A 115,343-nucleotide genomic window follows, 5' to 3' on the forward strand; every position below is an offset into this window, starting at 1 on the left:
TGTACTTATAGTAAAGGAGGTGATCCAACCACAGGTTCCCCTACGGTTACCTTGTTACGACTTCACCCCAGTTATGAATCACAAAGTGGTAAGCGCCCTCCATAAAGGTTAAGCAACTTACTTCTTTTACAACTCACTTCCATGGTGTGACGGGCGGTGTGTACAAGGCCCGGGAACGTATTCACCGTAGCGTTCTGATCTACGATTACTAGCGATTCCGACTTCATGGAGTCGAGTTGCAGACTCCAATCCGAACTACGATATATTTTGTGAGATCCGCTTACTCTCGCGAGGATGCTTCCCTTTGTATATACCATTGTAGCACGTGTGTAGCCCTGGTCGTAAGGGCCATGATGACTTGACGTCGTCCCCACCTTCCTCCGGTTTATCACCGGCAGTTTCCTTTGAGTTCCCGGCCGAACCGTTGGCAACAAAGGACAAGGGTTGCGCTCGTTGCGGGACTTAACCCAACATTTCACAACACGAGCTGACGACAGCCATGCAGCACCTGTCTCATGGTTCCCGAAGGCACTAAAGTATCTCTACTAAATTCCATGGATGTCAAGACCAGGTAAGGTTTTTCGCGTTGCATCGAATTAAACCACATGCTCCACCGCTTGTGCGGGCCCCCGTCAATTCATTTGAGTTTTAACCTTGCGGTCGTACTCCCCAGGCGGTCGACTTAACGCGTTAGCTACGAAAGTTACAAGTCAAGCTTACAACCTCCAAGTCGACATCGTTTACAGCATGGACTACCAGGGTATCTAATCCTGTTTGCTACCCATGCTTTCGCACCTCAGCGTCAGTATTCATCCAGGGGGCCGCCTTCGCCACTGGTATTCCTCCAGATATCTACGCATTTCACCGCTACACCTGGAATTCTACCCCCCTCTATGAAACTCAAGTATATCAGTTTCAAATGCAATTCCTAAGTTAAGCTCAGGGATTTCACATCTGACTTAATATACCGCCTACGTGCTCTTTACGCCCAGTAATTCCGATTAACGCTCGCACCCTCCGTATTACCGCGGCTGCTGGCACGGAGTTAGCCGGTGCTTCTTTTACAAGTAACGTCAGTAATAAAATTTATTAAATTTTATTATTTCTTTCTTGTTGAAAGTACTTTACAACCCTAAGGCCTTCTTCATACACGCGGCATAGCTGCATCAGGCTTTCGCCCATTGTGCAATATTCCCCACTGCTGCCTCCCGTAGGAGTCTGGACCGTGTCTCAGTTCCAGTGTGGCTGATCATCCTCTCAGACCAGCTAGAGATCGTAGCCTAGGTAAGCTTTTACCTTACCTACTAGCTAATCTCGTCTGGGTTCATCTAATGGTATGAGGTTTTATAAAAATCATAAAATCCCCCACTTTAATCTTACGATATTATGCGGTATTAGCTATCGTTTCCAATAGTTATCCCCCTCCAAAAGGCAGATCCCCAGATATTACTCACCCGTCCGCCGCTTGCCAACAATAAATAGTAAACTATTTATCTTGATGCCGCTCGACTTGCATGTGTTAAGCTTGCCGCCAGCGTTCAATCTGAGCCATGATCAAACTCTTCAATTGAAATATAAAAATTAAATCAAATAAAAAACTTCAATTTAATTTTTATTAAAACTAAATTTATAAATTAACAAAACTCTTATAAAAGAGTGCCCTTAAAAAATTTTTATATATTGTTAAAGAACTATATTAAAATAAAGCATTAAAATTTATCTTACATGCAAATATAAAAGAGTCAAGAATTTTTTATAAAATTAATAATAATTTTATTTAATTTTAAATTTTTTAAAAACATTAAATCCTAGATGAAATAAATATTTTTTTATTTTTTCTATTTTTAAATTATGTTTTGTATATAAAATAATATTTTTTTGAATATTAAATGAAAACCTATTATTAGTTATAATTTTATTTATTTCCGAAATTATATAATCATTGGAATATAAAAATGTAATATTTTCAGGTAAAATTTTTTTTAATTCATTAATAATTAAAGGAAAATGAGTACAACCTAATACTATTGTATCTGGAAAATTTTTTAATTTATACCAAGGATTAAAAATTTTTTTTATTTGTTTTAGAGATATATTTAATCCTTGTATTTTTTCTTCAGATAATAATACTAATTTTTTAGATGATAAAGTTTTTATAATATAATTTTTACTATAATATTTAATTTTTTTTTTTATAGAATAATTTTCTAAAGTTGTTTTAGTTGCTACTATACCAATTACACCATTATTTGTTTTGTTAATAGCATCGTTTATAACTGGAGTAACTCCTATTATTGGAAAAGAAAAATAATTTTGTATTATAGGAAGACTAGAAACACTAGCTGTATTACATGCTATTATTGCTAATGAAAAATGATAATAATATGAAATTTGTTTTAAAATTTTTATACAACGTTTAAAAATATAATTTTTTGATTTTATACCATAAGGAAAAAATTGATTATCTAATAAATATATGAAATATATTTCAGGAAATATTTTTTTAATTTGATTATATATTGATATTCCTCCTACTCCTGAATCAAAAATAAAAATTGTAATTTGAGATTTTAATAATATTTTATTCATAATAAAGTTTTCTTTTTTTTGTAAATTTTTATTTTTATTTAAAAATATTGTTATATAAATTTAATTAGTAAAAATTTTATTTAAAAAATTTAATATTTATTTTATTCTTAATCAAAACTAAAATATAAAAAATTTTTTAATAATTAAATATTATAAAATAATACATAATTTTTATTATAAATATATAATTTTATGGATGAAAATAATGAAAAATTCAATTTATTTAGATTATGCAGCTACTACACCAGTAGATAAAAGAGTTTCAAAAAAAATGATGAAATATTTAACTATAGATGGAAATTTTGGTAATCCTTCTTCTAATTTACATATATTTGGATGGAATGCTGAAAAAGCTATTGATACAGCTAGAAATAATATAGCTAAATGTATAGGATGTAATGATAATGAAATTATATTTACATCTACAGCAAGTGAATCTATAAATATAGCAATAAAATGTGTAGTTAATTGTTTTAAAAAAAATAAAAAACATATTATTACTAGTACAATAGAACATAAATCAGTAATAGAAACATGTAATTATTTAGAAAAAATTGGATTTAATGTTACATATTTAAAACCATCTAAAGATGGTTTAATAAATTTAAATAAACTAAAAGAGGCAATTAATAAAAAAACTATTCTAGTTTCTATTATGCATGTAAATAATGAAATAGGAGTAATTCAAAATATATCAAAAATAGGGAAAATATGCCATAATGAAAATATAATTTATCATGTTGATGCAACTCAAAGTATTGGAAAGTATCCATTTAATTTAAAAAATATGAATATTGATTTAATGTCATTTTCTGCACATAAATTTTATGGACCAAAAGGTATAGGTGCTTTATATATTAATAAAAAAAAATCAAGCATTATGTTAGAAACTTTTATTCATGGAGGAGGACAAGAACAAAATATTAGATCAGGAACTTTAGCTGTTCATCAAATAATTGGTATGTCAGAAGCATTACTGATTTCTATTAATGAAATGGAAAAAGATAGATTAAGAATTCAAGATTTAAAACATTATTTATGGAATAATATAAAAAATATAAAAGGTATATATTATAATGGAAATTATTTAAATAGTTCTCCTTATATAATTAATATAGGTATTAAAAATATATTTAATAAATTACTTATTATAGAAATGAAAAATATTGCTGTTTCTTTTTCATCAGCATGTACATCTTATTATTCTCAATCTTCATATGTATTAAAATCAATAGGATTAAAAAATGAATTAATTCAGAATTCTATACGTATTTCTTTAGGTAGATTTACTACTAAAAAAGAAATTGATTATACTATTTATAAATTACATAAATCAATAAATAAAATAATACATAAATAAATTATATTTATAAAATATAAAAATATTAATAAATAAATTTATAGTAATTTATATTTAATTAAATAAAAATTTAATAAAATATAATAATAATTATTATTATATTTTTATAAAAATTCATAATTTATTTATAATTAATATAATTTCTATATTATAGAAAATATTAATTTTAAATATATTATATATAATTATATTATATGTACAGAAGTAGTATTTGTTGTTCCACTTGGTACTAAAGCTCCAGAAACCATAACAATAACATCTCCTTTTACAGCATATTTACTAGATAAAGCAACTTTTTTACCTATATGATAAAAATCATCTGTAGATAATATTTTTTTTACTAATTTAGGTATTATTCCTTTACTTAATATTAATTGTTTAGAAGTTTTAATATTAGTAGTTAAAGCTAAAATAATAGCTTTAGGAAAATATTTTCTTACTGATTTTGCAGATTTACCTAATTCTGTTGCTACAATAATTAAAGGTGCTTTTAATTTTTCTGATATTTCTACTGCACTCCGACATATTGCATCAGTAATACTCATTTCTGTATTTTTATAAAAATTTATTCTATTATTCATAGTTATATCTGTTCTTTCACAAATATTAGACATAATAGCAACAGATTCTAAAGGATATTTTCCTTTAGCACTTTCTCCGGATAACATAACAGCATCAGTACCATCTAAAATTGCATTAGCTACATCTCCAGCTTCTGCTCTTGTAGGACGAGGATTTTTAATCATCGAATCTAACATTTGAGTTGCTGTTATTACTACTTTACCAAAAAAATTACATTTTTTAATCATCATTTTTTGAGCAAAAATTACATCTTCTACTGGTATTTCTACTCCTAAATCTCCTCTAGCAACCATAATTCCATCAGCAACACTTAAAATATCATCAAAATTATTTAACCCTTCTTGATTTTCAATTTTTGCTATAATTTGAATATTTTCTCCTTTATTTTTTTTTAAAAAATTTTTAATTTCTAATATATCTTCTTTTTTTCTTATAAATGAAGCAGCAATATAATCTATTTTATTTTTACATGCAAAGATTAAATCATCTTTATCTTTTGTTGATAAAGAAGGTAATTTAGTAGATATTCCAGGTAAATTAATTCCTTTATTTTCTGATAATTTACCATTATTTAATACTTGACAAATAATATTATTATTACTTATTTCTAATACTTTCATTTCTATAAGACCATCATCTACAAGTATTTTATTTCCTACATTAAGATCAAAAATTAAATTAGGATATGTTATTGCAACACAATGTTTATCACCAATAACAGATTTATCTGTAGTTAAAATAAATTTTTGTCCAGATTTTAAATATACATCTATACCATTTTTAAGTTTTATAGTACGTATTTCAGGACCTTTAGTATCTAATAATATTGCTGCATTTTGTCCTGTTATATTCATAATTTCTCTTAAAAGTATAATACGTTTTTCATGATCTTTATGATTTCCATGAGAAAAATTTAATCTCATAACATTCATTCCTAAATTTAATAATTTAGATAATATATCTTTAGATTCAGAACTAGGTCCAATAGTACATATTATTTTTGTTTTTTTCATATATTTTATAATTCCTATATTTTAAAATATTATAAATATTTTTTATTATAAATAAATTAATGTAATTTTTTAAAAATATTATTTATTAGTTAATTTTATTAATTTTTTTTTTATAGTATTTATAATAATTTCTATTCCTTGTAATCTAGATAAAGATAAATATTTATCTAAAGATAATTGTTTAAAACATGATTGAATATCAAAGTTAATAATTTTATTATAAGTTTTATTATTATAAAATATAAAAATAATAGCTAATAAACCTTGTACTATAGAAGAATCACTATATCCTTTAAATAATACATAATTATTACTAAAATCAATTTTTAATGTAATCCAAACTTGACTTTGACAACCATGAATTAAATTTTTCAAAGAATGATGTTTTGGTGATAAAATAGAAATTTTGTGTCCTAATTCAATTATATATAAATAACGTTCTTCCCAATTATTACAACGTTTAAAGTTAGCTTTTAATATATTTTGATTAGGTAATATATTTATAACCATAATTATTTATTTAATAAATTATTTATATAGATTAATTTACTAATAAATATATCTATTTCTTCAAAATTATTATATATAGAAAAAGATATTCTACACATAGATTTAACATTATAATATTTCATTATAGGAATAGCACAATGATGTCCAGTACGTATTGCAATACCATATTCATCAAGAAAACATCCTATATCATAAGGATGACAATTGTTTAAATTAAAAGAAATAATACCTACTCTATTTTCTAAAAAATAATTACCAAATAACTTGATATTTGGTATATTAGAAATTTTTTTTAAAGCATATAACATTAAATTTTTATTATGATTTATAATATCTTTGATATTAAAAGATGTAAACCATGATAATGCTGCACCTAAGCCTATAATTCCTGCAATATTAGGAGAACCTGCTTCAAATTTCCATGGTATTTTTTCCCAAATAGGAAAATTATTACAATCAATATTACTTATCATACCTCCTCCACCTTCCCAAGGTGGTATTAATTCTAATATATTTTTTTTCCCATAAAGAATACCAATTCCTGTAGGTCCAAAAATTTTATGTCCAGAAAAAACAAAAAAATCACATCCAATATCTTGTACATTAACTATTCTATTTGTAACTGCTTGAGCACCATCTATTAATGTTAAGATATTTTTACTTTTAGCTAATTTTACTATTTTATTTATTGGATTAATTGTACCTAATACATTAGAAATATAAGTAATAGATATTAATTTAGTTTTTTGATTTATTAAATTATCAATTTGTTTAAAATTTAATTCTCCATTTTTAGTTAATGGTATAATATAAATGTTAAAACCTATTTTTTTTGATATAATCTTCCATGGAATAATATTCGAATGATGTTCCATTTCGGAGATAATAATATTATCTCCTGGAAAAAGATTATTTACTCCCCAAGTATTTGCAATTAAATTTATTCCTTCTGTAGTACCTTTAGTAAAAATTATTTCTTCTGATTTTTTTGCATTAATAAAATTAGCTACTTGTTGACGTATTTTTTCCATAATATTAGTTGCTTCTATACTTAATGTATGCGTTCCTCTATGCACTGATGAATAATTTTTTTTATAAAAATTACTCAATTTAGAAATAACTGATATTGGTTTTTGTACAGTAGCAGCATTATCAAAGTAAATAAAGTTATGTTTATTAACTTTACGTGATAAAATAGGAAATTGTTTTCTAATTTTTATTAAATTTAAATTCATTAAAAATATTCTCTTTAGAGAAATAATTTGATAAATAATTACATATTTTTTTTTTAAAATCATCATCACAAAGATTTTGAATAAAGTCAACTACGAATGCAAAAAGAAGTATATTTTGTGATTTTTTAAAATCTATACCTCTTGTTCTTAAAAAAAATAATTGATTATTATCTATTTTACCAGAAAAAACACCATGTTTACATTTTACATCATTATTATAAATATCTAATTCTGGTTTAACATTCATTTCTGAAGATTTATTAAGTAATAATCCACTATAATTCATTTTACCATCTGTTTGTATAGCTAATGGATTAATCTTTAATAATCCTTTAAAATTTATAATAGAGTTATCAGAAACTATTGCTTTAAAAAGTTGATTACTATAACAATATTTTTTATTATGTTCTAAATAACTTTTAATATAAGAAATATTATTTCCTTTTAATAAAGATAAACTTTTATATTCTAGTTTAGAATTATTTCCATTAAATTGAAAATTATTATTTTGATATATAATTTTATTTGACATTAAAAAATCATATTTTTTAATATAACTGTTATTTTTAATAAAATACTCATTATTATTAAAATAATAATTTTTTTCATCTCCAGTAATTAATTTATAATGAGTTAAACTAACATTATTATCTACAATTAAAGTTGTATAAATATTACTAAAATAAGATTGATTTATATTAATATAATGTTCAAATATTGTAATAGATTGCCTTTTTTTAATATGTATATAATTTCTATAATTTGACATATAAAAAAAATTATTACTATTATTTCCTATATTAATATATATTAAATAAAGTGGTTTTATATTATTGATATTATTTAAGTTTATATCAATAAAAACAATTTCTTTAGATAAAGATTCTGATAAATGAGTAAAAATATTATGTTTAATAAAATTATTTTTATTTTTTAAATTATTAAATTTATTAATAGTTATTTTATACCAAATATTATTTATATCACTTATATTTTGATTTAATTTTCCATTAATAAAATATAAAAAAATACCATCTAATTTAAAAATAATATTTGTTAAATCTTTTTTAAATAATGGTTTAGTTAAAGGAATTTTAAATAATTGATTATTTATAATATTATAATATGTATTTTTTTTTATATATTGTTGATTATTTAATAATTTTTTTAATTTTAACCAATGATTTTCTGATTGTTCTGAAAAATATTTTTTTTTATGTAATTGATATATATTATTTAATTGTTTTAATAAATTATTATTTATTAAGCCAGCCATAACCTTGATCCTCTAATTGTTTTACTAGCATAAAGTCACTAGATTTAACAATTTTGTTATTATAAAGTATATGTACATAATCTGGTTTAACATAATCTAGAATACGACGATAATGTGTAATAATAATAAATGACCTATTCTTAGATCTCATAATATTTATTATATTTGAAACTTTTTTTAATGCATCAATATCTAATCCTGAATCAATTTCATCTAAAATACATAATTTTGGTTTTAAAATTAACATTTGTAATATATCATTAATTTTTTTTTCTCCTCCAGAAAAACCAACATTTACAAATCGTTGAAGAAAATCTTCTTTTATACCTAATATTTTTATGTTTTTTTGAATTAAATCTTGAAAATCAAATCTATCTAATACAGATAACCCATTATATTTTCTTATTTCATTTAATGATGTATATAAAAATAAATTATTAGTAACACCAGGTATTTCAGGAGGATATTGAAACGAAGCAAAAATACCTTCTCTTGCTCTTATTTCAGGAGCCATATTTAATAAATTTTTTTTTTTAAAATATATATTTCCTTTAGAAATAATATACTCTTTTTTTCCTACTAAAATAAATGATAAAGTACTTTTACCTGAACCATTAGGACCCATTATAGCATGAATTTCTCCAGAATTAATTGTTAAATTAAATTTATCTAATATTACTTTATTATTTATATGAACATGTAAATCTTTTATTTTTAACATAATTTTATATAAATTATATTGATTAAAATTTTAACCAATACTTTTTTCCAAGTTAACTGATAATAATTTTTGTGCTTCTATAGCAAATTCTAAAGGAAATTTAATAAAAATATCTTTACAAAATCCATTAATAATAATAGAAACAGCATTTTCTATGCTAATACCCCTTTGTAGACAAAAAAATATTTGATCTTCTCCTATTTTAGAAGTTGTAGCTTCATGTTCAACTTGTGAAGTATGATTAGCAATATTTAAATTAGGATATGTATGAGTACTACATTTTGAACCAATTAAAATTGAATCACATTGAGTAAAATTACGAGAATAATCTGATTTTTTATTAATTTTTACTAAACTTCTATAAGTATTTTTACTATTTTCAGTAGAAATACTTTTAGATATAATTGTTGATTTTGTATGTTTACCTATATGAATCATTTTTGTTCCAGTATCAGCTTGTTGATAACCATTTGTTAATGAAATTGAAAAAAATTCACCAATAGAATAATCTCCTTGTAAAATCACACTAGGATATTTCCATGTAATAGCAGATCCTGTTTCTGATTGAGTCCATGACATTTTACTATATTTTCCTTTACATATTGCTCTTTTAGTAACAAAATTTAAGATACCTCCTGAATGCTTATTTCCTGAAAACCAATTTTGTACTGTAGAATATTTTACTTTAGCATTTTTTAATAATATTACTTCTACAACAGCAGCATGTAATTGATAATTATGTCTTATAGGAGCAGAACATCCTTCTATATAATTTACACTGCTATTTTCATCTGCAATTAAAATTGTACGTTCAAATTGTCCAATATTCTTTTCATTTATACGAAAATAAGTTGATAATTCTATAGGACAATGTACATTTTTTGGTATATATATAAATGTTCCATCGGAAGCTACAGCTGCGTTTAAAGATGCAAAAAAATTATCATTTGCAGGAACAACAGAACCTAAATATTTTTTAACTAAATCGGGATAATTTTGTATAGCATCATTTAAAGAACAAAAAATTATTCCTTTTTTTAATAATTTATCTTTATGAGTTGTAATAACAGATACAGAATCGAAAATAGCATCAATTGCTATATTTTTATTATTAATAGGAATATTTAATTTATTAAAAGTATCTGATACAGCATTTGTAAAATATTTATTTTTATTAAAATTAAAAGTAGTATTTAATTTATCATGATTAATATCAGATAAAGGTGCGGAATAATAAATATAATTTTGATAATTTAATTTATCAAAATGTCCATTTAACCAATGTGGTTCTTTATTATTTATCCAAAAATAATATCCTTTTAATCTAAAATCTAACATCCATTTAGGTTCATTACGTATTTGAGATATCTTTTTTATTATGTTTTCATTTATTCCTGGAGTAAATTGTTCATTTTTTAAATTTGTAGAAAATCCTTCTTTATAAATAGTTTTTTTTTTATTAAAATATCTAATTTTATTTTTTATATTATTTTTCATAGTAAATTTTTTTATTTAATATTAAAACTTTCTCCACAACCACAAGATTTAATTATATTATTATTATAATACTTAAAATATTCTTTAAAATTTTCTTTAATAAAATCTATAATTGTTCCATCTATAAAAACAATATCTGTTCTTTTTATATATATAATAATGTTATTATTTTGAAAAATTAAATCATCGTTAAAAAAATTTTGTACTAATTCAATTTTATATTTAAAACCAAAGCAACCTGTTTGTTTTAAAATTAATCTAATACTATTTACTGTAAAATTAATTTTTATTATTTTATTAATTTGTAATAATGCATTATTAGTTAAAAAAATTCCTTTCCAAACATATTTTTTACAAGAAAAATGGATTAATTTTTTTTTAAATATCATAATTATGATCCAATAAATAATAAATTTTATCTTATTATATCAATTAATATATATAAAATATAATATAAATAAGAATACTTAGTTATTATCTAAATAATATTTTTTATTATGAATAGTTTATTAATGTTTTCATTTTTTAAAAAATTAACTTATTATATTTTAATTATTTATTTGAATATTTACTATATTAATAGTAACTCTTTATTAAAATAATTAGATTATATAAATAATAATTTATATAAAAATTTTATTTTTATTTTTTTATTATAAAAAATAAAATATTTTTTAAAATAAATAAGTTATTTCATTGAATTTTTATTTTTTAATTATTATTTAATAATAATAATATTTTATTAATTAAATTTAATAATTTATTATTAATATTTTAGTAAAAAATTATTTATCTGAAAAAATATTTTAAAAAAATTATGTTATATTGTAATAAATTTAATTATATGTAATATAATTATGTTAAAAAATATTTTATTAAACTAATAAATATAATATTTCTAATATTATAGATTAATAAAATTAATAAAAAATTATTTTTGTATTTTATGTAATGAAAATTCTTGTGAACGAAAACCTAATAAAAATAATACTAATAGATATAATATTAAAACTAATATACAAACAATAAATAAAAATGCCATACGAAATCTTAAATCAGATATAATTAACCATTCTAGAGAAACTAAGTTAGATAAATATGATAACATCATTCCTAAAATTATAGTAACGATTGTTAATCTTATAATAAAACTGCACCACCCAGGCTCCGGAATATAAATTTCACTTCGTACTAATTTATAAAGTAATATAACAAAATTTAAGAATGCAGCTAAACATATTGCTATAGCAAAACCAATATGATTTAAGAAAAAAATAAATAAAGGACTCATAAATTGAGTAAAAATTAAAACTAATATTGCAACAACTACAGGAGTTCTAACATTTTGTCTTGCATAATATCCTAAAGCTAAAACTTTAGATGTTATTATAAATAATAAACCCACAGAATAAATAATAAGATTTTTTTGACACATTAAAACATCAAAGTAATTAAAAGCTCCATATTTAAATAAACAAATTAATAATATTTTAGAAAACATACCTAACATTAAAGAACTTGGTATTATTAAAATAAAACATAAACGTAAACCTAAATCTATTAATTTATTAAAATCTTTTTCATTATTCATAGTAAATGCATCAGTTAATGCTGGTAATAATACTATACTTAATGCAACAGCAAACATACCAATAGGTAATTCCATTAAACGATCAGCATAATAAATCCAAGTAACAGAACCTGTAATTAAAAAAGAAGCAAAAACAGAATTAATTAATAAAGATATTTGAGTTGCAGATACACCAATAATAGCTATACCCATTTTTTTAAAGACTTTTATTATACCATTTATGTTATTATAAATAACAAATTTACAACGTGGTAATACAAACATATCTATTCTTTTTAAATAAATTAATTGATAAATAAGTTGTATACAACCTCCGATTATGACAGACCATGCTAATATTAATACTGGAGGATTAAAATAAGATGGAAAAAACATAATAATAATTATCATACATATATTTAATAATATAGGCGTTAATGCAGGAACTAAAAAATTTTTCCATATGTTTAAAACAGAACTTGCCAATGAAGATAAAGAAACTAATAAAATATAAGGAAAAGTTATTTTTAACATTTTAGATGTTAATACTAATTTATAATTAGTAGTAACAAAACCAGGTGCTATTATAGAAATAATTAAAGAAGAAAATATTATACCGGATAAAACAACAATTGTTAATAATATTGTTAATATACCTAATACAGCAGAAACAAATTCTTTAGTTTCAATTATACTTTTTTTATTTTTATATTCAGCTAATACAGGAGTAAAAGCTTGAGAAAAAGCTCCTTCTGCAAAAATACGACGTAATAAATTTGGTAATTTAAATGCTATAAAAAAAGAATCACTATAAACACCTGCTCCAAAAATTTTTGCTATAAAACTATCTCTAATAAATCCTAACAATCTAGATAATAATGTTATAATACTAACCATTGTTAATGATTTTAACAAATTCATATTTTTCCTTAAACAAAAATAATTTGTTATATAAATAAATTATTTTAATAAAAATTTCAATATATTATATAAACAAAAATTTTATATATTTATTATAACATTTTTATAAAAAAATTAGTTATATAAACATTTTAGTTTATTTATTTATAATATATAAATTTAATTTTGACTTTTACAAAAGTTATATCTTTATGTTAGGTTATATAACCTAATAAATGATAAAAATCATTTATCCTTAATAAGGAATTATTATATGAATTTAAAAGAAATATCAAGAGCAAAATTACCAACTATATGGGGAGAGTTTATTATAATAGGATTTGAAGAAATCTCTACTGGAAATAGTCATATTGCTTTAATTTATGGAATGAAAAAGATTTATAAAACACCAATTATTTTAACAAGAATTCATTCTGAATGTTTAACTGGAGATTCTTTATTTAGTTTACGTTGTGATTGTGGTTTTCAATTAAAATCTTCTTTAATACAAATTTCTAAAGCAAATTGTGGAATATTAATTTATCATAGACAAGAAGGTAGAAATATAGGTTTATTAAATAAAATTAAAGCTTATAATTATCAAGATAAAGGATTAGATACTGTAGAAGCAAATCATAAATTAGGTTTTGCTGCAGATGAAAGAGATTATACTTCATGTGCAAATATATTAAAAACATTAGGTATTTTAAAAATAAAATTATTAACTAATAATCCTAATAAAATTAATATTTTAAGAAAAATTGGCATTAATGTGGTTAGTCGTATTCCATTAATTGTAGGATATAATTCAAAAAATAATAAATATTTAAATACTAAAGCTATAAAAATGGGTCATATATTTAAATAAATTTTTAAATTTTATTTTTTTTTATAATAATTTTGAAATATTTTAATAAATCATTTAGAATAGTTTTTTGTTCTTCACAATTTTTATATTTATTTAATAAAATTTCTATTTGATTAATATAGTTTAAAATATAATTTTTATTAAAAATATTTTTAATATATAAATTCCATTTATTTTTTTCTAAATCATTTAAAATTTCTGGAAAATTTCTAGCTCTATATCTGAATAATAATTCATTAGCTCTATAGTCATTAAAAATAAATTGTTTTAATTTATTAATAGGTGTTTTATGAAGTTTTTTAAAATTTTGTAAATCTGAATATCCAAAAAAATTTTTATATAATTGAGTATCTACATTGTTAATATCATAATTCATATTATTATTATAAAATTTAATTAAACAAGAAAAAATAATATTTTTAATTTTTAAAAAATATTTTTTAAAATTTAAAAAATTTTTTTGATAATAAATTAAATTAAAATTTAAACGTTTAATATCATTAGATTTTAATATATTTATTGGTAATAATAGAGGAGAATTATTTATATTTATAAATTTTATATAAATTAAAAAATTATTATTTAAAATATTTTTTTGCCAATTTAAATTAATAAATCTATTTATATCATTGATTAAATCAAAAGTAATTAATATATTTTTATTTTTAAAAGACCAAAATAAGGGAACAATACATCCTATATTATTATTTGAATTTTTATATACACTACTAATATAAATTAAAGGTTTTATATTAGATAAATGAATTATTTTTAATATTTCTTTTTTTTGTCTATTTTTAAAAAAATAATTAAAAAGAGATAATTGTTTTTTTTTAATTAATTTAGCAATAGCTATGGTAGCATACACATCAGATAATGCATCATGTGATTTATAATATAACTTTATATTATTAATATTAGCAATTTTTTCAAGATTAAAAACAGGAATATTATTTATTTTAGGCCAATTAAGACCATCTGGTCTTAAAACACAACATGCTCTTACTAAATTTAATATATCCCATCTACTATTATTATTTTTCCAATACCAATTATATGGGTCATAAAAATTTCTATAAAATAAATTACGACTAAATTCATCATCAAATGCAATATTATTATATCCTACAATACAAGTATTATATTTAGAAAATATTTTATTAATTTTTTTTGCTAAATTACATTCAAGAATTCCTTTAGTATTAACAATTTGAGGACTTATATTATGAATAATAATAGATTCTGGATTAGGAAAATAATCTATTGGTATTTTACAATATAATATAATAGGTTTTTCTATAATATCAAAATTTATGTTAGTGCGTACACAAGCAAATTGTGCTATCCTATCTATAGAAGGATTTAAACCAAAAGTTTCATAATCATAAAATAAAAAATTTGATTTATTTTTTATAATTTTATTATTTATTAACATAATAAATAATATTATTATAATTTTAATATTTTAACAATATATTTTATAATATATTAAAATTTCAAATTAAATGTTTAATACGGTGAGATGGCCGAGTGGTTGAAGGCGTACGCCTGGAAAGCGTATATATGGAAACGTATCAGGGGTTCGAATCCCCTTCTCACCTTGAATATATAATAAAATTATTAAAATATTTATAAATAACTTTATAATTGTTTATTTATAATGATTATTATATAATTTTAAAATGTTTGATATAGATATCACTAAAATCATTAACCAATACGGTTATTTAATAATACTTATAGGATCTCTTTTAGAAGGAGAGACATGTATTGTTATTGGAGGTATTGCAGCACATAAAAAATTATTAATTTATCATTGGGTTATAATAATTTCTACGTTAGGTGCAATTATAGGAGATCAATTTTTATTTTATATTGGTAAAAAATATAGTAATAAATTATTATTTTTTTTTAAAAAAAATAATTTTAAATTATATAAATATCAAAATTTAATTACAAATTATCCATATATATTTATTATTATGGTTAGATTTATGTATGGTTTCAGATTAATTGGACCAATCATTATTGGTATAACAAAAATAAAAACATTTAAATTTTTGATATTTAATATTATAGGAGCCATAATATGGTCTATAATTTTTGTTAGTTTAGGATTTATATTTGGTGATATTATCACTTCTTGGATCAAAGATATTAATAAAATAACAAAATATATACTATATATTTTAAGTATCATATTATTAATAAAAATAATATATACGTTTTTAAAAAAATAAATATTATTGATCAATAATATTTATTTTATTAAAATAGACATTTTTATAATTTTTATTATTGGTTCAGGATATACTCCTAATAAGAAAGTAATTATTGTTAATAATAATATTAAATATTTACTAATAAATATTTTTTTTGTATTTAAGTTATTTGAAAAAATTAATAAAGATAATTTATTATTATATGGAGGTAAGTATAAATTAATTATAACACGTAAATAATAATATAAACCAGCTGCACTACCTAATATTACTATAAATACTAAATACCATAATTTCATCTTAATAATTAATAGTATTAAATAAAATTTAGAAATAAAACCTAAAGTAATTGGAATTCCAGCTAGAGATAAAAACATAACTGTCATAATAAATGATAAAACAGGTTCATACCAAAATAATCCTCTATAATATTCAAGATTATCAATATTTTTTTTATATTGTTGTTGTATGTTTAAATGAGACATTATACTAATAACAGTAAATATACCTATATTATTTAATATATAACTAATAATATATATTCCCATTGTTTCTAATGAAAATAATATATTATTTGGTATAATTATATTATATATTAATATTATTAATATATAACCTAAATGAGCTATAGAAGAATATCCTAATAAACGTTTAATGTTATTTTGTGATATAGCTAAAAAATTTCCAAATATAATAGAAGTTATTGATATAAAAATTAATAAATTAGATAAAATCAGTCTATTTGAAGATATATTAGTAAAATGAACTAATAATCTTACTAGTGATGTAAAAATAGAAATTTTACTAAATGTGGATAAAAACATTGTTACTGCAGTAGGTGATCCTTGATAAATATCTGGGGTCCATAAATGAAAAGGTACTAATGATAATTTAAATCCTATACTAACTAAAATTAACACTAAACCAATAATACTTATATTATTTACAATTGAATTAAATAAATATTGTTTACTTATATATGTAAAATTTAAACTTCCATAATCAATATAAATTAATGAAATACCTAATATAAAAAAAGAAGTTGCTATACTAGAAAGTATAGTATATTTAATACTAGCTTCTAATGAATTTTTTAATTTTAAATTATATCCAATTAAACCAAATATAGGTATAGATATTAATTCCATGCTTACTAACATTGAAATAAAATTATTAGAACAAGTTAAAACGATACCTCCAATAGAGGAAATAAGAATTAAAAGATAAAATTCATCTTTATTATAATAATAATTTATTAACCAAGGATATGCTATTATACAAGTTATAATACTAGTTATTAATAATATTATAGTATAAAAATAAGAATAATTATCTATTATAAACAATGTATTATTAATATAATTAATATTATTATACATATTGTATAATATAGATAGTAAAGTAAAAAATAAACCACAGATTGTTATTATTAAATGAACAAAATTATTACGTTTAATAGAAATACTTATAAGTATAATTATTATTGTTAAAATAATAATAATTAAAGGTAATAATAGTATTAAATTTTTCATAAAATATATTATATTCTTCCTTTTGTAAAACCATTTATTTTATAAAATATTTTAATGTAATATATTTTTATAATAAATATTATTTATTACATTATAAGAAATATTTAATATAGGTTGAGGATAAAATCCTAATATCAATAATAAAATTAATAAAGAAACAATAATAAATATTTCTCTATAAACTAATTTTTTAAAAAGAAAAACAGTTTTTGTTGGTCCATAAAAAATTTTTTGCATCATATTTAAAGAATAAATACTTGCAAATAATAAACCAAAAATAGCAATACTAGCATATATTGGATAATTTTGGAAATTTCCCATAAGAATTAAAAATTCTCCTATAAAATTTCCAGTACCTGGAATTCCTAAACTTGCTAAAGAAAAAAATAAGAAAAAACCTGGTAATAAATTTATATTACTCCAAAACCCACCCATTAAATTTATATTTCTTGTTTTTAATCGTTCATATATTTGTCCACACATTATAAATTGAGCTGCAGCAGATATACCATGTGATATCATTTGTATAATAACTCCTTGATAAGCAATTTTATTATTACTATAAATTCCAATAAGTACAAATCCCATATGAGATATTGAAGTATAAGCTATTATTCTTTTTATATCATTTTGAATATAAGCTAACCAGGATCCATAAAATATACCTACTATTCCTAATATCATTGCAATAGGAGCAAATTTTAAAGAAGCTAAAGGAAACAATGGTAAAGAAAATCTTAATAATCCATATGCAGCTGTTTTTAACAAAATACCTGCTAAATCTACAGATCCTGCTGTAGGTGCTTGAGTATGAGCATCAGGTAACCAACCATGTAATGGAATTACTGGAATTTTAACAGCAAAAGCAATAAAAAAACATAACATTAATAAAAATTCTAAATTAAATGATTTTGGAGTATTTAATAAATTATTATATTCAAAAGTCCATATTCCTGTTATCTCATGATTTAAAAAAACTAATGTTAAAATACCAAATAACATTATTAAACCACTAACCTGTGTATAAATAAAAAATTTAGTAGCTGCTGTTATACAACTTTTACCTTTTATATTATTATGTCCCCATAACGATATTAAAAAATACATAGGAATTAACATAATTTCCCAACATAAAAAAAATAAAAACATATCAATAGCAAGAAATACACCTATTACCCCACTTAAAATCCATAATAAATTTAAATGGAAAAAACCATGTAATTTTTTTGTTTCATTCCAAGAACATAAAACTGCCATTATTCCTAATAATCCAGTTAAATTAATCATGATTATAGAAAGACCATCCGTAGCTAAATGAAAATTTATACCAAATCTTGGGATCCAAGGGAATATAAATTCTGATATCCATCCAATATATGGAAAAGATAATTTACTATTTAAAAAATATGAATGAGTAAATAATTCAAAAATAGAAAGAAAAAAAACAATACTAATAGAAATTAATGATATCCAACGAGGTAATTTATAATTTAAACGTTCAGTTTGCCAACAAATTAATCCACCTATAAAAGGAACTAATATAAACCAAGGTAATAACATAATATTTCCTAATTATTTTTAAAACTTAATAAAAAATATTAATTTTAAAATATTATTTTATAATAAATAATATTTATTACTGAATATTATAACTAATAACAATATTATTATACCTAAACACATAGATGATATATACCAACGTATATATCCATTTTCACTAATTAATAAAATTTGTTCTGTTTTTTGAGCAAATTTAATTAATATATCTATACCCTGAGAAATAGGATCATTTTTAATGATAAATAATATTTTTAAAAAATTATTTATAAATAATTTTTTATATATTAAATCTAAATAACAACCATTATAAAAAAAATTTTTGATAATATAAAAATTAATATTATTTATTTTAATAAATTTTAATAAATAATTACGATTTTTCCAAAATAATATAAAAAGTATACTACCAGTAGTTGATAATAATGCTGAGATTATTTCTAATATAAAATATTGATTTGTATGTGTAATCATTACATCATTAAATAATGAATATATATTTAATGGTAATAATTTTATACCTATAAAACTAGATAATATACTTAATATTATTAATGGAATATTATGATTCCAACTATTATTTTTAATAGGTATTATATTTGTTTTTCCATAAAAAACAATATAAATTAGACGTGTAATATATAAAGATGTAATAAAAGTACCAACAAAACCCAATATAACAAAAATAAAATAATGATTTATTAAAGCTTCATATAAAATAGTTCCTTTACTAAAACTACTAATACTAATAATTGGAAAAGAACATAATGATAAACTTCCTAATAAAAAACAATAATATATAAAAGGTATATATTTTCTCATATTTCCCATTTTAAATATATTTTGTTCATGATTAGTAGAAATAATAATAGAAGCAACAGATAAAAATAATAATGCTTTAAAAAAAGCATGTGTTATTAAATGAAATAAAGAAGCTTCCCATGAATGTATACCTAATGCTAAAAACATATAACCAATTTGACTCATAGTGGAATATGCTAGAATACGTTTTATATCTTTTTGTACTAAAGCAGATAATCCTGATAATAATAACGTTATTATTCCAATAATACCTATAAATAATAAAATATTATTTGTTAATGAAAATAAAACATAATTTCGTAAAATTAAATAAACTCCTGCTGTTACCATAGTAGCTGCATGAATTAATGCAGAAACTGGAGTAGGACCTGCCATTGCATCTATTAACCAAGTATTAAATGGAAATTGAGCAGATTTACTTATTGCACCTATTGCTAACATTAAAGTAATTATATCTAATAAAAATGGTTTATAATAAAAATGAGATGAATTAATTAAAAAAGATATTTCTTTAAAATTTATTGTTTTAAATAATTTGAATATTAAAAAAATACCTATTGCTAAAAAAATATCACCTAAACGAGTAATTAAAAATGCTCTTATAGCAGATAATCCATTTGAAGTATTTTTATAGAAAAAACCTATTAATAAATAAGAACAAACACCTACACATTCCCAACCAAAAAACATTAGTATAAAATTATCTGCTAATATTAACATAATCATACTAGCAATAAATAAATTAGTATATGCAAAAAATCTTGAATAACCTTCATCATTTTTCATATACCATGATGCAAATATATGTATAAGAAAACCAATACCAGTAGTAACTGATAACATTGTTAATGAAAGCATATCTAAATATAAATTAAAATTAATATGAAAATTATCTATATTTATAATTTGCCATAAAGATTCTTTATATATTAAAATATTATTTTTAAAAAAAATAAAATTAATTATAAATGTAATTATTGTAATAATACCTATAGACCCAACACCAATGATTGTAGATATTTTTTTATTTAAATATTTAGAAAATAAAGAAAGTATGAAAAAACTTATTAAAGGTATTAAAATAGTAAAATAAAGAAATTTCATTCATTCATCTCACTAATTGAATCAATATTAATTGTATTTTGATAATGATATAATTTTAATAATAAAATTAAACCTATACAACTTTCAATAGCAGCAATAGTAATTGATATTATATACATAATTTCTCCTTCTGTTTGTTTCCAATAATTTCCTGAAATTATACAAGATAGTGCTGCAGCATTTAACATTATTTCTACACATATTAAAATATACAACATATTTTGTCTAATAATTACACCAGTTAAACCTATTATAAATATAATAATTGTTATCAACAATCCATAATATAAAGGAATCATATTTTTACTTTTTAATTTTAAATTATTAATGTATTAAAAAACTTAATGTTTAATTTTTTTTATTTCCTATATGAAATACTATAATTAGTCCTGCTAATAATAATATTGATATTAATTCAACAATTATTTTATATTGTTTAAACATATTTATTCCTATACTATTTATATCAATAATATTATTAAATATATATTTATTATTACATGATGCTTTAATCATAAAAATTAAAAAAAATAATAAAACTATTGTTAATAAAATAGAACTAATTAAAACTATTGGTTTTTTTATTAATATTTTTTTTTCTTCTAAAGCTATTTGTTTATGATTTAATAACATTAATACAAAAACAAATAATACAACTATTGCACCAGCATAAATAATAATTTCTAAAGCACCTGCAAAATAATCACCTAAAGTAAAAAATATACCTGATATAGAAATTAATGATACTAAAAAATATACTAATGTATACATAGGATTAATACTTATTACTACACATAATGTAGAGATTATTGATAATAATCCTAATATATAAAAAATTATTTCCATAGATAAACCTTTTATTTATTTATTTTATGGTAGTAAACTTTTAACATCTACTTCAATATTTTTTTTATATTGTGAACAATTGTTTTTAATTTTTACACCAGTAATTTTATAAAAATTATAATGAGGATATTTTCCTGTATTATTAATTAATAAATTTTCTTTTTCATATACCATATCTTTTCTTTTAAATTCACATAATTCAAAATCTGGTATTAATTGTATAGCATTAGTAGGACAAGCTTCTTCACAAAAACCACAAAATATACAACGAGATAAATTTATACGAAAAAATTTAGGATATGATCTACCATTTTTTTTTGTTGCTTTTTTTAAAGAAATACAACCTACAGGACATACTACAGAACATAAATTACATGCAACACAACGTTCATTATTATCATTATCTAATGATAATATTATTCTGCCACGATATCTTGGAGATAAATATACTTTTTCTTCTGGATACATTATAGTTTCTCTTTTTTTAAACATGTTTGTCCAGACTAAAAATATACTACGTATTTGACTAAATAATCCTATAAAAAATTTTTTTAATTTCATATTTATATTATTTCTAAATGAAAATAATTCATATTATCATAAATAATGCAGTAAAAATAAGATTTATTAATGTTAATGGTAAACATATTAACCATCCAAAATTCATAATTTGATCATAACGAGGACGAGGTAATGAAGCTCTTATTAAAAAAAATAATAATATAAAAAATATTGTTTTTAATAAAAACCATATAATAGGTGGTAAAATTGGACCATACCAACCACCAAAAAATATAATTGATATTAAAGAAGACATAATTATAATATTAATATATTCTCCGACAAAAAATAAACCAAATTTAATTCCTGAATATTCAATATGATATCCATCTGAAAGTTCTTGTTCTGTTTCTGGCTGATCAAAAGGATGTCTATGACATAATGCTATAGAAGCAATAAAAAATGAAATAAATCCAAAAAATTGAGGTATAATATTCCAGTAATGATATTGTTTCAATACAATATTATTTAAATTAAATGATCCTGTTTGACATATTACACCCATTAATGATAATCCTAAAAAAACTTCATAACTTAAAATTTGGGCAATACCTCTAATAGAACCTAATAAAGCATATTTATTATTACTTGACCATCCTGCAAATAAAATTGAATAAACAGAAATACTAGCCATCATTAAAAAAAAGAGAATACCAATAGTTAAATTAGATATTATTAATGTAGAAGTAATAGGTAATATTGCAAATACTGATAATAATGAATTAAAAGCAATAATTGGTGCAATATTAAATAATATTTTACTTGTAAAAGTTGGTATTACATCTTCTTTAAAAAGAATTTTGATCATATCTGCTAATATTTGTAAAGATCCAAACCATCCAACTCTATTTGGGCCATAACGATTTTGAAATAATGCTAATATACGGCGTTCTATAAAACTTAAATAAGCACCACTAATTATTATAATTATTAAAATTAATAAAATTTTTAAAATTATTAATACATTATTAATATTAAAAAATAAAAATATATTCATTTTAATACCTTTAATTTTTCAATAGTTTTTCCTAAAAATATTAATGGTATTCCTGGAATTCCTAAAGGTAATCCAATTAATCCTTGATGTAAATTTTTTGAAATACGAAATGGCAAATGAATTTTATTATTTAAGCAAAATATTTCTATTATATTTTTACAAAAATTTTCTTTAATACCTAAATTTATTGCATCTAAATTATTTATAATTATACATTGATGATAAAAAAATTTTTTTATTAATTGTGATTTTTGTATTAAACTATCACTATAAAATAAACTATAATAAGGTACAATGGTAAATTTTTTCACATTAAATGATTTTGGAACAATATATTTAAATGTATTTAATGATTTATTTTTTTTCTTCAAAATTTTTATTCCTGTAGGACCATATTTAGAAGAAATACCTATTTCTTTTTGAAATTTATTTAGAGATTGTAAAGAATTCCAACCTGGATACCATAAAAATGGTAGATGAGAACATTTAATGTTAGTATCATAATTACCTTCCATAGAAAAATTAAAAATAGTATCTTTATCTTCTAATTGTTTTTGTTCATGTATATTAATATTAGATAACATTGATGTTCTACCACTATAACGAATAGGAGATCTTGCAAATTTTCTATCAAAAATTTTATAATCAGCTTTTGGAGCTGCTTTACTAATGCCATTAAGTATAGGTATGTTTTTTTCACAATTTTTTATTATTTCATCTAAAATAATACTATTTAATTTTTTATTATTTATTTTATATTTTAATTCAGATATCCATTTCCAACTAGATTTAACTTGAATTTTTTTATTATAAAAAACAGGATTATATGCTTGAAAAAATCTTTGTGCTCTAGATTCATTATTAATAACAGTACCACTACTTTCAAAAAAACTAGCTGAAGGTAAAATTATAGTTGCTTTTTTCATTGTATCAGTATATTGATGATCCATAACAATAATATTAGATATTTTTTTAAATATATTATTTAATTTATTTTTTTCTTCTTGAAAATATAAATCATTTTCCATAATAATTAATGTATCTACATTAGATAAATTTGTATTAAAAATATCTTCTAAAGATTTACCATTAATAATACTAACCCCCATACTATTAACTGTATTTAATACAAAAAATAATCCTGTATTTTTACCATGTGAATTTAAAGCTTTAACTATATTATATGTTACAGAAATTAAGTCTAATGAACCAGAATTAGTTCCGGAAATAATTAAAGGTTTTTTTGCTTTTAATAATATTTTTGCTATATTTTTTATTTTCTGTAATAAATGATTATCAGTAATAGAAATTTTAGATGATATATTATTAATATAATCAGATAATATAAATCCAAAATTTACTTGATTTTTAATAGGAGCATAATAATTCCAACTAGCAATATCATCTAAAGATGTATTATCTAAACTTGTTATAAATAATGGATTTTTAAACATATTATTTACATTTGTAATAGCATTACTATTCCAATATGGAATATTATTTTTCTCATATATAGATAAATTTTTTTTAATAGCTTGTCTTATTGATAAAGATAATCTAGGACTAGTTATACTAATATCTTCTCCTAAAATTAAAATTGCATCATAATTTTCTATTTCAGTAAGAGAAGGACAATATATATTTTTACTTTGTAATATTTTTATAATTAAATCAATTTGTAATTTTTCTTTATTTAAAATACCAGTAGAAAAATTTTCTTCACCAACTAAATCTTTTAAAGCAAAATTACTTTCTATACTTGCTCTAGGAGAACCAATACCAATAATTCTTTTTGATTTTTTTATTAAATCAGATATTTTTTCTATTATAGATAGATTATCTAAAATAATATTTTGATTATTAATTATTTTAGTTGCTTGTAATGGTCTATTATTATTTACATAACCAAAACCAAAACGACCACGATCACAAATAAAATAATTATTTATTTTTTCGTGATATCTATTTTCTACACTAGATAAATATCCATAACGTTCTCCTATTGAAATATTACAACCTAATGAACAATTATGACAAATACTAGGAGCATATTGCATATCCCATTTTCTAGCAAATTGTTCAGAATAAGTTTTATTTGTAAATACTCCTGTAGGACATATTTCTATTAAATTACCTGAACATTCATTTTCTAATATACCATCAGTTATTCTTCCAAAATAAAGATTATTATTAGATCCAAAAACATCAAAATCTTTTCCACCTGCATAATCTTTATAAAATCTTACACAACGATAACATTTAATACAACGATTCATCGTATGTGATATAAAAGGACCTAAATTTTGATTTTTATATTGTTTTTTAATAAAATTATATCTTCGAGAAACATGACCAGTCATTACTGTCATATCTTGTAAATGACAACTACCACCTTCATCACAAATAGGACAATCATGAGGATGATTAATCATTAATAATTCAATAATATTTTTACGAAAATTTTTTGATTCTATATCATTTACAGAAATATATAAATTTTCAGAAGGTAAAGACATACAAGACATTATTATATGTCCTTTTGAACTTTTACAATCATTATATTTTTTAATACCACATAAACGACATGATCCTACACTTCCTAAAACAGGATGCCAACAAAAATAAGGTAAATCAAAACCTAAAGATAAACATATTTTTAATATATTATCTTTTTTATTAACCTTATAAAATTTTCCATCTATATTAATAATTGTAGTCATAATAAATATATTCCAGTAAGTTATTATAACAAATAATAATTTTATTATTTAATATTTATTAAATATAAATTTTATAAAAAAATTTATATGTAATTTTATATTTACTGTAATATTCCTAATTCAAATTCATTAAAAAAATATTTCAGCGCACTACTTAAAGGTTCTATAGCTCCGACAGGAAGAGCACAAAAAGATTTGCCATCTATTAATTGATTACTAATTTCTTGTAATAACTTAATATCATTAATATGACCTTTTCTATTTTCTAAATTATACAATATTTTTACAATCCATGGTAAACCTTCACGACATGGTGTACAAAATCCACAAGATTCTCTTGCAAAAAATATTTCTATATTTTTTACTAAAGAAACCATATTAATATTATTATCTATTGCCATAGATAATCCAGTACCTAATCTACTACCTACTTTTTGAAGACTAATAAAATCCATAGGTAAATCTAAATGATTTTCAGTTAAAAAACCAGTTCCAGCACCACCAGTTTGCCATGCTTTTAATTTTAGTCCTTTTTTCATACCTCTAGCATATTTTTCTAATACTTCACGTGCACTAGTACCAAATGGTAATTCCCATACCCCAGGATTTTTAACATTTCCAGAAAATCCTAACATTTTTGTACCACTATCATATTTACTTTTAGAAATATTTTTATACCAATAAGATCCATGCATTAATATGCTAGATATATTAAAAAAAGTTTCTACATTATTAATACATGTAGGTTTACCCCATAACCCAATAGAAGAGGGAAAAGGAGGTTTGAATCTAGGATTTGCTCTTTTACCTTCTAATGAATTAATTAATGCTGTTTCTTCACCACAAATATATCTTCCAGCTCCTATATGCATATATAATTCAAAATTAAAATTTTTATTAAAAATATTATTTCCTAAGACACCTAATGTATAAGCTTCTTTTATTGCTAAATTTAAAATTTTAGCACATGTTACATATTCTCCTCTCAAAAAAATATATCCTTTATTAGCTTGTATAGCAAAAGCACTAATGATAATACCTTCTATTAATTGATGAGGAATATGTTCTATTAAAAAACGATCTTTATAAGTTCCAGGTTCCATTTCATCTGCATTACATAGTAAATATCTAATTTCAGAACTTTTTATTTTTTGAGGCATTAAACTCCATTTAATACCAGTAGAAAATCCTGCACCACCTCTACCTTTCAATCCTGAATCTTTAATTAAACTAATAACTTCTTCAGGATTCATATTATTTAATGTTTTTTTTAAACTATTATAACCATTTTTTTTAATATATTCTTTTAAAAATACTGGTTTATTATCATATCTTATACGCCATGTTAATGGATAATTTTCTTCATTAAGATTTAATTTTTTCATTAATATATTTATCCAAAATTTCATTTATATTATCTTGTGATACTGAAGTATAAATTTGATTATTAATCATAATACTAGGACTTTTATCACAAAAACCTAAACAACATATAGGTAATAAAGTAAATAAACCATTAACTGTTGTTTCTCCTGGAATAATTTGTAATTTATTTTTTATTATTTTTAAAACTTTTTCATATCCTGTTATATAACATACAACACTATCACAATATTTAATAATATATTTACCTACTGGATATCTAAAAATTTGGCTATAAAATGTTGCAATACTCTCAACTTGAGAAGGTGAAATATTTAATAATTTCGCAACAATATAAATTATTTCATCAGATATCCAACCATATTTTTTTTGTAAATATATTAATACTTCAATAGAAGCTGCATGATTATATTCATAATGAGATTTTATTTTATTAATTATTTCTAAATCTCTTTGATTTAATATAATTTTTTTTTTATTAAGTATTTTATTCATAATATATATTAACGATCAACATCAGACATAACAAAATCAATACTACCTAAATAGGTAATTAAGTCAGAAACTAAACTACCTCTAATAACTGAAGGTATTTGTTGTAAATGAGCAAAACTTGGTGTTCTTATTCTTGTACGATAACTAATACTATTACCATCACTAATTAAATAATAACTATTAATACCTTTTGTAGCCTCTATCATTTGAAATGATTCATTAGCAGGTATTATAGGTCCCCAAGAAACTTGTAAAAAATGAGTAATTAATGTTTCAATATTTTTTAATGTTTTTTCTTTTGGTGGTGGTGTAGTTAAAGGATGATCTACTTTAAATGGCCCTGTAGGCATATTATTCAAGCATTGATTTAAAATACGTAAACTTTGCCATATTTCTTCTAATTTTAACATAACTCTAGAATAACAATCACTTATATTATTACCTATTGGAATATCAAAATCAAAATTTTCATAACCAGAATAAGGTCTCCATTTACGTACATCAAAATTTAAACCAGTAGCTCTTAATCCAGCACCTGTAATACCCCATTGTATAGCTTCTTTTTGTGAGTATACTGCTACATTTTTTGATCGAGATATTAAAATACTATTTTGTAATGCTGTTTTTTTATACATTATTAATCTTTTAGGAAGCCATTCTAATATTTTTTTTAAAAGTATATTCCAACCTTTTGGTAAATCATTTGCTAATCCACCTATTCGGAACCATGCAGGATGCATTCTTGCACCTGTAATTGCTTCAATTATATCATATATTTTTTGTCTATCAGTAAATGCAAGAAATACAGGTGTCATAGCACCAACATCTTGAATAAAAGTAGATAAATATAATAAATGACTATTAATACGGAATAATTCTGATAGCATAATTCTAATAACTTTAATCCTATCTGATACAATAATATTTGCTAATTTTTCTATTGCAAGAATATAAGGCATTTCATTTATACAACCACCTAAATATTCAATACGATCTGTATATGGAATATAAGTATGCCAAGTTTGTCTTTCAGCTATTTTTTCTGCACCTCTATGATGATATCCTATATCTGGAATACAATCTATAATCTCTTCTCCATTTAATTGTAAAATTATTCTAAATGCTCCATGTACAGAAGGATGATTAGGACCTAAATTTAAAAACATATAATCATAATTTTTATTATTAATCTTTATTCCCCATTCTTCTGGATTAAATTTTGTACTTTCAATATCTATTTTATATTTATTTTTAGATAAAGTATAAAATTCATTTTCAGTTGCTTTTGCAGGAAAATCTTTACGTAATGGATAACCATTATTCCAGTTATATGGTAAAAGAATATGAGATAAATGAGGATGATTAATAAAATTAATTCCAAACATTTCCCATATTTCTCTTTCATACCAATTAGCATTGGTAAAATATTTTGTTATACTATCAATAGATAAACTATCCATTTTTAATGGAACCTTAATTATTATATCAATATTTCTATTAATTGAAATTAAATGATAAAATAAAGAAAAATCCATTTTTAATGTTAAATTAAATTTATTATGATGAAGTCTTTCATCTACACCATGAATATCATATAACATATTATATGGATCATTAATTTTATATAAAAATTTTATAAAATGTATTAATTCTTTTTTTTTTACCCAAATTACTAATGGCATATTTATATTTTTATTATTTTGTATTAAAAAATTTTTTGATCCAAAATAACTGTATAATTTATTAATTATTAAATCATTAGAGTAATTAGAATTATTAGTTAATAATTGAGAATTAATATTATTTATTGCCATTGTTTTTTCAACATTATTATTAAAATTATTCATAAATCTTCTATTCCTATTTAAATAATAGTAAAATTACTATTTTAATGAGTAATGAATAATTTAATTAAATTGTATCAGGAGAACGTAATTTTATATTTTTTTTTGTATATTTTTTTTTTTGTGATGACATTTTAGGTTTATATATTCCTTGATCACCCATTATCCAAGAAAATGGACGTCTTTCATTACTAATAGATTTTTGTAATAATAATAAAGCTTGAATATAAGCTTCTGGTCTAGGAGGGCAACCTGGGATATAAATATCTACAGGTAAAAATTTATCAACTCCTTGAACTACAGAATATATGTCATACATACCCCCAGAATTAGCACATGCACCCATAGAAATTACCCATTTAGGTTCTAACATTTGATCATATAATCTTTGTATAATAGGTGCCATTTTAAGAAAACATGTTCCAGCTATAACCATAAAATCAGCTTGTCTAGGAGATGCTCTTAAAACTTCTGATCCAAAACGAGATATGTCATTTATAGATGTAAATGATGTTGTCATTTCTACATAGCAACAAGAAAGACCAAAATTATATGGCCATAAAGAATTTTTTCTTCCCCAATTAATAATTTGATGAGTTATTTTTTTTAAATTTCCTAAAAATATATTTTCATGTACTTGATCTTTAATAGGATCATTATCAATATTTTTTATTTCTTCTAATGGATATATTTTTTTGTTATTAATATTTACTTTAGTAAGAGTATATTTCATAATATAGTATTTATTTTATATTTTAATAATGAATTAAGAATATTTTTTAGATCTCCAGTTTAAAGCACGTACTCTAAATAAATAAAATAAACTAATTAAAATTGTTATTATAAATAATAACCCTTCTATAAATCCTTCTAATTTAATTTCTTTAATAGAAACAGACCATATATATAAATACAATGCTTCAACATCAAAAATCACAAAAAACATAGCTATTAAATAAAATTTAATAAAAATTTTTATTTGGGCATTACCAAAAGAACAAGTACCTGATTCAAATGGTATATTTTTATCTGTTCCATAAGATCGACCTCCTAAAAAATGAGATACTAACATAACAGTACAACTAATTATAATAGCAAATATTTGAAATATAAAAAAAGATAAGTTATTAATATAATAATTTGTATTAATCATAATTAATTTTTTAAAATAAAAATTTATTTGTTAATAATATAATAAGTAAATATAATATGTAAATATGTTGATTGTTTATATTTTAAACTAATCATTAAAAATTAATATTATTTATATTAAAAATATAAAAAATAATAACATTATTGAATATAATTATTTATTAAAAATGATTTAAGATAAGAAAAATTATTTGGAAAATTATAAGATAAATTTTCTTTTTTTATGTAATGAGTTAATTTATTTGGTAATTTAATTGTAATTTTTAAAATCTTATTTACATATTCTTGAAATTTTGCTGGATGTGCAGTACCTAAAAAAATTCCAAATGCTTCTTTATTTTTAATCTTTACTTGTAAAGCATGATATGCTATTGCAGAATGTGGTTCTGTAATATAGTTATATTTATTATATAATTTTAATATAGATTGTTCAGTAACATAATCTGATATAGATTGAGATGATAATTGATTTAAATTCCAATTATTTATTTGAAATAATTCTATTATACGTGGCCAATTATTCGGACAACTTACGTCCATAGCATTAGACGCTGTTGCAATAGTTTTTTGAGGATTCCAAATACCACTTTTAAGATATCTAGGAACTGTATCATTAGAATTAGTAGCTGCTATAAATTTTTTTATAGGTAATCCCATTGATTTAGCTATTAATCCAGCAGTTAAATTACCAAAATTACCACTAGGTACAGAAATAATAACATTACTTCTATTATCTGGTAATATTTGAGAAAAAACTTCAAAATAATAACATATTTGAGCTATTAATCTACTAATATTAATTGAATTTGCAGAATTAAGAATTAATTTTTTTCTTAAAGTTATATCTTCAAAAGATTTTTTAATTAAATTTTGACAATCATCAAAATTACCATCAATAGAAATTGTTTTAATATTTTTACCTAAAGTACAAAATAATTTTTCTTGTAAAATAGATATTTTATTTTTAGGATATAAAATTATTACTTCAATATTATCAATATTATAAAAAGCATGAGCAACTGCAGCTCCTGTATCACCAGATGTAGCAGTTAAAATAATCATTTTTTCTTGTTTATTAAAATAATTTAACATTTGAGACATAAAACGAACTCCAAAATCTTTAAAAGATAAAGTGGGTCCATGAAATAATTCTAAACAAGAAATATTACTTGTAATATTAATTAATTTTAGTGGAAAATTAAATGCCTTATAAATATTTTTTGTTAAATTTTCTAAAGAAATTTCATTTTTAATAAATAAAGATATGATATAACTACTACGATTAATAAAATCCATATCTAGTATTTTTTCAATATTTTGAAAATTAATTTTAGGTATAAAATTAGGAAAAAATAATCCTTGATTTTTTCCTAATCCTGTTTTTAAAGCTTGTTCAAAATTTATTATTTCTTTATGATTATTTATATTATAAAATTTCATTTTTTCTCCATTATTTGTGTGCCTTTTTTATTAACTACACAAATATATACAAAACCTTTATTATTTTTTATATAATTTATTTGTAACCACTTAACCATATTTTGTGCAATATTTAAATTATTAAAAATAGTAAATAATGTAGGTCCTGAACCTGAAATACCATAACTTAAAGCTCCTAACTTTTTAGAAATTTGACGAATATTTTCAAAATTAGGTAATAGTAATTTTCTATATGGTTCAGCAATAAAATCTTTCATTAATTTTGCTGCAAGTAATTCTTGTTTAGTATGACTTGCATGTATAAATCCTGCTAAATATTGGCTTTGTTTAATACAAATATTTTTATTATAATATTTAGGAAGTATTTTTCTAGAATCATGAGTTGAAAGTTTTATACCAGGATAGGCAATTACCCAAAACCAATTATCGAATACTGGTATATCTTGAATAATTAAATTATCAGTTATTAATATTAATTTAATTCCCCCTAAATAACAAGGAGCAACATTATCATAATGTATATGACCAGATAATGATTGTTCTAATTCTCCCATTAAAATTAATAAATCATTATCATTTAAAGGATTATTAAGAAATAAATTCATAGCTTTTAAAAAAGCAACTATAGAACAAGAACTTGAACCTAAACCTGAAGCTACAGGTACATTTTTTTCTAAAATAATTTTTAATGGTATGATTTTACCTATTTTATCACAAAATTTAGACCAACAATGAAAAATAATATTTTTATAAAAATTTTTTGGTAGATCATTAAAAAAATATCCTTGACTTATTAATCTAAATTTTTTAGATGATGTTATTGATACATAATCACCTAAAATTCCTCCATCTAACCTAGATAATGCTATACCTAATGAATCAAAACCAACATTAATATTTCCTATAGAAGCAGGAGCATAGATTTTTATCATTACTTTAAATTCCTATATTTATTAAATAATAATACGTAATAAATCAGCAAAAACTCCTGAAGCAGTAACTTTATTTCCAGCTCCATAACCTCTTAATACCAAGGGTATTGGTTGATAATAATTGCTATAAAAAACTAGAGCATTTTCACCATTTTTAATTTCATATAAAGGATTTTTTTTATCTATTTTTAATATTTGTACTTTACAACAACCATTTTTATTAATACTTCCTATAAAACGAAGTACTTTTTTTTCTTTTTTTGCATTCTGTATTTTTTTTTCAAAATTTAAATCTAATTCTGGTAATAAATACATAAATTCTTTAATTGAATTTAAATTATTAAATTTATTAGGAATAATTGATTCTATTTTAACATCATCTAGTTCTAGGTTATAACCAATTTCTCTTGCTAAAATAAGAAGTTTTCTAGCAACATCTATTCCTGATAAATCAATACGTGGATCAGGTTCTGTAAAACCCATTTCTTTTGCCATATATGTAGCTTTAGATAAAGATATACCTTCTTCTAATTTACCAAAAATAAATGAAAGAGAACCAGATAATATTCCTATAAAATTAATTAATTTATCACCAGTATTTATTAAATTTTGTAAATTAGAAATAACTGGTAAACCAGCTCCTACATTAGTTTCATAAAAAAATTTACGATTATTTTCTTTAGCTACAATACGTAAATCTTTATAATATTGCATAGAAGATGTATTAGCTTTTTTATTAGTAGCTATTATATGAAATCCATGACTAAAAAAATTAATATATAGATCAGCAATTTTTTGAGAAGAAGTACAATCTATTATAACAGGATTAATAAATTTATATTGTTTAATATTAGAAAGAAATTTTTCTATTGTATAATTATTAAAATTATTTTTTATTTTTAAATACCAATTATCTAAATTAATACCATTAATATTTATTATAGAAGATTGAGAATTAAAAATCCCACAAATTTTTATATTAATTAATTTATTTTTTAATATTTTTTGCTGATTATTAATTTGTTCTAATAATGTACTACCAATTCCTCCAATACCTATAACAAATACTTCAATAATTTTTTCTTTATGAAATAATAATTGATGAGCTATATTCATAATATTATTTACATAATTATTTTTTATTACTATAGAAATAGAATTTTGAAAAAAATTTTGTGAAATTGTCAAAATATTTATTTTTGCAATTTTAAAAACATATAAATAATTTGTTATTATATTAATATCATTATTTATTTTATCTCCAATTAAAGAAATAATAGATAATTCTTTTAAAATATATAAAGGATTAATTAATCCATTTTTAAATTCTAAAAAAAAATGATTTTCTAATAATGATTTTAAAAAATTTGTTTGTTTTTTAAAAATATAAAAATAAATACCACATTGAGAATATGAATGTATTGTTAATAAAATTGATATTCCTGATTTTAAAATAATATCTAATATTTTTGGTATTATAGATTGTATTTCTTTAATTTTATTACCAGAAATATAAAACATTACTACATTTTTTTGTTCAGTAATACTTTTTATTAAAGGTAAATTATTATTTTTACTTATAAGTGTTCCTGTAGATTGAGGATTCATTGTGTTTTTTATTAAACATTGTATCTTATATTTAGATATAGGATCTATCATATTATAATGAATTATTTTAGCTCCTAAATAAGATAATGTTGTTGCTTCATTATAAGATATAAATGGTAATAATTTAGCATTTGTTATAAAATTAGGATCAGCAGTATAAATACCATCTACATCAGTCCAAATTTCAAAATATTTAGCATTTAAACAACATGCTAAAACAGATGCTGAATAATCAGAACCATTACGTCCTAATAAAACTAACTCATTTTTTTTATTAGAAGCAGTAAAACCAGCCATTAAAATAATATCAATATTTAATAAATTAATATTTTTTATTCTTTGAGAAGAAATATTTATATTAATTTTAGATTCTAAATAATTACCTGTAGCTAATAAATATTTTTCTGGATTTATAATATAAATATTATAATTTTTAGTAATTAATAATTCTTTCATAAAAATAACAGAAAATTTTTCTCCTTGTGCTAATATTTTAGCATAAATAATATCAGGACAAAAATTTAATAAATGAATACCTTTCAATAAATTTTCTAACATAAAAAAAATATTATTTATTTTTTTTTTAATATCATTAATATTTAATTTTTTTTCTTTAAAAGAAAGTTCTTGAATTAAATTTGAAAAAAAATTTTTCATTTTTATGAAATGAATTTGAAAATTTTCATTTTTTATAGCTTTTTTTATTATTAATGTTAAACAATTTGTAATTGTTGCAGATGCAGATAAAACTATAGCTAATTTTTCTTTTTTTGAATAATTAGAAATAATATTTGCTACTATTAAAAATTTTTCTGCATTTGCTAATGATGTACCACCGAATTTCAATACTCGCATTTTATTTAACTTACCTTTAATATAATAATTATTATTATTTTTAATAATGCCGAATATTTTAAATATTGAAAACTATTATTTTATAATTATTTTTATAATTAAAAATTATTTACATTAAATAATAATAAATGCAATAAATATGAATAAATAATTTTAAAAATTATTATTTTAAATTTTTATCAATAATTTATATTATATATAATAATTTTTTTTGTTTAAAATAAAATAATAATATATTAAAGAATATGATAAATATTTTTTATAAAAATCATTATTTTTAAAAAGTTAATTTTCTTTTTCTTTATCTAAAAAAATATTTTGAATTATTTCTTTTTTATTGAAAAAAAAACCTTTATGAATTTTATCTGCATAAAATTTTTTTAACTCTTTAAATTTTAATTTAAATTTTTGATTAATTAATTCAATAAAAATTATTGATTTATTATTAATAATAAATAACCATTTTAATTTATCTTTATTTTTAATAAAATCTTTATTATTAATTAATATTAATCTATTACCCTTACCTTTAGATAATTTTGGTAAAATATTAATAGGAAATAATAAAAATCTACCTATAGAAGATACAGCTAATATCATATAATTTTTATTATTAATAATTAACGGAGGTAAAACTTCAGCTTTTTCAGAAAGTATCATTAAAGATTTACCATTTCTATTACATGCAATTAAATCACTAAAATTACATAAAAAACCATATCCAGAACTAGAAGATAATAAGATTTCTTTATTATTTTCTTCCATTAATATGCTTTTTATTATAGAACCTTGAGGTATTTTTAATTTACTTGATAATGGTTCTCCTTGACTACGTACTGGAGGTAAAGAAATAGTATCAATACTATAACTACGTCCTTTTGAATCAATTAATACAATTGTTTGATTTTTTTTACCTTTAACAGAAATTAAAAAAGAATCACCAGATTTATAATTTAAATTAATAGGATTAATATTATGACCTTTAGCAGACCTAATCCAACCCATTTTAGATAAAATAACAGTAATAGGTTCATTATTAGATACTAATAATTCATTTTCATTTAATAGTTTAGCTTCTTTACGTTCTTTTAATAAAGAACGACGATTATTTGAATATTTATTTATAGTTAATAATATTTCTTTTTTTAATAAACTATTCATTTCTTTTTCTGAAGATAATATATTATTAATATATTTATATTCTTTTTCTAATTGATATTGTTCATCAATTATTTTTTTTTTTTCCATTAATGAAATAGCACGTAATTTTAAATTTAATAAAGTTTCAGTCTGTAATTCAGACATTTTAAATTTATTTTGAATTATAGAATTAGGATTTAAATTTAAACGAATAATTTTTATTAATTCTTCTAAATTAGCATGAGCTATTAATAAACCTTTTAAAATATGTAATTTTTTTATTAATTTTTTTAAATGAAAATTTAAACGTTTTTTTACTATATTTCTTCTAAAAAATATCCATTCTGATAAAATTTCTAATAAATTTTTTACAGAAGGTTTATTATTTAAACCTATCATATTTAAATTAATACGATAACTTTTTTCTAAATCAGTAGTAAAAAATAAATGATATATAATTTGTTCTAATTTTAAATAATTATAATTACTTTTAATAAATATAACAATTCTTGTTGAATTTTCATAATCAGATTCATCTCTTATATCTTCAATCATCGGTAATTTTTTATTTCTTATTTGTGTGGTTATTTGTTCTATTATACGAATTACTGAAACTTGATATGGTAATGATGTTATTACTATAGAATTATCTTTTATACTCCATAAGGCTCTTAATCTAATAGATCCTTTTCCATTTTCATATATTTTACGTAATTCTTTTTTAGGAGTAATAATTTCACTTTCTGTAGGAAAGTCTGGTCCTTGAATAATATTCAAAATATCATCTAATGTACTTTTAGGATAATCAATTAATTTAATAATTGCTGTTGCTACTTCTTTAATATTATGAGGTGGGATATCTGTTACCATACCTACAGCAATTCCTATTGCACCATTAAGAATAATATTAGGTAAACAAGCAGGAAGTATTTTAGGTTCTAATAATGAACCATCAAAATTAGAAATGTATTCAACAGTTCCTTGTTCAATTTCATTTAATAATAAATCAGAATATTTTGATAAACGAGATTCTGTATATCTCATCGCAGCAAAAGATTTAGGATCATCTGGAGAACCCCAATTTCCTTGTCCTTCTATTAAAGGATATCTATAAGAAAAAGGTTGTGCCATTAATACCATAGCTTCATAACATGCTACATCTCCATGTGGATGATATTTTCCAATTACATCTCCAATAGTTCTAGCAGATTTTTTAAATTTAGAAGATGATTTTAATCCTAATTCAGACATAGCATATATAACTCTTCTTTGAACTGGTTTTAAACCATCACCAATATGTGGTAATGCTCTATCTGAAATTACATAAATTGAATAATTTAAATATGCATTTTCAGCAAATTTATATAATTCTATAGATTTTTCTTTTTTTTTCTGCATTATTTTTTTCATAAATTTTATTTTTTATAACATTTGTTTTTTAATTTTATCATAAATCATATTTAAATTATTTTAATAATTTTAAATATTTATGAAATAAGTATTTACGTATTTTAATATATATATGTTACGTTTATTACATAACATTACTATTGATATTTGAGGTTTATTTTATTATGCAAAAAAATATTAGTAATAATATTACTAAAAAACAAAATTTAATTACTCCTAAAGAATTAAAAAAAAAATTACCAATTACTGAAAATATAAAAAAACAAATATTATTTTCACGTCAAACTATATGTAATATAATTAATAAAAAAGATTCTAGAATTTTAGTTATTTGTGGTCCTTGTTCTATTCATAATACTAAAGAAGCTTTAGAATATGCTAAATTATTAAAAAAAATTTCTTTAAAATTAAATAAAACTATATATATAGTTATGCGAGTTTATTTTGAAAAACCACGTACAATTATTGGTTGGAAAGGATTAATTAACGATCCTTATATGAATAATTCGTATGATATTAATACAGGATTATATATTGCACGTAAATTATTATTAGAATTAAGTGAATTAGAAATTCCTTTAGCTACAGAAATATTAGATCCTAATACTCCTCAATATTTAAGTGAACTTTTTAGTTGGTCAGCTATTGGAGCTCGTACTACTGAATCACAAATTCATAGAGAGCTAGCATCTTCATTAAATATGCCTTTAGGATTTAAAAATAATACAGATGGCAGTATCACAACTGCTATTAATTCTATTCAATCTGCATCTATATCACATAATTTTATTAGTATTAATCAAGAAGGATTGGTTTGTTCAATTAAAACATTAGGAAATAAAAATTGTCATATAATTTTACGTGGAGGTAAAAAAACTAATTATCATACAAAAGATATAAAAGATTGTAGTAAAAATCTTATAAAAGCAGGATTACCATCTAATATAATGATAGATTGTAGTCATAGTAATTCAAATAAAAATTTTGAACGTCAAATTACTGTTATTGATTCTATAATTTCTCAAATTAAAAAAGGTAATACTTCTATTATAGGAATAATGTTAGAAAGTTATATTAATGAAGGTAATCAATTAATGAATATAAATAATTATAATAAACTAAAATATGGAATATCAATTACAGATGGTTGTATTAGTTGGGAAACTACAGAAAAAATTTTACATAAAATTTATAATAAAATAAATAAGATACTTCCATTACGTTTTTTATAATAAGATATAAAAATTAATATGACTAAAAAAAATATGGTAACTGAATTAGTTACATTACGTAATCAAATTGATAAATTAGATAAAAATTTAATAAATATTTTATCACAGCGTTTAGAATTAGTGAACAAGATAGGAAAATTAAAAAGTCATTATGGTTTACCTATTTATATTCCAGAACGTGAAAAATTAATAATAAATTTACGAAGTAAAGAAGCTCAAAAATTAGGAGTATCTCCTAATTTAATTAAAGATATATTAAATCGTATAATGTATGAATCTTATATAAACGAAAATGAAAATGGTTTTAAAAAATTAAATTTAAATTTAAAAAAAATATTAATTATTGGTGGTAAAGGAGGTATGGGAAGATTATTTAAAAAAATGTTAATTCTATCAGGATATAAAGTTAATATTTTAGAAAAAGAAGATTGGAATAAAAATATAGATAATTTTTTTTTAGATATAAAAATGGTAATTATTAGTGTTCCTATATCATCATTAGATTATGTAATAAAAAAATTACCTGTTTTATCTAAAAAATGTATATTAGTAGATGTTACTTCAATAAAACATAAACCAATACAAAAAATGTTAAAAAAACATGATGGCCCTGTACTTGGATTACATCCAATGTTTAGTTCAGACAATAATTTTTTAGCTAAGAAATTAATAATATATTGTCATGGTCGTTATCCTGAATCTTATAATTGGTTTTTAAATCAAATAAAAATTTGGGGAGTTAAATTAAAATGTATAGATAAAATAGAACATGATAAATATATGTCTTTTATTCAATCATTAAGATATTTTTCTATGTTGACACATGGTTTTCATTTATACAAAGAAAATATTAAATTAAAAGAATTATTAAATTTTACATCTCCAGTATATAATATAGATTTAATTATGATAGGTAGATTTTTTTCACAAAACCCTAACTTATATATTGATATTATAATGTCATCTAATAAGAATATAGAACTTATAAAAAATTATTTAAAAAAATCAAATTATATTTTATCATTAATTGAACAAGGAAATAAAACAGAACTTATTATATTATTTTATAAAATAAAAAATTGGTTTAAATATTATATTGAATCTTTAAATTTAAAAAGTAATAATATATTACGACATATTAATAATTAAAATTAATATTTCTTAATTTTAATTTTTAGAAACTTAATATTAATTAATTATTAAGTTTCTAATTAAAAATAATTTATATTTTAAATAATATTCATTTGATGATATGCTTTTCCCATAAATATTAATGCAGAAATACTTTCTGATGTATATGGATAATTTTTAATTAACATTTCACATCTTTGAATAACTGATAGGTACATTTCCTTATTAAAATAAAATTTTATAACACTTAATTCATATAACATTAATTTTTTTTTTAAAAATTCTAGTCTTTTTTTTACGAGTGGGATATAAATACTATTAGGATAATTTCTAATCAATGATTGAAATTCATATATAGCTTTATGAATATAAAATGGATTATAATCATTTTTATTTATTCCTAATAAATATTTAATTTTATTTTTATCTAATGATATTAGTGATAAACTTTTTATATAAAGTATATAATCTGTATATTTTGATATAGGATATATTCTAATAAATTCATCAAACAAATCTATAACAGCAACAAATTTTTTATTTATATAATATAAATAAATTAAATTAACTTTAATTTTTTGAGTATATTTATTATAAGGATATATTTTATCAATTTGTTCAAACTTTAACATTGCTTCTTTATATTTTTTTTTAGATAAATCATTATTTGCTTTTAAATATTTTTCTTGAATAAAAAAATTTGTTATAATTTGTTTTTTATTAATATGTTTATATTGAGAACAATTAGTTACAATTATTAATAATAAAATTATTAATACACTATAAATAATATTTTTAATTATAAATTTTTTCATATTTTAGTCTTTTATAAATTAAATTTTAATTTAAAATAATTATACTTAATATATTATATTATTTACTACTAATAAAATTAGATAAGATGAAAATAATAAAACTTAATGCTACTGTTTATAAATCTGATTCTGGAATGAGATTAGATATATTTCTTGCTAAGAAATTTCTTCAATTTTCAAGATCTCAAATAAAAAACTGGATTATTAATAATAATATTAAAATAAATAATATTATTATAAATAAACCTAAAAAAAAATTTTTATAAAAGATAAAATAAAAATTAATATTAAAATATCACCAGAAAAAATATTATGGAAAGCACAGAATATTCCATTAAATATTATTTATGATGATAATTATTTATTAGTAATAAATAAATCTTCAAATTTAGTAGTACATCCAGGTAATGGAAACCCAGATAAAACTATATTTAATTCTTTATTATATAATTATCCTTTTCTTAGAGATTTACCTAGAGCAGGTATTATTCATAGATTAGATAAAAATACAACTGGATTGATGATTATAGCAAAAACAATGTTATCATATATGAATTTGAAAATAGCTTTAAAAAAACATAAAATTATAAGAGAATATGAAGCTATAGTAAATGGTATTATTCAACATAATGATATTATTAATTATCCAATAAAAAAATATTATAATAAAAAAAAAATACGTATGATTATAAATAATAAAGGAAAAAAAGCAATAACACAATATTTTTTAAAACGTATATTTAAGAATCATAGTCACTTAAGAATAAAATTATATACTGGACGTACACATCAAATTAGGGTTCATTTGGAATATATTAATCATAGTATTGTTGGTGATCCTATTTATAAAAAATCACAAATTAATATTTTAACTATTCATAATAAACAATATTTAATTAATAAAATCTTAAAAAGACAAGCATTACATGCATGTTATTTAGAATTTATGCATCCCATATATCATTATCCATTAAAATTAAATTCATCATTGCCTGATGATATACAATATTTAATTTCTATTTTAGAAGAACATAATAAATCTGTTTATAATAATTATGGTTAAAAATATAATATTTCAAAAAAAATAAAATTAATTAAAATTTATTATTAATAAACATTAATTATTTTTATAATAAATATAAATTATATAAATATTAATAAATTAATTTATATACTATTTTAAAATAAAAAAGATTTTTAAAAATTTATTTAATAAAATATAAAAAATAAATTTATAAAATATTTTAATTAATATTAAAAAATAATTTTATTAATTCAATACTTTAGTTTATTATATTAATAATTAAAATTTTATTTTAAATAAATATGAATATTAAAAAATATATATTATTATTAAGTAGTTTATTTTTTTTTACATTTTCTAATGTTTGTTTATCATCTACAAAATTTGTACAAAATATACATTATGAATTAATAAAACAATCTCCAAGTATAAAATTAATTAAAGATCCTAAAATTCAAATTATAGAATTTTTCTCATTTTTATGTCCTAATTGTTATGATTTTTATAATATGATTTATAAAACAAATTTTTTAAATAAAAAATTTTTAAAAAATTTAAAAGTAAAAAAATATCATATTAATGGTATTGGAAATAAAAAACTATCTGAATTAGCTACTTATAATTGGAGTATAGCAATTGTATTACATGTTGAAGATAAAGTTATTCTACCAATATTTGAAGGAATACAAAAATCTCATAAAATTTATAATTATTTTACTATGAGAAAATTATTTATTAAAGCAGCTAATATAGATAAAAATATATATGATGCAGCATGGAATAGTTTTTTAGTTAAAGCATTAAATATAAAACAAAAAGAATTATCTAAAACATGGAATGTTTCATCAGTACCATTTATTATTGTAAATAATAATTCTCATATCATATTAAATACATTAGATATTACATCTCCAAATACTTTTTTAAATGATTATATAAATCTTATAAAAATTCTTTTAAAAAATAAAATTAAATAAATATTAATTTTTAATAAAACATATAAATATGAAAAAAAAAATAATATTAATAGATGGATCATTTTATTTATATCGTGCTTATTATGCTTTACCTAATTTAATAAATACTGAAGGATTTCCTACAGGCGCAATATATGGTTTTATAAATATGATTAATAAAATTATTAAAAATAATTTAAATAATTATATTATTATTATTTTTGATTCTAAAGGTCAATCTTTTAGAAAGAAAATTTTTAATAATTATAAAGCAAAACGTATTAAAATGCCAAATAATTTAATTATACAAATAAAACCTTTATATAAAATTATACAATCTATGGGATATCATGTAATATCTATTAAAAATATCGAAGCTGATGATATTATTGGTACTATTGCTATTAAAGCTGTTAAAAATAATTATTTTGTTTCTATATTTAGTTCAGATAAAGATATAGCTCAATTAGTATCTAATAATATTAATTTAATTAATCCTATTAATAATTCTATTTTAGGACCAAATGAAATATATGATAAATATGGTGTCATGCCAAATATGATAAGTGATCTGTTAGCATTACAAGGAGATCCTATAGATAATATACCAGGTGTAAAAGGTATTGGAAAAAAAATAAGTATATATCTTATAAATAATTTAGGAAATTTAAAATATATTTATAATAATTTAAAGTATGTAAATAAATTAAATATTAAAAAAATAAAATATATAAAAAAATGTTTATTAAATAATAAAAAATTAGCTTTTCTTTCACATAAACTAACAAAAATTAAAACAAATATTAATATTAATTTAGATTTTAATAATTTACATTTATATTGTAAACCAGATAAAAAAACTTTATTAAATTTAATTAAAAAATATGAATTTAAAAAATTAATTAATAATTTTGAAAAAATAAATATAAATCATATTAATATTTAAAATATTTAATAATTATTAATCCAAAAATTAATTATTTTTCTTATATTTTGTAAATTTTCTTTTTTTAATGATGAAAATATTACAATTTTTATTTTTACATTAAATTTATATTTTAATTTTAAATTTACTAAAAAATTTTTTATTATAAATATTTTTTTTTTAATAATTATATTAGATAATTTATCAGATTTATTTAAAATTATTAAAATAGATTTTTTTTTATTAATTAATAAATTTAATAAAATTAAATCTATTTTTTTAAATAAAAACCTAATATCAATTATTAAAATAATTCCTTTTAAAGAATTTCTATTTAAACAATATTTTTGTAAAAAATTATAAGTATTAAAATTTGATTGATTTAAAAATTTACTATATCCATAACCAGGAAAATCTAAAAAACGAATTTCTTGATTATTTTTAAAAATATTAATTCTATATGTACATCCTGGAATTTTGCTAGTTCGGGAAATTTTTTTATTAAATAATAAATTAATCATTGTTGATTTACCAACATTAGTATAACCAATAAAAGCAATTTCATTTCCATGATCATAAGTTAATTCATTTATATTTAAAATACTATTAATAAAATTAATAGATTGAAAATCAATTATCATAATTAATATTTTTTAATAAAATTTAAAATTAATATACACTAAATATTTAATTTTATGTTAAACAATTTTAATAAAAATAATAAATAAATATAATTTCAATGATGAAATCTATATTTTTAATTAATAAGGAAATTTTATGAAAAAAATACGAAATATAGCAATTGTTGCTCATGTTGATCATGGCAAAACAACTTTAATAGATAAATTATTAGAACAATCAGATAATTATAAAAATAATAAAAATTATTTTTATAAAGAAAAAAAAGAACGTTTAATGGATACTAATGATTTAGAAAAAGAAAAAGGTATTACTATTTTTTCAAAAAATACATCTATATTTTGGAAAAAATATCAAATTAATATAATTGACACCCCTGGACATGCTGATTTTAGTGCTGAAGTAGAACGTATACTTTCTATGGTTGATTCTGTTCTGTTAGTAGTAGATGCTACTGAAGGACCTATGCCTCAAACTAGATTTGTTACTCAAAAAGCATTTGATTATAATTTAAATCCTATTATTATAATTAATAAAATAGATAGAAGAGACATACGTCCTGATTGGGTTATTGATCAAATATTTGATTTATTTGTTAATTTAAATGCTTCTGACAAACAACTTGATTTTCCTATTGTATATACTTCAGCTATTAAAGGAGTATCAGGTTATGAAATTAATAAAATAAATAATAATATGAATGCTTTATATGAATCAATTATTCGTTATGTTCCAAATCCAAAAGTAAGTATTAATCAACCATTTCAAATGCAAATTTCTCAAATAGAATACAATAATTATATAGGTAATATAGCTATTGGACTAATTAAAAGAGGTACAATTAAAATTAATCAATTAGTTTTAATAACTAATAATGATGGTAAAATGATTAAATGTAAAGTATTACATTTAATTTATAATATAGGATTACAACAAATATATTCTAATAATGCTGAAGCTGGAGATATAATTGGTATTGCTGGAAATGGATTTGAAAATATTAAAATTTTTGATACAATATGTGATATCAATCATAAAGATCCATTACCTCCATTAATAATAGATAAACCAACAATAAATATATTTATTCATGTTAATAATTCTCCATTTTCTGGTACAGAAGGTAAATATATGACTTCTGGTAAAATTTTACATAGATTAAAAAAAGAATGTTTATATGATATTGCTCTTTGTGTAGAAGAAACTAGTAATTATAATGTTTTTTGTATTTCAGGAAGAGGTGAATTACATTTAGTTATTTTAATAGAAAATATGAGAAGAGAAGGATTCGAATTAGCTATTTCTAAACCAAAAGTAATTAATCAAATGATAGATGGTATTTTAAAAGAGCCATTTGAAAAATTAATTTTAAACTTTGAAAATAATAAAAAAGGAAATATAATTCAATTAATTAGTAATAGAAAAGCTATTATAAAAAATATAACATATGATAAGAAAAATAGAATTACAATTGAAGCTATTATATCAAGTAGAGGACTTATTGGATTTAGAAATGAATTTTTAAATGCAACTTCAGGTACTGGTATTATTAATTCTTCTTTTAGTCATTATGATAAAATATTATCTGAAACAATAGGACAAAGAAAAAATGGTGTGCTTATTTCTAACGGTCAGGGAAATGCTGTAGGTTTTTCTTTATTTCATTTACAAGCTAGAGGAAAATTATTTATTAATCATGGTGATAAAGTTTATGAGGGACAAATCATAGGTATTCATAATAAACCTAATGATTTAACTGTAAATTGTTTAACTGGTAAAAAATTAACAAATATGAGAGCTTCTGGTAATGATGAAGCTATTAATTTAATTCCTACTAAAAAGATTCTTTTAGAAGAAGCAATAGATTTTATTAATGATGATGAATTAGTTGAAATTACTCCAATATCTATTAGAATTAGAAAAAAATATTTAAAACAAAACCAAAGAAAAATATTTAATAAAATTTAATTTATTTTATTTAATTATCCATAATAATGGAGCTGGGGGGATTCGAACCCCCGTCCAAAATTATTACACTATAAGTATCTACATGCTTAGTATCATCTTATTATTTAACGAAATGAACTGATGAACAAAGTTACAATATCGTTTAGTCTATTTTTTAATATATAATACTAGACAAATTATATACGATCTCTTTATATATGACCCATTAACTTTTATCAAAGAGAATAATAATAAGTAACAGGGCTCTTACAGTATTTTAAGCTGCTAAAGCGTAATTTTTGTTTTTTGCAAATAAATTTATAATACGGCTTTTTAACAAGGCCAACCGTACAACCTTGACATGCTCCTTAAGCTTTATAATTCTGTCGAATCCAAAATCAACCCCTTGTTTTTTTAAATTTTAATATTTTTTTTAATTAAACGCATTTTATTAATATTCCATTCTTTATTTTTTAATAAATGACGTTTATCATATTTTTTTTTACCTTTTACAACAGCTATTTTTAATTTACACCAAGATTTTTTCCAATATAAACCAATTACAACAATAGTAAATCCTTTACAATTTAAATAATTTTTTAACAAAAAAATTTCTTTTTTATTTAAAAGTAATTCTCTTTTTCTTATAGGATTATATTTCATATGATTACATATAGTATTTAAAGGATTAATATTAGAATTTAATAAAAATACTTTATTACTATTATGTAAAATACTTACATAACTATTATTAATAGTTATTTTATTTAATCTTAGTGATTTAACTTCCCATCCTTGTAATATAATTCCAGCTTCTATTTCTTCTTTAATAAAAAAATCATGATATATTTTTTTATTTAAAATAATATAATTTTTTTTTTTCATTTGGATATATATATTATTTTATAATATTTATTATTAATCCTATCATAAATTATAATAAATATTATATCACATAATATAAATAAAATTTATTTGTTTTGTGTAATTTTTTTTATTTTAATTAATTTATTTTTATCATTAAAAACTAAAATAATAATATCTTGTTTTATTTTATTATTTAATCTTATAATAGAAATATAATACCAGATAGTATTATTATTTTCATAATTAATAATATATGGATAACCTAATATTGAAATAATTTTTTTTTTAGACATATTTTTTTTTATTTTACTTATTAAATTAATATCTAAAAAATTTCCTTGATGAGTATTTTCTTGATATATTAGTTTTGTTAATACTGTACAATTAGATAAAATTAAAATAAAAGGTAATATAAAAATCATTTTATAATTCATATAAATATCTCTTTAAATATTAATTTATTGTTTATTTAAATAAAATTAATGTTTTATTATATATATTTTTATTTAAAATAATTAATTTTCTATTAAAATATTTTTAAATATTAAATATATATTAAAAATTATTAAATAATATTTAATTAAAACTTTTTTATAAAAACTTGATTATAATTGAATTACATTAATTAAATTATATATTTATAACTAATATAATGTAAACGGAGAAAAAAATGAGTAACAAAAAAACATTAGATATTTCTGAAACAAATAATATAAAAAAAGAAGATGATAAAATTGAAAATATTCAAGATTCAATAATTAAAAATACAGAAAAAAATAATATAGAAAATAAAAATTCTATAGAAAATATTCAAGAACAAAATAGTTTATATCAACTTCGTATTTTTGAATTAGAAAATAAAATAAAAAATTATGAATATAATTTAAGAGATCTTAAACTCCGTTCACAAGCTGAAATAGAAAATATTAGACGTAGATCTCAATTAGATATAGAAAAAATTTATAAATTTTCATTAGAAAAATTTATTAATGAATTATTACCTGTAATTGATAGCTTAGAAAAAGCTGCAGAAATTAGTTCAGAAAATACTACTATTGAAAAATCTATAATTGAAGGTATTCAATTAACTTTAAAATCATTATTAAATACAATAAAAAAATTTGGAATAAATATTATAAATGAAATAAACATTCCTTTTAATCCATCTAAACATCAAGCTATGTCTATTATAGAATCTAATGAAATAAAAGATAATTATATAATAAAAGTTATGCAAAAAGGTTATACTTTAAATGATAGATTATTAAGACCTGCAATGGTTATTATTGCAAAAAAAAAAAATAATATTAATTAATATATAAAAATTTATATGCCCATTATAAAAATAATATTAAAAAATTTTTATTGGGCATATTTAAAAAATTTAATAATGTATTTTATATTAAATTTTTGTTTATAAAAGGAAGATTATATATGTCTAAAATATGTCAAATAACAGGTAAAAAACCTATGAAAGGAAATAATCGTTCACATGCAATGAATGCAACTAAAAGAAAATTTTTACCTAATATACATTATCATAAATTTTGGATAGGAAGTAAAAACAAATTTATTACTTTACGTGTTTCAACAAAAGGAATACGTATTATAGATAAAAAAGGTATAGAAAAAATCATATTAAATTTATTTTAATTTATAATTAGAGATTATATTTATGGCTAAAAAATCACGTAATATTATTAAATTAATTTCATCAGCTGGCACAGGACATTTTTATACAACTACAAAAAATAAAAAATCTAATTCTAAAAAATTAAAACTTAAAAAATTTGATCCTGTTATAAGAAAACATATAATATATAAGGAAAGTAAAATTAAATAATTGATGATCATTAATCAGTAATATTTTTTATATAAAAATATATTATTGATTAATTAATACTTCAATATAAAGAATATTTAACCTAATATTTTAGAATGTTTAAATCTTTTTTTAAAACGTTCTACTCTTCCTTTAGTATCTATTATTCTTTGTTTACCAGTATAAAAAGGATGACATAAATTACATACATCTAAATTTATTTTTTTTTTATTTATTAATGTCGATTTAGTATGTATTATATTACCACAAGAACACTTTGCTATGATATCATCATATTTAGGATGAATATTTTTTTTCATTTAATATTACCATTTAATGTTATAAATATAATTTTGTATCTATTATTCATTTTATTGTATATAAATATTATTTTTTATACAACAATAAAAATTATATTTTTTTATAAATTTGTTTTTATATCTTATGAAAATAATTCAAATAGTACTTAATAATGAAATTCTTTATAAAAAATTTGATTATTTATTACCAGATTCTATGAATGTAGTATTAGGAAGTAGAGTAATAGTTTATATTAAAAATAAGGAATATATTGGAATTGTTATTAATATTAAAAATAATACAAATATTACTCAAAATAAATTAAAATCTTTAAAAGAAATCTTAGATATACAATCACTTTTTAATACTTCAATATGGAGTATTGCTAATAAAATTGCTGTATATTATCAATATTCTATTGGAGTAATACTTTTTCAAGCACTTCCTATTTATTTAAGAGAGAAAGTATACTCTAAATATATTTTTTATAATTTATATTGGGTTTTAAATAAAAAATTATTAAATAATAATTTTAAAAAAATAAAATCATTAAAACAAATAATAGCATTAAATATTTTAAAAAAAATAAAAATAAATTATGAAAAAATTTCTTATTATGGCTTAACAAACAGTATAATGATATCTTTACAAAAAAAAAACTTATGTTTTTTACAAAAAAAAAAATACTATTCATCTACTATAAATAAACAAAATATTTTTTATAATTCAAAAATTTTTATAAAAAAAAATGATATTTTAAATAAATTTTATAATAAAATAAATATTTTTATTACTTGGATAATTTCTGGAAGCTTAATTTTTTTTGAAAATATTGATTTATATTTAAATATAATAAGAATTATATTATATAAAAAAAAACAAGTATTAATTTTAGTACCTAGAATATATTATATTATATATATTTATAAATTTTTATTAAAGAAATTAAATGTTTCTATATACTTATTAAATTCTGAAACTTCGAATAAAGAAAATTTTTTTATTTGGAAAAATACAAAAAATGGAAATATACCAATTATTATTGGAACTAGTTGTTCTATATTAACATCTTTTTTAAATTTAGGTTTAATTATTGTAAATGAAGAACATGATATTGCATATAAACAAATAAATAAATGTAGATATAATACAAGAGATATTGCTGTTTTAAGAGCAAAAACAGAAAATATTCCAATAATATTAGGTTCTGCAACTTTAAGTCTAGAAACATTAAATAATATAAATATTGGCAAATATAAATTTTTATCTGATAAATATATCAATATATTATATAATAAATATTATAATTTTAATTTAATAAATATAAATAATGAAAAATTTAAAAATATTTTTTCTAATGTACTTTTAAAAAAAATTCAAAAAAATTTAAATAATAAAAATAATATAATGTTGTGTATTAACAATATAGGACAAGTAAATACTATTTTATGTAATATATGTTATTATATTGCTAAATGTTCTTTTTGTAAAAATAATTATATTTTTTATAAAAAGAAAAAAAAATTATATTGTTCTTTTTGTAAAAATACAATTTTAATGATAAAATATTGTCTAAATTGTAATTCACATTCTATTTCTGTTATTATTATAGAAATAGCTCAAATAATGCATTATTTAAATAAAATATTTCCTTCTATTTTAATTAGATATGTTGATAAAAATAATATTTTAGAATATGACAATAAAACATATAATAAATCAGTTATAATTATAAATTCACCATTTTTTATACAAAATAGATATAGTATTTTAAATATCACTCTTATAGCTTTTATAAACATAGATGATATTTTTTTTTCAAAAAATTTTCGTGATATGGAATATTTTTCTCAATATTTTTTTAGAATACTAAAAAATAATTTAAAAATATATAAAAAAAAAGAAATAATAATACAAACTAATTATATTCAACATAAATTTTTTGATAAATTAATTAATTATTCAGGATATTATAATTTAGCAAAATTTCTTTTAAAAGAAAGGAAATTAATGTTATTACCTCCTTTTAGTAATCATGTAATATTAATAGCTGAATCATATAATATTAATTATATAAGAATATTCCTTAATAAATTAAAAGATATATTTTTAAATAAATATATTAATGATAAAAATTTTTTTATTATGGGACCTATGAATTTATTAAAAAATAAAAAAACAATTCTTTTTCGTAAACAAATAATTTTACAACATTTATCAAGAAATCATTTACATTATATTATAAAAAATATTATGAAAATAGCGAAAAAAATTATTAATTTTAATAAAATTAAATTTATAATTGATGTAGATCCTATAGAATATTAAATTTAAAATTTTTATTAAATTTATTTTATAAAATATTAAATAATCTAAGGTATTAATTTATGACATATACTAATAATTTTGATGTAATAGTTATAGGAGGAGGTCATGCTGGAACAGAAGCCGCAATTTCTAGTTCTAAAATGGGTAAATTTACTCTTTTAATAACAAATAATATTGATACAATAGGTCAAATGTCTTGTAATCCTTCTATTGGAGGATTAGGAAAAGGACATTTAGTTAAAGAAATTGATGCTTTAAATGGAATAATGGGACATGCTATTGATAATTCTGGAATACATTTTAAAATTTTAAATAAAAGTAAAGGACCAGCTGTAAGAGCTACTAGAGCTCAAGCAGATAGAAGATTATATCAAAGATATATAAAACAAAAATTAGAAAATCAAAATAATTTATTAATTTTTCAACAGGAAGTAAAAAAAATAATAATTAAAAATTATAAAATTATAGGATTAATAACTAAAAATAATGATATTTTTTATGCACGATGTATTATTTTAACAACAGGAACTTTTTTAAATGGTAAAATTTATATAGGATTAAATCATCAATTTATTGGTGGTAGACTTAATGATTTTTCTTCTATAGAATTATCTAATTTTTTAAAAGAATTACCTTTAAAAGAAGGTAGATTAAAAACTGGTACACCACCACGTATTGATAAAAGAAGTATTAACTTTAAAAATTTAGAAATACAATATGGTGATTATCCTTTACCATTTTTTTCTTTTATTAAAAATAATAAATCTTGTTTAAAACAATTACCTTGTTATATTACTTATACAAATAAAAATACTCATAAAATTATATTAGAAAATATTATTTATAGTCCAATTTATGAAGGAATAATTAAAAGTAATGGTCCAAGATATTGTCCATCTATTGAAGATAAAGTAATAAAATTTACTCAAAGAGACTCCCATCAAATTTTTTTAGAACCAGAAGGTTTATATAGTAATGAAATTTATCCTAATGGAATTTCTACAAGTTTACCTTTTAATGTTCAATTATCAATTATTCGTTCTATTAAAGGATTAGAAAAATCACATATTACTCGTCCAGGATATGCTGTTGAATATAGCTTTTATGATCCTAGAGGTTTAAAACCTACAATGGAAAGTAAATATATTAAAGGATTATTTTTAGCTGGACAAATTAATGGAACTACTGGTTATGAAGAAGCTGCTGCACAAGGATTATTAGCTGGAATAAATGCATCTCTTTTAATTGATAATAAAAATAGTTGGTATCCTTTAAGAAATGAAGCATATTTAGGTGTTTTAGTAGATGATTTATGTACTTTAGGAACAAAAGAACCATATCGTATGTTTACTTCTAGAGCAGAATATAGGTTGCTTTTAAGAGAAAATAATGCTGATATAAGATTAACTGAAATAGGATATAAATTAGGACTAGTAGGTAAGTATCGTTGGAAATTATTTAATCAAAAATTAGAAAATATAGAAAAAGAACGTAATAGATTAAAAAATATTTATATTAAACCAAATAGTTTAATGAGTTTAAAGTTTAATAAACTAACAAATAATACTTTAAAAAAAGAGATTAATGGAATTAATTTACTTAAAAGACCAGAAATTAATTATAATAATTTAATTAAATTAGATATATTATCTCCAGGAATTACAGATATAGAAATAATAAATTACATTGAATCTGAATTAAAATATGAAGGATATATATTACGTCAACAAGAAAATATTGATAAACAAAAACGTAATGAAAATACTATAATACCTGAAAATACAAAATTTGAAAATATTAAAGGATTATCTAATGAAGCAATTGATAAATTTCAGTATTATAAACCTTATAGTTTAGGACAAGCATCTAGAATACCTGGTATTACTCCTTCTAATATCTCTATTCTTTTAATTTATTTATTAAAAAATAAATATTTTAAAAATAAATAAATTTTATTTTGAAATATAATTAAGTATTAATGTAATAATTAAAATTATGAAAAAATATTTTTGATCTTGTTATATATTAAATTATACAGTATGGTTTGAAAAATTATAATTAATTTTTCTTTATTAATAAAACTAATAAAATATAAAAAATTAATAATAAATAATTATAATTAGGTAATTAAATTCATGATTAAAAAAACATTAGAATCAAAAAATTATATTTTACATCACTTACAACATTTACAATTTGATTTAAACACATTTAAAATTATACCACCAGGAGAAGTTCATAATTCTTTTTGGATTATAAATTTAGATTCTATTTTTTTTTCATTAATATTAGGATTGCTATTTTTAATTTTTTTTTATATTTGTAAAATTAAAATGACTAAAATTAATAATAGTATTATACCAGGAAAATTTCAATTAGCTTGTGAATTAATTATTAATTTTATATATAAAAATATTAAAGAAATATATCCTACAAAAAGTATTCTTATAGCTCCTTTATCATTAACACTTTTTATATGGATTTTTTTAATGAATTGTATGGATTTAATTCCAATAGATTTGATACCATATATTAGTAATAAAATATTTAATATTTCAACAATAAGAAGTGTTCCATCTGCTGATTTAAATACAACTATTTCTATATCTATAGTTATTTTTATTTTAATTATTTTTTATGGTATAAAAAATAAAAATTTTTATAATTTTATAAAAGAATTTACTTTACATCCTTTTAATCATTTTATATTTATACCATTTAATTTAATTATTGAAATTACAACATTAATATCAAAACCTATTTCTTTAAGTTTACGTCTTTTTGGAAATATTTATTCTGGAGGTATAATTTTTATTTTAATAAGTGCATTAATACCATCTTCATGTCAATGGATATTAAATGTACCATGGGCAATTTTACATATTATTATATCTTTATTACAAGCTTTTATTTTTATGATGTTAAGTATTGTTTATATATCAATGACATCAGAAAATAATAATTCAAAAATTAAATAATATAAATTAAAAAGGAAATTATTAATTATGCATAATGCAAATATAGAATTAATATATTTATCTGCTGCAATAATGATTGGTTTAGCAGCAATAGGAGCATCTATAGGTATTAGTTGGTTAGGAGGAAAATTTTTAGAAAGTACAGCTAGACAACCAGATATTGTATCAATATTAAGAACTCAATTTTTTATTGTTGTTGGTTTAATAGATGCAATACCAATGATTACAGTTGGAATAGGATTATACATAATATTTGTCGTATTGAGTTAAATTAAATTTTTAAAAAATAAATTATATAAATAAAATTATGAATATAAATGCAACTATTATTGGACAAATTATTACTTTTATTTTAATTGTTATATTTTGTATGTATTATATTTGGCCTCCAATTATTTTAGCTATTAAAAATAGACAAAATGAAATTAAAAATAAATTATTATTTATAGATAAATCAAAAAAAGATATAGCTATTTCTGAACATAATATTTATTTAAAAATAAATAAAGCACATGAAGAATATAAAACTATTATTAAAAAGGCACAAAAATTAAGTGATAAAATTATTACTGAAGCATATATAGAAGGTAAAAAAATACATAAAACAATAATTAAAGAAGCTAAAAAAAAAATAGAATATGAATATATATTAGCTCATGAATCTTTAAAAAAAGAAACTGTAAAAATAGCAATATCTATTGCTGAAAAAATTATTGAAGATACATTAAAACATAATAAAAATTATGAAAATAATTTATTCAATAATTTCATTAATAAATTATAATATAGGTATATTATGTATTTTATGAAAAATTATATTGCATTACAATATGCTAAAGCAATATTTTCTTTTGCTTTAGAAAATAATAATATAAAACATTGGAAAGAAATGCTAAAATTTTATAGTAATGTAGTAAAAAATTTTTATATAAAAAAATTTTTATATTTTAATAATCATAAATATATATCTAATATTCTTATAAAAATATCTAATAAAAAATTAGATCCACATTTTATAAATATAATTAAAATTATGTCAAAAAATAAACGTTTATCTATTTTAGATAAAGTTTTAACAGAATTTAATTATTTAAATATGAAATATAGTAATAAAATAAATCTAAATATATTATCTAATAATAAATTAGATATAAAACAATTATTAAAAATTAAAATATTAATGAATAAAAAATTATCTAAAAAAATTATTGTTAATTATAGTAATAACAATAAATTTTTAATTGGAGGTATTATTATTTCTATAGGAGATAAAATTATAGATAATAGTATAAAAAATAAAATTAATTCTATAAGTAAAATTTTACAAAAATAAGGTAAAAATAATATAATGAAATTACAAGCAACAGAAATTAGTGAATTAATAAAAAAGAAAATTAATGATTATAATGTATTAAATAAATATTATAATGAAGGAATTATTATTTCTATTGCTGATGGTATTATAAAAATATATGGACTTTCAGAAATTAAAGAAGGAGAAATTATTTCTCTTCCAAAAAATACTTTTGCTATAGCTTTAAATTTAGAAATAGATTTTGTTGGTGCTGTAGTACTAGGATCTTATTCTCATTTAATAGAAGGAATGAAAGTTAAAAGTACTGGAAATCAACTTACTATTCCAGTAGGAAGAAAATTAATGGGAAGAATTATAGATACATTAGGAAATCCTATTGATGGTAAAGGTGATATTGATTATGAATATTTATCTCCTATTGAAGTATCAGCACCATCTGTAATTGATCGTTGTCCAGTTAATGAACCATTACAAACAGGATATAAATTTATTGATGCTATTATACCTATTGGTAAAGGACAAAGACAATTAATAATTGGAGATAGACAAACAGGAAAAACTACACTTGCAATTGATACAATCATAAACCAAAAAAATACTAATGTAAAATGTATATATGTAGGTATTGGTCAAAAACAAACAACTATTTCTAATATTATTAATATACTAGAATTACATGATGTATTAAAAAATACCATCATTATTACTGCATCTGCATCTGATACAGCCATATTACAATATTTAGTCCCATATGCTGGATGTACTATAGGTGAATATTTTAGAGATAGAGGAGAAGATGCTTTAATCATATATGATGATTTATCCAAACAATCTATTGCATATAGACAAATATCTTTGTTATTAAGACGTCCTCCTGGAAGAGAAGCATTTCCAGGAGATATTTTTTATATTCATTCTCGTTTATTAGAAAGATCTTCTAGAGTAAATAATATTTATGTTGAAAAATTTACTAAAGGTAATATAAAAGGTAAAACAGGTTCTTTAACAGCTTTTCCTATAGTAGAAACTCAAGCTGGCGATATTTCTTCTTTTATACCAACAAATATAATTTCTATAACTGATGGACAAATTTTTTTAGATACAAATTTATTTAATAATGGAATAAGACCAGCTATAGATCCTGGAATTTCTGTTTCTAGAGTTGGTAGTACTGCTCAAAATAATATTATAAAAAAATTATCTTCTAATATAAGGTTAATTTTAGCCCAATATAGAGAATTAGCCGCATTTTCTCAATTTTCATCAGAATTAGATCAAAAAACTAAAAAATATTTAATAAATGGAAAAAAAATCATAGAAATTTTAAAACAAAAACCATACAAACCTTTATCTATAGGAAATCAAGTACTTATATTATTTTCAATATATAAAAAATATATTGATACAATAGATGTAAAAAATATTAAAAATTTTGAATATAATTTAATTAATTATACTAATTTAAACTTTAAAAATATTTTATATAAAATTAATAAAAATTGTCTTTATAATAAAGATATTGAAAATAAACTACATTTTATTTTTAATGATTTTTTTTCAAATTTTAAATAATAGAATTTTTTTAGGCAAAACAAATGAATTTTATAAAAGAAATACGAAATAAAATAGAAGGAATAAATAATACAAAAAAAATTACTAAAGCTATGGAAATGGTTACTGTATTTAAAATGCGTAAATCACAAAAAAAAATGTTTTCTAGTCAATTATATATTTCTGTATTATATGAATTAATAAAAAATATTTATTTATCTAAAGATAATATAAATTTTCAACATCAATATTTAGAAGATCGTAAAATTATAAAAAATATAGGTTATATTGTTATAACAACAGATAAAGGATTATGTGGAAATTTAAATAATAATTTATTTAAAATATTATTAAATGATATTAAAAAATGGGAAAAAAAATCTATTAATATTAAATCAGCAGTTATAGGTTATAAAGGTTTATTTTTTTTAAAAAAAAATAATATTCAAATAGTATCACAAATAACTAATATTAAAATAACAAACATTACTATTTTAAATATAATTAATATTATAATAGATATGTTAAATTTATATAAAACATTTCAAATTGATAAATTATTTATAGTTTATAATAAATATGTTAATACTTTAGTACAAATACCAATAATATTTCAAATATTACCATTATTTTTTACTAAACAAGAAAAAAATATAAAAAAAAATAATTATATTTATGAACCAAATAATTTAAAAATTATAGATTATATATTAAATAATTATATTAAATTCCAAATTTACCAATTTTTTTTAGAAAATTTATCTGGTGAACATGCATCTAGAATGATAGCTATGAAAACAGCTACTGATAACGCTGATATTTTTATTAAAGATTTACAATTATTATATAATAAACTTAGACAATCAAATATTACTCAAGAATTAAATGAAATTATTGCTGGTGCATCTGCTATACAATAATAATTGTTCATTGTTTACTAACTAAAGGAATGAATAAAATGATATTTGGAAAAGTTATTCAAATTATTGGACCTGTAATAGATGTTTATTTTCCTAATAATAAAATACCTAAAATATATAATGCTTTAAAAATAAATAATACTTCTATTATATTAGAAGTACAGCAACAATTAGGAGATGGAGTAGTTCGTACTTTAGCAATGGGTTCATCAGAAGGATTACGAAGAGGATTAAAAGTTACTAACTTACATCATGGAATTAAAGTTCCAGTTGGAAAATGTGTTTTAGGACGTATGCTAAATGTTTTAGGAGAACCAATCGATATGAAAGGAGAGATACCCTTATCTTTTGAAAGAAGAGAAATACATCAAAAACCTCCTTTATATACTAATATATCTCATTCATTAGAATTTTTAGAAACTGGTATCAAAGTTATTGATTTAATTTGTCCTTTTTCTAAAGGAAGTAAAATAGGATTATTTGGTGGTGCAGGAGTAGGAAAAACTGTTAATATAATGGAATTAATTCGGAATATTGCAATTGAACATTCTGGATATTCTGTTTTTGTTGGAGTAGGAGAAAGAACTAGAGAAGGAAATGATTTTTATCTAGAAATGTTAGAATCTAAAATAATAGATAAAGTTTCTTTAATATATGGACAAATGAATGAACCTCCAGGAAATAGATTAAGAGTAGCTTTAACAGGATTAACTATATCAGAAAAATTTAGAGATGATGGAAATAATGTATTATTATTTATTGATAATATTTATAGATATACTTTAGCTGGTAGCGAAGTTTCTGCTTTATTAGGAAGAATTCCATCTGCAGTAGGTTATCAGCCTACTCTTTCAGAAGAAATGGGTGCTTTACAAGAAAGAATTACTTCTACTAAGAATGGTTCCATAACTTCTATTCAAGCTATTTATGTTCCAGCAGATGATTTAACTGATCCATCACCAGCTACTACATTTTCACATTTAGATGCTACTATAGTTTTAAGTAGACAAATTGCTTCTTTAGGTATATATCCAGCAATAGATCCATTAAATTCTACTAGTCGTCAATTAGATCCATTAATTATTGGTAAAGATCACTATAATATAGCACAAAATGTAAAATCTTTATTACAACGTTATCAAGAATTAAAAGATGTAATTGCTATTTTAGGAATAGATGAATTGTCTGATGAAGATAAACTTATTATTTCTCGTGCAAGAAAAATTCAAAAATTTTTTTCACAACCATTTTTTGTAGCTGAAATGTTTACAGGCATTAAAGGTACATATGTTAATTTAAAAGATACTATAAAAGGTTTTACAGGAATTATTAATGGTGATTTTGATCATTTACCAGAACAAAATTTTTATATGGTAGGTTCTATAGATGAAGTAATAAAAAAATCTAAAAATAATTAATATATATTATTGGATAATATTTATGTATAAAGAATATTTTTTAAATATAATTAGTATAGAAAAAAAAATATTTAATGATTCAGTACAAAGTATAAAAATACCAGGAATAGAAGGTGATTTAAGTATATATCCTGGTCATATACCTTTATTAACGTTAATAAAACCAGGAGTTATATATATTAATCAAAAACAACATAATCAATATATTTATATTTCAGGAGGAATATTAGAAATTAAAAAAAAACAAGTTAATGTTTTAGCAGATATTGCTATAAAAAGTTCTGATTTAAATGAAAAAATAATTTTACAAAACAAATATCAAATAGAAAAAAAAATACATTTTGATAAAAATAATATAGTAGCTATAAGAGAATTATCTAAAATTATAGCTCAATTAAAAGTAATTCAATTAATAAAAAAAAATAATAATCAATAATTTAAATTACTATATATTTAATTTTAATATAAAAATATTTTTTATTTTTTTATATAATTTTTTATTAAATTAATTATTTATATTTTAAATTTTTGAAGATATAAAAAAATAATTAATATATATATTTAATTTTAAAAATATTATTTCAATTAATTAAAAAAATTATTTTAATTATATTATATAAATATTTTATTAATAAAATTGAATCTAATATAAAAATATATTTTAAAATAATTATTAAAATTTTTCATTTTAAATTAATAATATTATTCATATAATAAATATATAGTATTTATAATACTATTATTTTATTTATATAAAATATAATTTTATTATTATTAGGTTATTATATAAATTTAATTAAAAAAAATATTAATCATACTTATAATTTATTTCAATAATAGTATTATAAATATAATTATTATGTTTAAAATATTATTTTTTTAAATCTTTTTTATATTTAAAATATTTACATATCTATGAATAGATAATTATTCATTATAAAAAAATAATATTTTCAATAGGTAATATATGAATCATAATTTATTTGTAATAAAAAAAAACGGAAATATTGAATCTATAGATTTGAATAAAATTAGTAAAATGCTTAATAGAGCTGCTAAAGGATTAACAAATATATCTATATCTAAAGTACAATCAATATCTTATTCACAATTTCATAATAATATTACTACTACTAATATTCATGATATAATTATAAAAACAACAGCAGATCTTATTTCAGAAAAAAATCCTAATTATCAATATATGGCAGCAAGATTAGTAATTTTTCATTTAAGAAAAAAAGCTTATGGTCAATTTGAACCACCTCAATTATATAATCATGTTAAATCAATGATATATCAAAAAAAATATGATAAATTTCTTTTAGAAGTATATACAAAAGAAGAATTTAAAATTATGGATAAATTTATTGATCATAATCGTGATATGCAATTTTCTTATGCAGCAGTTAAACAATTAGAAGGAAAATATTTAATTCAAAATAGAGTAACAGGAAAAATTTATGAAAGTGCTCAATTTTTATATATTCTAATATCTGCATGTTTATTTGCTAAATATCATAATTCAAAAAGAATGGATTATATAAAAAAATTTTATAATGCTATTTCAACATTTAAAATTTCTTTACCTACTCCTATTATGTCTGGAGTTCGTACTCCTAATAAACAATTTAGTTCATGTATTTTAATTGAATGTGATGATAATATTGATTCTATCAATGCAACTACAAGTGCTATTATTAAATACATTTCCCATAGAGCTGGAATAGGTATTAATGCAGGACGTATTCGTGCTGAAGGTAGTCCTATTAGAAATGGAGAAGCATTTCATACAGGATGTATTCCTTTTTATAAACATTTTCAAACAGCAATAAAATCTTGTTCTCAAGGTGGAGTAAGAGGAGGTGCTGGAACATTATTTTTTCCATTATGGCATCTAGAAATTACTAATTTATTAGTATTAAAAAATAATAGAGGAACAGAAGATAATAGAGTTCGTCATATAGATTATGCAGTTCAATTGAATAAATTATTATATAAACGTTTAATTAATGGAGATATAATTACATTATTTAGTCCTTCAGACGTACCAGATTTATATGAATCTTTTTTTTCAGATCAAGAAAAATTTGAATTCCTTTATAAAAAATATGAAAAAAATACTAATATTCGTAAAAAAAATATTACTGCTATAAATTTATTTTCATTAATGATGCAAGAACGTACTTCTACCGGAAGAATATATATTCAAAATGTTGATCATTGTAATACACATTCTGCATTTATTTCTAGTGTAGCTCCAATTAGACAATCTAATTTATGTTTAGAAATTACTCTCCCAACTAAACCATTAAATAATATTCATGATCCTAATGGAGAAATTGGATTATGTACTTTATCAGCTTTTAATTTAGGAATAATTAATGATTTAACTGAATTAAAAACATTATCAGATTTAATAGTAAGAGCATTAAATTGTTTATTAGATTATCAGGAATATCTTATTCCTGCAGCAAAAAATGCTGCTTTAGGGAGAAGATCTTTAGGAATAGGAGTAATTAATTTTGCTTATTATTTAGCAAAAAATAATGTTCGTTATTCTGATAATAGTGCAAATAATTTAACACACAAAACTTTTGAAGCTATTCAGTATTATCTTTTAAAAGCTTCTAATAATTTAGCTAAAGAAGAAGGTGCTTGTCCTTTATTTAAAGAAACTACTTATTCACAAGGAATTTTACCTATTGATACATATAAAAAATCAGTTGATAATATTACTAATGAACCTTTACATTTAAATTGGGAAAAATTAAGAAATAAAATTAAAAAATATGGTTTACGTAATTCGACATTATCTGCTTTAATGCCATCAGAAACTTCATCTCAAATATCTAATGCAACTAATGGAATTGAACCACCAAGAGGATATATAAGTATAAAAACATCAAAAAATGGAATTTTAAAGCAAGTTATACCTGAATATGAAAAATTAAAAGAAAAATATGAATTATTATGGAATATTCCTAATAATAGTGGATATTTAAATTTAATCAGTTTAATGCAAAAATTTATTGATCAATCAATTTCATCAAATATAAACTATGATCCTAAAAAATTTATTAATGGTAAAATACCAATGCAACAATTATTACAAGACTTATTAAAAGCTTATCAATTAGGAATAAAAACTTTATACTATCAAAATACCAGAGACGGAGCTAAAGATAGACAAAATGATCTAAATTCCATAGAATCTAATATCTGTTATTATGGATCTTGTATAATTTAATAAAATTTATTAATTAGTATTTGGATAATGAAATGAGTTATACTACTTTTTCTTATAAAAAAAATAATCAGTTAAAAGAACCTATGTTTTTTGGACAATCTGTAAACATAGCTCGTTATGATCAACAAAAACATTATATTTTTGAAAAATTAATTGAAAAACAATTAAGTTTTTTTTGGAGACCTGAAGAAATAGATATATCATGTGATCGTATTCACTATCAAAATTTACCTCAACATGAAAAACATATATTTATTAGTAATTTAAAATATCAAACTTTATTAGATTCTATACAGGGAAGAAGCCCAAATATAGCATTATTACCATTAATTTCTATTCCTGAATTAGAAACATGGGTAGAAACATGGTCTTTTTTTGAAACAATACATTCTCGTTCTTATACTTATATTATTAGAAATATTATTAACGATCCTTCATTAGTTTTTGATGATATTGTAACTAATAAAAATATTATTCTTAGGGCTACAGATATTATTAACTATTATGATGAACTGATTAAAATGACAAATTATTGGCACTTATTTGGAGAAGGTTCTCATATAATTAATGGATCAAAAATAATTATTAATTTATATGAATTGAAAAAAAAATTATATTTATGTTTAATGAATATTAATATATTAGAATCAATAAGATTTTATGTTAGTTTTGCATGTTCTTTTGCTTTTGCTGAAAGAGAATTAATGGAAGGTAATGCAAAAATTATTCGTTTTATAGCACGTGATGAATATTTACATTTAATAGGAACACAATATATATTAAATATAATGCATAAAGGAGATGAAGATATAGATATGGCAAAAATCGCTATTGAATGTCGTCCTCAATGTTATAAATTATTTTTAAACGCTGCAAAACAAGAACAACAATGGGCTGAATATTTATTTTCTAATGGTACTATAATAGGATTAAATAAAAAAATTTTATGTCAATATATTAAATATATTACTAATGTAAGAATGAAAAATATTGGTTTAAATTTACCTTTTTCAATTAAAAACAATCCTATACCATGGATTAATTCATGGTTAATTTCAGATAATGTACAAATGGCTCCTCAAGAAGTAGAGGTTAGTTCTTATTTAATTGGACAAATTGATTCTACAGTTAATATTAAAGATTTTAATAATTTTAAATTATAAATTTATTATGACTGTTATAATATTATTATAACAGTCATATAATTAATTTATTAAATAATATGATGGATTTTTATATTTATAAAATTTCTATTTTATTAAATAAAATAAAGAAAAAATTGATCCTAATAATAAAAAAATTAAAATAAATTGTTCTTTATTATTTAATACTAAAATATTAGGATTATATATTTTTGATAAAATTAAAAATATTAAACCAGGAGCATATAAAATTAATGATAACAATAAATGCAAAGGTCCTGAAGCATATAATAACCATATACCATATATACATGATCCTATACCTATAAATATATGTAATATATTTTTATTATAAAAAGATATTTTTAATAAATAAGCTCCAACTAAAAAATAAGGAACTAATATCATTTCAGAAGCTAAAATTAATAAATGATTATAATCTAATTTGGTTAACCAAATTAAAATTAAACATAATTGCATACTAATATTTGTAAACCAGAGTGCTGAAGAAGGTGCTTTATTAATATTTTGTTTTATAAAAAATTTAGGAAATATTTTGTTTTTTGCTGCTATCCATGGAACTTCAGCTGCCATAATTGTCCAACTTAGATAAGCACCACAAACTGATATAATTAATCCTAAAACTATAACTATAGTGCCCCATTTACCAATTAATACTGTCATTATTCCTGCCATAGATGGATTTCTCATGTTTGCTAAATCTACTCTATTAATAATACCTAATGATAATAATGTTACTAATAAATATATACATAAAGCAATCATAACTGCTAATAATGTAGCTTTACTTACATCATTTTTATTTTTAGCTTTAGAAGATAAAATTACTGCTCCTTCTACTCCAATAAATACCCATAAAGTAATTAACATTGTATTTTTTATTTGTTCCCACATTGGAATACCTAATTTAATTCCAGTAAAATCAATATTAAATTTTTGAAGATTAAAAGCTAATATAGCTAATATTATAAATATACTTAATGGAAGTAATTTTCCTAAAGTAGCAATTATATTAATAATTGCTGCAGTTTGAGTTCCATTTAATAATAAAAAATGTACAGCCCAAAGTAAAATAGATGCTCCTAATATAGATTCCCATGTATTACCATTACCAAAAATTATATGATTAGAATGATCAGTAAAAAAACTTATTGCTGAAAAAACAATAACTAAATAAGAAACATTTGCAATAACGGCACATAACCAATAACCCCATGCTGAACAAAATCCTATAAGTTCTCCAAATCCATCTTTAGCATATGCAAAAATACCACCATCAAGATTAGGTTTTAATTTATGAAGTAATAACATTGAAGTAGCTAAAAAAATAATTCCTATACCAGTAATAATCCATCCTATTATTAATGCTGCAGGACTAGCAATAGCAGCCATATTTTGTGGTAAACTAAAAACACCTGCTCCTAACATAGAACTAATAACTAATGCTGTTAATGCTTTCAGATCTAATTTTTTATTCAAAATAATTCCTTCTTATATAATAATTTATTAAAATTATTTAATTGTTTTAAAAAAATAATATTTTATAATAATAATTATATAATTACACAGGATTATTTATGTCAATAAATTTAATTTTCAATTTATATTTATCTTTTAACCACTGACTTAACATAATTAAACCACCTTTTTCAGTAGCATGATGTCCTGCTGATATAAAATTAATACCATATTCTGTAGCAATATGTATTGTTTGTTCTGATATTTCACCTGTAAGAAAAACTTCAATATTAGAATTTACTATTTCTTCAAAAAATTTTTGTCCTGCTCCACTACACCAAGCAATATTATTTATAATTTTAGGTGCATTTTTTCCAAAATGTAAAGGTATACGATTTAATTTATCTTTAATAAGACTTATTAAATCTTGAATCTTTAAAGGAGGATTAAAATTACCATAAAAAATAAAAGGATTAATTTTACCTATAATATTAATATTTAATAAATTTGCTAAAAATACATTATTACTTATAGTATTATTAATATCTAATGGAATATGCCAACTATATAAATTTATATCATTAGATAATAATGTTTTTAAACGATTACGTTTTAATCCTTTAATAATTAAAGGTTCATTTTTCCAAAAATATCCATGATGTACTATAATTGCATCTGCTTTTTCAAAAACTGCTATATCTAATAAATTTTGACATGCGCTTACTCCTGTAATAATATTTCTAATATTTTTTTTTCCTTCTATTTGTAATCCATTAGGAACATAATCAAAAATATTATTTGAATTTAATTTTTTATTAATAATTTTTTCTAATTCAATGTTATTTATCATTTTCATTTAAAATAAATATATATATAATAAATAATTAAATTTAAAAATTTATATTTAAATATATTTATTTTATCTTTTTAAATTATATTAGTAATTATTAATTATATAATATTTAAAATTTAAAATAAAAAAAAATTAATAAAAGGAAAAATATATAAATGTTTGAAAATTTACGTAATAAATTATCAGAAACATTATCTAAAATAAGTAATTATGGTAGATTAACAGAAAAAAATATACAAGAAACATTAGAGAAAATATCTAATAATTTATTAGAAGCAGATGTAGCATTAAAAGTAGTTAATAATCTTATTAATAAAATTAAAAAAGATGTTATTGGTAAAAAAATTAATAATAGTTTTACTCCTGGACAAGAATTATTAAAATTAGTTAAAAATAATTTAATAAAAATTATGGGTGAATCTAATATAAATATTAATTTAGCTATTCAACCACCTGCAGTAATTTTATTAGCAGGTTTACAAGGTGCGGGAAAAACTACTAGTGTTATTAAATTAGCATATTTTTTAAAAAAAACATATAAAAAAAAAATAATAGTTGCATCAACTGATATTTATAGACCTGCAGCTATAGAACAATTAAAAATTTTATCTAAACAAGTAAAAATAGATTATTTTACTGATGATGAAAATTCTTCTTCAATTGAAATTGCTCAAAACTCATTAAATCATGCCAAAATTAATTTTTATGATATATTAATCATAGATACAGCAGGAAGATTACATATAAATGATAATATGATGAAAGAAATAAAAAATATTCATAATCATATTAATCCTATAGAAACATTATTTGTTGTTGATTCAATGACAGGACAAGATGCAGTTAATAGTGCTAATATTTTTAATAAGATATTACCATTAACAGGAATTTTTTTAACAAAAACTGATGGTGATTCAAGAGGAGGAGCTGCTTTATCAATTAAACATATAACTAATAAACCAATAAAATTTATTGGTACTGGAGAAAAATTAGATAAAATAGAAATTTTTTCTCCAAAAAAAATTGCTATTAGAATTTTAGGAATGGAAGAAGAATTATCTTCTATTAAAGATATTGAAAATAAAATTAATAATATAGAAAATAAAAAATTAATAAAAAAAATAAAAGAAGGAAAAGAATTTAATATAAGTGATTTTTTAAATCAAATAGAACAAATAAATAAAATAGGTAATAATGGAATTACAAAAATAATAAATAAAATGAATTATCCAAATATAAATTATTCTATAAATCCAATATCAAATATGATTAATACAAATAGTAATATAGTTAAAGAAACTAAAACTATTATTAATTCTATGACTATTAAAGAAAAATTAGATATTAATATTATTAATTATTCAAGAAAAAAAAGAATATCTATAGGCTCTGGTATTTCTATACAAAAAATTAATGTTATATTTAAACAATATAATCAATTTAGATTAATATCTAAAAAAATGAAAAATAATTATGGTATGAAGAAAATATTTCGTAAATTACAAAATATTTTTCCAAAAAAAACTTTTTAAATATTTAATATAGGTAATATTATATGGTTAAAATTCGCTTATCTCGTCATGGAATTAAAAAAAAACCTTTTTATCAAATAGTTGTAACTAATAATAAAAGTCCAAGAGATGGACGTTTTATTGAACGTATTGGTTATTTTAATCCATTTTCTTCAAAAAAAAATAATAATATAAAAATTAATAAAGATAAAGTTAATTATTGGTTATTAAGAGGAGCAATTGTTTCTAAAAGAGTTAATTTTTTAATAAAAAATAATAATTAAATTATTAAAAAATATGAATATTATTAAAAATATAGTTTTAGGTAAATTTGGATCAGTATATGGTATAAAAGGATATATAAAATTATATTCTTATACTGTTAATAAAAAAAATATTTTTTTTTATAAAAATTTATTTATTATTAATAATAAATCTAAAATATTTCCAATAATATTTACTAAATGGATATTTAATAATAATTATTATATTGTTAAAATTAATAATTTTAATAATCGTAATGATGTAATTAAATTAGTAAATTATAAAATATATATTTTTTATCATTATTTAATAAAATATAAAAAAATAGGTGAATATTATTGGAATGATATAATTGGATGTAAAATTATTAACATAAATAATTCTAATAATTTAGGACAAGTTAAAGATATTATATCAACAGGTGCTAATGATGTACTTATTATAGAATCTAATATTATAATAGAAAATAAAAAAAATATTAAAAAACAATTAATTCCTTTTATTGAAAATCAAGTAATTAAAAGTATTAATTTAATAAAACATATTATTAAAGTAGATTGGGATTTTAATATTTATTAAAATAAAAAATAATTATGTGGATTGGTATTATTAGTTTGTTTCCTGAAATGTTTAAATCAATTACTGATTATGGAATAATTAGTAAAAGTATAAAAAAAAAACTTTTAAAATTAAATTTTTGGAATCCTAGAGATTATACAAAAAATAAATATCATGATGTAGATTGTAATATTTATGGTGGAGGAAGTGGAGTTTTATTAAAAGCGGAACCGTTAATAAAATCTATTCATGATGCAAAATATAAAGCAAATGGTGATGCAAGATTAATTTATTTATCTCCTCAAGGGAAAAAAATTAATAAATCATATATAAAAAATTTATTAATTTATAAAAAATTAATATTAGTTTGCGGTAGATATAAAGGTATAGATGAACGAATAATAGATTCCTATATAGATGAAGAAATATCTATAGGAGATTATATTCTTAGTGGTGGAGAATTACCAGCTATGGTTTTAATTGATGTTTTAGCTAGATTAATTCCTGGGGTTTTAAATAAAAAATCTTCAAATGATACAGATTCTTTTTTTAATAATGGTTTGCTAGATTGTCCACATTATACTAGGCCAAAAATATTAAAAAACATGAAAAAAGTACCAAATATTTTATTTTCAGGAAATCATAAAAAAATAAAAGAATGGAGATTACAACAGTCTTTAGGTCGTACATGGTTAAAAAGACCTGATTTATTTAAGAAAAAAAAATTAACTAAAGAAGAAAAAATATTATTTGATAAATTTAAAAATAATTATTTTAAAGAAAAAATTTTTAAAAAATAATATAATATTAGGAAATATAATGAATATTATTAATTCTATAGAAAAAGAACAAATAAAAAATAGTACAATTTCTCTTTTATTTAGACCAGGAGATACATTAGAAATAAAAGTATGGGTTGTTGAAGGTTCTAAAAAAAGATTACAATCATTTGAAGGAATTGTAATTGCTATACGTAAAAGAGGATTAAATACTTCATTTACTGTAAGAAAAATATCTAACAATATTGGCATCGAACGTGTATTTCAAATATATTCAAAAATAATTGATTCTATAACTATAAAAAAACATGGATATGTTAAAAAAGCCAAATTATATTATTTACGTAAATTAACAGGAAAAGCAGCACGAATAAAAGAACGTTTAATATAAAAATATTCAATAAAATAATATTTTATAAAAAATTTATTAAATTAATAATTATTTATTAATATTTAAAATACGGTTTTCTAAGTTAGAAAATCGTATTATTTTTGATTTTATTGATTTAAATAATATTGAATTATTACTACTATAAATTGATATTTTTGATTTAGATCTTGTAATTGCAGTATAAATTAATTCTCTAGTTAATATTGATGAATATTTATTAGGTAATACTAAAGATATATTATTAAATTCTGAACCTTGAGATTTATGTACAGTGATTGCATATGATAAATCATATTTAGGTAAATTATTTATAAGAATATTATGATATTTTCCATTAGATAAATGAAATTTTACTTTTAATTCATTATCTAATTTATCTAAAAATGTAATTCCTACATCACCATTATATAAATTTAAAAAACTATTATTTTGAGTAATAATAATAGGACGTCCTATATACCAATTATTTTCTTTACAAGTATTATTTAAAATATTTTTTTTTAAAAATGCATTTTCTAATTGAGCATTAATTTCTTTTGTACCAAATAATCCATGTTTTATTGCACATAAAATTTGATATTTACTAAAAAAATTAAAAATATCATGAATATTATTTTTTTTATTTAAATAATTAAAATATTTTTTATATTCTAAAACAAATTGTAAAATCATTAATTTATATTTTTTTTCAGTATTAATGTTAATATATTTAACATCATTGAATTTATGATTCATAAATAATTCTTTAGTTTTTTTAGTATTACCTTCTTTTATTAATATAGCTAATTGACTTATACCTGAATTATATTCATAACGATAATTATGTTGTAATAAACTAATACAATTACGTAAAAAAAATCTTTGATTATTATTTTTTTTTTTAATATTATAATTAGTTGTATCATATAACCATTCTGAATATTTTTTAGTAAAATTAAATTTTTTAAAATTACAAAGATCTTTAAAAATATAACCCATTTCTATTGGAGGTAATTGATTATCATCACCTAATAAAATTAATTTACTATTAGTAGATAAAATATTTAATATAATTGACATTAAAGTTAAATCAATCATAGATGCTTCATCTATAATTAATAAATCAACAACTAATTTATTATTAATATTATATACAGTTTTTTTATTATACATATTAATTTTTAATAAATGATGAATAGTTGTTGCTTTATAAGGAATATTTTTTTTTTCCTCTTTAGTAATTAAAAAATTATTTTTTATAAAATATTGATTAATTGATTCTGTTAATCTATTAGCTGCTTTTCCTGTACTAGCAACTATTTTAATTTTTAATGGTATAGAATACATTTTTATAAAAAATATTATTAATTTTGCTATAATATGTGTTTTACCAGTACCAGGAGAACCTGTAATTATACTTATTTTATGAGTAAATGCAATTGCTACTGATATTTTTTGCCAAATATCACTTGAATCAAATAAAATATTTAATATTTTTTTTATATTATTTTGTTTAGGTAAAACATAATAATTATTTATTAAATTTTTAATAATTATATTTTCTGATTTCCATGTTCTATATAAATAAAGACAATTATTTTGTATAACTAATGGAGTAACTTTATCACCATTACTTATTATTGTATAATCTAATAATTTTTTTTTCATTTTTATAATATTATCAATAAATACTATTTCTTTTTTTGATAAAAAAATATTATTGTTTTTTAATATTTTTTTTATACTAAATCTAAATAATGGTAAACAAACATTACCTTTACTAATAAAGTAACTAAGATAAGCAACAATAAACATTAAATATGGTTCATTTTTAGATGTAAGTATATATGCAAATTGTACATCAATTAAACGAATAAAATTATTTTTATATAATTTTTTTAAAAAAGAATACATATTATTAATTTAGTTATATTTTAAAATTTTTAAAAAATTAGTTTATCTAATTTTTCAATTAATTTATAAGATGGTTTTATTTCCCAGATACCATTTGAATTATTTTTAAAATTATTAATCCCTCTTATATATAAATATAAAACACTTCCAAAATGTTCTTTATAATTATAATTTTTAATACGGAAACTAAGATATTTATGTAAAGCTAATGTATATATTTGATACTGTAAATCATATCTATTCAAACATATATTTTTTTCTATATATTTTTTAGTGTATTTAGCATAATCTTTTCCTAACCAATTAGATTTATAATCTATTAAATAATATTTATTATTCCATAAAAATACTAAATCGATAAAACCTTTTAATATTCCTTGAATATTATTATTTAATATTGGTAATTTTTTAGAAATATTATCATATTGACATATTATTTTATTAAATTCAATAATACATAATTTATTTTTTATTGTTAAATAAAACTCTAGTTCTGTTTTTTTATTTTTATTTTCTATTTTACTTAAAATAATATTATCCATTCCTAATGGATGATTCAATATATTTGTTAACCATTTTATTAAAAGAATATACCAAGAAGGATTAATTTCTTTATTACAAAATTCTTTTTTAATAAAAGAATATGATATTTTTTGAGTAAAATCTAATTTTTCAAAAATATTATGTAAAATAATTCCAATTTCTTTACCTGTTGGAAAAGTATGTGGTGTTTTTTTTATATATTTTTTTTTAGAATTTAAAAATTTATATTGATAAATATTATTATTTATATTTAAATTATTTTTAATTATAGAATAGCTTGTAATTAATAAAGTTTTATATTTATTAATTTTTAATTCATTAAAATATTTATTTTTATCTTCTTCTTTTATAGAACATATTGGATTATATTGTATTTGTTTTTTTTTAGTTAAAATTTTAATTTGAATATCTTGATTTATTAAAGAATATAAAGAATTTTTAAAATTATTATAACATACATTATTTTTATTATTTATCAAAAATTCTATAGCACTTTGATATGGTAAATATTTTTGATATTTTTTTTTATTATTTTTAATAATTCCTATACCAATACTACAATGAAAAATTGATCTAGTTAAAGATACATATAATAATCGTAAATTTTCTGATAATAATTCTTCTAATGCATGTTTAATGCTATCATCATCTTTTTTAAAATCTATAATTGTTTTTAATGTTTTTCTATCATGATAAATTATTCCTTCATTATTTATTAAATCTAAAAAATTAGAAGCAATAAAAGGTATCCATACTAATGGAAATTGTAATCCTTTAGCTTTATGGATAGTAATTATCCTAATCTGATTAGAATCATTTTCTAATCTTATTTGTTGATCAACTGATCTATTATTTGGAAATGTAATTTGTTTTAATAACCAAATAATTATTTGTTTTTTATCTTTAATTTTTATAAATTCTATTTCTATTAATTCTGCTATATGTAATATATTCTGTATTTTTTTTTTATGAGTATTATTTATTATATTTGTTTTAAATAAAATATTTTTTTTTAAAAAAATATTTTCTAACATTAATAAAATTCCATATTTATTCCATAAATTTCTATATTTAATAAATTGATTGATAATCTTTTCTAAAAAATATTTTTCTTTTTTATAATCAAAATTAGATAAATCTATATTAAATAAATTACTTGCTAAAATATTTTTTAACCGTTTTACTTGATGTGGTTCTAAAATAGATTGTAATAATAACACTAGTTCTTTTGCTTCTATTGTTTCAAAAACACTATTAGAATTAGATAAATAAATAGAAGGAATATTAAATTTTATAAATTCTTTTTGAATAATATTAGCTTCATATTTATTACGTACTAATACTACTATATCTGATATATTAATAATATTTTTGTGATTTTTATTTTTTTTAAAAAAAATTTTTTTTTGTTGTCCTAGTATAAGCCATTGACAAATTTCATAAGCACATTGATATGATATTTTTTGTTTATATAAATTTAAATTTGTTTCTTTAGGTAAAAACCAAAATGTAATTCCTGGTTGAATAATATTATTAATAATAAAATTATAATTTAATTTTTGTTTTACATATGATGTTGGATGAAAAATTATATTTTTAAAAAAAAAAGGATGTGTTTGATTAGAAAATATTTTATTAACACTATTAACCATAGTTTTAGATGATCTCCAATTATTCTTTAATGTATAACGATTTTTAATTTCAAGAGAAGCTTTAATATAAGTAAAAATATCAGCTCCTCTAAAAGAATAAATAGCTTGTTTAGGATCTCCAATTAATATTAATGTACAATTAGATTGATTTATATATATTTTTTTAAAAATGTCATATTGTTGTATGTCTGTGTCTTGAAATTCATCTATTAATGCAACAGGATATAATTTTCTTATATCTTGTGCTAAATTTTTATTAGTATCACAATTACTTAATGATTTATTTAATATTAATAATAAATCATTAAAGCTAATTTGTTCGTTTTTTTCTTTATTTTTTTTAACTAAAAATTTAATATATTTTATAGCTTTTATTATTATTAATATTTTTAAACTAATGATTTTATTTAAAAATATATCTATTTTTTTGAATAAAATATGTTTTGGAAAATTTTTTTTATTTATAGTTTTTGAGATTAAAACTTTTTGAGAAAATCGTTTTAATTGTTCTGGAATAAAATTATCTTCAACATTATTAATAACCCATTGATTTATATATTCTATCCAAAATTTAATAGATCTATTATTATAAATATGTTTATTAATATCAGATTTTATAATAACGTTAATTATATCATTATTATATTTTATCCATTCTTTTTTAAAAATTTTTATATATTTTATATTTTTATAAAATTGTTTTATTAAACTTATATTATTAAAATGATATTTTAATTTAGGTAATTTATTTTTTAATAAAAATGGTAATAATTTATTAATTAATTCACTAGGTGTTTTCCAATATTGTAATACTATTTGTGCAATATTTTTTGGTAAAGGATATAAATATTTTCTCCAAAAATTTACAGATGCATTATTTTGTAAATAAATTTCATTATTAATTAATTTTTTATTATTAACAAAACCATTAATTTCATAATTTTTAAGATTTAAAATTTTTTGACAAAATGAATGTATTGTTAAAATAGTTGCATTATGAAAGTTTAATTCTGCTTTTAATAAAATTAAATTTGCTTCTTGAAGATTTTTTATTTTTTTAAGAAATTTATTAATAATAGAATATGGACTAGTACCTTTTATACATGCTATACGTAATATATTAATACTATTTTTTATTCTTTTACATAAATCTTGTGTTGAAACATCAGTAAATGTAACTACTAATATTTCTTCTACTGATAATGGAATATTAGTTTCATTTTTTTTATATAAACCTAATAAAAAACGTAAGTAAATTATAATTATTGTAAAAGTTTTTCCAGTTCCAGCTGAAGCTTCTATTAAATATTCTTGATTCAAATCATCTGTAAAAGGATTAAATTCTTTAATTTTTATTATTTTTTTTATCATAATAATTACAAAATATTTTAATTCATATAAAGTATTATAGGTAAAATCCATTTTTCTATTAATTTTATAGTTTTTAACCAATTATTTTTATCAAAAAAATAATTTAATCTATTAAAATATAAATCATTACATTCTCCTGTTAAATTATTATTTAAATTCCAAAAATAAAAAAATCTTTTTTTTGCATTTTTTTGTATAAAAATATCGTAATTAATACACTTATTTTTTTTATCAAAACAATAATATAACCATTCCCAAGAACTTTTCATAGGTAACATAATTAGATTATTTAATCCATATATATATCCATTAAGATATTTTTTTAATAAAATTACTGCTATATTAGGATTAATATAAGAAAAACTATATTCAGTATTTTTAAATCCTACTAATTTTGAAATAAATTTTTCTCCATTTCTAATATTTACTGTACATAAAATTAAATGTTCTATCCAAAAAACTATAATAGATTTTATATCTATAATTTTAGGTTCATATTTTATAAAACCTTTAATATAACTTATAAGATTTATTTCTCCATATAATATTATTCCAGATACATTTATGTTAATATGTTTAATTATGTTATCATATTTATAATTTTTTAAATGATGAGTAAATAAATTATATATATTTTTTTCTTTATTATTCCATAATATTTTACCATAATTACCATATGGTAAAATTCCTTTATTTAAATATTGATAATAAATTAAATCAGTATTTGTATTAAAAATTAATGAATGTAATATTTTTTTATTAATTTTGTATTCTGTTAAATAATCAAGTGAAAAAGGTTCTATTTCTGAAAATTTTATTTTATTTAAATTATATAAATATATTCCTAATCGTTGATTAAAAAATCCTTTTAAAGGATTTTGCCAAAAATTTAAAATTTTTTTTAAAAAAATTTTTTTTATTTCTAATTTTTCAAAATTATCAATATTAATATTTTTTTTATTTAAAAAATCATCATGTTGAATATTAAATTTTATAAAAATATTATTTTTTTTATGTAAATGACATATATTATTAATAATACAATTAGTTATTTTATTTTTTTTAATATCATAATTATGAGAAATATATTCTAATAATTCAGTTATTAAAATAGAAGGATATTGTTTATTATAATTTAGATTTTTATTATTAATATAACTTAAATATAATTTTTCTTTAGAAGAAATTAATAATTCAAGAAAAAAATATTTTTCTTTATCTAAATCATTTTTATCATTTTTTTTAGGATATTTTTTTATTAAATTAAAAATTACTGGATATGAACGTTTAGGATAATATTTACTATTCATACCTATTACAAAACTAGCTTTAAAAGATATTCCATTTAATTGTCCAAAATTACAAAAATTAATTTTATTTAAAGAATAATTAAATTGCTTTTTTTTTTTTTCTAATAGAATTTGAAATTCTTCTATAATAATATTAATAGATATTTTTTGTTTAAAATTAGAATTTAAACCATTATCAATAAACATTATGATCTTTTTAAAAAAATATGTCATATATTTATTTAAATAAATTTTTGAATAAAAAAAATCTGAATACAATTTTATTAAAATTTTTTTCCAATTTTTTATTGTTTGTTTCTTATTTAATTTTTTTTTCCATTTATATAATATAAATAAAAAATAAGTAAATTTGCCTAATAATTCTCCTAATAAACCGAATGTTCCATTATATGGAATAATACCATTCCAATTTCCTGAATTATTATCTATAGCATAACCATATAACATACGATATAATCCAAATTTCCAAGTATATTGATCTTTAGGTAAAGAAATATTTTTAAAATTACTAAAGTCTAACCCATATTTAATTCCAATATCATTAATCCAATAACGTAAATAAATTAAATCTTCTTCACCATTAATAGAAAATTTTTTTGAAATATCATTATTATTTAATAAAAAAAATATTTCTTCTGGATTAAATTTTTTTTTTGATAGATTTAATAAAAAGAAAAAAGTATCAGGTATATTAAATACATCATATTTATCATTATTTAAATATATATTAAAAGGTATTTTTTTTTTATTAAAAATAGAATAAATAAAAGGTAAATATTTTTTTAAATTAGGAGAAATAACAATAATATCATGTAAAAAATATTTTTTACTATTTATTAACTTAATAATATTAATAGATAAAAATTCTATTTCTTGTTTAGCATCTGAAAAAATATTAATTTGTATAGAATTATCAATATTATTAATTTTTTTTTTCTTGTTTCTTGAAAAAAAATTTTCTTTTAATAATAAAATATCTTTTTGTATATTTTTTAATAAATTTTTAGATTTTATCATCATAAATGATTCTATTACTCTAGATTGTAAATTTATTAATTTATTTATATTATTTAATCCATACTTTCCCCAAGAAAATAATAATGAATTATTAAAATTATAATTTTTATTTAATTGAATATTATCCCAATAATGTATACAGGGATTATTTACTAAAATATGAATTTCTATATATTCTGTTACTTGTTCTAATAATTGGAAATATATTAAAGGAATATTTTGTGTATCTAGAATAAATATTCTTTCTGGTAAAATAGAATATTTAATTTTTTTTTTATTTTTAATATAATAATTATATAATTTACTAAAATACCATAATGGTTTATTTAATGTTATTTTATTATATATAATTAATTGTTTCCATAATTTAGCTTGCCAAATTTGATCTTGACTTTTTAGAGATATTATCTCATTATTTTCCCATAAAAATAACCATTCTGGACGATACTTTTGATATTCATCATATAAATTAGCAATTTGAATTGATAATTGAAATAAACATTTAATATTTTTTATATTATTTATATATTTATGAAAATGTTTAAATTCAGGTAAAATAATTAATTCTGGAATAATATTCATTAATTGCCAAATAATAATTTTTTTATTAAAAATATTTCCTTTTTTAATTTTTGGAATAATTTTTACAAATAAATTCCAAATAAATATTTCTGGCTTAATATAATTAATATTAGCATGTATTCCAAAAATTTTAGAAAAAAAAATTTTTAAATATGGAATAAATGTTGTATTAGGTAAAATTATAATTTCTGTTTTTAATGGATTTTGTAATGGATTTTTTAAAATATTATATTTAATTAAATTTAATAAAATATTTAAGTTATTAGAATGATATATTGTAAACATATTATAAATATTATTTATTTCATATAAATATATTAGTAATTTAAATACTATAATATTATATATAAAATATTTTTATATTAATTAAATTTTTTATATATAGCATAATATAACATGATTAATCCTATAAATACCATTGGAAAAGATAATATTTGACCCATAGTTATATAATTATAAAAAAAACCTAATTGTATGTCAGGTTCTCTAAAAAATTCTACAAAAATACGTAACATACCATAAAATAATAAAAACATACTAGTATTATAACCTAATAGTTTATTTTTAGAATAATTTATATTTAAAATAATAAATAATACTATTCCTTCTAAAAAAAATTCATAAATTTGTGATGGATGTCTAGGTAAATTACCATATTTTATAAATAAGTTTATAAAATTTTTATGATTTTGAATATAAATTAAATCTGATTGGGTTGAATTAGGAAATAACATCGCCCATGGAATACTAATAGTAACTCTTCCCCATAATTCACCATTAATAAAATTTCCTATTCTTCCCATACCTAATCCAAAAGGAATTAACGGAGTAATAAAATCTGTTAATTCTAAAAATTTTTTTTTATAAAAGATAGAATATGTAAAAATAACTAAAATAGCACCAATTAATCCTCCATGAAAAGACATACCTCCTTCTTTAAATTTAATCAATGATATAGGATTAATTAAAAAATATTTTAAATTATAAAATAATATATATCCTATTCTACCACCTAATAAAAGACCAATAAAAGATAAATAAAATAAATTTTCATTTTCTTTATTTGTCCAATTTGAACTATGATAAAATTTTAGTTTTGATATATTTATTATAAATAAAAAACTAATTACATACATTAAACTATACCAATAAATATCAATTTTACCTATTGTAATAGCAATTGGATTAATTTTTGGAAAAAATAAATATTTTATGTTCATTTTATTATAAAAAATAATATTATATACTATATATAATATTATTTTTTAATAGGTACAATATATTATATGAATATAAATAGAATTTTTTCTAATAATATTAATAGTGAAAAAATATTATTTTTAAGAGCATCATTAATAACAGGTCATTATTTAATAAATATTGCAAAATGGTTAAATTATAATATTCCAGTTAATTTAAATAAAGATAAAGGATGGATAGGTAAATTAATTGAATTATATTTATTAGGTATTAAACCAAAAAACACATTTAATCAAGATATACCTCAAATAGGCATAGAAATTAAAACTATTCCTATAGATGAACAAGGAAATATTATTAATGATACTTTTATATGTTCTTTTCCTTTAATAAATAAAAAAATTTTTATTTGGAATAAAAGTAAATTATATAATAAATTATCTAAAATTTTATGGATACCTATTATAACAAAAAATAAAAATACTCCTTTGGGAATGAGATTAATAGGTAAACCAATTATATGGAAACCTTCAAAAAAAGATTATAAAAACTTATATAATGATTGGGTTGGATTAATAACATTATTTATTTCTGGTAATATTGAAAATATAAATTATTATAATGGTACTATTTTAGTAGTAAAAACAAAATCTAAAAAAAATAAATTTATTAAAATTATAAATAAAGATAAAAATATTATTTTGACTACACCTAGAGCTTTTTATTTTAAAAAAAAATTTACAAAGTTATTATTTATGAATTCATAAATAATAATTTTAAAATTAAGTTTTATATATTAAAATAGTATTTTCAATAAATTAGTTTATTTTATTATATATAAATAATATTATTTCATATTTATTAATTATTTTTATGATAATATTTGTTATAAAAATATTAATAATATATGAAATAATTAAATTATTAATTTTTAAAATATTATTTTTTTAGGAATTATATTTTAAATTAAAATAATTATTAATCTATTTTAATTTAATATATTTCTAAATTAATTAATTCCTGTATTTTTTGATGACGACGAATTTCTCTTGGAATACCATTTTCTATTAATATTTCTGGTATTAAAGGTCTACTATTATAATAAGATGACATAGATGCTCCATAAGCACCTGTATCATGAAAAATTAAATAATCTCCAACATTAACATATGGTAATAAACAAAATGTTATTTCTCCTTTATCTGACTGTGTAAATATATCTCCTGCTTCACATAAAGGACCTGCAACTATAGCTTCTATTTTTGGTAAATATGACATATCTATACCTTTTGAAGAAATTACAGATATATAATGATAACTTCCATACATTGCAGGCCTCATAAAATCATTAAAACCAACATCAACTAAAATAAATCGTTTTTCTTTTATTTTTTTTATAGCACATATTTGGCAAATTAATATTCCTGATTCTGCTACTAAAAATCTACCAGGTTCAATTTCTAATTTTATTTTTTTTTGTAAATGATTATTAATAATATTACGTGTATTATTCCATAATTTAAAATAGTGTTTTGTATCAACACTTTTATCATATAATCTATAAGGAATAGATAAACCACCACCTGCAGATATTATCCTAATTTTAGGAAGATAAGGTTTTAATACATACTCAGTCATAGCATTACATACTTTTTTTAAATGAGAATAATTAACACCTGAACCTATATGTATATGTATTCCTATTAACTTTAAATTATATTGATTTATAATTTCAATTGACTTTTTTAAGTCTGTATGCCATATACCATGTTTACTATTTTCACCTCCAGTATTAGTTTTTTTACTATGTCCATGTCCAAATCCAGGATTGATACGTAACCAAATATTGTGATTTTTTTTAGATAATTTACCTAATTGATGTAACATATCTATTGAACCAACATTAACAGTAAGATTTAAATCTATAATACGTTTTAACGTGTTATATTCAAAAATATCTGCTGTAAAAATAATATCATCTTTATTTTTACTATTATAACCAGCTGCTAATGCTCTTTCTATTTCTCCTAAAGATACTGCATCTACTTTTACACCTTCTTTTCTCATTAATTTTAATATATTAATATTAGAACATGCTTTTTGAGCAAATCTAATTGTATCAAATTTTTTCAATTGTAAAATACGTTTTTTTATAGTTTCTGCACAATACAACCAAATTGGAGAATTATATTTTTTTATAATAGAAAATATAGTTTTTGTTAAAAAACTATTTTTATTATGATAAATATCAAATATTTGTGTCATAATTACTATAACCTATAATATTTTAGTAATTTTTAATAAAATTAGTAATTTTTTTAACTAAAATTTTTCATATATTTATATAAATATTTATAAATAATTTAATTAATAATATATTTTAAAAAAATATTATTCAATATATACAAAAATTTTTTATTATAATTATTAATTATAATAAAATAAATCATATAAAATTTAATTTTAATATATTATCTATAATACAATTTATATGCATAAAAAAATACTTCAACGAATAAAAATTCGTAATAAATATAAAAAATTAAGAAAAAATATTTCTATTATAAATAAAAATATATTAGATAATATTATTACTAATAAAATATTAAATTTTATTTCATTTAAAAAAAATCAAAATATAGGATTATTTATTTCTTCTTTAGGAGAAATAAATACAAATTTATTAATTAATAAATTATGGTTGCAAAATAAAATAGTTTATGTCCCTATTATAGATCCATTTTTTGAAGGAAAATTATTCTTTTCTAAATATACTTCTAATACAATCTTAAAATTTAATAAATTTAATATATTAGAACCTAATATACAAAAAGAATCTTTATTTTTAATAGATATATTAGATATAATAATAATTCCTATTGTATCATTTAATTCAGATCGTTATAGATTAGGTATGGGTGGTGGATATTATGATAGATTATTAATCAATAAATCAAATAATATTTTACCTATCGGTATAGCTTATGATTGTCAATTAAATAATGAATTTCCTATTTGTAATTGGGATATTTCATTACCAGTAATTATTACACAATCTAAAATATGGTTATAATTAAATTATAAAATATTAATATTTATTATGTTTAATTTAAATATTAAATTAAATATAATTTGATATAAAAATAATAATGCATTATTGTATTAATTACTTATAGTAATTAGTAGTTAAGATTATTAATATCTGTTATTTATAAAATTTTATAAAAATGAATTATATATAAAGTTCTTATTTATGAATAAATTTAACAATTTTTTTAATATATAAAATTTTAAAATAATAAATTAATTAAAAATTAGGGAAAAATAATGTTTCAAAAAGAAATTATTATTAATAATGTTCATGGTTTACATATTCGTCCAGCAGCATTATTTGTAAAAGAAGCTAAATCTTTTATTTCAGATATAACAATTACATCTAATGGAAAAACAGTTAATGCTAAAAGTTTATTTAAAATACAAACATTAGGAATGACTAAAGGAACTTCAATTATTTTGACAGCTTATGGAAAAGATGAAAAAGAAGCAATAGAACATTTAATAAAAATTATTAAAAAATTATAATATAAATAATGATAAATTATATTTATAATAATATTATTAACAAAATAAATATATAAATAATTTTATTAAATAATTAATTTTATATTTAAATAATATATTATTAAAATTAATAATATTTGATAAAAAATCATTAGATGATAATAGAGGTAAATTATGATTTCAGGAATTTTAGCTTCTCCTGGTATTGCTTTTGGTAAAGCATTTTTATTAAAAGTAGATAATATTATTATTAATCATAATAAAATTGTGAATAATCAAATAGAATTAGAAATTAAAAAATTTTTTGATGGACAAAAAAAATCAATAGAACAACTTAAATTAATTAAAAACACATCAATTAAAAAATTTAATAATGAAAAAGAATCTATATTTGAAGGACATATTATACTTTTACAAGATGAAGAAATGATTAAAGAAGTTATTTCATTAATAAAAAATAATTTTTTATCAGCTGATGCTGCTGTAAATTATGTAATAAAATCTCAAATACAATTATTAGAAAATCTTAAAGATGAATATTTAAAATCTAGAATAATTGATATTAAAGATATTGGTAGTCGTCTAATAAAAAATATTTTAGGTATCAATATTATTAATTTAAATGAAATAAAAGATAAAGTAATTTTAATTGCAAAAGATCTTACACCATCAGAAACAGCTCAATTAAATTTACAAAAAATTTTAGGATTTATTACAGATTTTGGTAGTCAAACTTCTCATACAGCAATAATAGCTCGTTCTTTAGAAATACCGGCTATTGTAGGTACAGGAAATATTACTAGTAAAGTAAAAACAAATGATTATCTAATATTAGATAGTATTAATAATAATATATATATAAATCCTACAAATCAAATAATCAATAAAATTAAATTAATATATAATAAATATATTATTGAAAAAAATAAATTAATAAAATTAAGTAATTTACCAGCTGTAACTAAAGATAATATTAAGATTAAAATATGTGCTAATATTAGTTCATTAAAAGATTTAAATAATGCAAAAAAAAATGGTGCTGAAGGTATTGGTTTATATCGTACAGAATTTTTATTTATGAATCGTAATTCTTTACCTTCAGAAGAAGAACAGTTTCATGCTTATAAAATAGTAGCAAAAAGTATGTATGGTAAATCTATTATTATTCGTACTATGGATATAGGAGGTGATAAAGATATTCCTTATATGAATTTACCTAAAGAAAATAATCCTTTTTTAGGATGGAGAGCTATTAGAATAACTATGGATCGTAAAGAAATATTACATACACAATTGAGAGCTATTTTACGAGCATCAGTATTTGGAAAATTATGTATTATGTTTCCAATGATTATTTCTATTGAAGAAGTTTATTTTTTAAAAGATGAATTAAATTTTTTAAAAAAACAACTTCAAAATGAAAAAAAGGATTTTAATAAAAATATTCCAGTAGGAATTATGGTAGAAACTCCTGCATCTGCTATTATTTCTAAATATTTAGCAAAAGAAATTGATTTTTTTAGTATAGGTACAAATGATTTAACTCAATATACATTAGCTGTAGATCGTGGTAATGATTTAATTTCTCATTTATATAAACCTATATCTCCATCTATTTTTTATTTAATTAAAAAAGTTATTGATGCATCACATTCAGAAGGAAAATGGACTGGTATGTGTGGTGAGTTAGCTAGTGATGAACGTGCTATTCCAATTTTATTGGGTATGGGTTTAGATGAATTCAGTATGAGTTCAACATTTATTCCTAAAATAAAAAATATTATTAGAAATATAGAAATGAATAAAGCAAAAATTTTAGCAGATAATATCTTATTACAACCTACTATTAAAGATATTAATAATCTTATATATGAATTTAATAAATAATATTAATATATTTTATATAAATAAAATTTTTTAGGAGATAAAAAATGAATTTTTTTTCTGATATTTTTCAAAAAATAAAAAAAAAAATAATTAAAGAAACTACTACTATTAAAGTTTTAGCACCTATTTCTGGAGAAATAGTTGATATAACTACTGTTCCAGATTCTGTGTTTTCCGATAAAATTATAGGTGATGGGATTGCAATTAATCCTACAGGTAGTTTTCTTGTATCTCCAATAGATGGAAGAATTGGAAAAATTTTTGATACTAATCATGCTTTTTCTATTATATCAAATAATGAAATAGAATTATTTGTACATTTTGGTATTGATACAATTAATTTAAAAGGAAAAGGATTTAAACGTATATTTAATTTAAAAGAAACAAATATAATTAAAAAAGGAGACATAATTATTGAATTAGATTTGGATTATTTAATAAAAACAGCAAAATCAATACTAACTCCTGTTGTAATTTCTAATATTGAAGATATTAAAGAAATAAAAAAATATTCTGGTAAAGTTATTGCGGGTATTGATCCAGTACTTAAAATAACTAAATAATAATATATATAAATTTTATTTTTTAAAATATTAAATATATTTTAGTATTGATTTAAAAATTTAATAGATAATTAAATAATTATTTAATATTAATAAAAATTTTTTATAGGAGTAAAATATAGATAATTAATTTTAATAATTAAAATCTAATTTTTTAATAGTTAAATTTTAATTTTAAACAATCATATTATATATTAATTATATAACTAATTTTATAAATTTTATTTTTTATAAAAAATTTTAAAATATAATCTATATTAAAGAAATTATATAGATAAAACTATCAAAATTTTATTTTGTATTGGTATATTATACGTTATAAAAAATATAAGTAACATATATTTTAAAATATTAATTTTGTTAATTTTTAATATATAAATATTTTATTTTAATCATTTAATTTAAATTTATTAAATATTAGCATTATGATAAATTTCTTGTATATCATTATTTAATTTTAATAAATTTAAAAAATTTAATAATTTATTTTTTGTTAATATATCAATGTTTTTTTTAATTACAGGAATCATAGTAAATTTAAATTTAACTGGTTTAATTAAGATTTTTTTTATTTCTAATAATATAATTTTATATTTTTCTTCATTAAAAATAACATCAATTATTTCATTATTAAAAATAATATCTTCAGCTTGTAATTTTTCAGCAATATCCATAATATTATCTAAATTATTTTTATGAAAAAATGATATTTTAAATTTTTTTTTAAACATATAAGAAACAGTACCACTATTTCCTAGACGATATCCTATTTTATTAAAAGTATTTCTTATTACAGAAACAGTTCTATTTTTATTGTTTGTAGTACAATTGATCATTAATGCAATATTTCCAGGACCATAACCTTCATAAGAAATATTTGTTATATTAACTTGTGATATTTTTTTTTTATTTAATTTCCTAAATAATATTTTTTCCATTGTAGATCTATTCATATTATATGATAAACCTTTTTCTATAACTAAACGTAATTTAGGATTATATTGTGGATCAATTGTTCCACCTAACTTACTAGCAGTATTTAATTCTCTAGCAATTTTAGTAAAAATTTTATCTTTTTTTATATCTTGTGATGCTTTACGATAACGCATATTAGACCATTTACTATGTCCAGCCATAAAAAATTCCTTCATATTATTTATCTGTTATACATAATAATCCTAATTCTTTTAAAATATTTTTATTAATAAAATTAGGAGATTGAGTCATTAAACATGCTCCAGAAGTAGTTTTAGGAAAAGCAATTACATCACGAATATTATTTGTATTTGAAAGTAACATAACTAATCGATCTAATCCTAATGCAATACCTCTATGTGGAGGTGTACCAAATTTTAAAGCTTCTAAAAAAAAACCAAAATCTTTTTCTTGTATTTGTCTATTTATTTTTAAAATATCAAATATTATCTGCTGTATTTTATAATCATATATTCTTCCTGATCCACTACCAATTTCATATCCATTAATTACTATATCATATGAATCAGATATAATATTCTCTGGATTATTTTTTAAATCATTTATATTAAATTTTATTGGAGATGTAAAAGGATGATGCATTGGAATAAGTTTTCCTATCTTATCTTTTTTAAATAAAGGAAAATTAATAATCCATAATGGAAACCATGTATTTTTTTTTATTAGATTAAAATCTATAGACAATTTTTCTCTTAAAATACCCATAGAACTTAATGTTCCATTAATTTTTTCTGTTCCTAAAAAGATTAAATCATTATTATTAGCTTGATTACGTAAAATAATATTTTTTGACATTTGATCATTTATTAAAAATTTTGATTGATTATTTTTATTTAAAAAATTAATTAAATTATGATTTTTTACTTTTAAAATATTAAGATCATTAGTACCATATTTATTAATATATAATTTATAATTATTTAATATTTCATTATTTATATTTTTAATATATTTATTCTCAACACAAATTGATACTATTCTATTAAAAATATTATTAATTTTATTATTTTTTTTAATAAATAGATTTGTTAAATCTATTAATTTTAATGGATTTCTTAAATCAGGTTTATCTGTACCATAATTATTCATAGCATCATGAAAAGTTATTATGGAAAATTTTTTTAGTGTAATATTTATTATATTTTTCCATAAATAACATAACATTTTTTCTATTAAATTTTTAAAATCATCAAAATTTAAAAAAGAAACTTCTATATCAATTTGAGTAAATTCTGGTTGACGATCTGATCTTAAATCTTCATCACGAAAACATTTAGCAATTTGATAATAACGATCTAATCCAGCAATCATTAATAATTGTTTAAAAATTTGAGGAGATTGTGGTAATGCATAAAATTTTTTTTTATGTATACGACTAGGAACTAAATAATCTCTAGATCCTTCTGGAGTTGATTTTGTTAAAATTGGTGTTTCAATATTTAAAAATTTATGTTTTTCTAAAAAAGATCTAATAATACTTGTAATAATTGATCTATTTTTAATTATTTTTAACATTTTAAATTGTCTAAGATCTATATATCTATATTTTAATCTAATTTCTTCTGTATTTAAAATATTATTATTAATAGGTAATGATTTTGATTTATTTATAATAAATAAATTAGATGCTATTATTTCTATTTTTCCTGTTGGTAAATTTAAATTTTTATTTATTCTTTTTACTACTTTACCTATTATTTTAACACAAAAATCATTACGTAATGTTGAAGCTAATTTAAAAATTGTTTTATTTGAAGATGTAAAAATAATTTGTATAATTCCTTCTCGATCTCTTAAATTAATGAAGATTAATTTACCTAAATTTATATAATTATCTATCCAACCATAAAGTATTATTTCTTGATTTATATGTGTTGTATTAATTTCTCCACAATAAATTCTATTTTTCATAAAAAACACCTATTATTTAAATTTTTATAAAATATTTTTATATTAACATTAATTAATATTAATTAATGTTAATATAAAAATATTTTATAAAAACATTTATAAAAAGTATAAATAATTATTTTTAAATAAAATGAAATATTTTCATATTAAATTAATTTGATATAATTAAAATTTTAATAATTTAATTAATTACAATGATAAAAAAAAAATATAATTTTGATAAATTTATTGATAGATCAAATAGTGACAGTTTAAAATGGAATAAATATAATAAAAATATTATTCCTTTATGGATAGCTGATAGTGATTTTTCTTGTCCACCATATATATTAAAAGCATTAAAAGAAAGAATTAACCATGGTATTCTAGGATATGGAATTTTTCCAAAAAATTTATCAAATATTATTATTGAAAGATTATGGAAAAATTATAAATGGAAAATTAATCCTGAATGGATTATATATATTAATGGAGTTGTTTGTGGATTACATTTAACTATAAGAACTTTTACTACTAATAAAAATTCTATAATCATCCCTATTCCTATATATCCTCCATTTATATATGCAACTAATTTAGCTAAAAGATTTACAAAATATATAAAATTAATACAAATAAATAATAGATTAGTTATAGATTATAATTATTTAAATAGAAATATGAATGGTAATGAAAAATTAATAATGTTATGTAATCCACATAATCCAGTAGGAACATCGTATAAATATCATGAATTAGAAAAAATTTTAGAATTTGTTAAAAAATATAATTTAATTGTTTGTTCTGATGAAATACATTGTGATTTAATTTTAGAAAAACATATACAACATATACCATTTGCATCTCTTAATAATGATGCTGCACAATGTACTATAACTCTTATGTCTCCATCTAAATCATTTAATATATCAGGATTAAATTTTGCAATAGCTATTATTCCTAATAAAAAATTACGTGATAAATTTAATTTATTTAAACAAGGAATTAATCCTAATATAGATATATTATCATGTATTGCAGCAGAATCTGCATGGAAAAATGGTAATGATTGGTTAAATAACCAAATTGAATATTTAAAAATTAATCGTGATCTTTTATTTTATACAATAAATAAACTTCCTTATGTAAGTATGTTAAAACCAGAAGCTACATATCTTGGTTGGATTAATTGCTCTCAAATGAAAATTTCAAATCCAACATTATTTTTTGAAAAATATGGTATAGGATTATCTTCAGGAAAAGATTTTGGAGATGAAAATTTTATTAGGTTTAATTTTGCTTGTACTCATGATATATTAAAAAAGGCGTTAAAAAGAATAGAATATGCAATTAATCAATTATAAAAAATTTATTTAATTAGGTAAAATGAATGAATATTCAAACAATTCTTTCAGAAAATATTCAGGATGCAATGTTAAAATCAGGTATTCCATTAAAATATAATGTAATATTACGCCAATGTAAAAAAATAAAATTTGGACATTATCAAGTAAATGGCATTATATCAGCTGCTATAAAATTAGGTCAAAACCCTAAAAAATTAGCAGAAAAAGTAATACAAAATATGAATTTAAAACATGTAATAAAAAAAATAGAAATATCACATTTAGGATTTATTAATATTTTTATTAAAGATAAATGGATATCTAAACAAATAAATTTATTATTAAATACTCCTAAATTAGGTATTTTAAATGAAATAAAAGTTAAAAATATTATAATAGATTATTCAAGCCCTAATATTGCAAAGGAAATGCATGTTGGACATTTAAGATCTACAATTATAGGAGATTCAGTTGTACGTATATTAATTTTTTTAGGACATAATGTAATAAAAGTTAATCATATAGGTGATTGGGGTACACAATTTGGAATGTTAATTGCATTTTTAGAATTTAAACAACATAAAGAAAAAAAAATATTTTTATCTGATTTAAATGAATTTTATAAAGAAGCACAAATTAAATATAATAACAATAAACATTTTGCTGAAAAATCTAGAAAATATGTTGTAAAATTACAAAATAATGATCCATGTTGTTTAAAAATATGGAAAAAATTTGTTCAAATTACTATGAATTATAATTATATGTTATATAAAAAACTTAATGTTTCATTAACTTCAAAAGATACTTTTGGTGAAAGTACATATAATCATATGCTACCTAAAATAATTTTAGATTTAAAAAATAAAGGTTTAGCTATTAATAGTAATGGTGCAATTGTTGTTCCTATAAAAAAAATAAAAAATAAAAATGGAACTACAATGGCAATTATTATACAAAAAAAAGATGGAGGATATCTTTATGCAACTACTGATATTGCTTGTATAAAATATCGTTGTAAAATATTAAAAGCTGATCGTATCATATATTATGTAGATGCAAGACAAAGTCAATATTTAAAACAAATATTTTTAATAGCAAAAAAAGCTAATTATGTTCCTTTACATGTAAAATTAGAACATCATATGTTTGGAATGATATTAGATAATAATAATAAACCATTTAAAACACGTACAGGAGAAAATATAAAATTAAATAATTTAATAGAAGAATCTATAATAAGATCAAAAAAAGTAATTTTACAAAAAAATCCTATGATTAAAAAAAATGAATTAGATAATTTATCTTCTGTAATAGGTATTGCAGCAATTAAATATTCTGAATTATCTAAAAATAGAATAACTAATTATGTGTTTAATTGGGATGATATGCTTTCTTTAAATGGAAATACAGCACCTTATATCCAATATGCTTATGTAAGAGCAAAATCAATATTAATAAAATCAAAAATTAATTTTAATAATTTTTTAAATTATGAAATAACATTCTCTAATAATTATGAAATTAATTTAGCTATTACTTTTTTAGAGTTTGAAGAAATAATTTTAAAAGTGGCTAAAAATGGTACTCCACACATATTATGTAATTGGTTATATAAAATTACTACATTATTTTCTAATTTTTATGAAAATTGTAACATATTAAATATAAATAATAATTTAATTAAAATGAGTAGATTAACAATAGTATTTACTACTACTAAATTTTTAAAAAAAGGATTAAATCTTTTAGGTATTAAAACAATTAATAAAATGTAAAATAATTTAAATTAAATAATTTATATATTTAATTAATATAAAATAATAGATATTATCATGTATAAAAAAAAAGTAATAATTGCTATTTCTGGTGGTGTTGATTCTTCAGTATCTGCTTGGTTATTAAAAAATCAAAATTATCAAGTAGAAGGATTATTTATGAAAAATTGGGAAGAAGATGATACTAAAAATTGTAATATTAAAAAAGATTTATATGATGCAGAAACAATTTGTAATCAATTAAATATTTATTTACATAAAATTAATTTTTCTTTTGAATATTGGGAATATGTTTTTAAAAATTTTCTTTATGAATATAAAATAGGTAATACTCCAAATCCTGATGTTTTATGTAATAAAATAATAAAATTTAAGTATTTTATGAATTTTGCTTTAAAAAATTTAGGTGCGGACTTTATAAGTACAGGACATTATGTTAGATGTAAAAAAATTAAACATCAATTTCATTTATTAAAAGGAATTGATAAAAATAAAGATCAAAGTTATTTTTTATATACAATTAAAGAAAAACAATTAACAAAAATTTTATTTCCAATAGGATATTTAAATAAAATTGAAGTTCGTAAAATAGCAGAAAAATTAAATTTTATAAATGCAAAAAAAAAAGATTCTACAGGAATATGTTTTATAGGTGAAAAAAAATTTCCAGAATTTTTAAATAAATATTTATCTACAAAAGAAGGAAATATTATTAATCTTAATGGAAAAATTATTGGAAAACATAAAGGATTAATACATTATACATTAGGACAACGTAAAAGAATAGGAATAGGAGGTATATTAAATAATAATAATTCTGATCCATGGTATGTTATTAAGAAAGATATGAAAAAAAATATTTTAATTGTAGCTCAAGGAAAAAATAATCCTTATTTATTTTCTATTGGATTAATAGCAAAAAATATTACTTGGATTAATTATCCATTTAAAATACCAAAAATTTGTTCTATTAAAACTAGATATAGACAAAAAGAAATATGTTGTAAAATAAAATTATTAAGTAATAATAAAATTAAAGTTTTATTTAATAATCCAATATCTAGTATTACTCCTGGACAATCAGCTGTTTTTTATTCTGGATCTATTTGTTTAGGTGGAGGAATAATAGAAAAAAAAATTTCATATATGAATAATAATATAATTGATTAATTCAAAGGTTTTATATAAATGAAATTATTTCATCTTACTGCTTTATCTCCTTTAGATGGTAGATATCATAATGATTTAGTTTTTTTAAAAGATATTTTTAGTGAATATAGTTTAATGAAATTTAGATTAAAAATTGAAATTAATTGGTTAAAATTTCTTTCCCAAAATTCTAATATTAAAGAAATATCTAAATTTTCTATAGAAGAAACAAATTTTTTAAATAAAATTATTACTAATTTTAATGAATATGATGCTCTTGCAATAAAAAAAATAGAATATGATATAAATCATGATGTTAAAGCAATAGAATATTTTTTAAAAAGTAAAATAAAAAAACATGATTCATTAAAAAAAATATCAGAATTTGTTCATTTTGCATGTACATCAGAAGATATTAATAATTTATCATATGCAATAATGTTAAATATATCAAAAAATAATATTTTATCTATATGGATAAAAGTTATGTCCACTATAAAAAAATTAGCATTAAAATATAGTAATGTTACTATGTTATCTCATACACATGGACAACCAGCAACTCCATCTACTATTGGTAAAGAAATGATTAATTATGTATATCGTATAAAAACACAAATTAATCAATTTAAAAAAATAAATATTTTAGGTAAAATTAATGGTGCTGTAGGTAATTATAATGCTCATAAAACAGCATATCCTAATATTAATTGGCATAAATTAAGTAAAAATTTTGTTGAATCATTAAAAATTACTTGGAATCCTTATACTACTCAAATAGAACCTCATGACTATATTGCTGAAATATTTCATTGTATGATACGTTTTAATAATATTCTTATTGATTTTAATAGAGATATTTGGGGATATATATCATTAAAATATTTCGATCAAAAATTTTATAAAAAACATATTGGTTCATCAACAATGCCTCATAAAATAAATCCTATTTTATTTGAAAAATCAGAAGGAAATTTAGGAATGGCTAATGCAATTATGCAACATATGGCAAATAAATTACCTATTTCTAGATGGCAAAGAGATTTAACAGATTCTACTGTTATGAGAAATATTGGTGTAGCTATAGGTTATTCAATAATATCATATATTAGTACAATAAAAGGTATTAAACAATTAAAAATAAATAAAAAATTTCTAAAACAAGCATTAGAAGAAAATTGGCAAGTAATTGGTGAAGCAATCCAAACTATTATGAAAAAATATAATATTAAAAACGCATATGAAAAAATAAAAAAACTAACTCAAGGAAAAAATATTTCATTACAAAATATACATGATTTTATTGATAAATTAAATATACCTAATAAAGAAAAATTATTTTTGAAAAACATTACTCCTAATAATTATATCGGTTATGCTATAGAATTAACAAATAATTTTAATAAATTTATAACTTAAAAATTAAATTTATATTTTAGTTTTTAAGTTATAAATATATTTAATAAAATAATTTATTTAATCATATTAGTTAGAGTTCATTCATGAGAAAAAATATTAAAGAAGTATTAGTTACTCTTAATAATATTAGTAAATCTTTTTTTGGTAAAAAAGTTCTTTCTAATTTTTGTTTAACAATACATAATGGTGAATTTATTACTTTATTAGGACCATCAGGTTGTGGTAAAACAACAATTTTAAGATTAATAGCTGGATTAGAAAAAGTTGATAGTGGTTCTATTATGTTAGATCAAAAAATAATTACTAATACTCCAGCAGAACATAGACAAACTAATACTGTTTTTCAAAGTTATGCTTTATTTCCTCATATGTCTGTATTTGATAATATTGCTTTTGGATTAAAAATGCAAAAAAAACCATATAAAGAAATATTATCTAGTGTAAAAAATATTTTAAATATGGTTCAATTACAAAATTTTGCAAATAGAAAACCTCATGAATTATCTGGGGGACAACAACAAAGAGTAGCTATTGCTAGAGCTGTTATTAATAAACCTAGAATTTTGCTTCTAGATGAATCATTATCAGCTTTAGATTATAGATTAAGAAAAAAAATGCAAAATGAATTAAAAATATTACAAAGAAAATTAGGAATTACTTTTGTATTTGTGACTCATAATCAAGAAGAAGCATTAACAATATCGGACCGTATTATTGTATTACGTAATGGTAAAATAGAACAAGATGGTACTCCTAGAGAAATATATGAAGAACCAAAAAATTTATTTATTGCTAAATTTATAGGCGATATAAATATATTTAATGCTACTATTATAAAAAAATTAAATAATGCACAAGTAATAGCTGATTTAGAAGGTTATTTATGTAATATAAAAGTTCCATTTCCTATTATTCCAGGAGAAAAAATACATGTTTTATTAAGACCAGAAGATTTAAGAATTAAAGAAATAAATAATAATAAATATAATGGTTTAATTGGATATGTTAAAGATCAAAGTTATAAAGGTATGACATTAGAATCTACTTTAGAACTTGAAAATGGTAAAATAATTACTGTAAGTGAATTTTTTAATGAAGATGATCCTAATTTTGATCATTCTATTAACCAAAAAATGATAATTAATTGGGTTGAAACATGGGAGGTAGTATTACCTTATGAAGAAAATAACTAAATATTCTAGAAAAATAATAATTTTAATAGTAATAAGTTGGTTATTATTATTTATTTTCCTTCCAAATTTAATAATAATTATTATTAGTTTTTTAACAAAAGATGATAGTAATTTTATTAAATTTAATTTAACTTTGCATAATTATAAACTAATACTAGATGCATTATATCTAAATATATTTATTTATTCTTTATATATATCCTTAATAACAACATTAATTTGTCTTATTATTGGATTTTTATTTTCATGGTGTCTTATTAAAATATCTCATCATTATAGATCTTTAATGTTATTTTTTTTATTTTTACCTTTTTGGATTAATTCATTAATTAGGATTTTTTGTTTAAAAAGTTTTTTTAGTATAAATGGTTATTTTAATAATATTCTTCTTTATTTAAAATTAATTAATCATCCTATACATATTATATATACATCTTTTGCTGTTATTTTAGGATTAGTATATATTCTATTACCTTTTATGATTATACCAATATATTCTAGTTTAGAAAAATTAGATATGTTTTGTATAGAAGCAGCTAAAGATTTAGGAGCTAAATCTTGGAAAATTTTTATTTATATAATATTACCATTAACATTTCCAGGAATTATTTCAGGATGTTTACTAGTTTTTTTACCTGCTATGGGAATGTTTTATATTTCAGATTTAATGGGAGGATCTAAAAATTTATTAATAGGTAATATTATAAAAAATCAATTTCTTAATATAAGAGATTGGCCGTTAGGTGCTACTTTAAGTAATATAGTAATATTAATTACGGGAATATTTTTAATATTATATTATAAATTAATAAAATTTTTTAATAAAAAGGAATTTTAAAATAATGTTTAAATATTTATTACGTAATATTTTTATAATTTTAGTATATAGTTGGTTTTATATTCCTATAATTATTCTTATAATAAATTCTTTTAATTTATCTATTTTTGGAAATCAATGGCAGGGATTTAGTATTAAATGGTATTATTCTATTATAAATAATCATTTTTTATTAGAAGCAACATATCATTCATTAATAATTGCTATAATTACTGCAACATGTGCAACAATAATGGGTTTTTTAACTGCTATTACTTTATATTATTGTAATGTATATTTTAAATCTTTTATTAGTATTTTATTATTTATAGTAATTGTATCTCCTGATATTATTATGGCAATTTCTTTATTATTATTATTTATATTATTTAATTTTACATTAGGATTTTGGACATTATTAGTTTCTCATATCACTTTTTGTCTTCCATATGTTGTTATTACAGTACATTCTAGATTAAAAAATTTTGATAGTCGTATTTTAGATGCGGCTAAAGATTTAGGAGCTAGTGATAGTGTTATTATAATAAAAATTATATTACCATTAATATTACCTACAATATTATCTAGTTGGTTATTAAGTTTTGCTTTATCTATGGATGATATAACAATATCAACATTTGTAACTGGACCTACATACGAAATATTACCATTAAAAATTTATTCTATGGTTAAAATAGGTATTTCTCCTGAAATTAATGCTTTAGCTACTATATTAATTATGATTTCTTTATTATTAGTTTTATCTAGTAGAATTATTCTAAATAATTTTTATAAAAATTATTATCAAATTAATTATTTTAAAAAAAAATCTAATAAATAATTTATAATTAAATTATTTATTTCAATATTAAAAAATATTTTATTAATTTAATTAAATAAGTTTTAAATAAAAATAATATTTATATAAAAAATTAATTTTGACATACAGAACAAAAAAAAGTACTTCTATTTCTTTGAATTATTTTAACAATTTTTGTTTTACATATTTTACATAATTTATTATTTCTTCCATATACAAATATAAATTTATTAAAAGATCCTTTTTTATTATAAGGATTTATGTAATTACATATTGAAGTACCTCCATTTATTATGGATTTATATAATATATATTTAATATTTTTAATTAAAATATCTATTTCTATAAAAGTTAAAGTATTAGATTTTCTATAAGGTAATATTTTTGAAATGAATAATGATTCATTCGAATATATATTTCCAATACCTACAACTATTTCATTCATCATTAATAATACTTTTATAGGTATTTTTTTTTTCTGAGTAATTTTATATAAATATATTTTATTAAATTCATTTGAAAGAGGTTCAAGGCCTAATTTTTTTAAAAAAATATTTTCTTTATAATTTTTATTACACCATATCCAAAATCCAAACCTTCTAACATCTGAATAACGTAATATAATATTATTATTAATTATTAAATCTATATGATCATGTTTAAATATTTTTATATTTTTTTTATTAATTATTAATAAATTTCCTGTCATTCCTAAATGAATAATAATTGAATTATTTTGTAATAAAAATATTATATATCTTCCACGACGTTTTATATCTATAATTTTTTGATTGCTAATATTAATTATTTCTTTTGGTATTAAATATTTTAATTTTATATTTCTTACTATAGAATAATTAATAATGTAACCCTTTAAATAAGGTAAAATTATATTTTTAATAACTTCTATTTCTGGTAGTTCAGGCATTTAAAATCAACAAATTTATTTACCAATACAAAATTTAGAAAAAATACTTTCTAATAAATCTTTAGATGTAAATTTTCCAGTTATATTATCAAGTTCCATTTGAGCTAATCTTAAATTCTCTGATAATAATTCAATTGGAGAATTAACAGATGAAAATATTAACTGTCCTTCTTTAATATATTTAAATACTGATTTTAATATATCAATATGTCTTTCTCTTGCAGTAAAAATATCTTCAGTATTATGAGTATAAGTAATATTTTTTTTAATATAATCTATTAATATAGGAATACCTTCTTTAGTTTTAACTGATAATTTAATGGTAACAAATTTATCTTTTGTTATAATTTCTGGATTATTACATGTTAAATCTATTTTATTTCTAATAATAATTATTGGTATTTTTTTCTTAAAATGAATTAAATAATTATTTATAATTTTGGATAAATTATTATTAGTTATATTATCATTTACTATTAAAAATAAATAATTTGTTTTATTAATTTCATTAATAGTTTTTTTTATTCCAATGTTTTCAATTTGATTATTAGTTTTTCTAATTCCAGCTGTATCAATAATTTGTATTGGAACAGAATTTATATAAATTTTTTCATATAAAATATCTCTAGTAGTACCAGGAATATCAGTAATAATAGATACTTCTCTTTCAGAGAGTAAATTCATTAAACTAGATTTTCCAGAATTAGGTGGACCTATTAAAATAATTTTTATTCCTTCTCTAAGATTTATTCCATTATTAACATATTTTATTATATTTGATAAATTATTTAATAATTTTTCTAATTGAATTAAAATATCTTTTTTAAAAAATTTTATTTTATTTTCTTCAAATTCAACAAAAGATTCAATATTAGTTCTAAGATTAATAATGGTTATTTGAAGTTTATTTAATAATAATGAAAATTTTCCATTAAGTAAATTCATCGCAGAAAAAACAGCTGCTTTAGAATTAGCTGAAATTAAATCACTAATTGCTTCTGCTTGAGTTAAATCTATTTTTTTATTTAAAAAAGCTCTTTCTGTAAATTCTCCAGGTTTTGCAATTCTAATACCAGGAATAGTTATAATATGATTAATTAATAAGTCTAATACTATAGGACCACCATGACATTGTAATTCAAAAACATCTTCTCCTGTAAAAGAATTAGGTTTTGGAAACCATAGTGCTATTCCTTTATCTATTATATTTTTTTTATAAAAAAAAGGTAAATAATATGCATATCTAGGTTTCATATAAGATTTATGTAATATATTTTTTATTACATCTCTAGAATATTTTCCTGATATTCTTATAATTCCTATACTACCAATTCCTAAAGGAGTTGCTCTTGCAACTATTGTTGTTATATTTTGCATAATATACCAAATTAATATTTTTTATTTATATTTAGAATAAATAATTTTTTGTTGTATTATTGTTAATATATTACTTATTATATAATATAAAACTAAACCTGCAGGAAACCATAAAAAAAACAAACTAAAAAAAATTGGCATTACATTCATAATATTTTTTTGTACAGGATCATCATATGTATTTTTTGAAGTTTTTTGAATAAAATACATAGTAAGACTCATTATTATTGGTAATACATAATAAGGATCTTGGGATGATAAATCTTTAATCCAAAAAATAAATGGAGCATGACGTAATTCTACAGAATTAATTAACATATAATATAATGATAAAAATATTGGCATTTGTATAATAAAAGGCAAACATCCTCCTAAAGGATTTAATTTTTCTTTTTTATATAACTTTATTATTTCTTGATTTAAACGATTTTTATCATATGAATATTGTTTTTTTATTTTTTGTATTTTTGGTTGTAAAATACGCATTTTTGCAATAGTAATATATTGTGTTCTAGATAAAGGATACATCATAATTCTTACTATTAAAGTAATAATAATTATAGCGATTCCCCAATTACCTATCAAATTATATAATAAATTAAGTAATTTAAATAATGGTTTTGATAAAAACCATAATATTCCATAATCAACAGTAAAATCTAAAAAAGGAGCAATTTTTGCCATTTGTTCTTGAATTTTAGGACCTATCCAAAGAGTTGATGATAAAATTTTTTTATGTTTAGGTAAAATAATATTTGTAGATGATTTAAAATTAATACCTACTGTATTATTATCAATTTTTTTTGTATATATTATATTTTTTTTATTTTTAGGTAAAATCCAAGCAGAAACAAAATATTGTTGTAAAATAGCAATCCATCCTTGACTAGAAATCATATTAATATTTTTATTTACTAATATATCATTAAATGTATGTTTTTTATATTTATAATTTTCAGTTGAATAAGCTATTCCACGAAATGCTTTAATAGATAAACTATTATTTTTTGTGTCTAAATATTTTTGAGGGATGCTAATAGATTGTTTAATTTCACCAAATATACCTACTTCTATAGCTTTATTACTTTTATTAAAAAATTGATGTTCTATATTAATAGAAAAATTATTTCTTTTAAAAATAAAAATTTTAACATATAAAATGTTATTTTTTAAAAAAAATAATGGAACTTTTAATATATTTTTATTTTTTTTAAGTTGAAAAAAATTTTTATCTGTAAAAAAAATAGGATGAGTAAAATATTTTTCAAATGTTTTTTTATTTATTTGAAAAATACCACTATTTACTTGATAAGTATAATCTACATTATTATTTAATAAAGTAAATAATTTTTTAGAATTTAGTTTTTCTGAATAATTAATTAATTGAGCTTTACTAATATTACCTCCGTTAGGGTTAATAAATAATAAAAACTTATCTGTTTTTACCATAATGTTTTTATTATTAGATAAATTAATCTGTTTAAAATTATTTTTATCTTCTATATTATTACTAATATTTATATAGTTATTTAATTTTTGCCAATTATTCAAAAGAAAAAAACTAATTAAAATAAAAGTAATTATAATTATATTACGTTGTGAATCCATTATTTAATTTTCTCTATTATTTTTTAAATATAGTAATCATTTAATTAAATTTAAACATAAATTTATTATTTAATAATTAAATGATATTAATTAAAAAAATATATATATTTATATATTAATATAAACTCCATAATTTTTTTAAATATTTTTTAATATTAATATAATCAATGTTAATTATATTCTTATTTGTTAATATAACAATAAAATCTCTAATAGGAAATTTATATTGATTTAAACGAAAATATTCACGAATAATTCTTTTAATTTTATTTCTAATATATGCTTTATTTATATTTTTTTTAGGTATAATGATACCTAATCTTGAATATTGTAATATATTTTTTCTACTTAAAATAGTATAATATTTATTACTTTTTCTGTATGGATTTTTAAAAATAAAATCAAAATGATATTGCAATAAACGTTTTTTTTTACAAAAATTTAAATAACTCATTCTAAATTTTAAAATTTATTTTTTATTAGATACAGTTAAATGAATACGACCTTTATTACGACGTCTATTTATAATATGACGTCCATTTTTTGTTGACATTCTAACTCTAAATCCATGAGTTTTTTTTCTTTTTAATATGGATGGTTGAAAAGTACGTTTCATTGTAAAATTACCTAATTAAAATTATATTAAATTTTATTATTACATAAATAAAAATTTATTTATATAATTTAAATATAATTAATTATTTTAGTTTAAAATTAATAATTTGATTAATATAATCAAAATAATGTATAATAATTATATATTATTTAGGAAAAATTATTATAAATTTTTATAATTATAAAATAATATTTAACATAATTTTAAATAAAATTATTTATATAAACATGAAATATCTTATTATTAACAGAGAAAAATTAATTTTACCATTAAAAAATATAATAAGTATTATTACTAGTAGACCAATAATACCTATTATTAATAATATTTTAATAGAAGTTAATAATAATGATATTATATTTAAAAGTACTAATTTAGAAATAGAAATAACTACTTTTTTAAAAAATATAGAAAATAAATATAATTTCTCTATTACTATAGCAGGTAAAAAATTTTATAATATATGTAAAAGTTTTCCTATAAATTCTAATATAAATATATTAATTAATGATAATAATCAAGTAATAATTTCATCTAAAAAATGTAAATTTATTATGTCTACTTTACCTTCTATAAATTTTCCAACTATTGAATATTGGGAAGGTCAATTAGAATTTTTTTTAACAAATAAAATATTAAAAATGTTAATAGATGCAACATATTTTTCAATAGCTAATCAGGATGTTAGGCCATATTTAAATGGAATATTATTAAAAATTGAAAATAACATATTAAGTATGGTTTCTACTGATGGACATAGATTATCAGTTTGTAATATTTTAATAAATGAAATATTAATAAATTATTCAGTTATAATTCCTAAAAAAAGTATATTAGAATTATTACGTTTATTAAAAAATACTAATGATATAGTAAAAATTAAAATAAATAATAACAATATTAGTTTTAATTTAAAATATTTAAAATTTACATCCAAATTAATTGAAAATTCTTTTCCAGAATATATAAAAATTATACCAAAAATTTATTATAAAATAATTAAAATAGATAGAATCCTTTTAAAAAATGCTTTACTTAGTATTGCTATTTTAGTTAATGAAAGAACAAAAGGTGTTACATTATTATTTAATAAAAAATATTTAAAAATATTAGGAAGAAATATTGATAATGAACAAGCAGAAGATATTTTAAATATAGAAGAAGAATATAATAATACAAAAGATAATATAGAAATATCTTTAAATATTGAATATTTAATAGATGTATTAAATACATTAAAAAATAAATATATAAAAATTTCATTAATTGATTCATTTTCTAGTATAAAAATAGAAGATATTATTGAAAATAATAAAATTTATTTAATTATGCCAATGAGAATTTAATAATTTATATAATAATTAAAATTATAAAATTATTTTAAACATAAACGAGAGTTAGAATTGATAAATAATAATTATTATGATTCATCTAGTATAAAAATATTAAAAGGACTTGATGCAGTTAAAAAAAGACCAGGAATGTATATTGGAGATGTAGATGATGGTACAGGATTACATCATATGGTATTTGAAGTTGTAGATAATGCTATTGATGAATCTTTATCTGGTTATTGTAAACATATTAATATTATAATACATAACGATAATTCTATTTCTATTAAAGATGATGGTAGAGGTATTCCTACTGGTATTCATAAAGAAACAAATACATCAGCAGCAGAAGTAATTATGACTGTATTACATTCTGGAGGAAAATTTGATAATTTATCATATAAAATATCTGGTGGTTTACATGGAGTTGGTATTTCTGTAGTAAATGCATTATCTGAAAAATTAGAATTAATTATTAAAAGAAATGGAAAATTATATAAACAATTATATTATAATGGTATTCCTCAATCTAAAATAAATATTATAGGAATAAGTGAAAATACTGGAACTCATATACGTTTTTGGCCCAGTAATAAAATTTTTACTAAAATTAAAAATTTTGATTATATTATCTTGTCTAACAGATTAAGAGAATTATCATTTTTAAATCCAGGAATTTCTATCTCTATTCATGATGAAAATAATAATAAACAAGATAATTTTTGTTATAAAGGAGGAATTAAAGCTTTTATAAAATATTTAAATATTAAAAAATCTATTCATAAAAAAGTTTTTTACTGTAATGAAAAAAAAGATAATATTAATATTGAAGTTGCTATGCAATGGAATAATTCTTTTAAAGAAAGGATATATTGTTTTACAAATAATATTCCTCAATGTGATGGTGGTTCTCATTTATCAGGTTTAAAAACATCTGTAACAAGAACTTTAAAATTATATATAGATAAAGAAGGTTATATAAAAAAAAATAAAATAAATACAATAGGTGAAGATACAAGAGAAGGATTAATAGCTATTATATCTATTAAAATTTCAGAACCAAAATTTTCTTCTCAAACAAAAGATAAACTTGTTTCTTCTGAAGTAAAGTCTGCTGTAGAATCTTGTATAAATGAACAATTAATGTTTTTTTTATTAGAAAATCCTATAGATGCAAAAAATATAGTGGAAAAAATAATTTATGCAGCAAAAGTAAGAGATGCTGCTAGAAAAACAAGAGAAATAACTCGTAATCAAAATTTTACAGAAATATCTAGACTTCCAGGAAAATTATCAGATTGTCAAGAAAATAATCCAAAGTTATCTGAAATTTATTTAGTTGAAGGAGATTCTGCTGGAGGTTCTGCTAAACAAGGAAGAAATAGAAAAAATCAAGCTATTTTACCTTTAAAAGGTAAAATTTTAAATGTAGAAAAAGCTAGATTTAGTAAAATTATATCTTCTCAAGAAATTATTACTTTAATTACAGCATTAGGATGTAATATTAATTCTGAAAATTATAATTTAGAAAAATTACGTTATCATAATATAATTATTATGACAGATGCTGATGTAGATGGAGCTCATATTAGAACTTTACTATTAACTTTTTTTTATCGTCAAATGCCAGAAATTATTGAAAAAGGTTATATTTATATAGCACAACCACCTTTATATAAAATTAAAAAAGGTAATAAAGAATCTTATATTAAAAATAATGAAGAAATGGAACATTTCCAATTAAATATAGCTTTAAATAAAGCAGTATTTTATTTTAAAAAAATAAAAGAAGAATTATCTGGAAATAAATTATTAAATTTAGTTCAAGAATATAATAATTTTAAAAAATCAACAAAATACTTCAAATCTCGTTTTACATTTAAAATATTACATTCTTTATTATATAATTTTAAATTAAAAACATTAGATTCTTATGAAAATGTTAATTTATGGTTAAATAATTTTATTCTATATTTAAATAATAAATTTAATAACGTTAAATATTCTGGTTATATTATAAAAAATTTAGCATTAAATATTTTTGAACCAGTAATTTATGAAAATAAATATGGTAATAAAAGTGAATATTTTTTAAATAAAGATTTTATTGATAGTTATCAATATCATAATATCTGTGTTTTAGGAAAAAAATTACATTTACTTAAAAAAAATCAAATTTATCTTGTGAAAAAAAATGAAAAATATAAATATATAACTTCTTTTGAAGATGGATTAAAATGGTTATTTGAAGAATCTAAAAAAAGTTTTACTATTCAAAGATATAAAGGATTAGGAGAAATGAATCCTAGTCAATTATGGGAAACAACAATGAATCCTTTAACTAGAAATATGTTAAAAGTTACTATAAAAGATGCAATTAGTGCAGATAAATTATTTTCTACATTAATGGGAGATGAAGTAGAACCAAGAAGATTATTTATTAAAAATAATGCTTTAAAAGCAATAAATATTGATATTTAAAATAATAAAGACATATATAAATATTAATAAATATACAGTAAAAAATTATTTTTATTTTTTTATAAAATAGCAGAAACAGTTAATATGCAACTGCTATTATTTTTTAATAAAAATATTTATTTAGTCAAATTATTTATTAATATTTTTTTGTAAAATAAAAAATATTTTTTCTTAATAATATAAATCAATAATAATTTATTGGTTTTATTTTTAGAGAATGAAATTCTTGTTTTTCAAATTGTTCATTATTATTTAAAATTTTTTTATTTATTAATCCTTTTTCAATTTCTCTTAATGCTAAAACTGTTGTTTTATCATTTTCTTTAGATAATAAAGGACTTTTACCCCTTATTTGTATTTGTCTTGCTCTTTTTGCAGCTATAAGAATTAAATCAAAACGATTACCAATTTTTTTTATTGCATTTTCTACAGTTAATCTAGCCATTTTAAACCTATGTATAAAAATATAATATAAAAATAAATTAAAATTTATTCATTTAATAATTTATTAATAAGCTTATAATATATATTGAATTGTATTTTTGTTTTTAAATGTTCTGCATAAATAATATTTTTTAAATCAAATATTGCATCATGAATATTATTATTAATGATTAGATAATCATATTCATGATAATGATATATTTCTTTTTTTGATTGTAACATACGTTGGTTAATTATATCTATATGATCTTTTCCTCTAACATATAATCTTCTATATAATTCACTTATTGATGGAGGAAGTATAAATATACTACAAACTTGAAAATATTTTTTTCTAACTTGTATAGCTCCTTGCCAATCTATATTTAAAAAAATATCTATATTATTTTTTAATAAATTATTAATAGTTTTTTGAGAAGTACCATAATAATTTCCAAAAACTTTTGCATATTCTAAAAATTCATTATTTATTATCATTTTTTTAAATTTTTTTTTTGAGATAAAATGATAATCTTTACCATTTATTTCACCTATACGTTTTATTCTAGTTGTATAAGAAATTGATAATTTTATATTAAAATTTAATATATTATTTTTTAATAATAATTGTAAAAGCAATGATTTACCAGTACCACTAGGTGCTGAAATAATAAATAGATTTCCTGTAGTCATAATGTATTTAAATAAATATTAATATGTAAAAATTATAATTTATCCATAGAATATTATTTATAAATAATATTAATTATGCAATATCTAAAATCCTGAAATTGTCATTTCTTCTATAAGAATAGATCCACATTGTATAGAATTTCTTTTTTCAATATCATTACTAATATCTAAAATAGATAACCATATTTTTTTTAAGTTTGAAGATATTGTAATTTCACTTACTGGAAATTTTATTTTTCCATTTTCAACCCAAAAACCACATACTCCACGAGAATAATCTCCTGTAATATTATTAACTCCATTTGACATTAATTCAGTTACAATTAAACCATTATTCATTTTTTTTATTAAAGTATTATAATTTATATTATTTTTACTATTAATATACCAATTATATATTCCTCCAGCATGTCCATTAGTTTCTAAATTTAATTTATTTGCTGTATAATTATTCAATAACCATTTTTTTAATATTCCATTTTCTACTATCATTGTTTTTTTTGTATATACTCCTTCATTATCAAATGGTTTAGATCCTAATCCTTTTAAAACATGAGGATTTTCTATAATATTTAACCATTCTGGAAAAATTTTTTTATTTAATGAATTAAATAAAAAAGTTAGTTTTTGATAAACATAATATCCATTAATTAATTGAGCTAAATGTTTAAATAAAGAACATGATATTTCACTTGAAAAAATTATTGGAGATTTTTGAGTTTTAATTTTACAAGATCCTAATTTATTTAATGATTTTTTTGCACTATCTTTACCTAATATTTCAGGAGAATATAAATCTATAGTAGATCTTGAAATAGAATATGAATAATTACATTCCATTTTATTATTTTCTTTAGCTATAACAGATAGATATAATGAATAATAAGTAGAAATATAACTCTGCAATATTCCTAAACTATTTGCAAATATATGAATTATTGCGAAACTATTAAAATCTCCTCCATTACTATTAATAATACGTTTATCCATATTTAATGCAATTTCTTCACTTTCTTTAAGTACAAGAATATATTTCATATTATCTATTTTAGAAATATGAAAAAGATTTAAATCAATATTATCTAATGCTAATAATTTATACTTAGGCAATCCTAAACAGATATCGTATGATGTATAATTACTTAAATTTACTGCATGGTATATAGTATTTTTTATATTATTTATAGATAAATTATTAGTTTCAGCATAACCTTTTTGGTAATTTTTATATACATTAATAGAAAATGATTCATTATTATAAAATTCTGATGTTTCTATAATTCCATAACGAATATGAGTATTAAATCCAATAGTTTTTTTAATTGTTATTTCAAAATTTTGAATTTCTTTTTTAGCTAATATTGTAGAATCTAATGTTTTAGATTCTAATATATTACGTTGTTCTATAATTTTTGAGAATATTTCCATTTTTATTTTTTAATTATGTTTTTATATTATTTAATTATATATTACTCTTTGACATATTTAACAAATATTTGTTATTATTTAATAATTCATTATCATTAAAATTAAAGAATATATTATGACTTTAAATAAAGTATCTTCTGGAAATAAAATACCGGATGATATTAATGTTATTATTGAGATATCTTCTAATTCAAAACCAATAAAATATGAAGTAGATAAAAAATCAGGAATATTATTTGTCGATCGTTTTATTTCTACAACAATGTTTTATCCTTGTAATTATGGTTATATAAATAATACATTATCTTTAGATGGTGATCCTTTGGATGTATTAGTACCTACACAATATCCTATATTACCAGGATCTGTTATTAGATGTCGTCCTATTGGTATATTAAATATGATAGATGAATCTGGGGAAGATATTAAAATAATATCTGTTCCACATAAAAAAATTTCTCAAGAATATAATAATATTAATGATATAGATGATTTATCTATTTTTTTAAAAAAACAAATAACTCATTTTTTTCAACATTATAAAGATTTAGAAAATGGTAAATGGGTTAAAATTAATAAATGGGATAATATAGATATTGCTAAAAAAGAAATTTTATCTTCTATTAATAGATTTAAAAAAAAATATTGTTGATTTTTTTAAACTATTTATTTTTTTAAAAATATTTATCTATAATATTTTATATATTACAAAAATTTTATAAATAATTAAATAATTTTTTAAAAATAAAAATATATTCTTAATATAAATATTATTTAATTGTTATTAATTTTATTTTTTATAAAAAATAAATATTTTATTTATAAAAAATATTAAATATAAAAAATATTTAATTTAATAATATATATCAAAAAATTTTTTTATAAAAATTAATACATTTTAAATTTAATTTAAAATATTTTTTAATCTGTAATTTTATTAACTATAAATATTATTTATTTATATAGATCGATCATTTTAATTTTAAAATTCTTGGAATAAGAATGAATGTAAATTATATTTTTATTACTGGAGGAGTTACTTCTTCTTTAGGAAAAGGAATTATTATAGCTTCATTAGCTTCAATTCTTGAAAATAGAGGTTTAAAAGTAACTCTAATTAAATTAGATCCATATATTAATATGGATGCTAGTACTATAAATCCTACTCAAAATGGAGAAATATTTGTTACTAGTGATGGCGCTGAAACTAATTTAGATCTTGGATATTATGAAAGATTTATAACAACAAAAATGTCTCGTAATAATAATTTTACTGCTGGTTATATATATTCTGAAGTCTTAAAAAAAGAAAGACAAGGAGCTTATCTTGGAGTAACAATTAAAGTTATTCCTCATATTACTAATGCTATAAAGAAACATATAACTAAATTAGGAAAAAAAAAATATGATATAATATTAGTAGAAGTTGGAGGTATAGTTGAAGATATAGAATCTTTACCTTTTCTTGAAGCGATTCGTCAAATGGCAGTTGATATAGGTAAAGATAAAATAATTTATATTCATTTAATTTTATTACCATATATAAAAAATGTTAAAGAAATTAAAATTAAACCCACACAGTATTCTATTAAAAAATTATTATCAATAGGAATTCAACCAGATGTATTAATTTGTAGATCTAATTATTCATTATCTAATCTTGAAAAAATTAAAATTGCATCATTTTATAATTTATCAAAACAAGTAATTATTTCTTTAAAAGATGTTAGTTCTATTTATAAAATACCTATTTTATTAAAAAAACAAGGTTTAGATAATTATGTGTGTAATAAATTTAAATTTAATTTACGAGATACTAAACTTACTAAATGGAAAAAAATACTTAATACAGAATTAAATTCTAAAGGATATGTTAATATAAGTATAGTAGGAAAATATACTAAATTACCAGATGCATATAAATCGGTAATAGAAGCATTAAAACATGGAGGATTAAAAAATCAAGTACATGTAAATATTCATTTAATTAATTCTGAATTAATAGAAATAGAAGGAATAAATATTTTAAATAAGTTTGATGGTATTTTAATTCCTGGGGGTTTTGGTTCTAGAGGTATTCAAGGAAAATTAAAAACTGTACAATATGCAAGAAAAAAAAATATTCCTTATTTTGGAATATGTTTAGGTATGCATATAGCTTTAATTGAATTTGCACGTAATGTTGTTGGTATGATTGATACTGATTCAACTGAATTTAATTCAAATTGTAAAAATCCTATTATAAAATTGATTAGTAAAAATAATTATTTTAATATAAAAAAATTACAAAAAAAAATGAGATTAGGAAATAAACAATGTAAATTAAACAAATTAAGTTTATCATATCAACTGTATAATTCTAGCTATATTATTGAAAGACATCGTCATCAATATAAAGTAAATAATTTATTAATTAATAAGCTTATCCAATATGGTTTATTAATAGCAGGAAGATCAATAGATAAATCATTTATTGAAATTATTGAAATTCCTAATCATCCATGGTTTATCGGTTGTCAATTTCATCCAGAATTTATTTCTAATCCTCATAATGGACATCCATTATTTATAGGATTTATTAAAGCTGCGATGAAAAAAATTAACCTAAATTAAATTTTTAAATAGGATAAAAATGTCTAAAATAAAAAGAATTATTGGTAGAGAAATAATAGACTCTAGAGGAAATCCAACTGTTGAAGCAGAAGTACAATTAAAAAATGGATCTATTGGTATAGCTTCTGTACCATCTGGAGCTTCAATTGGTTCAAAAGAAGCAATAGAATTACGTGATAATGATAAACATCGTTTTTTAGGTAAAGGAGTTTTAAAAGCTGTTAATTCAGTTAATAAACATATAAATAAAATTTTAATAAATCAAGATTCTTTAGATCAAATTAATATTGATAATCTTATGATTAATTTAGATGGTACAGAAAAAAAATCTGTTTTAGGAGCAAATGCTATTTTAGCTGTATCATTAGCAAATGCTAGAGCAGCTTCTGTTTTTAAAAAAATCCCATTATATCAATATATATCTGATATCAATGGCACATTAAATAATTTTACAATGCCATTACCAATGATTAATATTATTAATGGGGGAAAGCATGCAGATAATAATCTTGATATTCAAGAATTTATGATACAACCTATTTGTGCAAAAAATATAAAAGAAGCAATTAAAATTGGATCAGAAATTTTTCATCATTTATATAAAGTATTAAAATCTTATAAATTAATTACTTCTGTAGGAGACGAAGGTGGTTTTGCACCAAACTTAAATAAAAATAGTGATGCATTTGATATTATTTCTGAAGCTATAAAAAATTCTGGATATATTTTAGGAAAAGATATTATTTTTGCCATAGATTGTGCTGCTTCTGAATTATTTTATAATAAAAAATATCATTTAAAAGGTGAAGGATTAAATTTAAATTTTAAAGAATTAACTCATTTTTTTTCTAATTTAATAAAAAAATATCCTATTTTTTCTATAGAAGATGGATTAGATGAATCTGATTGGGAAGGATTTGCTTACCAAACAAAAAAATTAGGAAATAAAATTCAATTAGTTGGTGATGATTTATTTGTAACTAATACAAAACTTTTAAAAAAAGGTATAAAACTTGGTATAGCTAATGCAATTTTAATAAAACCTAACCAAATAGGTTCTTTATCAGAAACATTATCTACTATTAAAATAGCAAAAGAAAAAGGATATAAAACAATAATATCCCATCGTTCTGGAGAAACAGAAGATACTTTTATTGCAGATTTATCTGTAGGTGTTAGTGCAGGACAAATAAAAACAGGCTCAATGAGTCGTTCAGAAAGAACAGCTAAATATAATCAATTAATAAGAATAGAAGAAAAACTAAACGGTTTAGCTCCTTTAGAACCTTTTAAACATACATAATTTTATTAAATAAAAATTTATAAATTTTTATTTTTATTATCAATATATGAAATATAATAATAAATTATTATTGTTGCTATGAAAAAATATAAAGAAAAAAAAATAATAAAATGGTTGAAAAAACAAAGTATATTTACAAATAAATTATTAAAATTTTCTTTTTTATTAAATATTTTAAATACAAGTATAATAATTTTCCAAAATTGGATTTTAGCAATCCAAGTACAATATTTATTTTTTCAAGGAAAAGAAAAAAAAATATTTTATTATTATATAATATTATTTTTATGTTTTATAATTAGATCATTATTAAATCTTATAATTAATAATATTAATTATAATTATGGTCAGTTAGTTAAAAATACTATTAGAAAAAAAATTCTAGATAAATTTGAAGAAATTTATATAGCTAATATAAAAAATAAAACATTAGGTAGCATATTATCACTTATAATAGATCAAACTGAAAATTTACAAGATTTTTATAGTAAATATATTCCTCAATTATTAGTATCTATTATATCTCCAATAATAATATTGATATCAATATCATTTATTAGTTGGCTTGCAAGTTTATTATTAATGATAATTAGTATATTTACTATACTTTTCATTATTTTAATTGGTAGTCAAACAATTAAAAAAAGTAAAAAAAATTTTAAAATATTATCTATCTTAAATGGTTTATTTTTAGATAGATTACTAGGTATAGAAACAATACGTTTATTTAATTTAAGTAAAATAGAAATTAATAAAATTACTATTTATATTGAAAAATTTAGAAAAAAAAATATGGAAATATTAAAAATTGCTTTTTTAACATCTGCTATTTTAGAATTTTTTTCTTCTATTTCATTAGCTTCTGTTTCTATTTATTTTAGTTTTTCATATTTAAATATAATTAATTTAGGTTTTTATGGAAATAAAATAACAATATTTAATGGTTTTTTTATATTAATTTTAATTTCTGAATATTTTCAATATTTTATTAATTTAGGATTACTGTATCATATTAAATCTAAATCTATAGGTGCAGCAGATTTAATTTTACAATTTTTTAAAACTTATCCTAGAAAAAAATATTTAAAAATAAATAATTCATCTTTTAACACAAAAAATATTATTATAATAGCTAAAAAATTAATAGTAAAAAGTTTAGAGGGTAATATATTAATAGGACCACTTTCATTTAAAATTTTTAATGGAGAACGTATAGCAATAATAGGTCCTAGTGGTTGTGGAAAAAGTACATTATTTAATGTTTTTTTAGGTTTTTTACCATATAATGGATCATTAAAAATTAATGATATTGAACTAAAAAATATAAATTTAAATAATTGGTATAAAAAAATATCTTGGGTAGGACAAAATCCTGGTCTTCCTTCAAAAACAATACGAGAAAATTTATTTTTTAATAAAAATATTGATATAAAAAAAATACAAAATATTATTAAAATTACAGGTATACAAAAATTTTTAAAAGATTTTCCTGATGGTTTGGATACAATTATTGGTGAACAAAATATTAGATTATCAGTAGGTCAAATACAAAGAATAATTATAGCAAGAGCATTAATTAAAAATCATAATTTATTATTATTAGATGAACCTACTGCTCATATTGATATGAATAGTGAAAAAGATATTATAAATTCTTTATATAGTTTTCAATATACGAAAACAATTTTAATGATAACACATAAATTATATCAAATCAAATTCTGTAATCAAGTATGGAAAATGAATCATGGAAAAATTATACAAAAATTAAATATAAAAAAATTATAAAATAAAAAATTTTAAATATGTGAAATAGGAATTATAACTAAGTGTTATATTTATTATATTTTTTAAAAAATCATAAAAAATATGTAAAAATTCTTTTTTTTGGTATATTATTAACAATAATTACTAATTTAATGAGTATTTTTTTATCAGTTATATCAGGTTGGTTATTAACTTCTACTTTTTTATTTACCATTATAAATAATGGTCTTAATTATAATTATATAGTTCCTTCAGCTATTATTAGATTAATTTCAATAATAAAAACCGTTACAAAATATTTTGAAAAAATTATAAAACATGATAATACTTTATATTTATTAAAAAATTTAAGAATTATTATTTTTCGTAAAATTTTTCCTTTATATCCTTCTAATTTAGAATGTTTAAACAATATTAATATATTAAATACATTAATTTCAGATATTGAAATTTTAGATTTTTTATATATACAAATTATATCTCCTATTATTAGTTTATTTATAACAACTATAATCATATTAATTAGTTTAAGTTTTTTTAGTTTTTTATTATCTATTATACTTTCTTTAATTTTATTTTTTTCATTATTATTACATACAATATATTTTTATAATTTAGGTAAACTAATAGGAAAAAATAATATTTATTT

The 115,343-nt window shown here is 19.3% G+C and carries 98 protein-coding genes, 1 tRNA gene, 1 rRNA gene and 1 other RNA gene (1 of these 101 running past the window's edge); 50 read left to right on the plus strand and 51 right to left on the minus strand.

The genetic code is table 11. From position 1 onward, the window contains the following. Positions 1–12 precede the first annotated feature (12 nt). Positions 13–1,570 (minus strand): 16S ribosomal RNA (locus GJT84_RS01915). A gap of 203 nt (positions 1,571–1,773) precedes the next feature. Continuing rightward, on the minus strand, positions 1,774–2,589 hold the full coding sequence (gene murI, locus GJT84_RS01920) for a glutamate racemase (RefSeq protein WP_168867243.1): 816 nt from the start codon (positions 2,587–2,589) through the stop codon (positions 1,774–1,776). Positions 2,590–2,794: 205 nt separating this feature from the next. On the opposite strand from murI, the gene GJT84_RS01925 reads away from it, so the two are divergent. Beyond that, entirely contained in the window at positions 2,795–3,949 is a 1,155-nt protein-coding gene (locus GJT84_RS01925) for an aminotransferase class V-fold PLP-dependent enzyme (RefSeq protein ID WP_168867244.1), read from the plus strand. 185 nt (positions 3,950–4,134) lie between these two features. On the opposite strand, the gene pykF is transcribed toward GJT84_RS01925, so the two are convergent. From pykF to murJ, 8 genes are all read right to left on the minus strand, one after another. Continuing rightward, positions 4,135–5,544 carry a pyruvate kinase PykF gene (gene pykF / locus GJT84_RS01930; RefSeq protein WP_168867245.1) on the minus strand — a complete coding sequence of 470 codons (1,410 nt, stop codon included), beginning with the start codon at positions 5,542–5,544 and terminating at the stop codon, positions 4,135–4,137. Between the two features lie 78 nt (positions 5,545–5,622). After that, entirely contained in the window at positions 5,623–6,054 is a 432-nt protein-coding gene (locus GJT84_RS01935) for a SufE family protein (RefSeq protein WP_168867246.1), read from the minus strand. 2 nt (positions 6,055–6,056) lie between these two features. Next, positions 6,057–7,289, minus strand: coding sequence for a SufS family cysteine desulfurase (locus GJT84_RS01940; RefSeq protein WP_168867247.1), 1,233 nt, complete (start codon positions 7,287–7,289; stop codon positions 6,057–6,059). Then, on the minus strand, positions 7,264–8,565 hold the full coding sequence (locus tag GJT84_RS01945; RefSeq protein WP_168867248.1) for a SufD family Fe-S cluster assembly protein: 1,302 nt from the start codon (positions 8,563–8,565) through the stop codon (positions 7,264–7,266). The genes GJT84_RS01940 and GJT84_RS01945 overlap by 26 nt, the downstream gene beginning before the upstream one ends. Continuing rightward, entirely contained in the window at positions 8,546–9,286 is a 741-nt protein-coding gene (gene sufC / locus GJT84_RS01950) for a Fe-S cluster assembly ATPase SufC (RefSeq protein WP_168867249.1), read from the minus strand. Before sufC ends, GJT84_RS01945 begins: the two co-directional genes overlap by 20 nt. Positions 9,287–9,316: 30 nt before the next feature. Then, positions 9,317–10,783, minus strand: a complete 1,467-nt coding sequence (gene sufB / locus GJT84_RS01955; protein ID WP_168867250.1) for a Fe-S cluster assembly protein SufB — start codon at positions 10,781–10,783, stop codon at positions 9,317–9,319. Positions 10,784–10,794: 11 nt separating this feature from the next. Beyond that, positions 10,795–11,172 (minus strand): iron-sulfur cluster assembly accessory protein, encoded by a 378-nt coding sequence (locus tag GJT84_RS01960; protein WP_168867251.1) that lies wholly within the window; start codon positions 11,170–11,172, stop codon positions 10,795–10,797. A 542-nt stretch (positions 11,173–11,714) separates the two neighbouring features. Next, the gene (gene murJ / locus GJT84_RS01965; protein ID WP_168867252.1) at positions 11,715–13,274 is read right to left on the minus strand and encodes a murein biosynthesis integral membrane protein MurJ; all 1,560 of its coding nucleotides are present in this window, start codon (positions 13,272–13,274) and stop codon (positions 11,715–11,717) included. 253 nt (positions 13,275–13,527) lie between these two features. Here murJ and ribA point away from each other — a divergent pair, with 253 nt between their 5' ends. Then, entirely contained in the window at positions 13,528–14,121 is a 594-nt protein-coding gene (gene ribA / locus GJT84_RS01970; protein ID WP_168867253.1) for a GTP cyclohydrolase II, read from the plus strand. Positions 14,122–14,125: 4 nt separating this feature from the next. On the opposite strand, the gene sbcB is transcribed toward ribA, so the two are convergent. Further along, positions 14,126–15,556: an exodeoxyribonuclease I gene (gene sbcB, locus GJT84_RS01975; RefSeq protein WP_168867254.1), complete on the minus strand. Its 1,431-nt coding sequence runs from the start codon at positions 15,554–15,556 to the stop codon at positions 14,126–14,128. Between the two features lie 81 nt (positions 15,557–15,637). On the opposite strand from sbcB, the gene GJT84_RS01980 reads away from it, so the two are divergent. Then, positions 15,638–15,722, plus strand: a tRNA-Ser gene (locus GJT84_RS01980). Between the two features lie 81 nt (positions 15,723–15,803). After that, positions 15,804–16,361: a DedA family protein gene (locus GJT84_RS01985; protein WP_168867255.1), complete on the plus strand. Its 558-nt coding sequence runs from the start codon at positions 15,804–15,806 to the stop codon at positions 16,359–16,361. Between the two features lie 20 nt (positions 16,362–16,381). On the opposite strand, the gene GJT84_RS01990 is transcribed toward GJT84_RS01985, so the two are convergent. The 17 genes from GJT84_RS01990 to parC all read right to left on the minus strand — a co-directional run bounded on the left by GJT84_RS01990 (position 16,382) and on the right by parC (position 38,729). Continuing rightward, entirely contained in the window at positions 16,382–17,875 is a 1,494-nt protein-coding gene (locus tag GJT84_RS01990; protein ID WP_168867256.1) for an NADH-quinone oxidoreductase subunit N, read from the minus strand. A 51-nt stretch (positions 17,876–17,926) separates the two neighbouring features. Further along, positions 17,927–19,435 carry an NADH-quinone oxidoreductase subunit M gene (nuoM, locus tag GJT84_RS01995; RefSeq protein WP_168867257.1) on the minus strand — a complete coding sequence of 503 codons (1,509 nt, stop codon included), beginning with the start codon at positions 19,433–19,435 and terminating at the stop codon, positions 17,927–17,929. Positions 19,436–19,492: 57 nt separating this feature from the next. Beyond that, positions 19,493–21,358 (minus strand): NADH-quinone oxidoreductase subunit L, encoded by a 1,866-nt coding sequence (nuoL, locus tag GJT84_RS02000; protein WP_168867258.1) that lies wholly within the window; start codon positions 21,356–21,358, stop codon positions 19,493–19,495. After that, positions 21,355–21,657 (minus strand): NADH-quinone oxidoreductase subunit NuoK, encoded by a 303-nt coding sequence (nuoK, locus tag GJT84_RS02005; protein ID WP_168867259.1) that lies wholly within the window; start codon positions 21,655–21,657, stop codon positions 21,355–21,357. Before nuoK ends, nuoL begins: the two co-directional genes overlap by 4 nt. Before the next feature lie 49 nt (positions 21,658–21,706). Next, positions 21,707–22,204: an NADH-quinone oxidoreductase subunit J family protein gene (locus GJT84_RS02010; RefSeq protein WP_168867260.1), complete on the minus strand. Its 498-nt coding sequence runs from the start codon at positions 22,202–22,204 to the stop codon at positions 21,707–21,709. Between the two features lie 24 nt (positions 22,205–22,228). Beyond that, positions 22,229–22,765 (minus strand): NADH-quinone oxidoreductase subunit NuoI, encoded by a 537-nt coding sequence (nuoI, locus tag GJT84_RS02015; protein ID WP_168867261.1) that lies wholly within the window; start codon positions 22,763–22,765, stop codon positions 22,229–22,231. Positions 22,766–22,793: 28 nt separating this feature from the next. Beyond that, the gene (gene nuoH / locus GJT84_RS02020) at positions 22,794–23,762 is read right to left on the minus strand and encodes an NADH-quinone oxidoreductase subunit NuoH (protein ID WP_168867262.1); all 969 of its coding nucleotides are present in this window, start codon (positions 23,760–23,762) and stop codon (positions 22,794–22,796) included. After that, positions 23,759–26,482, minus strand: coding sequence for an NADH-quinone oxidoreductase subunit NuoG (gene nuoG / locus GJT84_RS02025; RefSeq protein WP_168867263.1), 2,724 nt, complete (start codon positions 26,480–26,482; stop codon positions 23,759–23,761). Before nuoG ends, nuoH begins: the two co-directional genes overlap by 4 nt. A 101-nt stretch (positions 26,483–26,583) precedes the next feature. Next, positions 26,584–27,867 (minus strand): NADH-quinone oxidoreductase subunit NuoF, encoded by a 1,284-nt coding sequence (nuoF, locus tag GJT84_RS02030; protein ID WP_168867264.1) that lies wholly within the window; start codon positions 27,865–27,867, stop codon positions 26,584–26,586. After that, positions 27,848–28,360, minus strand: coding sequence for an NADH-quinone oxidoreductase subunit NuoE (gene nuoE, locus GJT84_RS02035; protein WP_168867265.1), 513 nt, complete (start codon positions 28,358–28,360; stop codon positions 27,848–27,850). The genes nuoF and nuoE overlap by 20 nt, the downstream gene beginning before the upstream one ends. An 8-nt stretch (positions 28,361–28,368) precedes the next feature. Continuing rightward, complete coding sequence (nuoC, locus tag GJT84_RS02040) at positions 28,369–30,174, minus strand: NADH-quinone oxidoreductase subunit C/D (protein ID WP_168867366.1); 1,806 nt, start codon at positions 30,172–30,174, stop codon at positions 28,369–28,371. 97 nt (positions 30,175–30,271) lie between these two features. Beyond that, a complete protein-coding gene (locus GJT84_RS02045) occupies positions 30,272–30,937 on the minus strand; it encodes a NuoB/complex I 20 kDa subunit family protein (protein ID WP_168867266.1) in 666 nt (221 codons plus the stop codon). Between the two features lie 33 nt (positions 30,938–30,970). Continuing rightward, on the minus strand, positions 30,971–31,360 hold the full coding sequence (gene ndhC / locus GJT84_RS02050) for an NADH-quinone oxidoreductase subunit A (RefSeq protein WP_425483712.1): 390 nt from the start codon (positions 31,358–31,360) through the stop codon (positions 30,971–30,973). Between the two features lie 137 nt (positions 31,361–31,497). Next, positions 31,498–32,796, minus strand: a complete 1,299-nt coding sequence (gene thrC / locus GJT84_RS02055; RefSeq protein WP_168867268.1) for a threonine synthase — start codon at positions 32,794–32,796, stop codon at positions 31,498–31,500. Further along, positions 32,793–33,728 (minus strand): homoserine kinase, encoded by a 936-nt coding sequence (gene thrB / locus GJT84_RS02060; RefSeq protein ID WP_168867269.1) that lies wholly within the window; start codon positions 33,726–33,728, stop codon positions 32,793–32,795. Before thrB ends, thrC begins: the two co-directional genes overlap by 4 nt. 21 nt (positions 33,729–33,749) lie before the next feature. Further along, positions 33,750–36,191: a bifunctional aspartate kinase/homoserine dehydrogenase I gene (thrA, locus tag GJT84_RS02065; protein ID WP_168867270.1), complete on the minus strand. Its 2,442-nt coding sequence runs from the start codon at positions 36,189–36,191 to the stop codon at positions 33,750–33,752. Positions 36,192–36,476: 285 nt separating this feature from the next. Beyond that, positions 36,477–38,729 carry a DNA topoisomerase IV subunit A gene (parC, locus tag GJT84_RS02070; RefSeq protein ID WP_425483713.1) on the minus strand — a complete coding sequence of 751 codons (2,253 nt, stop codon included), beginning with the start codon at positions 38,727–38,729 and terminating at the stop codon, positions 36,477–36,479. Positions 38,730–38,905: 176 nt separating this feature from the next. Between parC and GJT84_RS02075 the strand changes: the two genes are divergently transcribed. Beyond that, a complete protein-coding gene (locus GJT84_RS02075) occupies positions 38,906–39,973 on the plus strand; it encodes a 3-deoxy-7-phosphoheptulonate synthase (protein WP_168867272.1) in 1,068 nt (355 codons plus the stop codon). A gap of 33 nt (positions 39,974–40,006) precedes the next feature. Continuing rightward, positions 40,007–41,122, plus strand: coding sequence for a bifunctional chorismate mutase/prephenate dehydrogenase (tyrA, locus tag GJT84_RS02080; protein WP_168867367.1), 1,116 nt, complete (start codon positions 40,007–40,009; stop codon positions 41,120–41,122). 80 nt (positions 41,123–41,202) lie between these two features. Here tyrA and bamD read toward each other — a convergent pair whose 3' ends face one another. Beyond that, entirely contained in the window at positions 41,203–41,919 is a 717-nt protein-coding gene (gene bamD, locus GJT84_RS02085; RefSeq protein WP_168867273.1) for an outer membrane protein assembly factor BamD, read from the minus strand. A gap of 86 nt (positions 41,920–42,005) precedes the next feature. Here bamD and GJT84_RS02090 point away from each other — a divergent pair, with 86 nt between their 5' ends. From GJT84_RS02090 to GJT84_RS02105, 4 genes are all read left to right on the plus strand, one after another. Beyond that, positions 42,006–42,185 (plus strand): S4 domain-containing protein, encoded by a 180-nt coding sequence (locus GJT84_RS02090; protein ID WP_168867274.1) that lies wholly within the window; start codon positions 42,006–42,008, stop codon positions 42,183–42,185. Positions 42,186–42,226: 41 nt separating this feature from the next. After that, on the plus strand, positions 42,227–42,982 hold the full coding sequence (locus GJT84_RS02095) for an RluA family pseudouridine synthase (protein ID WP_425483714.1): 756 nt from the start codon (positions 42,227–42,229) through the stop codon (positions 42,980–42,982). A gap of 263 nt (positions 42,983–43,245) precedes the next feature. Further along, the gene (locus GJT84_RS02100; protein ID WP_168867275.1) at positions 43,246–43,920 is read left to right on the plus strand and encodes a thioredoxin domain-containing protein; all 675 of its coding nucleotides are present in this window, start codon (positions 43,246–43,248) and stop codon (positions 43,918–43,920) included. A gap of 28 nt (positions 43,921–43,948) precedes the next feature. Then, positions 43,949–44,845: a 5'-3' exonuclease gene (locus GJT84_RS02105; protein WP_168867276.1), complete on the plus strand. Its 897-nt coding sequence runs from the start codon at positions 43,949–43,951 to the stop codon at positions 44,843–44,845. A gap of 5 nt (positions 44,846–44,850) precedes the next feature. On the opposite strand, the gene yihA is transcribed toward GJT84_RS02105, so the two are convergent. Next, entirely contained in the window at positions 44,851–45,465 is a 615-nt protein-coding gene (gene yihA / locus GJT84_RS02110) for a ribosome biogenesis GTP-binding protein YihA/YsxC (RefSeq protein WP_168867277.1), read from the minus strand. Between the two features lie 136 nt (positions 45,466–45,601). On the opposite strand from yihA, the gene typA reads away from it, so the two are divergent. Next, the gene (gene typA, locus GJT84_RS02115; RefSeq protein WP_168867278.1) at positions 45,602–47,431 is read left to right on the plus strand and encodes a translational GTPase TypA; all 1,830 of its coding nucleotides are present in this window, start codon (positions 45,602–45,604) and stop codon (positions 47,429–47,431) included. 24 nt (positions 47,432–47,455) lie between these two features. Here the strand turns inward: typA and ssrA are convergent. The 3 genes from ssrA to bamE form a co-directional block, all read right to left on the minus strand. Beyond that, positions 47,456–47,816, minus strand: a transfer-messenger RNA (tmRNA) gene (gene ssrA, locus GJT84_RS02120). Positions 47,817–47,824: 8 nt separating this feature from the next. Then, positions 47,825–48,295: an SsrA-binding protein SmpB gene (gene smpB, locus GJT84_RS02125; RefSeq protein WP_168867279.1), complete on the minus strand. Its 471-nt coding sequence runs from the start codon at positions 48,293–48,295 to the stop codon at positions 47,825–47,827. Between the two features lie 86 nt (positions 48,296–48,381). Beyond that, positions 48,382–48,711 (minus strand): outer membrane protein assembly factor BamE domain-containing protein, encoded by a 330-nt coding sequence (gene bamE / locus GJT84_RS02130; protein WP_168867280.1) that lies wholly within the window; start codon positions 48,709–48,711, stop codon positions 48,382–48,384. A 236-nt stretch (positions 48,712–48,947) separates the two neighbouring features. Here bamE and grpE point away from each other — a divergent pair, with 236 nt between their 5' ends. The 3 genes from grpE to rpmG all read left to right on the plus strand — a co-directional run bounded on the left by grpE (position 48,948) and on the right by rpmG (position 50,120). After that, positions 48,948–49,592 (plus strand): nucleotide exchange factor GrpE, encoded by a 645-nt coding sequence (gene grpE / locus GJT84_RS02135; RefSeq protein ID WP_168867281.1) that lies wholly within the window; start codon positions 48,948–48,950, stop codon positions 49,590–49,592. Positions 49,593–49,711: 119 nt separating this feature from the next. Next, entirely contained in the window at positions 49,712–49,930 is a 219-nt protein-coding gene (gene rpmB / locus GJT84_RS02140; protein ID WP_168867282.1) for a 50S ribosomal protein L28, read from the plus strand. A 22-nt stretch (positions 49,931–49,952) separates the two neighbouring features. Next, positions 49,953–50,120: a 50S ribosomal protein L33 gene (gene rpmG / locus GJT84_RS02145; protein ID WP_168867283.1), complete on the plus strand. Its 168-nt coding sequence runs from the start codon at positions 49,953–49,955 to the stop codon at positions 50,118–50,120. Between the two features lie 77 nt (positions 50,121–50,197). Here the strand turns inward: rpmG and rpmE are convergent, their stop codons facing one another. Further along, positions 50,198–50,419, minus strand: coding sequence for a 50S ribosomal protein L31 (gene rpmE / locus GJT84_RS02150; RefSeq protein ID WP_168867284.1), 222 nt, complete (start codon positions 50,417–50,419; stop codon positions 50,198–50,200). A gap of 124 nt (positions 50,420–50,543) precedes the next feature. Here rpmE and priA point away from each other — a divergent pair, with 124 nt between their 5' ends. The 12 genes from priA (at position 50,544) to nrdB (ending at position 65,322) form a co-directional block, all read left to right on the plus strand. Continuing rightward, positions 50,544–52,727, plus strand: a complete 2,184-nt coding sequence (gene priA / locus GJT84_RS02155) for a replication restart helicase PriA (RefSeq protein ID WP_168867285.1) — start codon at positions 50,544–50,546, stop codon at positions 52,725–52,727. 59 nt (positions 52,728–52,786) lie between these two features. Beyond that, positions 52,787–54,676 carry a tRNA uridine-5-carboxymethylaminomethyl(34) synthesis enzyme MnmG gene (mnmG, locus tag GJT84_RS02160; RefSeq protein WP_168867286.1) on the plus strand — a complete coding sequence of 630 codons (1,890 nt, stop codon included), beginning with the start codon at positions 52,787–52,789 and terminating at the stop codon, positions 54,674–54,676. Positions 54,677–54,862: 186 nt separating this feature from the next. Next, entirely contained in the window at positions 54,863–55,705 is an 843-nt protein-coding gene (gene atpB / locus GJT84_RS02165) for a F0F1 ATP synthase subunit A (RefSeq protein ID WP_168867287.1), read from the plus strand. Positions 55,706–55,732: 27 nt separating this feature from the next. Beyond that, entirely contained in the window at positions 55,733–55,975 is a 243-nt protein-coding gene (gene atpE / locus GJT84_RS02170; RefSeq protein WP_168867288.1) for a F0F1 ATP synthase subunit C, read from the plus strand. Between the two features lie 37 nt (positions 55,976–56,012). Beyond that, positions 56,013–56,489 (plus strand): F0F1 ATP synthase subunit B, encoded by a 477-nt coding sequence (gene atpF / locus GJT84_RS02175; RefSeq protein WP_168867289.1) that lies wholly within the window; start codon positions 56,013–56,015, stop codon positions 56,487–56,489. Between the two features lie 21 nt (positions 56,490–56,510). Then, on the plus strand, positions 56,511–57,038 hold the full coding sequence (locus tag GJT84_RS02180) for a F0F1 ATP synthase subunit delta (protein ID WP_168867290.1): 528 nt from the start codon (positions 56,511–56,513) through the stop codon (positions 57,036–57,038). 15 nt (positions 57,039–57,053) lie between these two features. After that, positions 57,054–58,592: a F0F1 ATP synthase subunit alpha gene (gene atpA, locus GJT84_RS02185; protein ID WP_168867291.1), complete on the plus strand. Its 1,539-nt coding sequence runs from the start codon at positions 57,054–57,056 to the stop codon at positions 58,590–58,592. Positions 58,593–58,615: 23 nt separating this feature from the next. Further along, on the plus strand, positions 58,616–59,491 hold the full coding sequence (atpG, locus tag GJT84_RS02190; protein ID WP_168867292.1) for an ATP synthase F1 subunit gamma: 876 nt from the start codon (positions 58,616–58,618) through the stop codon (positions 59,489–59,491). 38 nt (positions 59,492–59,529) lie between these two features. Further along, entirely contained in the window at positions 59,530–60,909 is a 1,380-nt protein-coding gene (atpD, locus tag GJT84_RS02195; RefSeq protein ID WP_168867293.1) for a F0F1 ATP synthase subunit beta, read from the plus strand. A 22-nt stretch (positions 60,910–60,931) separates the two neighbouring features. Further along, positions 60,932–61,345, plus strand: coding sequence for an ATP synthase F1 subunit epsilon (atpC, locus tag GJT84_RS02200; RefSeq protein WP_168867294.1), 414 nt, complete (start codon positions 60,932–60,934; stop codon positions 61,343–61,345). A gap of 531 nt (positions 61,346–61,876) precedes the next feature. After that, positions 61,877–64,159, plus strand: a complete 2,283-nt coding sequence (gene nrdA / locus GJT84_RS02205) for a class 1a ribonucleoside-diphosphate reductase subunit alpha (protein ID WP_168867295.1) — start codon at positions 61,877–61,879, stop codon at positions 64,157–64,159. Between the two features lie 32 nt (positions 64,160–64,191). Next, complete coding sequence (gene nrdB / locus GJT84_RS02210; protein ID WP_168867296.1) at positions 64,192–65,322, plus strand: class Ia ribonucleoside-diphosphate reductase subunit beta; 1,131 nt, start codon at positions 64,192–64,194, stop codon at positions 65,320–65,322. 87 nt (positions 65,323–65,409) lie between these two features. On the opposite strand, the gene GJT84_RS02215 is transcribed toward nrdB, so the two are convergent. Both GJT84_RS02215 and GJT84_RS02220 read right to left on the minus strand, forming a co-directional pair. Further along, the gene (locus tag GJT84_RS02215; protein ID WP_168867297.1) at positions 65,410–66,801 is read right to left on the minus strand and encodes a basic amino acid/polyamine antiporter; all 1,392 of its coding nucleotides are present in this window, start codon (positions 66,799–66,801) and stop codon (positions 65,410–65,412) included. Between the two features lie 82 nt (positions 66,802–66,883). Continuing rightward, positions 66,884–67,627, minus strand: coding sequence for a Nif3-like dinuclear metal center hexameric protein (locus GJT84_RS02220; RefSeq protein ID WP_168867369.1), 744 nt, complete (start codon positions 67,625–67,627; stop codon positions 66,884–66,886). Between the two features lie 161 nt (positions 67,628–67,788). Between GJT84_RS02220 and GJT84_RS02225 the strand changes: the two genes are divergently transcribed. Genes GJT84_RS02225 through rplS form a run of 5 tightly spaced genes read left to right on the plus strand, consistent with a single transcriptional unit; the run spans position 67,789 to position 71,136 of the window. Then, positions 67,789–69,165, plus strand: a complete 1,377-nt coding sequence (locus GJT84_RS02225; RefSeq protein ID WP_168867298.1) for a signal recognition particle protein — start codon at positions 67,789–67,791, stop codon at positions 69,163–69,165. 23 nt (positions 69,166–69,188) lie between these two features. After that, positions 69,189–69,428 carry a 30S ribosomal protein S16 gene (gene rpsP / locus GJT84_RS02230; protein ID WP_168867299.1) on the plus strand — a complete coding sequence of 80 codons (240 nt, stop codon included), beginning with the start codon at positions 69,189–69,191 and terminating at the stop codon, positions 69,426–69,428. 13 nt (positions 69,429–69,441) lie between these two features. Beyond that, entirely contained in the window at positions 69,442–69,987 is a 546-nt protein-coding gene (gene rimM / locus GJT84_RS02235; protein ID WP_168867300.1) for a ribosome maturation factor RimM, read from the plus strand. A gap of 14 nt (positions 69,988–70,001) precedes the next feature. Further along, positions 70,002–70,766: a tRNA (guanosine(37)-N1)-methyltransferase TrmD gene (gene trmD, locus GJT84_RS02240; RefSeq protein WP_168867301.1), complete on the plus strand. Its 765-nt coding sequence runs from the start codon at positions 70,002–70,004 to the stop codon at positions 70,764–70,766. Between the two features lie 19 nt (positions 70,767–70,785). Beyond that, complete coding sequence (rplS, locus tag GJT84_RS02245; protein WP_168867302.1) at positions 70,786–71,136, plus strand: 50S ribosomal protein L19; 351 nt, start codon at positions 70,786–70,788, stop codon at positions 71,134–71,136. Positions 71,137–71,184: 48 nt separating this feature from the next. Here rplS and recD read toward each other — a convergent pair whose 3' ends face one another. From recD to lgt, 4 genes are all read right to left on the minus strand, one after another. Next, positions 71,185–73,029: an exodeoxyribonuclease V subunit alpha gene (recD, locus tag GJT84_RS02250; RefSeq protein ID WP_168867303.1), complete on the minus strand. Its 1,845-nt coding sequence runs from the start codon at positions 73,027–73,029 to the stop codon at positions 71,185–71,187. 29 nt (positions 73,030–73,058) lie between these two features. Further along, positions 73,059–76,646, minus strand: a complete 3,588-nt coding sequence (gene recB / locus GJT84_RS02255) for an exodeoxyribonuclease V subunit beta (RefSeq protein ID WP_211080597.1) — start codon at positions 76,644–76,646, stop codon at positions 73,059–73,061. Continuing rightward, positions 76,613–79,789: an exodeoxyribonuclease V subunit gamma gene (locus GJT84_RS02260; RefSeq protein WP_168867305.1), complete on the minus strand. Its 3,177-nt coding sequence runs from the start codon at positions 79,787–79,789 to the stop codon at positions 76,613–76,615. The genes recB and GJT84_RS02260 overlap by 34 nt, the downstream gene beginning before the upstream one ends. Before the next feature lie 77 nt (positions 79,790–79,866). Continuing rightward, positions 79,867–80,724, minus strand: a complete 858-nt coding sequence (lgt, locus tag GJT84_RS02265; protein WP_168867306.1) for a prolipoprotein diacylglyceryl transferase — start codon at positions 80,722–80,724, stop codon at positions 79,867–79,869. A gap of 66 nt (positions 80,725–80,790) precedes the next feature. Here lgt and GJT84_RS02270 point away from each other — a divergent pair, with 66 nt between their 5' ends. Further along, positions 80,791–81,471 carry a MutH/Sau3AI family endonuclease gene (locus GJT84_RS02270; RefSeq protein WP_168867307.1) on the plus strand — a complete coding sequence of 227 codons (681 nt, stop codon included), beginning with the start codon at positions 80,791–80,793 and terminating at the stop codon, positions 81,469–81,471. 226 nt (positions 81,472–81,697) lie between these two features. Here GJT84_RS02270 and lysA read toward each other — a convergent pair whose 3' ends face one another. Further along, a complete protein-coding gene (gene lysA / locus GJT84_RS02275) occupies positions 81,698–82,969 on the minus strand; it encodes a diaminopimelate decarboxylase (RefSeq protein WP_168867308.1) in 1,272 nt (423 codons plus the stop codon). A 226-nt stretch (positions 82,970–83,195) separates the two neighbouring features. On the opposite strand from lysA, the gene GJT84_RS02280 reads away from it, so the two are divergent. The 4 genes from GJT84_RS02280 (at position 83,196) to crr (ending at position 86,715) form a co-directional block, all read left to right on the plus strand. Further along, positions 83,196–83,777: a 5-formyltetrahydrofolate cyclo-ligase gene (locus GJT84_RS02280; protein WP_168867309.1), complete on the plus strand. Its 582-nt coding sequence runs from the start codon at positions 83,196–83,198 to the stop codon at positions 83,775–83,777. Between the two features lie 254 nt (positions 83,778–84,031). Continuing rightward, complete coding sequence (locus GJT84_RS02285; RefSeq protein WP_168867310.1) at positions 84,032–84,286, plus strand: HPr family phosphocarrier protein; 255 nt, start codon at positions 84,032–84,034, stop codon at positions 84,284–84,286. 153 nt (positions 84,287–84,439) lie between these two features. Then, complete coding sequence (gene ptsI, locus GJT84_RS02290; RefSeq protein WP_168867311.1) at positions 84,440–86,152, plus strand: phosphoenolpyruvate-protein phosphotransferase PtsI; 1,713 nt, start codon at positions 84,440–84,442, stop codon at positions 86,150–86,152. Positions 86,153–86,196: 44 nt separating this feature from the next. Continuing rightward, entirely contained in the window at positions 86,197–86,715 is a 519-nt protein-coding gene (gene crr, locus GJT84_RS02295) for a PTS glucose transporter subunit IIA (RefSeq protein ID WP_168867312.1), read from the plus strand. Positions 86,716–87,125: 410 nt separating this feature from the next. Here the strand turns inward: crr and GJT84_RS02300 are convergent, their stop codons facing one another. Both GJT84_RS02300 and aspS read right to left on the minus strand, forming a co-directional pair. After that, positions 87,126–87,851 (minus strand): YebC/PmpR family DNA-binding transcriptional regulator, encoded by a 726-nt coding sequence (locus GJT84_RS02300; protein WP_211080598.1) that lies wholly within the window; start codon positions 87,849–87,851, stop codon positions 87,126–87,128. 16 nt (positions 87,852–87,867) lie between these two features. Then, positions 87,868–89,622 carry an aspartate--tRNA ligase gene (gene aspS / locus GJT84_RS02305; protein ID WP_168867314.1) on the minus strand — a complete coding sequence of 585 codons (1,755 nt, stop codon included), beginning with the start codon at positions 89,620–89,622 and terminating at the stop codon, positions 87,868–87,870. A gap of 194 nt (positions 89,623–89,816) precedes the next feature. On the opposite strand from aspS, the gene GJT84_RS02310 reads away from it, so the two are divergent. The 7 genes from GJT84_RS02310 (at position 89,817) to potC (ending at position 98,144) form a co-directional block, all read left to right on the plus strand. After that, entirely contained in the window at positions 89,817–90,965 is a 1,149-nt protein-coding gene (locus GJT84_RS02310) for a MalY/PatB family protein (protein WP_168867315.1), read from the plus strand. Between the two features lie 26 nt (positions 90,966–90,991). Then, positions 90,992–92,725, plus strand: coding sequence for an arginine--tRNA ligase (gene argS, locus GJT84_RS02315; protein WP_168867316.1), 1,734 nt, complete (start codon positions 90,992–90,994; stop codon positions 92,723–92,725). Between the two features lie 57 nt (positions 92,726–92,782). Next, on the plus strand, positions 92,783–93,895 hold the full coding sequence (gene mnmA, locus GJT84_RS02320; RefSeq protein ID WP_168867317.1) for a tRNA 2-thiouridine(34) synthase MnmA: 1,113 nt from the start codon (positions 92,783–92,785) through the stop codon (positions 93,893–93,895). A gap of 18 nt (positions 93,896–93,913) precedes the next feature. After that, on the plus strand, positions 93,914–95,293 hold the full coding sequence (purB, locus tag GJT84_RS02325) for an adenylosuccinate lyase (RefSeq protein ID WP_168867318.1): 1,380 nt from the start codon (positions 93,914–93,916) through the stop codon (positions 95,291–95,293). Between the two features lie 83 nt (positions 95,294–95,376). Further along, a complete protein-coding gene (potA, locus tag GJT84_RS02330) occupies positions 95,377–96,486 on the plus strand; it encodes a spermidine/putrescine ABC transporter ATP-binding protein PotA (RefSeq protein ID WP_168867319.1) in 1,110 nt (369 codons plus the stop codon). Further along, a complete protein-coding gene (gene potB / locus GJT84_RS02335; protein ID WP_168867320.1) occupies positions 96,470–97,324 on the plus strand; it encodes a spermidine/putrescine ABC transporter permease PotB in 855 nt (284 codons plus the stop codon). Before potA ends, potB begins: the two co-directional genes overlap by 17 nt. A 4-nt stretch (positions 97,325–97,328) precedes the next feature. Then, a complete protein-coding gene (gene potC / locus GJT84_RS02340; RefSeq protein ID WP_168867321.1) occupies positions 97,329–98,144 on the plus strand; it encodes a spermidine/putrescine ABC transporter permease PotC in 816 nt (271 codons plus the stop codon). Positions 98,145–98,235: 91 nt separating this feature from the next. On the opposite strand, the gene mutM is transcribed toward potC, so the two are convergent. The 5 genes from mutM to rpmH form a co-directional block, all read right to left on the minus strand. Next, positions 98,236–99,051, minus strand: a complete 816-nt coding sequence (gene mutM / locus GJT84_RS02345) for a bifunctional DNA-formamidopyrimidine glycosylase/DNA-(apurinic or apyrimidinic site) lyase (protein WP_168867322.1) — start codon at positions 99,049–99,051, stop codon at positions 98,236–98,238. Between the two features lie 15 nt (positions 99,052–99,066). Further along, a complete protein-coding gene (mnmE, locus tag GJT84_RS02350) occupies positions 99,067–100,428 on the minus strand; it encodes a tRNA uridine-5-carboxymethylaminomethyl(34) synthesis GTPase MnmE (protein ID WP_168867323.1) in 1,362 nt (453 codons plus the stop codon). A gap of 21 nt (positions 100,429–100,449) precedes the next feature. Then, the gene (gene yidC / locus GJT84_RS02355; RefSeq protein ID WP_168867324.1) at positions 100,450–102,036 is read right to left on the minus strand and encodes a membrane protein insertase YidC; all 1,587 of its coding nucleotides are present in this window, start codon (positions 102,034–102,036) and stop codon (positions 100,450–100,452) included. Between the two features lie 115 nt (positions 102,037–102,151). Continuing rightward, a complete protein-coding gene (gene rnpA / locus GJT84_RS02360; protein ID WP_168867325.1) occupies positions 102,152–102,490 on the minus strand; it encodes a ribonuclease P protein component in 339 nt (112 codons plus the stop codon). A gap of 15 nt (positions 102,491–102,505) precedes the next feature. Continuing rightward, positions 102,506–102,652 (minus strand): 50S ribosomal protein L34, encoded by a 147-nt coding sequence (rpmH, locus tag GJT84_RS02365; RefSeq protein WP_168867326.1) that lies wholly within the window; start codon positions 102,650–102,652, stop codon positions 102,506–102,508. A 227-nt stretch (positions 102,653–102,879) separates the two neighbouring features. On the opposite strand from rpmH, the gene dnaN reads away from it, so the two are divergent. Together dnaN and gyrB are read left to right on the plus strand one after the other, a co-directional pair. Next, positions 102,880–103,998 carry a DNA polymerase III subunit beta gene (dnaN, locus tag GJT84_RS02370; protein ID WP_168867327.1) on the plus strand — a complete coding sequence of 373 codons (1,119 nt, stop codon included), beginning with the start codon at positions 102,880–102,882 and terminating at the stop codon, positions 103,996–103,998. A gap of 60 nt (positions 103,999–104,058) precedes the next feature. Continuing rightward, a complete protein-coding gene (gyrB, locus tag GJT84_RS02375; RefSeq protein ID WP_168867370.1) occupies positions 104,059–106,467 on the plus strand; it encodes a DNA topoisomerase (ATP-hydrolyzing) subunit B in 2,409 nt (802 codons plus the stop codon). A gap of 184 nt (positions 106,468–106,651) precedes the next feature. Here gyrB and rpoZ read toward each other — a convergent pair whose 3' ends face one another. The 3 genes from rpoZ to pmbA all read right to left on the minus strand — a co-directional run bounded on the left by rpoZ (position 106,652) and on the right by pmbA (position 109,011). Beyond that, complete coding sequence (gene rpoZ / locus GJT84_RS02380; protein WP_168867328.1) at positions 106,652–106,912, minus strand: DNA-directed RNA polymerase subunit omega; 261 nt, start codon at positions 106,910–106,912, stop codon at positions 106,652–106,654. A gap of 44 nt (positions 106,913–106,956) precedes the next feature. Beyond that, positions 106,957–107,583, minus strand: a complete 627-nt coding sequence (gene gmk / locus GJT84_RS02385) for a guanylate kinase (protein WP_168867329.1) — start codon at positions 107,581–107,583, stop codon at positions 106,957–106,959. An 84-nt stretch (positions 107,584–107,667) separates the two neighbouring features. After that, positions 107,668–109,011, minus strand: coding sequence for a metalloprotease PmbA (gene pmbA, locus GJT84_RS02390; RefSeq protein WP_168867330.1), 1,344 nt, complete (start codon positions 109,009–109,011; stop codon positions 107,668–107,670). Between the two features lie 115 nt (positions 109,012–109,126). Here pmbA and ppa point away from each other — a divergent pair, with 115 nt between their 5' ends. The 5 genes from ppa to GJT84_RS02415 form a co-directional block, all read left to right on the plus strand. Further along, a complete protein-coding gene (ppa, locus tag GJT84_RS02395; protein ID WP_168867331.1) occupies positions 109,127–109,663 on the plus strand; it encodes an inorganic diphosphatase in 537 nt (178 codons plus the stop codon). Between the two features lie 350 nt (positions 109,664–110,013). Continuing rightward, positions 110,014–111,624: a CTP synthase gene (pyrG, locus tag GJT84_RS02400; protein ID WP_168867332.1), complete on the plus strand. Its 1,611-nt coding sequence runs from the start codon at positions 110,014–110,016 to the stop codon at positions 111,622–111,624. Positions 111,625–111,643: 19 nt separating this feature from the next. Then, complete coding sequence (gene eno, locus GJT84_RS02405) at positions 111,644–112,927, plus strand: phosphopyruvate hydratase (protein ID WP_168867333.1); 1,284 nt, start codon at positions 111,644–111,646, stop codon at positions 112,925–112,927. A gap of 78 nt (positions 112,928–113,005) precedes the next feature. Then, positions 113,006–114,715: an ATP-binding cassette domain-containing protein gene (locus tag GJT84_RS02410; RefSeq protein WP_168867334.1), complete on the plus strand. Its 1,710-nt coding sequence runs from the start codon at positions 113,006–113,008 to the stop codon at positions 114,713–114,715. Between the two features lie 41 nt (positions 114,716–114,756). Continuing rightward, positions 114,757–115,343 carry the 5' portion of an ATP-binding cassette domain-containing protein gene (locus tag GJT84_RS02415; RefSeq protein ID WP_168867335.1) on the plus strand. The gene runs 1,189 nt beyond the window's last position, so 587 of the gene's 1,776 nt are visible here — the first part of the coding sequence; its start codon is at positions 114,757–114,759; the stop codon falls past the right edge of the window.

The organism is Enterobacteriaceae endosymbiont of Plateumaris sericea, assembly GCF_012562605.1.
In the GTDB taxonomy this organism is placed as follows: Bacteria; Pseudomonadota; Gammaproteobacteria; order Enterobacterales; family Enterobacteriaceae.

Bases quoted from the DNA above. Each gene is read 5' to 3' on its own strand.
- yidC (WP_168867324.1), bottom strand. From the start codon at position 102,036: ATGGATTCACAACGTAATATAATTATAATTACTTTTATTTTAATTAGT.
- typA (WP_168867278.1), top strand. From the start codon at position 45,602: ATGAAAAAAATACGAAATATAGCAATTGTTGCTCATGTTGATCATGGC.
- GJT84_RS02310 (WP_168867315.1), top strand. From the start codon at position 89,817: ATGATAAAAAAAAAATATAATTTTGATAAATTTATTGATAGATCAAAT.
- GJT84_RS02075 (WP_168867272.1), top strand. From the start codon at position 38,906: ATGCAAAAAAATATTAGTAATAATATTACTAAAAAACAAAATTTAATT.
- yihA (WP_168867277.1), bottom strand. From the start codon at position 45,465: ATGATAATTGATTTTCAATCTATTAATTTTATTAATAGTATTTTAAAT.
- smpB (WP_168867279.1), bottom strand. From the start codon at position 48,295: ATGAAAAAAAAAAATTATATTATTTTAAATAAAAAAATATATCATGAT.
- GJT84_RS02270 (WP_168867307.1), top strand. From the start codon at position 80,791: ATGAATATAAATAGAATTTTTTCTAATAATATTAATAGTGAAAAAATA.
- mnmE (WP_168867323.1), bottom strand. From the start codon at position 100,428: ATGCAAAATATAACAACAATAGTTGCAAGAGCAACTCCTTTAGGAATT.
- murJ (WP_168867252.1), bottom strand. From the start codon at position 13,274: ATGAATTTGTTAAAATCATTAACAATGGTTAGTATTATAACATTATTA.
- nuoH (WP_168867262.1), bottom strand. From the start codon at position 23,762: ATGAATATATTTTTATTTTTTAATATTAATAATGTATTAATAATTTTA.
- thrA (WP_168867270.1), bottom strand. From the start codon at position 36,191: ATGCGAGTATTGAAATTCGGTGGTACATCATTAGCAAATGCAGAAAAA.
- GJT84_RS01935 (WP_168867246.1), bottom strand. From the start codon at position 6,054: ATGGTTATAAATATATTACCTAATCAAAATATATTAAAAGCTAACTTT.
- GJT84_RS02225 (WP_168867298.1), top strand. From the start codon at position 67,789: ATGTTTGAAAATTTACGTAATAAATTATCAGAAACATTATCTAAAATA.
- GJT84_RS02410 (WP_168867334.1), top strand. From the start codon at position 113,006: ATGAAAAAATATAAAGAAAAAAAAATAATAAAATGGTTGAAAAAACAA.
- rplS (WP_168867302.1), top strand. From the start codon at position 70,786: ATGAATATTATTAATTCTATAGAAAAAGAACAAATAAAAAATAGTACA.
- rpmH (WP_168867326.1), bottom strand. From the start codon at position 102,652: ATGAAACGTACTTTTCAACCATCCATATTAAAAAGAAAAAAAACTCAT.
- nuoG (WP_168867263.1), bottom strand. From the start codon at position 26,482: ATGACTACAATTATTAATATAGATGGAAAATTTTATAAGGTTAATAAA.
- atpA (WP_168867291.1), top strand. From the start codon at position 57,054: ATGAAATTACAAGCAACAGAAATTAGTGAATTAATAAAAAAGAAAATT.
- atpD (WP_168867293.1), top strand. From the start codon at position 59,530: ATGATATTTGGAAAAGTTATTCAAATTATTGGACCTGTAATAGATGTT.
- potA (WP_168867319.1), top strand. From the start codon at position 95,377: ATGAGAAAAAATATTAAAGAAGTATTAGTTACTCTTAATAATATTAGT.
- GJT84_RS02285 (WP_168867310.1), top strand. From the start codon at position 84,032: ATGTTTCAAAAAGAAATTATTATTAATAATGTTCATGGTTTACATATT.
- GJT84_RS01925 (WP_168867244.1), top strand. From the start codon at position 2,795: ATGAAAAATTCAATTTATTTAGATTATGCAGCTACTACACCAGTAGAT.
- priA (WP_168867285.1), top strand. From the start codon at position 50,544: ATGAAAATAATTCAAATAGTACTTAATAATGAAATTCTTTATAAAAAA.
- GJT84_RS02010 (WP_168867260.1), bottom strand. From the start codon at position 22,204: ATGGAAATAATTTTTTATATATTAGGATTATTATCAATAATCTCTACA.
- rpmG (WP_168867283.1), top strand. From the start codon at position 49,953: ATGGCTAAAAAATCACGTAATATTATTAAATTAATTTCATCAGCTGGC.
- nuoK (WP_168867259.1), bottom strand. From the start codon at position 21,657: ATGATTCCTTTATATTATGGATTGTTGATAACAATTATTATATTTATA.
- rpmE (WP_168867284.1), bottom strand. From the start codon at position 50,419: ATGAAAAAAAATATTCATCCTAAATATGATGATATCATAGCAAAGTGT.
- purB (WP_168867318.1), top strand. From the start codon at position 93,914: ATGAAATTATTTCATCTTACTGCTTTATCTCCTTTAGATGGTAGATAT.
- GJT84_RS02100 (WP_168867275.1), top strand. From the start codon at position 43,246: ATGAATATTAAAAAATATATATTATTATTAAGTAGTTTATTTTTTTTT.
- GJT84_RS01940 (WP_168867247.1), bottom strand. From the start codon at position 7,289: ATGAATTTAAATTTAATAAAAATTAGAAAACAATTTCCTATTTTATCA.
- atpF (WP_168867289.1), top strand. From the start codon at position 56,013: ATGAATATAAATGCAACTATTATTGGACAAATTATTACTTTTATTTTA.
- atpE (WP_168867288.1), top strand. From the start codon at position 55,733: ATGCATAATGCAAATATAGAATTAATATATTTATCTGCTGCAATAATG.
- nuoI (WP_168867261.1), bottom strand. From the start codon at position 22,765: ATGAAATTAAAAAAATTTTTTATAGGATTATTTAGTCAAATACGTAGT.
- sbcB (WP_168867254.1), bottom strand. From the start codon at position 15,556: ATGTTAATAAATAATAAAATTATAAAAAATAAATCAAATTTTTTATTT.
- GJT84_RS02090 (WP_168867274.1), top strand. From the start codon at position 42,006: ATGAAAATAATAAAACTTAATGCTACTGTTTATAAATCTGATTCTGGA.
- parC (WP_425483713.1), bottom strand. From the start codon at position 38,729: ATGCAGAAAAAAAAAGAAAAATCTATAGAATTATATAAATTTGCTGAA.
- dnaN (WP_168867327.1), top strand. From the start codon at position 102,880: ATGAAATATCTTATTATTAACAGAGAAAAATTAATTTTACCATTAAAA.
- rpoZ (WP_168867328.1), bottom strand. From the start codon at position 106,912: ATGGCTAGATTAACTGTAGAAAATGCAATAAAAAAAATTGGTAATCGT.
- argS (WP_168867316.1), top strand. From the start codon at position 90,992: ATGAATATTCAAACAATTCTTTCAGAAAATATTCAGGATGCAATGTTA.
- GJT84_RS02260 (WP_168867305.1), bottom strand. From the start codon at position 79,789: ATGTTTACAATATATCATTCTAATAACTTAAATATTTTATTAAATTTA.
- mnmA (WP_168867317.1), top strand. From the start codon at position 92,783: ATGTATAAAAAAAAAGTAATAATTGCTATTTCTGGTGGTGTTGATTCT.
- sufB (WP_168867250.1), bottom strand. From the start codon at position 10,783: ATGAAAAATAATATAAAAAATAAAATTAGATATTTTAATAAAAAAAAA.
- grpE (WP_168867281.1), top strand. From the start codon at position 48,948: ATGAGTAACAAAAAAACATTAGATATTTCTGAAACAAATAATATAAAA.
- nrdA (WP_168867295.1), top strand. From the start codon at position 61,877: ATGAATCATAATTTATTTGTAATAAAAAAAAACGGAAATATTGAATCT.
- rnpA (WP_168867325.1), bottom strand. From the start codon at position 102,490: ATGAGTTATTTAAATTTTTGTAAAAAAAAACGTTTATTGCAATATCAT.
- GJT84_RS02045 (WP_168867266.1), bottom strand. From the start codon at position 30,937: ATGAAATATACTCTTACTAAAGTAAATATTAATAACAAAAAAATATAT.
- trmD (WP_168867301.1), top strand. From the start codon at position 70,002: ATGTGGATTGGTATTATTAGTTTGTTTCCTGAAATGTTTAAATCAATT.
- gmk (WP_168867329.1), bottom strand. From the start codon at position 107,583: ATGACTACAGGAAATCTATTTATTATTTCAGCACCTAGTGGTACTGGT.
- pyrG (WP_168867332.1), top strand. From the start codon at position 110,014: ATGAATGTAAATTATATTTTTATTACTGGAGGAGTTACTTCTTCTTTA.
- ribA (WP_168867253.1), top strand. From the start codon at position 13,528: ATGAATTTAAAAGAAATATCAAGAGCAAAATTACCAACTATATGGGGA.
- GJT84_RS02300 (WP_211080598.1), bottom strand. From the start codon at position 87,851: ATGGCTGGACATAGTAAATGGTCTAATATGCGTTATCGTAAAGCATCA.
- nuoC (WP_168867366.1), bottom strand. From the start codon at position 30,174: ATGGCAATAAATAATATTAATTCTCAATTATTAACTAATAATTCTAAT.
- bamD (WP_168867273.1), bottom strand. From the start codon at position 41,919: ATGAAAAAATTTATAATTAAAAATATTATTTATAGTGTATTAATAATT.
- atpG (WP_168867292.1), top strand. From the start codon at position 58,616: ATGAATTTTATAAAAGAAATACGAAATAAAATAGAAGGAATAAATAAT.
- thrC (WP_168867268.1), bottom strand. From the start codon at position 32,796: ATGAAATTTTATAATATAAATAATCATAAAGAAATAATAAATTTTGAA.
- pykF (WP_168867245.1), bottom strand. From the start codon at position 5,544: ATGAAAAAAACAAAAATAATATGTACTATTGGACCTAGTTCTGAATCT.
- lysA (WP_168867308.1), bottom strand. From the start codon at position 82,969: ATGACACAAATATTTGATATTTATCATAATAAAAATAGTTTTTTAACA.
- thrB (WP_168867269.1), bottom strand. From the start codon at position 33,728: ATGATAAAAATCTATGCTCCTGCTTCTATAGGAAATATTAATGTTGGT.
- sufC (WP_168867249.1), bottom strand. From the start codon at position 9,286: ATGTTAAAAATAAAAGATTTACATGTTCATATAAATAATAAAGTAATA.
- GJT84_RS01985 (WP_168867255.1), top strand. From the start codon at position 15,804: ATGTTTGATATAGATATCACTAAAATCATTAACCAATACGGTTATTTA.
- tyrA (WP_168867367.1), top strand. From the start codon at position 40,007: ATGGTAACTGAATTAGTTACATTACGTAATCAAATTGATAAATTAGAT.
- rpsP (WP_168867299.1), top strand. From the start codon at position 69,189: ATGGTTAAAATTCGCTTATCTCGTCATGGAATTAAAAAAAAACCTTTT.
- potB (WP_168867320.1), top strand. From the start codon at position 96,470: ATGAAGAAAATAACTAAATATTCTAGAAAAATAATAATTTTAATAGTA.
- rimM (WP_168867300.1), top strand. From the start codon at position 69,442: ATGAATATTATTAAAAATATAGTTTTAGGTAAATTTGGATCAGTATAT.
- GJT84_RS01990 (WP_168867256.1), bottom strand. From the start codon at position 17,875: ATGAAAAATTTAATACTATTATTACCTTTAATTATTATTATTTTAACA.
- atpB (WP_168867287.1), top strand. From the start codon at position 54,863: ATGATTAAAAAAACATTAGAATCAAAAAATTATATTTTACATCACTTA.
- lgt (WP_168867306.1), bottom strand. From the start codon at position 80,724: ATGAACATAAAATATTTATTTTTTCCAAAAATTAATCCAATTGCTATT.
- mnmG (WP_168867286.1), top strand. From the start codon at position 52,787: ATGACATATACTAATAATTTTGATGTAATAGTTATAGGAGGAGGTCAT.
- crr (WP_168867312.1), top strand. From the start codon at position 86,197: ATGAATTTTTTTTCTGATATTTTTCAAAAAATAAAAAAAAAAATAATT.
- nrdB (WP_168867296.1), top strand. From the start codon at position 64,192: ATGAGTTATACTACTTTTTCTTATAAAAAAAATAATCAGTTAAAAGAA.
- recD (WP_168867303.1), bottom strand. From the start codon at position 73,029: ATGTATTCTTTTTTAAAAAAATTATATAAAAATAATTTTATTCGTTTA.
- nuoL (WP_168867258.1), bottom strand. From the start codon at position 21,358: ATGAAATTTCTTTATTTTACTATTTTAATACCTTTAATAAGTTTTTTC.
- GJT84_RS02180 (WP_168867290.1), top strand. From the start codon at position 56,511: ATGAAAAATTATATTGCATTACAATATGCTAAAGCAATATTTTCTTTT.
- GJT84_RS01960 (WP_168867251.1), bottom strand. From the start codon at position 11,172: ATGATATTTAAAAAAAAATTAATCCATTTTTCTTGTAAAAAATATGTT.
- bamE (WP_168867280.1), bottom strand. From the start codon at position 48,711: ATGAATTATAAAATGATTTTTATATTACCTTTTATTTTAATTTTATCT.
- GJT84_RS02280 (WP_168867309.1), top strand. From the start codon at position 83,196: ATGCATAAAAAAATACTTCAACGAATAAAAATTCGTAATAAATATAAA.
- murI (WP_168867243.1), bottom strand. From the start codon at position 2,589: ATGAATAAAATATTATTAAAATCTCAAATTACAATTTTTATTTTTGAT.
- potC (WP_168867321.1), top strand. From the start codon at position 97,329: ATGTTTAAATATTTATTACGTAATATTTTTATAATTTTAGTATATAGT.
- nuoM (WP_168867257.1), bottom strand. From the start codon at position 19,435: ATGTTATTACCTTGGTTTATATTAGTTCCTTTTATAGGTGGATTAATT.
- GJT84_RS02105 (WP_168867276.1), top strand. From the start codon at position 43,949: ATGAAAAAAAAAATAATATTAATAGATGGATCATTTTATTTATATCGT.
- rpmB (WP_168867282.1), top strand. From the start codon at position 49,712: ATGTCTAAAATATGTCAAATAACAGGTAAAAAACCTATGAAAGGAAAT.
- ppa (WP_168867331.1), top strand. From the start codon at position 109,127: ATGACTTTAAATAAAGTATCTTCTGGAAATAAAATACCGGATGATATT.
- nuoF (WP_168867264.1), bottom strand. From the start codon at position 27,867: ATGAAAAAATTAAATCTTAATGAAGAAAATTATCCATTAACATGGCGT.
- GJT84_RS01945 (WP_168867248.1), bottom strand. From the start codon at position 8,565: ATGGCTGGCTTAATAAATAATAATTTATTAAAACAATTAAATAATATA.
- mutM (WP_168867322.1), bottom strand. From the start codon at position 99,051: ATGCCTGAACTACCAGAAATAGAAGTTATTAAAAATATAATTTTACCT.
- atpC (WP_168867294.1), top strand. From the start codon at position 60,932: ATGTATAAAGAATATTTTTTAAATATAATTAGTATAGAAAAAAAAATA.
- pmbA (WP_168867330.1), bottom strand. From the start codon at position 109,011: ATGGAAATATTCTCAAAAATTATAGAACAACGTAATATATTAGAATCT.
- aspS (WP_168867314.1), bottom strand. From the start codon at position 89,622: ATGAAAAATAGAATTTATTGTGGAGAAATTAATACAACACATATAAAT.
- ptsI (WP_168867311.1), top strand. From the start codon at position 84,440: ATGATTTCAGGAATTTTAGCTTCTCCTGGTATTGCTTTTGGTAAAGCA.
- eno (WP_168867333.1), top strand. From the start codon at position 111,644: ATGTCTAAAATAAAAAGAATTATTGGTAGAGAAATAATAGACTCTAGA.
- recB (WP_211080597.1), bottom strand. From the start codon at position 76,646: ATGGATTTTACCTATAATACTTTATATGAATTAAAATATTTTGTAATT.
- nuoE (WP_168867265.1), bottom strand. From the start codon at position 28,360: ATGAATAAAATACTTAATAAAAAAAAAATTATATTAAATCAAAGAGAT.